This window comes from Pueribacillus theae, from assembly GCF_003097615.1.
In the GTDB taxonomy this organism is placed as follows: domain Bacteria; phylum Bacillota; class Bacilli; order Bacillales; family UBA6769; genus Pueribacillus; species Pueribacillus theae.
On sequence record NZ_QCZG01000010.1, the window covers coordinates 1 to 92,596 of the forward strand.

Sequence of the window (92,596 nt, forward strand, 5' to 3'; positions counted from 1 at the left end):
TTTGATACATCGCTGAAAGCTTTCCGGAACCATACGCCTAGCGTATGGTTTTCTTTTCACAAAAAAGGCAGAAAAACCAACTGGGTTCAGCTGGTTTTTCTCCAAATGCTTCTATGCACTTTCTTTTGGTGTTTCTTTTTTTGAACTTTCTTGAACGACCGTTCCATCTTCCAACAACAATTTTGGCGGCTGGTTTTCGGTAATCGTTTCTTTCGTTATAATACATTTTTTTATGTCCTCGCGTGACGGCAAGTCATACATCACATCGAGCATCACCATTTCAATAATGGAACGAAGGCCCCTTGCTCCTGTTTTTCGTTCGATCGCTTGTTTTGCAATTTCGACGAGTGCCTCATCTTCAAATTCGAGCTCGACATCATCAAATTCGAGCAGCTTTCGATACTGTTTTACAAGGGCATTTTTAGGCTTAGTTAAAATATCAACGAGTGCTTCTTCATCCAATTGTTCAAGTGTCGCAAGAATAGGCAACCGGCCGATGAATTCTGGAATCAATCCGAATCGAAGCAAATCTTCCGGCAATACCTTTGACAAATATTCATTGTCTTTTAGTTCTTCCTTGCTTGAGTCAGCGCCGAAGCCGATTACTTTTTTACCGAGGCGGTTTTTTACAATCTGTTCGATTCCGTCAAATGCTCCGCCAACGATAAACAAAATATTCGTCGTATCGATCTGGATAAATTCCTGATGCGGATGTTTTCTGCCGCCTTGTGGTGGGACACTTGCTGTTGTACCTTCTAATATTTTTAAAAGCGCCTGCTGCACACCTTCACCGGAAACATCGCGGGTAATCGATGGGTTTTCCGATTTGCGTGCAACCTTATCGATTTCATCAATATAAATGATGCCTTTTTCGGCTTTCTCAACGTCGTAATCTGCTGCTTGGATTAGTTTCAATAAAATGTTCTCAACATCTTCTCCGACATAGCCAGCTTCAGTAAGCGATGTTGCATCTGCAATCGCGAACGGGACATTCAAAATTCGGGCCAATGTTTGCGCAAGCAATGTTTTTCCGCTTCCAGTTGGGCCAAGCAAAACAATATTACTTTTTGCAAGTTCCACATCATCGTTTTTTTGAGTTGTGTTGATCCGTTTATAATGGTTATATACGGCAACTGAAAGGGATTTTTTAGCCCTGTCCTGCCCAATGACATAATCGTTTAGGACCTCGCGGATTTCATGAGGCTTTGGTATTTCTTTAATCTCAACTTCTTCTTCACTGCCCAATTCTTCTTCCACAATTTCCGTGCACAATTCGATACATTCATCACAAATATATACTCCAGGCCCTGCAACTAACTTGCGGACTTGGTCTTGTGTTTTTCCACAAAAAGAACATTTTAATTGTCCTTTTTCATCGTTAAATTTAAACATAACGTTCACCCCTTACTCTTATCATGATGAATAAGCTTGATAAATTATGCTAACTTCCTGAAAATTTATTTTAAGTGTGTGTTCAAAAAGGAGGACAACGAGAGAGTATTTCAACTAAAGGCAGGCCACGTCCTTGTGGCCAACGTTGAAATGTCGCCATCCTGGCTCCGTCGAGGAAGCGTAGCTCTGAACACCGCAGCGTATGTTTGTAGGATACGTGAGGAGCGGAAGAGCAAGCTGACAAAGAGATTCGCCGCCTATTAATGAAGTTCGACTAAAGGCATCACGTCCTGTGATAACGTCGAACTGACTTACCTCCTGTAAGCCTCCGGACTTTTTGAACATCCTCTTTAAGAACAGTATGCCTGATTTTTTCCATCGTCCTGCATAATTTTGAATCATTCGAGCATCATTTAAGAACAATTGTTTTTGAAATCGCTCATTATGTATTGCATTGTATCACAGTTTTTATTCGAATTAAAACAAAAGCACTTGCTCCAAACAGTTATTACTATTTGCCTTATATGTATCGTTTATGTAGTGTAGCAAACAAGGCACGTTTTGCGTGCCTTGTTTGCTTTATATTATTCTTCTGTCTGTTCTTTTTGCTCTTCAGTGGCTTCTTCTTCAGTTCCTTCAGCTTTAGGAACTTCTTTGCTGTTTTCAACAAGAAAATCTACTGTTTTTCGAATGATCACATCACGCTTTACAGCTTCATTCCCACCTTGCATATTGAGCATTCCCTTAATTTGCTCCACTTCCATATTGTACGTTTCAGCCATTTTATTTATTTCTGCTTCTACTTCTTCATCAGTGGCTTCAATGTTTTCAGCTTCACTGATAGCTTCAAGCGTTAAATTCGTGCGCACGCGGAACTCGGCATCTTCTTTCATTTGATCACGAAGTGCATTTTCATCTTGGCCGGAAAATTGGTAATACATATCAAGGGTCATCCCTTGCATTTGGAGACGCTGCCCGAAATCTTGCACCATGCGGTCAAGCTCTGTTTCAATCATGACTTCCGGCAGGTCAATTTCCGCGTTGTTTGTTGCTTGTTCAACAACCGCATCCTCTTTCGCATGTTTCGCCTGATGCTTTTTATCTTCTTCAAGTTGGTTTCTGAGTTTTTCTTTTAAAGCATCAAGAGTTTCAACTTCTTCGTCAACATCTTTTGCAAATTCATCGTCTAATTCAGGCAATTCTTTGCGTTTGATTTCGTGGATTTTCACTTTAAATACAGCGTCTTTTCCAGCGAGTTCTTCCGCATGATATTCTTCAGGAAACGTAACATTGACATCTTTTTCCGTACCGGCTTTTTCACCAATCAATTGTTCTTCAAAACCAGGGATGAAGGAACCAGAACCTAGTTCAAGCGAATAATTTTCAGACTTTCCGCCTTCAAAAGGCTCGCCGTCAACATAACCGTCAAAATCAATTACGACTGTATCTCCTTCTTGGGCTTCCCCATCTTCTACGATAACAAGCTCAGCTTGATTTTCCTGTAGGCGAGTAAGCTCTTTCTGGACATCTTCATCGGTAACCGTTGTATCTTGTTCCTCAACCTCTAACCCTTTATAGTCGCCAAGTTTTACTTCCGGCTTAACAGTGACAGTCGCTTTAAAAATAAGCGATTGGCCCTTCTCCATTTGTTCGATATCCACTTCAGGTCGATCGACCGGTTCGATTCCTGTTTCATCTACAGCTTCAGTATATGCTTCCGGTAAGATAATATCCAACGCATCTTGATATAGAGCTTCCACTCCAAAGCGCTGTTCAAAAATTTTGCGTGGCACTTTTCCTTTTCGGAAACCAGGAACATTTATTTGTTTCACTACTTTTTTAAAAGCTTGGTCAAGTGCATCATTAAATCTATCAGACGTCACTTCTACAGTGAGAATTCCTTGATTTCCTTGTTCTTTTTCCCATTTAGCAGTCATATTTCTTTACCTCCAACATATCTACATTATTCCACTTATTCAGTTCGAACTCTCATTTCTACAACCATTTTATTATAGCATAGATGGACATGTTTTCAATGATATCGACGGTTTCGGTCAATCGTTTCTTTTTAATTGTTTTTCCATTTCAAAAATTTTATCGACGCACTTCATAAATTGTTCATTTTCCACTTTATACTTTTTAGAAACTTCAGCTGGTTCAACTGCAAATCCATTCAATCGGCAACTCACAAAATGAACAGCGGCTGCCCATAAATTCTCGTTTAACGGATTCGGCTTGAAGGGATAAAGCGAAAATAAATACTGTGACCAAATTTGCAAGCTTATGTCGTATAATGAAGGATTGTCATTTTCGATTTTTTCGCCTAGTAGCTTTATGACATGTTGCGAAAAAGGAGCTTCATATGTATTTTTTATGTTCGATGGATTGACAGTCATTTCCTTTGAAAATTTATGTATCTTCATTTTTTCATTTATGTTCTGCTCAGCAAGCTTTTGCAAGATGATACTTTTTAAAATAGGATCTTTCTCTTCATCCTTTAAATAGTTTTTTAAAAGGTTGAGCGACTGTTTATCCGGCTTACGGCTAAGTTTGTTTATTGCAAATAATTGCCTTTCTATTTGATCTCCGTGCAACGCTTCATTTAATTCCTTAAGTTCGGAATCCGCTAGCGATTGTACCGCAATTTCTTTGTTATTCGCCTCTACCATCTTTCTGCTGAATTCCAATAGTTGGTAAAAATATTCAGCTGCATTTGGAGGTAGCTTTTCTTCCTGGATAACAACTTCCAGCGTATTCACAATGGTTTCATATTTTTCAAGCTGAATCAGTATCGAAGCATACACTTGGAGAACTTCAAAGTATTCACCAATTCCTTCTTTTAACATTTGTTCACATAAATAAGCAGCTTCTTCAAGCAGTCCTAACTCGACAAGGCTGATTGCTTTTCCAAAATTAGCTTGAAAGTGTTTTGGTTCAAGATCGAGCAATTGTTCAAAATATTGAAGAGAATTCTCAAATTGTTTCTGTTGTAATGCTTCCATTCCTTTTTCGGCAAGTTTATCACTTAAATTAGGAAAAGGAATGATTTTACCTTCTTCATTATTTTTGTCCTTGCTCATATTATCGCCTACTCTATCGTTTACTAAAGCAGCTCTTCTATCTCTATATTTTTTACAGTGTATCAGGTGACTTAATGAAATACAAGAAAAATTAATATAGCCTTAGCTGTAAATGATTACAACTAAGGCTTGGGGAAGCCGCCATCATATCATTTCAAATGGCTTCTTATCTACTGTTTTCAAATGCCCGGATTTCGTCTTCATGCCGAAGAGTGACGGCAATCTCATCCCATCCGTTTAGCAGCATTTCTCTCCAGTACGGATCGATGTCAAAGGATGCTTGAAAACCCGATGAATCATAAACCATTTGCTGTTCCAAATCAGCAGTTACTTCGTAATCTGCATCTGATGCTTTTTTTGCCATCAGTTCTTTGACTTTTTCATCGTCCAAACGGATAGGCAGAATGCCATTTTTCATGCAGTTGTTATAAAAAATATCCGCAAAGCTTGGTGCGATAATCACTCTGAATCCGTAGTCAAGAAGCGCCCAAGGTGCGTGTTCTCTTGACGAACCGCATCCAAAATTATCGCCGGTTACCAAAATTTCAGCGCCTTGGTTTTCAGGCTGGTTTAATTCAAAGTTTTCATTTAGCTTACCTGGTGCTTTATAGCGCCAATCATAAAATAAGAATTCCCCGAAGCCGCTACGCTCAATTCTTTTTAAAAACTGTTTCGGAATAATTTGATCGGTGTCTACGTTTACCCGATCGAGCGAAGCCACTTTTCCTTTAAACACTTTAATTGGTTTCATTTCGTGCACCTCCTTTAGGAAACGGCTTCTTTTTCTAATGAACGGACGTCTGTGAATTTTCCTGTCACTGCCGCTGCAGCCGCCATTGCAGGGCTGACGAGATGCGTACGTGCACCTTTTCCTTGACGCCCTTCAAAGTTACGGTTTGAAGTAGAAGCGCAACGTTCTCCTTCCGGAATGATGTCCGGATTCATTCCAAGGCATGCACTGCAGCCTGAATCACGCCATTCAAAGCCCGCATCAATAAATATTTTGTCAAGGCCTTCTTCTTCTGCCTTTTCTTTCACTCGCTGTGAACCTGGTACGACAACGGCGGTCACGGTGTTTGCGACTTTCCTGCCTTTAACCACTTCCGCCGCAGATCGCAAATCGCTGATTCTTGAATTCGTACAAGAACCGATGAACACGTGTTGGATTTCAATTTCACTGATCGGTGTACCCGGCTCAAGACCCATATATTCAAGTGCGCTTTCTGTCGCTCTTTGATCCGTTTCTGAAGTGAAATCACTTGGGAAAGGAATTTTTTCATCAATCGAAATTCCCATCGAAGGATTTGTTCCCCATGTTACTTGAGGCTTAATTTGGCTTGCGTCAATTTTAATCGTCTTGTCGTAAACCGCACCTTCATCAGTCGCAATCTTTTTCCATTCTTCTACGGCTTTATCAAAGTCCTCACCTTTTGGTGCATATTTCCTGCCTTTGATATATTCAAATGTCACTTCATCAGGGCTGATTAAACCAGCTTTTGCCCCGCCTTCAATTGACATATTACAGATTGTCATCCGCTCTTCCATTGACATGTTCCGGATTGTATCGCCTGTATATTCAATGACATAGCCAGTACCGAATCCGATGCCGTTTTCTTTTATAATGTGTAAAATAACGTCTTTCGCCGTTACATAAGGATCAAGCTTCCCGTTGATTTCAACGTTTAATGTTTTTGCCTTTGCTTGCCATAATGTTTGTGTCGCAAGCACATGTTCGACTTCACTCGTTCCGATTCCGAATGCAAGCGTGCCGAAAGCTCCGTGTGTTGATGTATGGCTGTCACCGCATACGATTGTTTTCCCAGGCTGGGTTAAGCCGAGTTCAGGTCCTATAACATGGACAATTCCTTGTTCAGGACTCTCCAGGTCGAACAATGGAATATTGAACTCCTTACAGTTTTTTTCCAGTGTTTCGATTTGTTTTTTTGCAATTAAGTCCTGCAAGTTAAATCGGTCAACAGTCGGAACGTTATGGTCCATCGTTGCAAACGTCAAATCAGGACGTCTTACTTTTCGGTTGTTTATGCGCAGCCCTTCAAAGGCCTGGGGGGATGTTACTTCATGGACAAGATGCAAATCGATATAAAGCAAAGCTGGTTTGCCTTTCTCTTCGATAACAACATGGTTATCCCATAGTTTTTCATATATTGTTCTAGGCGCCAAAATTGTTCCTCCTCTCGTTTGACACAAAACTATTCAGTTAATGCCGCCTTTACCTTTTCTGTCATCTCGGTTGTAGAAATAACAGGTGAATGTGAATCAGCAATATCTTGCGTACGGTATCCTTCATTCAGCACGTTTTGAACAGCCGATTCAATGGCGCTTGCTTCTTCACTTAGATTAAATGAATATTTCAGCATCATTGCTGATGAAAGGATCATAGCCAAAGGGTTTGCTTTACCTTGGCCGGCAATATCCGGCGCCGAACCGTGTACAGGTTCATAAAGGCCCGGACCATCTGCGCTGAGGCTTGCCGATGGCAGCATACCGAGCGAACCTGTCATCATTGACGCTTCATCGCTCAAAATATCGCCGAATAAATTTTCTGTCACAATGACATCAAACTGTTTAGGATTTCTGATTAACTGCATCGCAGCATCATCAACAAGCCTATGATCATATTCGACATCAGGGAATTTGGGGGCAATCTCCTCAACAACTTCCCTCCACATCCGGCTTGATTCAAGTACATTCGCTTTATCTACAGATGTTAATTTCTTTCTACGGACTTGCGCCAATTCAAACCCTTTTTGAACAATTCTTTCAATTTCTTTTCTCGTATAATGGAGTGTATCGACAACGGCATCTTTATTTTCGCCTATCCGTTCACTCGGCCTGCCGAAATAAAGCCCGCCGGTAAGCTCGCGTACGATCATTAGATCGACACCATTTACAACTTCAAATTTTAATGTTGAAGCCTCCGCAAGGCTTTCAAATACTGTGACGGGGCGTAGGTTGGCGAATAAATCAAGTGATTTGCGAAGCGTTAACAGGCCTTTTTCTGGACGAAGTTCGCTTGGATTTCCATCCCACTTCGGTCCTCCAACAGCTCCTAATAAAATCGCATCACTTTCCCGACAAATGGTTAGCGTTTCATCGGGTAAGGGTGTGCCGTATTCATCAATGGCACACCCTCCGATTAACCCTTTTTTAAATTCGAATTCGTGTCCGAACTTTTCACTTACCACTTTCAAAACGCTTATAGCACTTTCGGCAACCTCTGCTCCAATTCCGTCACCAGGCAGAACAGCAATTTGTTTTTTCATATCGGATCGTCCTCCTGCTTCAATGTTAGACTACTGGCGACATTCTATTATTTAAGAGGTTGTTCAAAAAGTCCGGGAACGATAGGTTGCGAATCTCTTCGTCAGCTTGCTCTTCCGCTCCTCACGTATCCTACAAACATACGCTGCGGTGCTCAAAGCTGCGCTTCCTCGATCTTCTTGCCTCTCGTTGTCCTCCTTTTTGAACACTCACTTTAATTAGTTTTTGCTGCCGACAACTTCTTTTGACTTTGATTTAACAAATGGCATCATTTCACGAAGCTTGCTTCCAACTTCTTCAATGAGATGCTCATTTTCAATTTTATTAATCGTTTTGAATTCAGGACGATTTGCTTGGTTTTCAAGGATCCAGCCTTTTGCAAATTTACCAGTTTGAATATCCTCTAATACTTCTTTCATTGCTTTTTTCGTATCTTCTGTAATCACGCGCGGTCCGGATACAAAGTCACCCCATTGTGCAGTGTCAGAGATGGAGTAGCGCATGCCGGCAAGTCCGCCTTCATACATGAGGTCAACAATTAGCTTCAATTCATGCAAGCATTCAAAATAAGCAACTTCAGGTTGGTATCCAGCTTCAACAAGCGTTTCAAATCCTGCTTTTACAAGTGAAGTTAATCCACCGCAAAGAACAGCTTGCTCTCCAAATAGGTCTGTTTCAGTTTCTTCTTGGAAAGTAGTTTCCAATACGCCCGCACGTCCGGCTCCGATTCCTTTTGCATAAGATAATGCAAGCTGCTTCGCTTTGCCAGTGACGTCTTGCTGAATTGCAAACAATGCTGGCACGCCTGCTTCTTCCGTATATGTTCTTCTTACAAGATGTCCTGGCCCTTTTGGCGCAACAAGCAATACGTCAACATTGCTTGGTGGAACAACTTGATGGAAGTGAATGTTAAAGCCATGGGCGAATAGAAGGGCTTTTCCTTCTGTTAAACCTGGTTCGATTTCATTTTTGTATACTTCCGGCTGAAATTCGTCAGGCAAAAGTACCATAATGACGTCAGATTGTTCAACTGCTTCTTTTACAGAATACACATTAAATCCGTCTTCTTCCGCTTGTTCCCAAGACTTTCCTTTTCTTAATCCAATAACAACGTCATTCCCGCTGTCTCTTAAATTAAGTGCATGTGCATGTCCTTGGGACCCATAACCGATGATTGCAATTTTTTTTCCTTGTAGTAAATCCTCTTGTACATCACCGTTGTAATAAACTTTTGCCATGATAAATCTCTCCTCTTTATATGTTTTAATTAATAATTGAAAATGATTTAATCTCGTTTTCTTGTTTCTGTGTGCCCCTTGTGAATGCTGTTACACCTGTTCTGCCCAATTCTTTAATGCCAAACGGTCGAAGCAAGTTAATAAGAGCTTCCACTTTATCAGGATCCCCTGTTACTTGAACGGTCATGCTTGATTGGCTCACATCAATTACAGTTGCCCTGAATGGCTCAATCAAACTGAACAGTTCATTCCTTGTTTGCGGTGTTGTAATCATTACTTTGATTAAAGCAAGCTCTCTGGCCACGATGGCTTGATCTGTAATATCGTTCACCTTAAGAACGTCAATCTGTTTATGGAGCTGTTTAATGACTTGTTCAAGCTTGTGTTCATCTTCTACATTTACAACAAAAGTCATTCTGGAAATGCCAGGCGTTTCAGCATGGCCAACTGTAATGCTCTCAATATTGTATTGCCGTTTCATGAACAATCCGGTAATCCGGTTAAGGACACCTGCCTGATTGTTCACAGTCAATGTAATAATGCGTTTCATGGTCTCACCCCAATCATTTCATGCGATCCTTTTCCAGTCGGAACCATTGGGTATACATTTTCGTCTGGTGTAACGCGGCAATCGATAAGAAGCGGGCGGTCAAGATCGATTACATTTTTTAATACGCTTTCGGCTTCACTAAGCGATTCCACTCTCACACCTTGAATGCCATACGCTTCAGCAAGTTTTACAAAGTCGGGTTGATGCGGCATTAATGATTCAGAATAGCGCTCTTCATAGAAGAGTTCCTGCCATTGGCGGACCATGCCAAGTGAATAGTTGTTTACAATCACGATTTTAATTGGTAAATTAAGTTCTTCAATCAAGCAAAGTTCTTGGTTTGTCATTTGGAATCCGGCATCACCAACAATGGAGACGCACGTACGATTGGGTTCAGCCATTTGCGCTCCGATTGCAGCCGGCAGGCCAAATCCCATTGTTCCAAGCCCGCCGGATGTTACGAGGCGATTCGGCTGTTTAAACTTGTAATATTGAGCAGCCCACATTTGGTGCTGGCCAACATCGGTTGTTACAACTGCTTCTCCATCTGTCAACTCATGAATCATTTCGATTAATTTTTGCGGCTTTAACTCATTGCCTTCTTGTTTATACCAAAACGGGAATTCTTTTTTATAGTTCTTTAAATGGCTATTCCATTCTGTAAAAGATAAGCCTTTTTCCGTTTCGTTAAGAAGTGCAACTATGGCCTCTTTTGCATCCCCGACAATTGGGATTTGCGTATCAACGATCTTACCAATTTCAGCCGGGTCAATATCAATATGGGCTACTTTTGCATTCGGTGCAAAAACTGCAGGGTTGCCTGTGAGCCTGTCGTCAAAGCGCGCCCCGATATTAATTAGCAAATCACTCTCATAAATTGCCATGTTCGCTGCATACAGCCCGTGCATCCCAGCCATGCCAATAAACTGTTGATGATTTCCCGATATTGCGCCTAAACCAAGCAAAGTTGATACAACTGGGATGTTCGTCATTTCAACGAATTGTGTTAATTCATGATGCGCTTTTGAGAAAATAACGCCGGCACCTGTAAGGATAACTGGCTTTTTAGCACGTTTAATTGCTTCGCTTAATTTTTTGATTTGCAGTAGATTTGGTGTTGTTGTCGGCTGATAGCCAGGCAAGTTAACAGAATCAGGGTAACTAAATTCACCGTCGGAAGTTGCTATGTCTTTAGGAATATCAATAAGTACTGGACCCGGCCTTCCTGTTGACGCGATGTGAAATGCTTCCTTAATAATTCTTGGTATGTCTTTCACATCTCTCACTTGGTAATTATGTTTTGTAATCGGCATTGTAACACTCATAACATCCGTTTCTTGAAAGGCATCAGACCCAATAACATTTGTTCCTACCTGTCCTGTTAAAACAACGAGAGGCAAGGAATCAAGCATTGCATCGGCAATTCCTGTCACAAGGTTAGTCGCTCCAGGCCCGGAAGTCGCCAATACGACGCCCGGTTTCCCTGAAACTCTGGCATATCCTTCAGCCGCATGAATCGCCCCTTGTTCATGTCTTGTAAGGACGTGCTTAATCGACTGTCCATAAAGGGCATCATAGATAGGGAGAGCAGCTCCACCCGGATAACCAAAAATCATTTCAACATTTTCTCTCTTTAATGATTCTATGAGAATTGACGCGCCCGACAATTTGTTTCTTGCTTCTTTTTCATTTTCAAGCTTTACATTCGCAGCCATAACAATCTCCTCCCTATATAAGAATTAGTAAATTGGGCTTGCTTTTGGCTTTCATTCCATAAATACAAAAAAACCTTTCCATCCCGAATAGACTCCATAGAAGTCTAAAGGGATGAAAAGGTTTCTTTTCATGGTACCACCCTTTTTCACGGTGTCCTTTCGAACAGCCGTCTCACGGACGATCGTATTTCTTCTCAGTTCCGTCCTTTTGATAACGAGTGTGGTTCACTCGGATCATCCTAATGATGGGTTTTTCCCACTTTCAGAAAATCACTCAAAGGCGAAGTCGGCGCGGGGGATAACACCGGTTTTCAGCGACCCGGCTCTCTGGAGTTATCGACTCCCCGTCCTTTTACCTTCTCATCGTTTTAACAATCTATTCGGTATTACTATTATATTATTTCTTTATAATAAAATTCTAATTGATCTTAAATAAGTTCCTCAACCACTTCAATGATCTTCATCAAGTTATGTTTAAGGACTATCATACGACGATTTCCTTCAATGGTCAACCGTTTTTCGCAAAAAAAATAGAAACAGTTAAAAAGATATGTTTATACTTGTACAAACATAGGAATCGTTTCTTTTTTGATGGCGTCCCAGGAGAGATTCGAACTCCCGACCGACGGCTTAGCTTACCACTATGACTTTCGTCACCAAACATAATATTGTTTGTGGTCTGGACTATATCTTCACCATTTCAGGTGCGACACGTATAGTCTCTACGGAACCTCACGATAATTCAGTTGATTATTCTTTGGAGTTTTTACCCTCAAGTCCAACTTGAACCTTCAAAACTCCTAGATTTCCTTTAAATAAAAAAGGAAATCGTAAGTTTCCTCGGTATTACCATCAGCATAACCTGTTAAGGCTTCACCGATATAGTGTCGTCCACTCTAAAGGTTCTTGTTTCCCTTTAGAGGCTCCTATTCTTGAAGGCCGTTGCTCTATCCAGCTGAGCTACTGGGACGTAATTCAAGGTGTTATTCAGTTTGTCGTCCCCATCTCAGTTTGCTTTTTCATGGATGCGGCTCGACGGGTACGCTGTAGAAATTTCTGAAAGCTTACTCGATCGTGCTCTATCCAGCTGAGCTACCGGGACTAATTAAATTTTTATGGAGCGGGTGATGGGAATCGAACCCACGACCAGAGCTTGGAAGGCTCTTGTTTTACCACTAAACTACACCCGCAAGAAAAAACGTCATCCATTGGCGACGTTTTATAATATAACTTATTTTCTTTCTTATGTCAATCTTATTTGGCAAGAAAAACAAAGAACGGGAGGAATTTTAAAACAACGACTCCCATTCACTTTTTAATTTATCCATTGCACGCTTCCTATGAGAAATTTCATTTTTCTCTTCGGTTGTCAGCTCTGCCATCGTTTTATTTTTTTCCGGCACATAGAAAATAGGATCATATCCAAACCCATGATTTCCTTTAGGTTCTTCTGTTATAAATCCTGAACATTTCCCTTCAAAAACAATGGTTTCTTTACCAGGCCTTGCAACTGCTAATGTACAAATAAACGTGGCTGTTCTTTTTTCAACCGGAATCCCTTCCATTTCTTTAAGCACTTTCTGGATGTTAGCTTCGTCGCTTTTATCTTCACCTGCATAACGCGCGGAATAAATGCCTGGCCTTCCATGTAATGCATCGATCGCAAGGCCGGAATCATCGGCAATGACAATTTCATTATATTTTCGGCTAAATGCTTCAGCCTTTAAAATAGCATTTGCTTGAAACGTGTCGCCGGTTTCTTCGACATCAATCACCTCTGGATAATCCTGCAGCGATTTAACAATAATGCCTTCTTTTTCAAATAGCTTCTTGAAATCATTCAATTTACCAAGATTTGTTGTTCCAATTAAAATTGTTTTCATCGTTTAACCATCCCTACTTGCCTATATCGTTAGCAATCTCGCCTAATACTTCTTTTTGTGTAGCAATTAATTCATTGATCCCTTTTGAAGCAAGTTTCAGCATTGCATCAAGTTGGGGATAAGAAAATGTTGATTCCTCTCCAGTACCTTGTAATTCAACAAATTCACCGTTTCCTGTCATGACAACATTCATATCTACAAGCGCTTTTGAATCCTCCGCATAGTTCAAATCCAAAATTTCACCGAACTCCTCTATGACCCCAACAGATATGGCAGCAAGAAAATCTTTAACCGGCATCTGCTTGATCGTTTCTCGTTCAAGCAGTTTATGAAAAGCGAGGGACATCGCTACAAAAGAACCTGTAATAGAAGCAGTTCTAGTACCGCCATCGGCTTGAATGACATCGCAGTCAAGCCAAAGAGTTCTTTCTCCCAGAAGATTTAGATCAACCACTGATCGCAAGGCCCTGCCAATTAATCTTTGAATTTCCATCGTTCTTCCAGAAACCTTGCCTCTGCTTGATTCTCTAATGTTTCTTTGCTCCGTTGCCCTCGGGAGCATGGCGTATTCCGCTGTAATCCAGCCCTTCCCCTGTCCCCGCATAAAAGGCGGTACACGTTCTTCTATGCTTGCTGCACAAATGACTTTTGTACCCCCAACAGATAGGAATACCGATCCTTCTGGATGTTTAATGTAGTCTTTTTCAATATGTACTTCTCTCATTTGATCATGTTTTCTTCCGTCAATTCTCATGGGGCCCTCCTTAAAAATAGAAAAACATCATTAAAAATAATTGCTATATACGTTGAACAAAGAATTTTAAACACAGTTGGATTTGAGGATGGCAAGGATGTATTCAAGACACTTCGAAACCTTCCGGGCGACTACGAGTAAAACAACGTTGATCTTTCCCCAGTTCTCTTCATTTAGAGAGCCAAACTCAAAAGACTGCTATTAAAATCTTTTGTTCCTTATTATATAGAATGGTCTTTTTAAGTAAAAAAGAGGAGGCTGGATGCCCCCTTTCAACCAAATATATTATAAAATACGTGAAGGTGAATCGCAAATGAAGCCGCATATTTAAAAACCTTTTGTTTCTGATACCATGTCTCTTGTAACAGGTTGAGATAAAGGTTTTCCAGATTCTGTGAGAACGTTCGCTTCGCCATTGACGTTTATTGCAATTTCCTTAATATCCTCGTTTTCGGTTAAAGTTAAGACGAGGGAATGAAGCGCTTCATCGGAAATTGCTTTTTGGTTGTCAAGAATCGCTTCATTGAAATCAAGCGTGAGAAGCCCTTCGCTATCTTTAAGAATGTCCAATATTTCCACTTCTTTTGGAAAATCAGAGAACAAGCCAGATTGTAAACTAGGACCTTCGATTAGCCCATTAACCGCAGCGGCAACTTTATCATTTTCTTCGTTTTTAGCTACTCTTTTAGTAACCGGGACATAATAACGGTTCTCGCCAGACTGGGCGAGAAAATAAAGCGTGACTCCAACACTATCTGACAAATCTGTTACACTTCCGGAATCAATGTTAATTCCATCTTCCCTGCTGACACCTCCGGAAATTGGCGTTCCATCGACTGGCATGACTTCTTGATCATGCCCATTGATGCGGATTTTAACTTTGTTAATATTGTCAAATTGTGTCAAGGTCCAAGTGATTGCTTGAAGAATCTTTTGTTCATCAGCCGCTTGATATTCTTTAAATTCTTCAGAGAAATCAGCAATTGCAGTATCATCTTTAATGTTTACACCGAGCACTTGGGTTCCTGCAGGCAAAACCGCCTGAAAGCCATTTGGCAATAATTCGCTTACGGGTCCATCCTTTACTAAATACTCAAGCGCTTGAGTAGCCACCTCTTTTGATTCAGGTACAGGAATTTCCAGCATTTGCGGTACAACCATACCCTTCTCATCAATTAAAAATAGTTGCCTTTTCACTTTCTCGGCGTCGGCGGTATTTTCTTCAGATGTTTTGGCAGATTCTTCTTTATCATCTGCAAGCTCTCCATCTTCATTTTCATCAACCAAACTGACATCTTTCGGCGGATCAATATCCACTTCTCTATTTTTTCCTATCAGACCACAGCCGGCGATTATGAATAATAAAAGCGAAAGCAATAGTAAAAACGCAAATTTAAAACGCTTACGCATCCTTTTTCCCTCCCAAGCTAGTTTGTACTACTATTTATACGAGCTATGGGAAGTTTTAGACCAAAAAAAGCTACAAAGAAATTAAAAATCTCTTTGCAGGGACGCGTACCTTTATTTTAATTTTTACAAACGTTTTTCATCTGGATACGGCCATAAGAAGCATGGATGTAATTGTCTTTAACATACGTAAGGCTGTTGTGTCTTTTAATATACGTCTGTAACAAAACCAAAACACAATTTCGCCTGGCGAGGATCGTATGGTTGTAATTTTTCTTTTTCACTCAAAGGAATTTCTCGGGCCTATGCTAACCTTAAAGGTAGCTCATTTTCTTAAGAAATAGTTATAAGGGTACAAGCTAATTTTTCGTGATATAATGTACATGAAAAGAGTGTTAAAACGTATTATAATAAAGACCGTCGATACGGCAATATCGACGGCCACAATAGAACCGAACCCGACAAAAGGGGGCTAGGCAGCACGAGGAAAAATAATCTCTCTCAATAGCCTACCATGCACATGAGGAATTATTTTTTATGGCTTTTATCGGACATTATATATATAACAATAACCATCACTGTTCTTTGATTTTCAATTTGATTACAAGCACCATTATTGGTAAATTGAACATTTATTGTTTCCGGCAATTATTCACTATCCTGCTTGATTACAGCTAACTATTACCTTTGCTATTCTTCTAAATATCTAATTATATAATTTGCTTTTAAAATAGGGGAACAGCTAGAAATATACATTTCTTCGGCAGGAAAATAACGTCGTTCATATTTTTCTTTAACAGCTGGTGTCCCTCCTATATATGAATCTCTGTTAATTACTCTTTTTAACCGAACATCCTTGGGTACATCTATAAAAATAACGTAATCAAAAAAAGGGCCTAATTCAGGTCGTTGTAAAAATACACCCTCTACAATTACGACTGTATCCCTTGAAATCTTAATATGGCGTTTAATATAATTATCATTGATTTTCTCATATATTTCTATTTCTTTATTAATTTCAACTCCTGAATGAATTGGGGACAAAATTTCATTTATTAAGTAATCATACCGCCATTGCAAGTTATAGTAACAATACCTTTCCTCTTTTGTAATATCATAACGAATATTTTTAGGATATATGAAATCATCAATATGTAAGACAATTGCTTTAATGTCTAATTTTTCAAAAAAGTTTAGAACAACTTGAGCAAAGGCTGTTTTCCCCGCACCACCCAAACCATCAATTCCTAATACAAAACTCCGATTATTAGAACTTAATTTTAATAACTGCAAAATTTCATTAAGAGGCATTTTTGCTTACTCCTTTATTAAGTTAGAGCAGACTTTTAACAAATCCAGTACTCTTGTCTTTAAATCCCAGATTTAAATAAAATTGATGTGCATTATTTCTCTCTTCTCGATTTCCGCTGTTTAAAACGATTACACTTGCGCCTTGTTTTCTTGCCCAATTTTCTGCTTCGATTAGCTTTTTGCCTAGTCCTTTTCTCCGATAGTTAGAATCCACAACAAAAGCCACAATTCGAATATAAGAACCATCATATTCGTAAAACATCCCAGTACATAAACCGGCCATACCAACAACTTTTCCACCGATATCGGCAACTATCGTATGATAACTAGGGTTCGATTCTATATTATTAAATCTAATTTCCATTTTTTCTACTGAAGTAGGATAACCAAGTTGCGTCATTAATGAGGCTAATTCAGGAATATCGTTTATTGTAGCTTTTCTAATTTTCATCCATTTTTCTCCTCCAACTAAGTACTCTTACTACACCAGTCTCGATACAATTTGATATTCCTTCCTAGATACCAGATCTTGTTAATTTGTCATCTATAATTGGTAATAATTCTTTTAAATCATCAATTACATAATCTGCCTCTACATCTACCCACTGAATATCTTTTTTCCAAATTCCTTTCATTCCGATATTTTGAGCACCTTTTATATCGTTTAATGGATGGTCTCCAACGTATATACTCTCATTCGCTGAAACATTGAGTTGGCTTAATGCTTTTTTAAAAATCTTAGGATTAGGTTTTTTTATACCTTCCCATTCAGAAATGAGTATCGTATCAAAATAATTTTTAATACCTAAAGCCTCTATATTAGTCATTCGGAACTGCCCTTTTCCATTCGTAATCATTCCTAAACGAATGGATCTGCTTTTTAATATGTCTAATATCTTAATTAGATTAGGAAAGGGAACACAACTATATTTAAATTCATCTTTATAATCTTGAAGTAAACCTTCCCATGTTATTTTATTTATATTAAATTCATTGACCATTTGTTGATAAACTTTATCTTTCCAAACATATCCACGGCTATCTAATTCTATAAACCTTGAAATGTATTTTTCTCTTGGAATATGGCCTACCCATTTATTCAATCGCTCGTATTGTTCGACTATAAACTTTTGAATCGAAGCATCTCTATTTAACAAAGTACCATCTAAATCAAAAATAACCGCCTTAATCATATCTGCTTTCAATAAATGAAATTAATTTGTTCTGAAGCTCATCCGCATTATTACTGTATTTTAAATACATTTGTACACTCCCTTTATATGTAATAAGTAGTTCCAACTCTAGCAAACCGTTCATTATTTTTTAGTTACATTGACGACGAATTAGCCAATTCGTCGTCAATACAATAAATGCATTTTTCAAAAAACTAATTTGAGGAAATTTTACTTATCAAGCCAAACGTTTTTCATATGAATATTTCCGTAAGATGCATGGGGGTGGTAATTTTTTACATGAGGATGTCTTGGACTGTAAACGTAATTTGTCACCAATGGAATTGGGTTAACGATTTCTTCTAGTAGATAGCGTTGGATGTCGTGAACCTTTGCTTTTCTTTCATTTTCGTCAAGCATCACACGCTGTTCATCAAGCATTTTATCAAGTTCAGGATCACTGACGCCAAACCAGTTGCGCGGCGAACCCGTTCTTAATTGTGTCCTTAACCATTCATCTGCCTCTTGAAAAAACGTTTGGTACGTAACGACCATATCATAGTCTTTCTTTGGATATTTTTCAGTATAGAAAGTTGCGTACTCTGTCACTTGAAAATCGGCATTAATTCCAATCGCTCTTAAATCTTCTGCCACCCACTGTGCGATACGAACCGGTTGTTGACCATATCCATCAGTGACCATGATAGTAGTATCAAACCCATCGGGAAAACCGGCCTCCGCTAACAATTGCTTTGCTTTTTCTTGGTCAAACGGCTGTAATTTTTCTCTTTCTTCTTTTGGTAAAGCCCAATCGCCCAATGATGGGTTAACGGGGCTGCTCACTTCTCCCCCTCCAAAAATCTGGTCAACCGCATTTTGCCGATCGATGGCCATACTAATCGCTTTGCGGACGCGAACGTCTTTAAAAGGATCACGATCCATATTCATTGCTACTTGGATTTGCGTAGGGATCATCACTTCATTAATGACGGTATCTGGGTTCGTCTTTAGCAGATTGTCAATTTCTTCTGGTGAAATTTGGGAGATGACGTCAGCCTTTCCGGTTCGAAACGCAGCGATTTGTGCAGATACATCCGGAATCACCAAATATTCGACTTTCTCGATGTAAGGTTTCCCCTCTTCATAAAAGTCTGGGTTGCGAACAAATGTCGCGCCAATGTTATCTTCCCATTTCTCCAACATAAACGGTCCTGTACCAATCGCTGTAGTCGTTACATCAAAATCTCCATCAATCGCTTCCTTAGGCAAAATCCACATAAAATGATTGGCAATGAAATTTAAGAATGGTGTTAAAGGCTGTTTCAATGTAAAGACGACTGTTTTTTCATCCTTTGCTTCAACACTTTCAACTTCAGCCAGTAATGACGCTTGATGCCCAGGCAATGTCATCATTCTTTCCATAGTAGCAACAACATCCTCTGCCACAAGCTTGCGTCCATTTACTGGAGGGATATTATGGAAATTGGCATCACGCAAATGAAAGGTATAAACCTTTCCGTCATCCGAAACTTCCCACTTTTCGGCTAAATCCCCAACGATATTATAATCGGTATAATCAATATCTGGCCCTGTTTCATAGGTTAATAACTTGTTGTAGACTAAACCCATATATCCATGTGTGTAGATTGATGAAGAACGATGTGGATCAAGCATATCTGGGTCTGATGCCGTGACAATGGTATACGTACCGCCGCTCTTCGGATTTTTCGTTTCATCTTCACTTGATTGAGTACTTTGTTTTGGGCTCTCCTTTTCAACTTCGGCTTCTTTTGCTCCGGAACTGCAGCCTGCTGAAACTAGTGTTACCAATAAAACAAGCAAAGGAACCATCCATTTTAATCGCATTTTTATCCCCCAATCTTGATTTTCACCAAATTTTTACTTGATTGAAACGGATCATTTTTTATAAATAAGCTTTAATCGCCGATTAATTTAGTAAATGGTAAATGTATTTCCCTCTTTTTTTTATGGCTCCCACTTCATTTCTCTGTTGTAAAAGGTCAAGCACACTTGTTATTTCAGAAACAAAAAGCCCTAACGATTGTTGAAAACGTTTCGGATACATTTCTTGTGTAATTTCAAATCCTGTTCCACTATGTTTCTTTAAAATATTTTTAACACGTGATGCACGGTTTTCGATTCTTTCCAATTGTTCATGTATCGCATCATCCAGATTTGTAATCGTAGGACCATGCCCAGAAAAGGTTTGGTCAACAGGGAGATGCAAGCATTTCTTTAAATTATCAATGTATTGGATAAGAGGCTTCGCCCGTTCTTCTCCTAAAGGAGGGGCATCTAGAAAAATTCCTGCCGGCGTTCCTTTTATAATATGATCCCCACAAATAAGCACACGGCTATCTGAACAATATAACGAAATATGGTCTTGTGAATGGCCTTTTGTTTCAATTACTTTCCAACTAGAAAGTCCGGGTACACCATCACCTTCTTTCAATTCTTTTTCCAGCACTAAGCTTGATTCCGTCAGCTTCTTTTTTTTGTGATGATTTAAACGTTGAGCCAACCTATCTGAAACGCCAAATTCAGTAAATAACTCTCTAAAAAATTCTTTGCTCCACTGGTTGAATGCGACATCCCTTTCAATATAGGGTCTTGCGTTTTCATGCGCATAAATGGGTACAGGATTTTTCTCAATGATCCTCTCAAGCAATCCAGCATGATCACTATGATGGTGGGTTAATATAATTTGCTCAATATCACGGATATCCAATCCCCTTTCGTGCAACGCCTCATTTAATTCTTTCCAAGACTGATCGTTTTTCAATCCTGTATCGATTAAGGTTAATTTTTCTCCATAAATAAGATAGACATTGACGGGTCCGACCGGCCAATTTGTTGTCAATGCTATGCTGTCTATTTTTTGTGCCATTTTACTAAACAAGCCACACATCCTTCGAATTTGACATGTTTATCTTTTACGAGGATAGCTTCGGATCAAGGAAGTCTCTTAATGAATCGCCCAACAAATTAAATGCTAAAACACAAAGGCCAAGGGCAAGACCAGGAAATAAGACGAGCCAGGGTGCATTTTCCATGTAACGGCTTGCACCGCTTAGCATTAAACCCCAAGAAGGTTTGGGCGGCGGTGTGCCGATGCCTAAAAAGCTCAAGGATGCTTCAGCAATGATTGATTGGCCAAATGCCAGACTGGAAAGGACAATAATCGGCGCCATCATATTTGGGAGACCGTGTTTCCAAATGATACGGAACACGCTAGAACCTACAGATCTGGATGCCTCAACATAATTCATTTCTCGAATCTTAAGCATTTCCCCCCTCACAATCCGCGCAAAGCGAGGAGTTTCAACGACAACCAATGCTATAATGACATTCTGAATAGCCGGACCTAACAATGCTGCAATAAATAAAGCAAGAATTAAAGCTGGAATCGCCAAGATGGCATCCATGACGCGCTGAAGAATCATATCGACTACTCCACCGAAATAGCCGGAAATCACGCCAAATAAAATACCAAATATTAATGAAAAGACGACTGATGCAAAACCGACAATCAGGGAAATTCGTGAACCGTAAACAATCCGGCTAAATACGTCACGACCTAAATCATCTGTACCTAATATATGTTGGGCGCTCGGGCCGGCAAGGAACGCCTGTCTGTTTTGAGCCACAGGATCATATGGCGCAAGAAGTGGAGCCAATATGGCAACGACAACAACAATGAAGATAAAAATGATAGAAATTGTGCCGATGGGCTGCGTAGCAATAAAACGCTTACAGTCGTCTTTGAATTTAATGAGTTTCGTATTTTTTTTAATGGCGATTTCCTTTTGTGTGATTTGGGGCTCCAATTGTAATTGTTCCACTTTCCCACTCCCCTTTGAAAATAGTTGAACAAAAGGATTTTAAACACAGGTGGTTTGAAGACTGCTATTAAAATCTTTTGTTCCTATCATAAGTTGATTTAACTGTTTCGAATTCTCGGATCAACCCATCCGTACATTACATCGACAACAAGATTAACAAGTAAAAACATCGCACCAAATACAAGGACGGCAGATTGAACAACGGGATAGTCCCTAGAATTAACCGTTTCAAAAATTAAGCTCCCCAAGCCAGGCAAAGAAAAAATCGATTCAAGGACAACGGTTCCGCCCAATAATGTTCCAACTTGTAGCCCAATCAGTGTAATAACAGACACAAGTGAGTTTCTTAGCGCGTGTTTATAAATGACAACCCGTTCTTTTGCACCTTTCGAACGTACTGTACGAATAAAGTCCGAATGCAGGATTTCCAATAAAGCGGAGCGTGTCATCCGTATGATGCTTGCACTAAGCGCAACAGCCAAGACTAGTGAAGGCAAAATCATTTGTTGGATATTGACAACTGGATCTTCGGCAAACGTTTGAAATCCTAAAGGTGGAATCCAATTAAACACAAGCGAAAGGAAGGTAAGCAAGATTAATCCGAGCCAGAAATTCGGTATCGATAGCCCTCCAACCGCCGTCACTCTTAAAAGATTATCAATAAATGTGTTATGTTTTACCGCGGAAATGACGCCAATTGGAATCCCGATTAGGATCGCCATGACCACCGACATGAACGTAAGTTGCAATGTGACAGGCAGTCTGTCAGCAATCATTTGCGTGACGGGTTGTTTTGACCAAAGTGATGTTCCTAAATCTCCTCGAACAGCACCAGCTATCCAATCTGACAGCTGTGCTCCGATACTTTTGTCAAGGCCAAGCTCTTCCTTTATTGCAGCGACCTGTTCGTCTGTAACGGAACCTGCATCGGCAAGCTGAAGCATGACAACATCTCCGGGAACGGCCCGCATGACAACAAAAACAAATGTGACCATAATGAACAAAACTAAAATTCCATAAAGTAAGCGTCGGATAATATACTCTGCCATGTAAAGCCCCCTCAATAAAGATGACATGAAACCGTATGACCCGGCAAAACCTCTTTCAAAATCGGTTTCTTCTGTCTGCAAATATCAAGTGCTTTCGCACACCGTGTATGAAATTTGCATCCTGAAGGCGGGTTTGACGGACTTGGCACTTCTCCCTTTAATATGATTCGTTCCGGCTTTTTCTCTGGATTAGGGACTGGAACCGCTGAAATAAGCGCTTGCGAATAAGGATGAAGCGGTTTGTGAAACAACGTCTCTGCTTCTGCAACTTCCACAATTTCACCCAGATACATGACGGAAACACGATCGGAAATATATTTCACAACGTTTAGATCATGTGAGATAAAAAGATAGGATATGCCCATTTTTTGTTGTAAATCTTTGAGCAAATTCAATATTTGCGCTTGGACTGAGACATCAAGCGCTGAAACAGCTTCGTCACAAATTAATAAGTCCGGGTCTGTTGCAAGCGCACGCGCAATGCCAATTCGCTGGCGCTGTCCTCCCGAAAATTGATGGGGGAATTTTTGAATATCGTTGCGTGAGAGACCGACCGTCTCAAGCAGTTCAACAATCCGTTCGCGCTTCTCCTTTCCTTTTGCAATGCCATGAACTTCAAGCGGCTCCCCGAGAATATCCATAACTGTCATTCTGGGATTCAGGGAACTGTACGGATCTTGAAAGACAAATTGCATGCGTTGACGCAGCTTTTTCATTGTTTGGCGATTAGCACGTTTGATGTCTTGGCCTGAAAATGTTACAACACCATCTGTCGGCTTTAATAAACCAGTGATTAAGCGCCCGGCTGTTGATTTGCCGCAACCCGACTCCCCTACGAGTCCAAGTGTTTCCCCTTCATAAATCGTAAAGGAAACACCATCAACCGCCCGGACATGGCCGACTGTTTTTGAAAAAATTCCTTTTGTTATCGGAAAATGCTTTTTTAACTCTTTTACTTCAAGCAGGACATCGCCTATTTTTCTTTCATTTGACGGGGTTTCAACCGCTTCCTCTTCTTCCTTTTGTTGCACTGTTAAAAGCATTTCTTTGGCCATGTTTTCATCTTTAAGCCAACATTTGCTGAAACGCTGTTCGCCAATCTTGAACATTGGAGGTTCTTTCGACTCGCAAATGTTTGCGGCATATGGACATCTTGGGTGAAAACGGCAGCCCGAAGGCATATCATTTAAGCTAGGAACCGAACCTTTAATCGCTAAAAGCTGTTCACTTTTTTTCGTTTCAATGCGTGGGATGCTTTTTAATAGCGCTTCAGTATAAGGGTGTTCGGGTTTTGAAAATAATGTGTAGACATCGGCTTGCTCCACGACTTGCCCCGCATAGACAACAACAACGCGGTCCGCCATTTCAGCTACGACACCGAGGTCATGTGTGACAAGAAAAATTGCTGTGCCAAATTCAGCTTGCAGCTTTTTTAAAAGCTCCATAATTTGGGCTTGAACTGTCACATCAAGCGCCGTTGTTGGTTCATCTGCAATAAGCAGATTGGGCCGACAGGCAAGTGCAATGGCAATCATGACTCTTTGCCTCTGTCCTCCTGACAATTGGTGAGGGTAGCTCGTCATCCTTTCTTCAGCATCAGGAAGGCCGACAAGACGAAGGAGTTGCAGCGCGCGCTCATAGTATTCTTTCTTTGATAAATCTTCGTGTATTTTTACTGCTTCTATAATTTGATCTCCAATCGTATAAACCGGGTCCAGACACGTCATCGGATCTTGGAAGATCATCGCAATTTCTTTTCCTCTAATTTTCCGAATCTCTTCATCTGATAATTCATTCAAATTCACATCATTGTACAAGACTTTGCCTGAAGAGACTTTGCCTGAATTTTCCAATAAACGCATGATGGATAAAGCAGAAACGCTTTTTCCTGATCCGGATTCACCAACAATTGCGACAGTTTCTCCCTTGGATATATGAAAAGAAACACCGTTAACTGCTTCTAAAGGTCCTAATCGTGTTTTGAAGACCGTTTTCATTTCATCAACATGAAGCAAAGCCGTTGTTTCTTTACTCATTCCATAGCCCCCTTAGTTTGCGTTTTTACCTAAGTTTGAATAGCCGATATCAGCCACCATTTCCTTTAACTTTATTTTTAATATTTTTCCTACACCGTTTCTCGGCAATTGCTCAAAGAATAAAATATGCTTTGGCGTTTTGTATTTAGCCAGGTGCTTTTGACAATAGTTTATTAAATCGGATTCTGTTACTTGAACTCCTTCTCTCTTAACGACACAAGCAGCAACCTCTTCTCCCATACTGTCAGAAGGTATACCGATAACTGCTACCTCTGAAACTGCTTCATGTTTGGAAAGCAGCTCTTCAAGGTCGCGAGGATAAATATTGAATCCACCGCGGATAATTAAATCCTTTTTACGGTCAACAATGTACAAATAGCCATCTTCATCCACCTTCGCCATATCGCCAGTATATAGCCAACCATTTCGAAGGGCTTTTTTTGTTTCTTCTTCATTCCGATAATAACCAGGGGTAATATTTGCACCTTTTACAATTAATTCGCCTACTTCTCCTGCTGGAAGCTCCTCTCCGTCTTCATTCACAATCTTTATTTCAACTCCTGGAAGCGGAACCCCAACAGAACCTTCTTTAATTGGCATATCTTTACGCTGTGTAGCAACACCAGGCGAAGCTTCCGACAAACCGTATGCATCACGCACCTCCGCTTGAAACTTCGCTTTAAAAGCAGCTCTTAGGGTTATAGGAAGCGCCGCTGAACCAGAGCCAACAGCCTCCAGGCTCGATAAATCATACTTTTCTGAATTTTTACTTGAAACCATTGCATGAATCATGGCAGGAACGGCTGCAAACGATTTGACTTTATGTTTTTCAATCGCTTTAAAAACTTCATCCACCTCAAATTTTGAAAAGATAACAATTGAGTTTCCGCGATAAAAACAGCCATTCATCACGCCAAAACCGTATACATGGGCAAGCGGCAACACACCAAGCGTCGTGCCACGATCTTCATCAGACATCAATTCGTCACTTGCTTCTAAATTCGCCGAAAGATTTCTGTGAGTCAGCATGACGCCTTTCGGTTTTCCGGTTGTTCCTGAAGTATAGAGAATAACAGCCAGATCCGATTCTTCTAATTCAAAATCTACATGATACGCTTCAAGATCTTGATTCATGGCCTTTTGCCAATCAATGACCTCAACATCTTCAATTTGGCTGCTTCCATCTACACAAATAATTTTCGGTTTGTTTGGCAATGTTTTCGTGGCTAATGCAACTTTTGGAAGGGTGTCTAGGGAAGTAATAACTGCACTGGCACCTGAATTTTCCAATATAAAATTAATTTCATTTTCATGCAGCAAATACATTACAGGTATAACAATGGCTCCTGACCGTAGGATGGCTTGATAAGCATAGATGACTTCCGGGCGATTAGGCATGCATACGAGAACACGATCGCCTTTCTTAATTCCTGTTGCGCGTAAAAGGCGCGCAAATTGCTTCCCGATTTTTTCTATTTCAATGTTTGAAATTTCTTTATCTCCATAGTATAGAAAAGGATATTCGCCATATTTCGAAATATTCTCATGAATAAGGTTTGTCAGCAGCATGCTTGCCCTCCTCTATTTCTCATGTGTCCCCTTTTCTAAGAAAAGGGGGATTTCTTATAAACATTAATCAAATAACTTTCAGTGCAGACGGAATACGACATTACCCATGACTACCGCTTTCCCCTTTTGATTTGTTGCGTTCACCTCAAAGTGAAGATCATTCTCTTTTTTATCTATTAATTTAGCTTGCAATGTCACGACATCATTTAAAAATATCATTCCAGCGAAACGGACGGTATACTTTTGAACAAAACCTTCTCCAATGTAGGCGGTGAAAAGTTTGCTTAAATTACCCATCGTCCACATTCCATGTGCAATGATGCCAGGCAATCCTGTTTGTTTAGCCGTATCGTCAATCGTATGAATCGGATTATAATCCCCTGAAGCTCCAGCATATTTTATCAGGTCAATCCTTGAAACAGGGTCGAGTGTCTGTAAAGGCGATGACTCTCCTATGTTAAGTTCTGAGATTTTCAGCATGTTTCATCCCCTTTCTTACCGTTTCCGTAATGATGATGATTGATTTACTAGAAAATATTTCATTGCCTTCTTTATCTTCACCACTATTTTTCCTGACCATAAAACCGAGTGATCCATTGCTTCCTTGCTTTTCGTAATAGTCGGTTACTTTGGAATAACAATACACTTCTTCGCCGACGAACAGCGGCCTCACGTATTCAAATTCCTGCTCCCCATGAATCAAACCTGCTTTTGGCAGCCCGGAATCCTGAATTCTGCCGTAATCAAATGTGATTGGAAAAGTTGGGGGTGCAATATTCGTTTTATACTTCGTATTCGAGGCGAATTCTCTATCAATATAGATGGGATGCGGATCTCCGATCGCCTCAGCGAATTTTTTTACTGCGCCTCTTTCAACAAGATTAAGAACTTTTTCAGAGGACTTGCCGATCAAATGTTTATACATAATTACCATCACCTTTACCGTTCATTTCAAAACTACACATTTGGCCCACCTGAAACATACAGGATTTGTCCGTTGACATAGGAGGATTCTTCCATCGCAAAGAATGCGACGGCGTTCGCAATATCTGCGGGCTTTCCGCTTCGCCTAACAGGATTCCTTTCAGCACTTCGTGCAATCATGTCGTCAAATGATACCCCAATTCGTTCGGCGGTTGCTTTTGTCATATCCGTTTCGATAAACCCAGGGGCAATCGCATTCGTTGTAATTCCATATTTACCCAATTCAATGGCAAGTGTTTTCGTAAATCCTTGCAATCCTGCTTTTGCGGCAGAATAGTTTGCTTGGCCCCGGTTCCCTAGTGCTGAAGTGGATGACAAATTTATAATTCTGCCAAATTTATTTTCCACCATGCTTTTTTGTGCTGCTCTGGCACAGTTAAAAGCTCCTTTTAAATGCACATTCATAACAGTTTCCCAATCTTCATCTGTCATCTTAAACAATAAATTATCACGCAGAACGCCCGCATTATTAACAAGCGTATCTATTTTGCCATATTGCTTCTCAGCCGCTTCAACTGCAACATTGACTTGATTTGAATCGGAAACATCAGCTACCAACTCAAGAACATCGTATCCTTCTTCCTTAAATTCTTTTGCCGTTTGGGACAATGCCTCTTCGTTTACGTCCACAAGGCATACCTTTGCCCCTTCCTCAGCTAACTTTAGGGCTACTCCCTTTCCTATCCCTCTGCTCGCTCCAGTTACAAATGCTACTCTTCCTTCAAAACGTTTCATACAAACCCCTCCTTCAATACATTTTTATTTTGTTAATGCTTTGCTATGTTTCCATTTCATCAGGGCATCTAATGCTTCGACCTGTTCCCCATTCACCCAAATGGGGTTAATTTCAAGTTCCTCTAGGATATCGAAGTTACTCATTGCAATTTCAGTAATTCTATAAATGACTTCCGCAATCTTATCAAGATTCGCACCCGCTTTTCCGCGTACTCCTTCTAAAATTTTTGCTCCTCGTAATTCGGTTAGCATTGTTTTAATTTCAGATTGGTTGACTGGAAGAACTCGAAGACTAGTATCTTTTAACACTTCAACAAATATTCCACCTAAACCAACCGCCAAGATTTGTCCCCATAAAGGATCCTTTATGATACCTACTAATAATTCAACCCCATTAGAACGCATAGGACTTACAAGTACACCCTCTAGCTTACTGCCTGGAGCACGTTTATTTACATTATCGACAATGGAAGAATAGGCACTTTTTACTTCATCCGTGGTTTCTAAATCAAGGATGACTCCACCTATGTCACTTTTATGGGCAATATCACTTGATTGTACTTTTAAAACTGCCGGAAAACCAACTTTCTCCGCTGCGGCTGCAGCTTCATCCGCATCATTTGCAATGATTCCTGGAACGACTGGCACCCCTCTTTCTTGTAAAAACTTCCGTGCGTGAAATTCTGACCATTCACCAAGAGGCTTATCATTTTCGTGACTTGAAACCTTTAATTCATATTTAACCGTTATTTTAAATTCTTCGGGGTCAATCTCTTTCATTTGCTTATATTTTTCTGCCCACCAGACAGCCTTTCCAATCGCAGTCATACCATGTTCCATACCACCTAAGAAGTGAAGATTATATTTTTCAATGACTTGTTTTCCGTAAGGTGAAATATCGACGTTAACATTCATCATAGGAATAATAGGGATTTTTGAACTCTTCGAAAGATCAGATATATTTTTAAATTGTTGGTCTATCAGCTCTAGGTTTGGTGGTTCCACTCTTGGGGGTTCAACCATAAATAGTATGACATCAAAACTTTCATCTTCTGATACAGCTTTCAGAGCGCGTCTAAGTAATGTTCGGTCAACGACAATATATCCTGTCACATCTAGTGGATTATGAATCGTTGAAAAAGACGGAACAATCTTTTTAAGTTTTTCTACCGTGTGGGGCTGGAATTCAGGGAGTTCAATTTGTTCATCCATCGCTCGATCTGCAAGAATATCACAAGCTCCACCAGAAGGCGTAACAATACCTAATCGCCGGCCTTTCGGAGCTGGAAAATACCCTAGTAAACCAGCAGTGATCATTAAATCTTCCAAAGAGTGCACACGTATGACCCCAAGTTGGCGAAATAACGCATCGTTAACAGCGTCATCTCCAACTAACGCACCTGTGTGGGCCATGGCAGACCGGGCACTTACTTCACTGCGGCCAATTTTAAATACAACAATTGGTTTTCCGCGCTTTAATGCTTTTTTGGCTACACGAACAAATTCCTTAGGTTCCCTAATGGATTCCAAAAACATTGCAATCACACGTGTTGCATGATCCTCAATTAAGTAATCAACAATATCTGTAGCGGATATCATCGCTTCATTCCCCATGGAGGTAATAAAGCTTAAATCAATCCCCCTTACCCTTGCAGTGCTTAGGACAGAGCTTGCCAATGCACCGCTTTGCAACACAATCCCAACAGGGCCCGTCTTTATGGGCGTTTGAATCGGCAAACCGTAGGGAACGGTTGAATCGGTTGCATTAATGTAACCATTCCCATTAGGCCCTAATAGTAATTGGTCATGTTGGCGTGCAAATTCTACCATTTCTTCTTCGAGTGCGGCACCTTCCTTGCCCGTTTCACTAAAACCCGCCGTTAAAATCACGAGATTTAAAATGTTTTTTTCGGCGCAATCTCTCATGACATCAAGCACTTTATTCGTCGGAACCATAATAAAAGCTAAATCAATCGGATTTTTAATATCCAATAGGGATTTGTATGCTTTTTGCCCATGTACAATTTCATGATTTGGATTAATTAAATACACAGGGCCTTGAAAGTTTGTATTTTTAAGATTTTCAAAAGTGAATAAAGACCAATTCGATTTATCTGTCGCCCCAACAAGAGCGACACTTTTCGGAGAAAAAAATTTCCGCAGCCTTTCGGGTTCAACCCTTGTATGGCTCAATGGCAGTCACCCCTTTACTAGTGCTATTCCAATTCAAAATAAGGGAGAACAAGATCGTCCTTTAGCTGATGGAATGTCACTTTTACTCGCTTATTGATTGCAATTTGTTCACGTTCGCCAACAATTCGCGTTAACATTCTTACCCCCTCATCAAGATCAACTAAAGCTGCCACAAATGGGACATCGTCTTTAAAAGGGCCAAACGCTTGATGGATCGTCGTATAGCTGTAAATTGCCCCCCTCCCGTTGGACTGCTTCCACGAAATGTTATCCGAAAAACAATGGGGACAAATCGAACGGGGATAAAAAATATGCTTAGCGCAATCATCACACTGTTGAATCATTAATTCATTTTTCTTTAATCCATCCCAAAACGGCCGTGACTCCTCATCGATCGTGTCTTGAATCTTTTGAACCACCGCTTAATCCCTCCCCAAAATGACAGTTGATGTCGACGATAAGACGCCACCCGTACCATGTACTAAAGCAATCTCCGCATCTTTCACCTGGCGTTCGCCGCATTCATTCCGAAGTTGCCTGACCCCCTCAATGAGCAGGAAAATACCGTACATGCCAGGGTGGCAATAAGATAGGCCGCCGCCATTTGTATTCATCGGAAACGCTCCTCCCGGAGCCGTGCGTTGTCCACTTACAAATGCCCCGCCTTCTCCGGGTTTACAAAATCCTAAAGATTCGAGTGTTAAAAGGACAGTAATCGTAAATGAATCATATATTTCAGCGACATCAATTTCATCGTGAGTCACGCCTGCCATCTCAAAAGCCGCCGCCCCCGACTCCCGTGCGCTCGTAACGGTAAGATCCGGCATGTTACTAATCGTATGATGAGATTGGGACTCACCATGCCCTAAAATCCATACAGGCGATTTTTTCAGGTTGGAAGCCACTTCTTTTGAAGCTACAATAACGGCGCCGCCGCCATCTGTGACTAAACAGCAATCCAATAGATGGAGCGGTTCGGCAATAAGGCGGGAATTCAGTACATCAGAAATTTCAATCGGTTCTCTTTTGTACGCTTTTTCATTTAATGATGCCCATTTTCTAGTAGCTACAGCGATTTCGGCAAGCTGCTCCGAAGTTGTTCCGTATTCATACATATGCCTCTGTGCTGCAAGAGCATATGATCCAACTGTCCCAGGCAGCCCAAATGGCCGTTCATATTGCCCTGTTAAAGGATTTGAATACGACACATTGATTGGATTCGTCCGATTTGTACTTCCATACGTGATTAAAGCAACATTAAATAATCCTGCTTTGATACCTGCTGCAGCATGGCCGACATGCGCTTCAAATGAGGATCCTCCAATATTCGTCGAATCGGTATATTTCGGGTTAATGCCTAGATATTCAGCTAACATGAGAGTAGGTGCCCACGCCCAGTTTCCTGCTGTAAATAAGGCATCAACATCATCCTTTGTCAGACCAGCATCATCTAGTGCAGCTTTTGCCGCTTGTGCTTGAAGCTGCAAAACATTTTTGCCAGATGCCTTCCCCAAACCCGATTCGGCAACACCGACGATGGCGGCGACTCTTTCAGAATTCAAATCCCAATCAGTCCTTCCCATAAGTAATAAAGAAAAGTTGGCAGGGCAGATTTTACAACATATAAAAACAGCCCCGTATTTTTATAATTTAGTATATTTTGAATATTATCTTGCCTTTATATATATTAAGCTAGCAGCTCCCCTACTTTCACATGCCCTTTTAATAAATTTCGAGCAATTGTGCGACGTTGAATTTCATCGGTTCCTTCGAAAATTCGCAATAGCCGTAATTCACGATACCAACGTTCAATCGGCAACTCTTTCGTATAACCCATACCACCATGAATTTGCAAGACGCGATCAACAACCTTATTTGCCATAATTGCCCCATTTAATTTTGCCATCGAAGCCTGGTGACGAGCATCAATGCCATTCTCCGCCATCCATGCAGCACGGAAAACAATCCACTTTGTTGCCTCGATTTCGACTGCTGAATCTGCAATCATCCACTGGATCGCTTGCCGTTCAGCAATTGGTTTTCCGAAGGTTTCCCTTGTTTTTGAGTAGTCGATTGCCATTTCTAATAATCTTTCAGCTGTACCAACGGCGCGTGCCGGAATCATAATTCGTCCATTCCCAATCCATTTCATCCCTAGATGAAAGCCTTTCCCTAATTCTCCTAATATATTTTCTTCAGGAACCCTAACATTATCGAATATAAGGCTTGCCGGTCCCCACTCTCCCATCGTGTGAATATATTCTGACTTCCAGCCCATCTCACGATCAACAAGAAAACAAGTGATGCCTCCATTCGATCCCTTTTCCTTATCTGTTACAGCAAAAACCATCGCAAAGTCTGCTTCGTTTCCGTTTGTAATAAAAACCTTTTCCCCATTTAAAACCCATTCATTCCCATCTTTTACAGCAGTCATTTTTATATTTCTTGCATCGGACCCTGCACCGGGTTCAGTAATTGCAAAACACGAACGGCGCTCACCGTTAATGACTGGGATTAAGTATTTCTTTTTCTGATCTTCATTGCATTCGTAAAGAATGTTGTCGGCGGAACCGCCAAAGCTGAAAGGGACGAATGTTCTTCCCATTTCCATTGCGATTAAGACGGTCATAATAGGTCCTAGCTCTGCTCCACCATATTCCTCTGGTGTATTAATTCCCCAAAAACCCAACTCTTTTGATTTTGCTCGAAGGGAATCAAGTTGTTCTTTCGATACGCCAACCCTTCCTTCTCTCTCGTTTTTTAAAACTTGCTGTTCAAGAGGGAGTAACTCTTTGTTAACGAAATCACGTACGGTACGCTGAATCATTTTTTGTTCATCTGTTAATGTAAAATCCATTATCATTCATCTCCTCTAATTTCATTTATTTGGTGGTGACTGTACGCATGTTCATTAAGCATGCTATCGATGACAGGAATATGGCCAATATAAGGATTACCATGGCTGGGATAAATCGTTTTAAAAGGCAAGTCACGCACCTTCTTTAAAGACTCTCTGAATTTTAATAAAGATGAAAGTTTTTTTTCTTTATCCTCTAACGAGGAAATGATTGCATGGGGAGAAACCTTTTGTAAAAGAAAATCTCCAACAAAAGCATCTCCTAATGTTTGATCCCACAAACAAATATCGGATTGGCCGAGGCCAGGGACATCAATGACTTTAAAATGTCTGCCACCCGCAATAATGCAATCTCCATCTCTTAAGTACTTGACATTTTTCCAATCACATTCTGCGCGTTCATGAACAAAAACCGGGACATTTACCTCTTTTTGGAGTAAGCTAAGACCGCCAGCATGGCTATCATGCATATGGGTAATAATGACTTGTTTTACATCCTGCAAAGCGCATCCCATTGAGATTAAGCCGCTTTTTAATTGTTGAAACGATTGATATGTGGGGAGTCCCGTGCCGATTAAAGTCATCGGTTCACCGGTCATCACGTAAACGTTCACACTCCTATTTAAATGATTCGTTGCAATTTTTATTTGCAGTATATTAGAAACGACAACTCCCCCTTTCAATGAAAAACTACGTTTTCACTTATTAAGGAAATGCTCTAAATACTTTTTCATAATAGGCGAATCTCGAACTTGTCAAACCCATAAATAACCCCCTTAACATGATTTGATTATTTTATATGCAAAAGCCATGCCATTCTTTTTAATATTCCGTATATTCTGATGCCATTTTTTTAAATAGGCTTTTTAATCGTGTTTTTTTATAGAGATTTATTTTAAGAAATTCTAGGTGGAGAAAAAAACAAAGTGGGAACTCTAAAATTTTAAGTTGTTTTTGACTTATTAAGTTTTTTTTAACTTATAAATTTAACTTAATTGGTTTACCTGCATCATTAGTTTACATGAGATAATTTCAAGAGGAGTGATGTTGTACAAGTAAATTGTATTTTTTTAGTTTCCTGACAATTGTCGTTTGGCTTGTCTTTAATTCTCTTGCAATTTTATATGTACTGCCAAACTTCTCCAATGCATTTGCTAAAAGATAACGCTCCACTTCCTCCACCGCTTCTTTCAATGGCTTTATCCCCATATCATTGACTTTTACAGCTTGATCTACCAAATCCAAAGAATCTACTCTTATATTTTGATACTCTTCTGGAAGATCGCTAAATTTTATCATGTTGTCTGGTATAGTAAGAATTAATCTTTCCACTAGATTAGATAATTCCCTAATGTTGCCCGGCCATTCATAGTTGTAAAAAAATTCTTTCAAGTCTTTATCAAATACTTTGTTGAAATGATACTTTTCATTGTTCTTTTCGATCAATGATTGGACGAGAGGAAGTATTTCTTCTTTCCGTTCCCTCAAAGGAGGGATATGGATAGGGACGACATTTAATCGATAGTACAGATCTTCTCTAAACTCCCCTTTCCCTACCAATTCTTTTAAATTACGATTCGTTGCAGCGATTAACCGTACATCAATTTCTTTTGGTTTTGTGGAACCGATTCGTTGAATTTGTTTTTCCTGTAAAACACGAAGCAATTTAACCTGTAATACAAGGGGTAATTCCCCTACCTCATCCAAAAATAATACACCTTTATGGGCCAATTCAAACATGCCAGGCTTTCCGGACTGCTTCGCACCTGTAAAAGCACCGGCTTCATAACCGAACAATTCAGATTCCAAAAGGTGATAGGGGATGGCTCCGCAATTGATTTTAATAAGTTTGCCTTTTTCATTTCGATCGCTCGTTCGATAAATATGATTGGCCAAAACATCCTTTCCTACCCCTGTTTCTCCTAAAATTAAAACGGTAGCATCGACGTTTGCAATTCGATCAGCCGTTTCGAATATTTCTTTCATTTTTTTACTTTTTACAATGACATCCGATTTTTTTATGTTATCTAGTTCTCTTTTATAACGATTTTTTAATTTTAATGCGTTATTTAACTCATTATAAATTTGATTTAGTTCTGTAAGATTCCTTACGAATGTAACGACTTTATAGATTTCCCCTTCATCATTAATGACCGGTATGGCCGTTTTAAGGTTTAAAGAATCAATTTCAGCAACAGAACTGACCATCTCCCCTTTTTGAAGTACTTTTAAAGTCATTGACTCTTTAAACTTCCCTTTTCTCACAAAATCTTTTACGTTTTTTCCAATAAAACTTTCTTTCGGATATCCGGTTAGCTTTTCAATATTTGAGCTCACCCTTAATGTATTCCCATCTCGATCTGTAATATAAATGACGTCGAGTGAATTTTCGATAATTGTTTCATACAGTTTTTTTAAATCTTGCAATTCATGCATCTTTTGTTGAAAAAACTCGATAAACTGACCCTTCATAACGAAATAAACAATAAACGCTTTCTCTTCTTTTTTGAAAAACTCCGGCAGCAGTAAATATGGCTTATTTCTTAATTTGGCAACAACTAGATTACCGTCATACATTTCCCATTCACTGAACAGTGTTTTTATATCTCCTTGGACAGGTCTATTTTTAGCTAATCGGCAAAAGGATTGGTTATAACTTTCAATTACACCGGTATGATCCGTAACAATAACGGGAAATGGAAGAATTTCTAAAAAATCGAACATTTTTTTCACTTCTCCCTTCAATTATAAAAAGAACAAAAGAACTGAAGAACGCTCAACATTGTTTTTACTCGCATTCGCTCGGAAGGTCTCGGAGTGTCTAAAATATATCCTTGCCAAACTCAAACCAACTGTGTTTAAAATTCTTTTGTTTAACTTATATAATTAGCGCGATTATAAAAATACTTATCCACCAATTGCTGTCTTACGGACGATTGAGCCATAATAAAAAAGTTCTTACTGTTGTTTTTGCTCTCCAATATTTTTAAGACTTTCCTCTTTCATTACTGAAACTTGAAATCCTTCTTTTACAGTTAGTAAAATCATGATGAATAATAAAAGAGTGATGAATGCAGAGCCTAAAAAAGGAGCTGCAATATGGATCGAAAATACCGCTCCGCCCCATAAAGGCCCTACAATCCGGCCAAGACTGTTCATAGATGACTGCATCCCCATCGTTACACCTTGACCATATTGTGCTCGTTTTGATAAAAGCGATAATATTGTCGGATTAACACAAGCTTGACCGAAGCCCGTAAACAAACATCCTAAAACTGTGATTCCGAGATGCGGTGAAAAAGCAATCGTTCCAAACCCAAGTGTAATCAAAAGCAACCCTGTCTTTGCAATTTGCTCCTCTTTAAATAAGTGGTAAAGCCTCTCCAATAAAAAAAATTGAACGATAACTGATATTCCAGCTTGTGTGCTAAACGCCAAACTTACGAAAAACGGGGTAGCTTGAAAACGTTCAATCATAAAATAACCAAACAATCCGAAGAAACTCGAAGCGGCCATCGACACTCCAAATGTGACGAGATATAGCTGCCAATATCCTTTTTTTGCAATCATTCCAAATGACCGAAACAGAGCATGTTTTTTTCTTTTTATCGCATTTTTTTCATGAGGTTCCCTCAGATATTTCATAGCAAATGGCAACGTCAAAAATGCTAACGATCCGGCGACAATGAATGGAGCTATGACGCCAAAAGGGGTAAAGAACGCTCCTACTGCAGGACCACAAAGAAAGCCAAGGCCATTTAACGCTCCCATTTTCGCAATCGCAATATTCCGATTTCTCCGATCCGTTGAATCCGAAACGATCGAGAAAACAGCCGGGTGCGTCCCTGAGGATAAAGCAGCACCAATCATTCTTGCCACTAGAAGCTGCCAATAAGAATTTGCGAAGATTAAAAGAAAAAAAGCTACTGTAAATCCAAGCAAGCCAAAAATTAATACAGGTTTTCGCCCCCATGTATCTGCAAGTCTTCCCCATAAAGGAGCGGTTATAAGCTGTGCAAGAGCCCAACCTGTAATCAACGATCCCATTTGAAAAGAAGTTAAACCTAACCGTTCAGCTAAAAATGGAAGTGTAGGCAGAACAATCCCGTAGCCAGTCATTGATAAAAACATGATGAACCCAAGCAAAAAAAATACCTTTTTCTCCATCATGGCTTTTCATCTTCTTTCCGTTTTTTTAATGGCTTTTAACTTTTTGAGATCCCCCTTCCTCATCAGCAACATTTTATTCGATAAATGTGAAACGAATTACTGTCATAAACTAATGAGATTTTATTCGTACACAAGCTAAGCAATCAACCAAACTTGAAACAATTCAATATTTTTTAAATATTTCCGGGGAAATTCTACATTTTTCCTTTAAAATCTTCGTTTTCAATTAATAGGCTTTGTCCGCTTTTTTTCTGTTGAAGGACGATCATGATAAGTACTGCAACAATAATAAGTGCCGAACCAAAGAAAGGGATAGCGATATTGGCTGAAAAAACTAAGCCGCCCAGTAAAGGTCCGACAATTCTTCCTAAACTATCCATCGATTCATTCATGCCCATTGTTACACCATGGCCATAGCTTCCCAGTTTTGAAAGCAATGATACAACAATTGGAATAACACATGCTTGCCCAAGCCCAATCATCGAACTCCCAAGTACAGCAACCAACCAATGTGGAGAGAGCGCAATTAAAATGAAGCCAATGGAACAAATAACTAACCCATACTGTTTTAATCTTTCTTCATTCCAAATCCGATAAAGCCTTTCCAATACAAAAAACTGAACAATAACAGCCGTACCCGCTTCTGCACTAAAGACGATACTGACAAGGCCAGGTGACGATTCAAAACGGGCAATCATAAAATATCCGATCAAACCAAAAAAACTAGAAGCCGCCATTGAAAGTCCTAAAGTAACGAGATATAACTCCCGATATCCTCTTTTTGTAAGCATCGAAAAAGACTTTAAGTAAGACGTTTTTACTCGAATAAGTGTATGAACGCTACTCGGTTCTTCAAGGTATTTCCATGCAAAAGGTGTGGTTATAAAAGCAAGAGTACCTGCAACAATGAAAGGCAATTGGACACTAAACTGTGCAAAAAAACCGCCAATGGATGGACCGCATAAAAAGCCCAGGCCATTGATTGCTCCCATTTTTGCGATCGCTACATTGCGATGTTCTTGGCTTGTTGAATCGGCAACAATGGAAAGAACAGCAGGGTATGTACCAGCGGAAAGCGATGCCCCAATCATTCGAGCCAATAAAAGCTGCCAATAACTATTGGCGAATAATAAAAGATAAAAAGCAATTCCAAATCCGATTAAACCGCAAATTAATACCGGCTTTCTTCCAATCTTATCAGCAAGCCTTCCCCAAAAAGGCGCAGCAATTAATTGAGCTGTCGCCCATCCCGTTATGAGAGTTCCCATTTGAAAAGAAGTTAACCCAAGATTGTCAGCTAAAAAAGGCAAGGAGGGAAGGACAATTCCATAGCCAGTCAGCGTCAAAAACATAATAAAACCCAGTAAAAAGAATACTCTCTTATCCATCATTGTCGTCATCCGCTTTCAAATGAACCATAAGTATAATTTGTAAAAATTTAAATATTTCATGATTCTTATTATATCGGGAATCTTTTTTTCTGCAATACCTACGCTAACGCGTTCTTTCTGGAAGTGAGAGGCGAAAGGTTAGATTTGTTTAAATTGAGAGACCTGCCAATTTACACTTTCTTATTAAAAAAAAACGAAAGAAACATCTTTCGTTTTTAATCAAAGACTAATTTCAATAATGTTGTCTAAAATTGTGTCAAACCATTGATTAGCAATTGCGGAAAAAACATCGCTGCTTCCTGTCGTAAAAAACTTATGCTCCGGGTGTTCTTCAGTTGTATGTAATTCACTATGATACAGGATGGTGCTAACTTCTCTTGCAGTTTCATCCCCTGAAGAAATAATCGCTACATTTTCCCCGATTGCTCTTTGAATAAGCGGTTGTAATAACGGATAATGTGTGCAGCCCAATATAAGTGTGTCAATCGAAGTTTGTTGAAAAAAAGATAGCTGTTCACGTACAATGCTCATTGCTGCTTCCCCATCGAGACAATTGCTTTCAACGAGCGGAACAAAAGGTTTACATGCTTTGCTATTTATTTCAACACGGCTATTTATGCTTTTTAATGCATGCTCATAAACTTTGCTATTTATTGTTCCTTCCGTGCCGATAACGCCGATTTTTTTGTTTTTTGTTACTTTTAGGGCGCTTCGCGCTCCTGGATGTACGACGCCGATTACAGGAATATTTATTTTTTCTCTAATGGTGTCGAGCGCAAAAGCTGTCGCTGTATTGCATGCAATGACAAGCATTTTAATCCCTTTTTCCAGTAAGAAACTGACCATTCCCCATGTAAATTCGATCACTTCATCCTCAGAACGTGATCCGTAAGGGCATCTTTTCGTATCTCCTACATAATAGATTGTTTCCTTTGGAAGCTGCCTCATCATTTCCTTAGCAACTGTTAACCCGCCAACACCTGAATCAATGACTCCGATTGGATTATTATTCACAATATTCGCCTCTTGTTTTTCTAGTAATAAAAGTCTCACGTTTCCATTTTGCTTTTTTTTTCAATCAGTTGCAAGGCAATTTGGTTTTTGTAACAGAAATAATAAGTATATTACTTTTTTAATATTCTTATCTATGTCCTATGCATTGAGCTTAAAAATGTATTGACATTTTTTAAAATAATCGCTACTATGCATTTATATATATCCTATTGGAATAGTTTGTTTTAAGTTTGCTGATCAGTCAACTGAAGGCTCTATGAGAACATACATAAGTATGATTTCATGGAGTCTTTTTTATTTCAATGAGAACGGAGGTGAAAATATGCCAAACCATGGAATTGAAAACCAAAAAATTCGATTGCCACAAAGAAAATACAGCCAATTCAACAATTGTAATCAAGCTTACTTCGTTAATCAGACAGCCTTAATAAATCAATCTTTTAGTAACATTCATTAGTTGATTTGACTATTATAATGCAGTTTATTGTTTCGAAAATATTTGAAAGCGAGGATAATTAATTTTAATGAAAGTAACTTTAACCAAATTTTTCAGCGTTGCCGTTTCTGTCATCGTCATTTTAACTGGGTGCAATACAAAAGAAACGAATCAAGACGTAACTGCAGGAGATAAGAAAAAGCTAGAAATTTTAAATGTTTCTTATGATCCGACTCGTGAATTATATGAAGAATTTAATCAAGAATTTATTAAATATTGGGAAAAAGAAACAGGGCAAAAAGTGGCCATTCAGCAATCACATGGAGGATCTGGTAAACAAGCCCGATCTGTAATTGATGGTTTAGAAGCAGATGTCGTAACTCTTGCTCTTGCCGGTGATATCGATGAAATTGCGAATACTCGCGATCTGTTGCAGAAAGACTGGCAATCACGCCTGGAACATAATTCTACGCCGTATACTTCAACGATTGTTTTTTTAGTTCGCAAAGGGAATCCAAAAAACATTCAAGATTGGGATGATCTGACGAAAGAAAATGTTTCGGTCATTACACCGAATCCGAAAACTTCCGGAGGCGCCCGCTGGAATTACCTTGCCGCTTGGGCGTATGCAAAAGAAAAATATCATAATGATGAAACAAAAATTAAGGAATTTGTAAGCAAAATTTATAAAAATGTAGAAGTTCTCGACTCTGGTGCACGAGGTGCTACCACTACATTTGTTGAACGCGGTCTCGGTGATGTATTAATCGCTTGGGAAAATGAAGCCTTCTTATCAATCAATGAGTTAGGAAAAGAAGAGTTTGAAATAGTCGTCCCCACTATTAGCATTTTAGCCGAACCGCCGGTAGCAGTGGTTGATAAGATCGCCAAAAAAAAAGGGACAGCTGAAGTCGCAGAAGCCTATCTAAAATTTCTATATTCAGATACCGGACAAGAAATTGCAGCAAAAAACTATTACCGTCCCCGTGATGAGAATATTCTGAAAAAGTACACAGATCAATTTCCGGAAATTAAACTCGTCACAATTGATGAAGACTTTGGCGGCTGGAAAAAAGCCCAAGAAAAGCATTTCAATGATGGTGGCACATTTGATGACATTTACTTGCCTCAAAAATAATTTTTAAAAATTGATGGGTGATTGTCTCAGTTTGTTCAATGAGACATCCCCATCTTCGAAACGAAGGTGACAGCATGAAGAAGAAAAACAGGAAAATAAAAAGACTCAGTGTATTCCCTGGGTTTGGATTATCACTTGGGTTTACAATGCTTTATATTAGCCTTCTCGTACTATTGCCACTTTCAATGATTTTCTTTTATACATCCATGATGAGTTGGAGCGAATTTTGGGAAACCATTGTTGAACCTCGAGTCGTAGAATCTTATAAATTAAGTTTCGGTGCTTCCTTCATCGCCGCATGCATAAATGCAATCTTTGGCGTCATCATCGCTTGGGTGCTCGTTCGATACCAATTCCCCGGCAAGAAATTAATAGATGGACTCGTGGATTTGCCTTTTGCCTTGCCGACTGCCGTTGCAGGGATTGCGTTAACAACACTTTATGCTGAAAACGGCTGGCTCGGACAATTTTTTTCTTTTAAAATTGCCTTTACTCCAATTGGAATTACGATCGCCTTAATCTTTATTGGACTGCCATTTGTCGTCAGAATGGTGCAACCTGTTTTACAAAACTTTGAAACAGAATTGGAAGAGGCATCAGCCATTTTAGGGGCAAACCGGTTGCAAACTTTTTTAAAGGTCATCTTTCCAGAATTACTTCCCGCTATTATAACTGGCTTTGCACTCGCTTTTGCAAGGGCGTTAGGCGAATATGGCTCTGTTATTTTCATTGCAGGAAATATGCCAATGAAAACAGAAATTACACCGCTTATCATCATGACAAAACTTGAGCAATATGACTACACAGGAGCAACTTCAATTGCTGTGGTGATGCTCATTATGTCGTTTATCATTCTCTTGTTTATAAACGGGATGCAGTGGTGGTCAAATAAAAAATTCATGCAATAGTAAGGGGGATTTACAATGGCGGGATACGTTGGTAAATCAACGGCAAATTCTGAACCGTTCTTCATTCGGTTCATTCTGATCATCCTAACAATCACGTTCTTAAGCATATTCTTAATCTTGCCGCTCATTGCGATTTTTATGAAAGCTTTTGATCAAGGTGTGAATGCTTACTTAGCCTCTAATGCAGATCCAGATGCACTCTCAGCGGTTAAACTAACGCTGCTCGTAGTTTTGATAACCGTACCGCTTAACACTCTGTTCGGCATCATCGCTGCTTGGCTAATTACAAAGTTTGATTTTAAAGGAAAAAGTATATTAACGACAATCATCGATATTCCATTTGCGGTTTCACCGGTCATAGCAGGTCTTGTTTTCATCCTCCTATTTGGAGCTCAAAGTTTACTAGGGCAATGGCTCATTTCACATAACATTCATATTATTTTTGCTGTTCCTGGAATTGTCCTTGCCACACTTTTTGTGACGTTTCCATTTGTTGCAAGAGAATTACTTCCAGTCATGCAAATGCAAGGGAAAGCTGAAGAGGAAGCTTCTTTATCATTAGGGGCAAATGGATTGAAAACTTTTTTTTACATTACGTTACCAAATATTAAATGGGGGCTTCTGTATGGGATTATCCTTTGTAGCGCACGCGCCATCGGTGAGTTCGGAGCAGTTTCCGTTGTCTCAGGCCATATTCGCGGCTTAACAAATACAATGACGCTGCATATAGAAATTTTATACAACGAATATCAATTTACAGCTGCATTTGCAGTCGCTTCACTTATGTCGATCCTCGCGATTATTACGCTCCTCATAAAGAATTTTATTGAATGGAAATCTAAAATCCAATCGTAAAAGGGGCCAAGATCAATGAGTATTTTAATCGAAAATGTTACGAAAACATTCGGTTCTTTTCATGCACTGAAACAGATAAATCTTGAAATTCAAACAGGTGAACTCGTAGCGCTATTAGGACCATCGGGTTCAGGCAAAACGACTCTGCTTCGAATTATTGCGGGGCTTGAGGATCCCGATGAAGGGATCATCCATTTTGGAAAAAAAGAAATTACACATCTTCATACTGCAAAGCGAAAAGTCGGGTATGTTTTTCAACATTATGCACTTTTTAAACATATGACGGTATTTGATAATATCGCATACGGTTTAAAAGTACTTCCCAAAAAAACACGTCCTTCAAAAAAAGAAATCGAATCAAAAGTGAATAAACTACTCCAACTTATTAAACTTGAGGCATTTGCGAACCGTTATCCAGCACAATTGTCAGGGGGACAAAAACAGCGGGTCGCATTAGCAAGAGCGCTAGCCGTCGAGCCAAAGCTGTTGCTGTTAGATGAGCCTTTTGGAGCATTGGATGCAAAGGTAAGAAAAGAACTTAGACGATGGCTAAGGCAACTGCATGATGACTTTCAGATCACAAGCATTTTTGTCACACATGATCAAGAAGAAGCGCTTGATGTAGCGAATCGAATTGTCATCATGAACGAAGGCAAAATCGAACAAATTGGAAGTCCAGACGAAGTATATGAACAACCAAACAGCCCATTTGTATACAATTTTTTAGGCAATGTCAATGTATTTAAAGGAAGAGTGCAAAATGGAAAACTTTTTAACGGGGATGCTGAATTGCCAGTACCAGATGTTACTCATTCGGAAAACGATCAAGCACTTGGCTATGTTCGCCCACATGAATTATCCATCGTACGGAATGGTTCATTAAAAGAAGCAATAAAAGCGACAATTGCACATATTCATACAGTCGGAAGAGCGGTTCATATCGAATTGAAAAGAAAGGATACGAATCAATTTTTAGAAGTTGAATTAACAAAAGAAGAATACGAAGATTTAAAGCTTCGAACAGGAGAAGAAGTTTTTGTAAAGCCTAAACATCTTCAAATTTTTAAGGGAAATTAATAAACACCTCCTGAACATAAGTACAGGAGGTGTTTTCGATTTTAAGTCAAATGCTCGGAGAAGAACAAAGTGGAGTTGCTCACTTTGTTTGACAAAAACCCAGATATATCAAATGAACAAAAGATTTTAATAGCAATCTTTTGATAGCTAAACGAAGAAACCGAAGATCGGCCAACATTGCTTTTCCTTTCAGTCGTTCGGAAGGTCTCGAAGTGTCTTGAGAAAGCATCTTTGCCAAACTCAGACCAACTGTGTTTAAAATTCTTTTGTTCAACGTATATATGTTTATCATTATCGAAAAAAGAACCCGGCTTCCAGGGAAGGAAACCGGAATTCTTCTATATTTCTAATTCCCCAAGCCTTAGTAGCTCGACTACCGCTTGAGAGCGCCCCTTCACTCCTAATTTCTGCATTGTATTTGAAATATGGTTTCTTACCGTTTTTTCGCTGATAAATAATTCTTTCGCGATTTCTCTTGTCGTTTTGTCTTGGACTAGTAGCTCAAATACTTCTCGTTCTCTTTTCGTAAGAAGCGGTTTCGGTCGATAACGATTTTTCAACGGTTCCACCCTCCTTGCGCGGGCTTTAGGAACTGTTTTCAAAAGAGATAGGTTTAGTCTCAATTAGTATATGACTTGTTGCATTTTCATGTGAAAAAAAAGAAAAGCCTCCTTGGGGGAGACTCTATTGTAAAATTATAGATTTTAAAGGTTGTCGCTTCCAAAGAAGTTTTTGAACATCTGCAGTGTCGTCGCTCTATTCATTGAAGCAATCGACGTTGTAAGCGGAATGCCTTTCGGACATGATTGAACACAGTTTTGTGAGTTTCCGCAGTCTTCTATTCCGCCCTCACCCATTAATGCGTTAAGCCGTTCTTCTTTATGCATTGCGCCTGTTGGATGAGTATTAAACAGACGGACGAGAGAAAGTGCAAAAGGCCCAATGAAGTCGGATCGATCGTTTACATTCGGGCATGCTTCTAGACAAACACCGCACGTCATACATTTCGACAATTCATATGCCCATTGTCTTTGTCTTTCAGGCATACGTGGACCAGGTCCTAAATCATAGGTTCCGTCAATCGGAATCCACGCTTTAATTCGTTTCATTGCATTAAACATGCGGCTCCGATCAACGACTAAGTCGCGAACAACCGGAAAAGTCGCCATTGGCTCAAGACGTATTGGCTGATCCAACTTATCAACGAGGGCTGTACAAGATTGTCGCGCTTTTCCATTAATCACCATTGAACAAGCACCGCACACCTCTTCAAGACAATTCATTTCCCATTGAACAGGCGTTGTCTTTTCCCCTTTTGCATTCACCGGATTCCTGCGTATCTCCATTAAAGCGGAGATGACGTTCATGTTCGGTCTATAAGGAAGTTGAAATTCCTCCTGATAAGAGGAAGACTCAGGTGAGTCTTGGCGAGTGATGATAAATCGAACCATTTTTTCTTCACTCATTTTTCATTCCCCTCCGCTACTTCATGTTTTTTCGTATAGTCGCGTTTCCGCGGTTTAATTAGTGAGACATCAACATCTTCATATTCAAAGTCTGGGGCATTTTTCTCTGGGTTAAAGATGGCTTTTGTCGTCTTCAACCATTCATCGTCGTTCCGTTCAGGGAATTCAGGCTTGTAATGTGCCCCGCGGCTTTCATTACGGTTGTAAGCGCCAAGTGTAATGACACGAGCAAGCTGAAGCATGTTCCAAAGTTGGCGAGTGAAGAATGTTCCTTGATTGCTCCATTTTGAAGTATCGTTAATATTGATGCGTTTGTAACGATCCATTAATTCTTGGATTTTTTCATCTGTTTCCAATAACTTTTTATTTTCGCGAACGACTGTAACATTGTCTGTCATCCATTCCCCAAGTTCTTTATGAAGGACGTATGCATTCTCGCTTCCATCCATCGCAATAATGTTATCAAATTTCTCTTGTTCTTGGCGTGCTTGGCGATCAAAGACATCAGAAGAAATATCTTCACTCGACTTGTCCAATCCGCTAATATATTCAACCGCATTCGGCCCAGCGACCATTCCACCGTAAATTGCCGATAGAAGTGAGTTGGCGCCGAGGCGGTTCGCACCATGCTGAGAGTAGTCACATTCGCCTGCAGCAAACAGACCCTGAATGTTTGTCATTTGGTTGTAATCAACCCACATTCCGCCCATCGAATAGTGGACAGCAGGGAAAATTTTCATTGGAACTTTACGCGGGTCGTCTCCTGCAAATTTCTCATAAATTTCAATAATCCCGCCAAGTTTAACATCAAGCTCATGCGGATCTTTATGAGATAGGTCAAGATAGACCATGTTTTCGCCGTTTATCCCAAGTTTTTGATTGACGCACACATCAAAAATTTCCCTTGTTGCAATGTCACGCGGCACAAGGTTTCCATATGCCGGATATTTTTCCTCTAGGAAGTACCACGGTTTCCCATCTTTGTATGTCCAAACCCTTCCGCCTTCCCCACGGGCAGATTCACTCATGAGGCGAAGTTTATCGTCCCCTGGAATTGCCGTCGGGTGGATTTGAATAAATTCACCATTCGCATAAATAACACCTTGCTGATAAAGAGAAGCAGCAGCAGATCCAGTATTGATGACAGAGTTCGTTGATTTGCCAAAAATAATGCCAGGACCACCAGTTGCCATAATAACAGCATCGGCTGAGAAAGATTTAATTTCAGAAGTTTTCATATCTTGAGCGACGATTCCGCGACAAACTTCGTCATCATCAATAACAGCTGATAAAAACTCCCAGTTTTCATATTTTGTAACAAGTCCTGCGACTTCGTGGCGGCGAACTTGTTCATCCAATGCGTAAAGCAACTGTTGGCCGGTTGTTGCACCGGCGAATGCGGTTCTATGATGCTGCGTACCGCCGAATCGACGGAAATCAAGCAATCCTTCAGGTGTTCTATTAAACATTACACCCATACGATCCATCAAATGGATAATGCCTGGAGCAGCTTCACACATCGCTTTAACTGGTGGTTGATTCGCAAGGAAATCACCGCCATACACTGTATCGTCAAAATGAATCCAAGGCGAATCGCCTTCACCTTTCGTATTTACAGCACCATTAATTCCACCCTGTGCACAAACAGAGTGGGAACGTTTCACAGGTACGATTGAAAAAAGATCGACGTTTACACCGGCTTCTGCAACTTTAATTGCTGACATCAAGCCTGCTAAGCCACCGCCGACAATGATAACATTTCCTTTGCTCATTGTGTCAGCCCCCTTCGAACTTCTATTCTAATAATCAATTGCGCCTCGGCGTAATTGCGTCCAGATTTTTATCGAGCTAGCTCGATAAACTCCACTAAAAAACCTGTGACATCCGCCGGAGGCTTTAACTTTATTTAGCAGGGTTTCAACCCTGCTAAATAAAGTTAAACAAATGCCAAAATCGCACTTACTCCAATGATTGCGAGTATGATAAATACAATGAGAGAAACGTACGTAAACACTCTTTGGGAATTCGGTGTTACAATAAAACCAAAGCTTACACAGAAAGACCACAAACCATTTGAAAAGTGGAAGATTACAGTAATGACACCAATTAGATAAAAAATAAGCCAGCCCGGATTTGTTAAAATTTCATGCATCATATCATAATTAACTTCTTGTCCAAACATGACTTGGATACGGGTTTGCCAAATATGCCATGCAATAAAAATTAATGAAATGATACCCGAGACACGCTGCAACAAAAACATGACATTTCTGAAATAACCATATTTTGATGCATTATTTTTTGATTGGAACGCAATGTAAACGCCATAAATACCATGAAAAAGCAGTGGGAGGTAAATGATAACCCACTCGAGCACATATAAATACGGTAAGTTTGAAATGAAAGAAGCAGCTTTATTAAATGCCTCTGGCCCCCTAGTCGCAAAATAGTTGACTGTTAAATGCTGAAATAAAAACACGCCAAGTGGAATCACACCTAACAGCGAATGAAGTCTGCGACTCGCAAAATCTCGAGTTGCCGCCATATGTATTTTGCCCCCTTTTGAAAGAAATTTTTGTTGTAAATTGATTACGTCGGCTAAAAAACTGTTCTTCCCACACAACATATGATTTGTCGCTAAAATGTGACAAGTTTATTGTAACCCCATGGAACATTAGCGTCAAGATAACGTCATTTTTCATTTTTCATTTAAGGCCACTGGCTTTATAATAGTGTTAGTTAAAAAAGGGGGCAATTATCATGCAACATGCAAAAGAAAAAAAAGAAGAACTCATTTCACCCTTTGCTTATACGTTATTGAGAAACGAATTATTGCCTGAACTCCTTGGCAAAGAAGAGCAACCAATCCTTTATTGGGCAGGAAAACACCTCGCCCGAAAATATCCATTGTCAAGCGCTGAAGAAATTTGCCAATTCTTTCATGAAGCGGCATGGGGCGAACTTTCGGTTATTTCTTCAAAGCAAAGTAAAATGTTATTCGAATTAAATCCAAGTTACAATCATTCATCCCATTTCAAACTTGAAGCAGGTTTTTTGGCCGAGCAGGTTCAAAACATGAATCGCTGTACAACCGAAACGTTTGAGCAAATAAAAAAGGATGTTGTATTATTTACAGTCGAATCAAATTTAAAAGATAAAATAAGATGAATCTAAACATAGTGCGTTGACAAATGCACTATGTTTATTCTTTTTAGTATGTGTTCAAAAAGGAGGACAACGAGAGGGTATTTCAACTAAAGGCAGGCCACATCCTTGTGGCCAACGTTGAAATGTCGCCATCCTGGCTCCGTCGAGGAAGCGTAGCTCTGAGCAGCACCGCAGCGACGAGCGATACTTCTATGATCCGCTGCGAGTTGCACCGAGGAAGCATGCTTCGGAGCAATGCTTGTAGACGCGCAGGTGCATAACTCCTTTCAATTAAGTGAGGAGCGGAAGAGCAAGCTGACGAAGAGATTCGCAGCCTATCGTTCCCGGACTTTTTGAACATCCTTTTTAAGATGATCCATAATTGTTTTCGCCAGCTTTTCAGTCATTCCCGCCGAAATGAAGTCTTCAAGGGACGCCTGTTTCATTTTTTTTATGGAACCAAAGTGCTTTAGCAGCATTTTCTTCCGCTTAGGGCCGATCCCAGGTATATCATCCAAGGTTGATTTAAGCATTGATTTCCCGCGAGTATCTCTGTGAAAAGTAACAGCAAAACGATGGACTTCATCTTGAATCCGCTGCAACAAATAAAATTCCTGACTGTTTCTCCGCATCGTAACAGGTTCAGGCGGAGCACCCATTAGAAGATGGGATGATCGATGCTTGTCATCCTTTGCCAACCCGCCGATTGGAATCGATAAGCCAAGCTCGTTTTCAAGGACGTCTTGGGCAGCAGAAATTTGTCCCTTTCCCCCATCGATAATAATCAAGTCGGGAAGGCGGCCGTTTTCCTTAAGCAGCCGGGAATACCTTCTCCTTACGACTTCCTTCATTGATGCATAATCATCAGGACCTTCCACGGTTTTTATGTTGTATTTTCGATACTCTTTTTTATCGGGCTTTCCATCGGTAAAAACAACCATTGCCGACACAGGATCTGCTCCTTGAATATTCGAGTTGTCGAAAGCCTCGATTCGATAAGGCGGGTCGATGCCAATGATTTTACCCAATCCTTCAACAGCTTTTATCGTTCGTTCCTCATCCCGCTCAATGAGCGCGAATTTTTCATCTAAAGCAATTTTAGCGTTCTTTTTCGCAAGAGCAACAAGCTCTTTCTTCTTTCCTATTTGCGGTTGGGTTGCACGTATTTTTAGGAGCTTGCTAACCAATTCTTTATCAATCGTTTTCGGCAAAAGAATTTCTTTTGGAACAGGATGATTTTTTTGTAAATAGAACTTTCCGATAAACGTAAGGAAGTCTTCCTCCGCTTCATTGTAAAACGGGAATAAGGAGACATCTCTTTCAATTAATTTGCCTTGCCGTATAAAAAATACTTGTACACACATCCAGCCTTTATCGTAAGCGTAGCCGAAAATATCACAGTCCGTCGCATGATGTAATATGATCTTTTGTTTCTCCATTACCTTTTCGATATGCAATATTTGATCCCGATACTCTTTTGCTTTTTCATAATTCATCTCTTCTGATGCTTTTAGCATTTTCTCTTGTATTAATTGTTTTACTTCATGATAGCCTCCACTCAAAAAACGTGTAATGCCTTCAATCATTTCTCTTGTTTTATCTTCTGAAACATCTTTTACGCAAGGTGCCAAGCATTGTCCAATATGGTAATATAGGCAAACCGTCTTAGGCATTGAACGGCATTTACGAAGCGGAAAAATTCGGTCAAGTAATTTTTTCGTTTCTTGAGCTGCATATGCATTTGGATAGGGGCCAAAATACTTTCCTTTATCTTTTTTAAGCTTCCTCGTAATGATTAATCGAGGATGTTTTTCTGCGGTAATTTTAATATAAGGGTAGCTTTTATCATCCTTTAGCATCACGTTGTATTTTGGATCGTACTTTTTAATTAAATTCAATTCTAGCAAAAGAGCATCAAGATCTGAAGATGTAACGATATATTCAAAATCGGCAATTTCGCTGACGAGCCGCTGGGTTTTCGTATCATGGGACCCAGTGAAATAAGAGCGTACCCGATTTTTTAACACTTTCGCCTTCCCGACATAAATAATTTCACCAAATTTGTTTTTCATTAAGTAACAGCCTGGTTCATCTGGAAGAACAGCTAGTTTATCTTTTAATGACATCGTTCCGTCATCCTTTTTGCGAATATATAAAAAAGCCTGTGTAACCGACAGGCTTTAGTGATAGACATGACTTATCCTTTTATCCCGTTGCAACTGTCCGTAAGCCCCCTGCTTCAAGATTTAGAGATTTCGAAGAAGCCTAAGTGGGGTAACGGACGCTAACTCCCCGATAAGTCTCGCTTTATTGATGCTTTTTCAACGTGCTGACCAACGCTTCTTTCGGTTGAAACCCAATAAGTTGATCAACTGGTTCGCCATCCTTGAAAACAATGAGTGTCGGGATGCTCATTACACCAAATTTTCCAGCTGTTTCTTGGTTTTCATCAACATCCAATTTTACGATTTTTACGTCCTCGCCCATTTCAGCGTCCACTTCTTCTAATACTGGGGCAATCATTTTACACGGGCCGCACCATGGAGCCCAAAAATCTGCCAACACAAGGCCTTCTTTTGTTGCATCAGAAAAATTTCTATCGGTTACATGTTCAATCGCCATTCAATTTACCTCCTTGATATACTTGTTGCACATTCTAGAGAAAGTATAACACTCTTTTATATAGGGTGCTATTTTTTTGCCTATCTATTCTTGAAGCGAGATGCAGATCAGAAAACGGGCATTCTGCCCGTTTTTTATAGAACCTTTTTAAATTCTTCTGTTAGCAATGGTACAACTTCAAATAGGTCGCCTACAATGCCATAGTCAGCAACACTAAAGATATTTGCTTCAGGGTCTTTGTTGATCGCAACGATGACTTTTGAGTTGGACATACCAGCTAAATGCTGAATCGCACCAGAGATACCGCAAGCAATGTATAAATCTGGTGTAACAACTTTACCCGTTTGTCCAATTTGAAGTGAATAATCACAATAGCCTGCGTCACATGCACCACGTGAAGCACCTACAGCTGCACCGAGAACGTCAGCGAGCTCTTTAAGAGGTTCAAAACCTTCCGCACTTTTCACACCGCGTCCGCCTGAAACAATAATATTGGCTTCTGAAAGGTCAACGCCTGTTGAAGTTTTTCTAACGATATCTTTAATGATTGTGCGCAAGTCTTTAATATCAACGTCAAGCTCAGAAACCTCTCCGCTTCTTGATTCATCTTTTTCAAGCGGTTTAATGTTGTTAGGACGTACAGTCGCAATAACAGTGCCTTCTTTTACTTTTTTCTTTTCGAAAGCTTTACCTGAATAAATTGGGCGAACAAACACGACATCATCGCCGTCAGCTTCAACCCCCGTTGCGTCAGAGATAAGTCCGGCTTCTAATTTAGCCGCAATTTTTGGCGACAAATCTTTCCCGATAGAAGTGTGGCCCATAACGATGCCCTCTGGACTTTCGTTTTCAATGACTTGAAGAAGTGCTTGGGAATAGCCGTCAGGTGTATAGTTTTTTAATTTTTCGTTGTTAACAACGATGACGCGATCCGCACCGTATGTAATCATTTCATTGCCAAGTTCTGTAACATTTTCTCCAAAGATAACTCCTACCACTTCTCCACCTGCTGCAACGTCCTTACCAGCTGCAATCGCTTCAAAGGAAACGTTTCGCAATTCGCCTTCTCGAGCTTCTCCTAACACTAATACTTTCTTTGCCATTACTATCCCTCCGTATAAATGGTCTCTCTAGACTGGATTAATTGAAGTTGTTCAAAAACCGGAAAACTTGTACATATAGTTAAATAACTTTGGCTTCGTTTCTTAAAAGGCTAACGAGTTCTTGGACTTGATCGCTAATTTCGCCTTCGAGTACTTTACCTGCTTGTTTAGCTGGTGGAAGATAACGGTCAACGATTTCAGTTTTTGCTTCCAAATCATCTTCATCAAGATCAAGATCATCTAAGTCGATTTCTTCAAGAGGTTTTTTCTTCGCTTTCATTATCCCTGGTAAAGATGGGTAACGCGGTTCATTCAACCCTTGTTGAGCAGTTACTAAAATAGGCAGTGAAGTTTCGACAATTTCGATGTCACCTTCTACGTCACGCTCGATTGTTACATTCGTACCGTCTATATCAAGTTTTGTAATGGTTGTCACACATGGAATGCCTAGCAATTCAGCTAAACGAGGACCCACTTGTCCAGTGCTGTTATCGACAGAAACGTTTCCGCCAAGAATAAGATCGTATTCTTTATCTTCGAAGTACTTAGCTAAAATAACAGAAGTTGAAAACTGGTCTGCTTCATCCAAATCTTCTGAATTAATGAGAACAGCTTTGTCTGCGCCCATTGCAAGTGCAGTTCTCAATTCTTTCTCAGCGTCTTCATCACCGACAGTTACAACTGTTACTTCGCCGCCAAATTCGTCGCGCTTTTGAATGGCCTCTTCAATCGCATATTCATCATACGGGTTAATAATAAATTCGGCTCCATCTTCGACAACAGCACCATTATTAATCGCGATTTTTTCTTCTGTGTCAAAAGTTCTTTTCATTATGACATAAATATTCATTTATAAGCCCTCCTAGAATTATTAATGTATTTTGATGCACATGCTTTCCCAGCTTACAAAAAGAATTTTAGCATAAGAGAAAGGAACATGCATTAAATGATTGTGAAAATTCATTAACGTTTTAAAGCTACCGAGTTTTTGAATCCTTCAGCAACCCGCTTAAAAGCAAGTGATGAATCGGCGCTGCGAGTGACACAAGGTCATATTTCCGATCCTTCATCACCCATGTTGTTACGGTTTCGTCTATCGTTCCAAAAATCATTTGCCTTGCAATTCTTTTATCCATCTCTTGTTTAAAGACACCCTGAAGCTTGCCTTCGTCTATTATTGTGTCCAAAAGAATCAGTAAATCCTTTAAAATTTCGCCAATTTTTCCACGAAGCCTTTTATCCGTTTGTCTTAGTTCCAACTGTGTAACGATTGCCCAGTGGTAATTCTCGCTTAAATTTTTAAAATATGTTTCAATAAGGGCGAGCAGCTTGTCTTCCACCGTTTCTTTGTCACCCATTGCTTCCTCAATACAGCTTACGAACAGCCCCATCTTTTCCCGAAAAACCGAAATTAAAATGTCTTCTTTGTTTTTAAAATAAAGGTAAATGGTTCCATCCGCTACTTTTGCTTTTTTTGCAATTTTTGAAACTTGGGCTTGGTGAAAACCGTTTTCTGCGATGACCTCAACGGCTGCATCAATGATTTGACCATACTTCGGCCCCCTGCTTTTGCCTAATCTAGACACAATCTTTACTCTCCTTTATCAAAACATGAATGACCATTCATTCAATACCATTTTAGCTTATTCTCACTTGTTGTCAATGACTTTTGGTAATTGGTTGAAATTAAACATCCTACGTAAAAAATACAATGTAGATCATACCTGCTATAAAGAAAATTCCACAAAAAACCAACAATATTTTCCAAAGCGTTTCCATTTCCTCACCCTTAGCTAGTTGTTTAAGAAGGAGAGTTGGCAACAGAAGCGCAAAGCCAATCTCCCAACTTTATTTTAAATCAACAACGGTTACTCCACTGCCGCCTTCGCCGGCTCCACCCATACGAATTCCTTTCACATTTGGATGTTTTTTCAAAATTTCCTGTACGCCCTTTCTCAGCGCGCCAGTTCCTTTGCCGTGTATAATATTTACCTTTGAATAACCCGCAAGAACTGCATCGTCTAAATAACGGTCAACTTCAATTTTCGCATCTTCATACCGTTTTCCGCGCAAGTCAAGTTCTGTTTTCACAGTACTGCCATTTCCTTTCACGGACACGAAGGTGCGATTAGCAGTTTCTTTTGTTTTTACCTTCTTCAAATTACCTGCATTCACGTTTACTTTCATAATGCCGATTTGCACGAGATATTCCTGCTCATTTATTTTCTCGACAATGTAGCCTTTTTGAGACAAATGGGTGACTTCAACTTCATCGCCCGGTGATAATTGTTGGTGGTTTTCTTTTTGCTTTTTCGATTTTTCTTTTCGATCTGTTAAATGCGGAGCAGCTTCTTCGAGCCGTTTTTTCGCATCGATCAGCTGGTGTTCTTTTACACCGCTAACCTTGTAGCTTCGCAGCTCTTTGATAATTGCTTCCGCTTCTTTCATTGCTGATTCTACTGCTTGTTTTGCCTGTTCTTCTGCTTCAAGAAGAATACGATCCCGCTCTAGTTCATGCGTTTCTTTTTGCTTTTCGTACTCGCTTCTTAACTTCTCGGCTTCTTGTCGGAGTATCTTTGCTTCTTCATACTCCATTTCGGCTTGTTTTTTTGTTTCTTCGAGCGACGTAATCATCTTGTCTACTCGTTTTGTATCACTCGAAATTTGTTGCTTTGCATGTTCAATGATCTTCTCATTTAACCCGAGCCGTTTTGAAATTTCGAACGCATTGCTTCTCCCGGGGATACCGATAAGCAATTTATATGTTGGCTTAAGCGTTTCGACATTAAATTCCACACTGGCGTTAATGACGCCTTCGCGGTTGTATGCATAAGCCTTCAGTTCACTATAGTGCGTGGTTGCAACGACACGTGCCCCTCTATCTTTCACATAATCGAGAATGGAAATCGCCAGTGCTGCACCTTCCTGAGGATCTGTCCCTGCGCCAAGCTCATCAAAAAGAACGAGGCTTTTGAAATTCACTTTGTCCAATATGCTTATAATGTTTGTCATATGTGATGAAAAAGTACTTAAATTCTGTTCAATCGACTGCTCATCTCCAATATCGGCAAATACATGTTCAAAAATGGACGCTTCAGAGCCTTCTTCAACAGGGAGTTGCAAGCCTGACTGAGCCATAATCGTTAAAAGTCCAATTGTCTTTAATGTTACCGTTTTACCGCCGGTATTCGGCCCTGTAATGACAATTGAATCATATGCTTTCCCAAGCTCTACTGTAATTGGCACGACATCTTCTTTTGGAATGAGTGGGTGCCTTGCATTTTTGAAATTCAAATAGCCATTTTCATTCAGCTTCGGTTTTGTCGCATGAAGCGTTTTTCCATACAAAGCCTTCGCAAAAATAAAATCTAGTTTAGCTAGCACCTCTAAATTGCTAAGTAATGGATCGGAAAACGAAGCCACTTCATTTGAAAGCGCCGTTAGAATTTTTTCGACTTCTTGCCTCTCTTTCCCCTTTGCTTCTCTCAGTTGATTATTAATCATGACAACAGACTCAGGCTCGATAAACAATGTCGCGCCTGAAGAAGATTGATCGTGGATAATCCCTCCGAACGCGCTTCGGTATTCCTGCTTAACAGGGATGACGTATCGCTCGTTACGGATGGTTACAATGGCATCTGACAGCATTTTTTGATTGGAGCTTGAGCGAACGATCGTTTCAAGTTTTTCACGGATACGCGCTTCATAGCTTCTCAGCTGCTGACGGATCGTTCGCAAACCGGGAGTTGCTGAGTCAAGCACCTGGCCGTCACTGTCAATGCACCGTTTAATTTCTGCCTCAAGCTCACCTGCAGGAATAATCTCTTCGGCAAGGCCAGATAACATCGAAAGATTTACCTCATTTTCCTCAAAGGATTCGATAAACCTTTTAAGCTGCTTGCCACCGTAAATCGTGCTTGAAACATCAAGCAATTCCTCGGTATTCAGCATTCCGCCAATTTCAGCACGTTTAACTGCCGCACGAATATTACGAATGCCGCCAAACGGAGCAGATCCTTTCAGCCTGATGGCCGTCATCGCTTCATCCGTTTCCTCCTGCGCCTTAACAGCCGCTCCAAAATCCGTGCACGGTTCCAGTTCCATCGCCAACTCCTTGCCCAACGAGGTGGCCGCATGTTCTGTTAATCTCTCTTTTATTTTATTAAATTCCAACAGTCGCAGCATTTTCTTTTGCAATCGATTTCCTCCCTGCATCCGTTAATCAAGATTTAAATGTTTACGCAGTTCCCCAATGGAATACGTGTTTAACACCGTTTCACTTTTTACCCAGCCTTTTCTTGCCGTTGCGATGCCATATTTCATATGTTCAAGCATCAGTTCATGGTGGGCGTCTGTGTTTATGACAAGTTTCACACCTTTATTTTGGGCTTTTTCAAGCCATTTAGGCGCTAAATCGAGCCGATTCGGGTTGCTATTTAATTCAAGTGCTGTTTTTGTCTCTTTCGCTACATCAATCAACATGTCAAGATCAACATCATATCCTGATCTTCTGCCGATTAATCGGCCTGTCGGGTGGGCAATTAAATCGACATGGACATTGTTCAATGCATGAATAAGCCTCTGCATAATTTTATCTCTGTTTTGTGAAAAAGACGAATGAATGGACGCAATGACAAAATCAATTTCCTCCAATAGCGCATCATCAAAATCCAGCGTACCATCCGGCAGTATGTCCATTTCAACACCGGTTAAAATTGCAAAGTTTGAAAACGAGGAATTCAACCGTTTTATCTCTTCCCGCTGTTGTTTGATTTGATCCGGCGTGAGCCCATTTGCCACTTTTAAAAACTGTGAATGATCCGTAATCGCGATATATTCGTATCCTTTTTCCATAGCGGCCAACGCCATTTCTTCAATCGTATTGGCCCCGTCACTCCATGTGGAATGCATATGCAAATCGCCCTTTATATCCTCAATCGAGATAAGGTCAACATCTTCTTTAAAACGTTCCGTCTCTTTTTCTCCTATGCGAAGTTCCGGCGGGATGTCATGCAATTGAAAATGGTTGAAAAATTCTTCTTCTGATTCGAACGTGATCAGTTCGCCGTTTTCAGTTTCAATCCCGTATTCGCTAATTTTTTCGCCTCTTTTTTTGGCAAGCTGCCTCATGAGGATATTGTGGTTTTGAGATCCGGTAAAGTGATGCAAAGCCGTTGCATAGGCGTGTGGCTCAACAAGCCTAAAATCAACGCCAATTGGATATTCATATATCAGTTCAACCGAAACTTTCGTCTCCCCATTGGCTATCACATCAGAAACATGTTTAAGCTTCAATAGTTTTTCAGCAGCGACTTCAGGCTTTTTCGTCGCAATGACAAAATCCAAATCCTTCACCGTTTCGCTGAATCGCCTATAGCTCCCTGCCACTGCAAAACGATCAATCTCTTTTATTGAAGCGAGCTGCTGTTCGATGTCTGCTACGATCGGGATGACCATCGCAATCGGAAATCGATCAGGACTTTTACCAAAATCCTTTAACACAGAAAGAATTTTTTCCTCTGACTTTTTTCCGAATCCCGGCAAATGCTGTATACGATTTTCTTCGCAAGCCTTTTGGAGCGATTTCGCATCTATGATATTTAATTGTTCATACAGTTTCGCCAATTTTTTTCCGCCTAAGCCAGGCAATTTCAAGAGGGGGATTAGCCCTGTTGGCACTTCCTTTTTCAATTCCTCAAGCAAACTGGATTGCCCGGTTTCAAGCAGCTCGTTAATAACCGAAGCCGTCCCTTTTCCAATGCCGGGCAAATCTTCGACATGTTCAATTTGATTCATACTTCTCAGGTCTTCTTCAAGCGCCCTTGCTGCTTTCCGGTAAGCTGAAATTTTAAACGAATTTTCTCCTTTTAATTCTAAATAAATTGCGATTGTTTCCAAAGCTTTCACGATCTCTTTTTTATTCACGCTATACCAACTTCCCTTTTCACTCTAGCTAAAGAAGCAAATCGTCCTAAAAAAACTTCCCCAACGGAGAAGTCTCAAGTGATATTACTTGCCCATAGATTTTGTAATTTTGCCGAAAAAAACGGTGTATGTTTTACCATGCTTTGCGCAATAAACGATTGGTCAAAAGCGCCTTGAATCGATTCAACAGGAACGATCGCTGCAATGTATAAAACAAGAAATAGTAAAAGATAGATTTCTAAAAATCCAAGCACGCCGCCAAGCCACCTGTTAATTGTGCGCAAAATTGGAAGTTCCGCTAAAAAATCGAGCATTGAACCAAGAATATGCATCGCAATTTTCGTACCGAAAAACAGAATGGCAAACGCGATGCCACGATAATAAATTTCCTCAACGTTCAAAGCATTCAAAACGATGCTTGCGCTTCCTTCAACAAAATTTGGATAAGGAATCCATAGCTTTAAATGTGGAGCCAGGTTATCAAAATACAAGTAGGCTACAACCAAGGCAATAATAAAACCAGTCAAATGGACAACCTGTAAAATCAACCCTCTTCTTAACCCGATTAAGAAGCCCCCGATAAGTAAAACGATTATAATTAAATCAATCATTCATCTTCCTCATTTTCTTTTTGAAGTTGTTCGCTTTGCTTATTTTGCAATTTCATATATTCATTTACAGCGTTAACAGCTGTTAAAACGGCTAATTTTTTCGTATCCAAAAAAGGGTTCGTCTCTTTAATTTCACGCATTTTTTCATCTACATACCTGGCGACTTTACGAATATGCTGCGGATCTTCGTATCCGACGATCGTGTATTGCTCATCATATATCTTAACAGTCGTCCGGGATTTTTGCCTATCATCCGCCACCAAAATGCCCCCTTGCCAACAAGAGTGTTACTACTATGATAACATGTCGAAAAAAATAATAAACAAATAATTATTTCCGGAGGTTCTGATATAATAAAGATTTATAATTGCCAATCGATAAGAGAGGAGCTTATTCAAAAATGTGTACTGTTGTTCTTACTGTTTCCGAAACTATTATGAATGAAATTCGAGAGGATTACAATAAATATAAAACGAATAAATTGCCGCCCGGAAGTGTGTTTGCAGCGAAAACTCCCGGCTGTACAATTACGGGGTATCGGTCTGGGAAAGTCATGTTTCAAGGAAAGGAAGCTCAAAAAGAAGCAGGGCGATGGGAAGGGGATTCGGCTAAGAAAAACAATAAGCGAAAGCATATTGACCAGCATCAATGGAGCCCTCCCCATCATATACAGGAGTTATCGATGATTGGTTCTGATGAAGTTGGGACAGGAGATTTCTTCGGCCCGATTACGGTTGCTGCTGTTTATGCTAAAAAAGAGCAGCATCCCCTTCTAAAAGAACTTGGGGTAAAAGACTCAAAACATTTAACTGACAAAAAAATTACAGAAATTGCAAAAGACCTATTGCATGTAGTCCCTTACAGCCTATTAATTTTACATAATAAAAAATACAATGAACTTCAAGCAAAAGGGATGAGCCAAGGAAAAATGAAAGCTTTGCTGCATAATCGGGCCCTTTTAAATGTCATGGAGAAAATTAAGGGCGAACATTATGACGGCATATTAATTGATCAATTCGCACAGCCTGACACTTATTTTCGTTATCTTGCAACCGAAAAAGAAAAAGTTACCTCCGTTTATTTTGCAACTCAAGCTGAAGGGCTCCACCTATCTGTCGCTGCCGCTTCCATTATTGCCCGCTATGCATTTTTAAAAGAAATGGATAAGTTCGAAACCCAATTTGGGTTCGCTCTCCCGAAAGGAGCGGGAAAACAGGTTGATGAAGCTGCTGCTGCCCTTATCTCGAAATATGGTGAAAGCATTCTTGGACAATGCGCTAAACAGCACTTTGCGAATACAGGGAAAGCAAAACGATTAGCTTCACTTAAAAACTAGGGCCTTATGATGGAAAAAAGTGGCCGCCTCAAAAGTGAGGCTAGCCACTAATGTTTAACTTCTTAACCCAGCGTCTAGCTTCGGGGTTAAGTAACCTAGTTTTCAGGGATTTCCAACTTTCTGATTGAACACTGTCTTATTGTCTTAATTCCGCTGCGAATTTTTCCTGTACAGCATCAAGTACACGGGTGTGTGCCTCAGCTACTTCTTCTTCCGTCAATGTATGTTCCGGATCAAGGTAAAGTAGTGAAAATGCCAGCGATTTTTTACCTGCTTCCAGAGGTTCTCCTTCGTAAACGTCAAAAATATGAACTTCTTTCAGCAGTTCTCCGCCCGCTTCAATGATTGCACGTTTTAACTCGCCTGCAGAAACCTGCTTATCCACAACAAGCGCGATATCTCTTGAAACGGATGGAAACTTAGGCAGTTTTTCATAATGTGTTTCGGAATCTGCTTCTTGAATCAGCTTTTCGAGCGACATTTCGAAAACATATGTTTCAGTGATTTCAAAATCATTTTGTACCGTAGGGTGAACCTGGCCAACAAAACCAATTTCTTCGCCATTCAATGCAATTGCTGCGGTTCTTCCAGGATGAAGCCCTTCTTTTTTCGCCTGCACAAAGGATATTTTCTTTTCTATTCCTAGTTGCAAAAACAGGCCTTCGAGCACGCCTTTTACGACAAAGAAATCAACTTTTTTCATTTCACCTTGCCATTTGTTTTCAAACCACATTCCTGTAAATACACCGGCTACGTGTTCTTCTTCCTCCGGCAAGCGTGTTAATTTTTCCTCCTTCGTTAAATAGACTGAGCCAATTTCATAGAGGGCAAGATTTGTTTGCTTACGATTCAGGTTGTATTGAACAGCTTCAAGAAGGCTGGGCAAGATGGCTGTCCGCAAGCAGCTTCTCTCTTCACTCATCGGCATAGAAAGGCGGATGTTTTTCAAACTGCTCTCTTGACCAAATAACCGGTTTTTCTCAGGCGTTGTTAGCGAATATGTCGTCGCTTGGCAAAGGCCTGCACCTTCTAGAAAACGTCTTACTTTTCGGCGTTTTTCCTGAAAAGGACTTAATCCGCCCGGCAATGATTCTCCGATTGGAAGGGTGGCAGGAATTTCATCATAACCATATAGCCGTGCAACTTCTTCAATCAAGTCTTCGGGGATGGAAAGGTCTGGGCGCCTCGTTGGAATGGTCACTACAAAATTTCCATTATCTTCTTTATAATCAAATCTGAGCCGGTCAAAGATCGAGGAAATTTCTTCTTTTTTAATGTCAGTTCCAAGCACATGATTAATACGCTGTTCTGTCACTTCAATTTGTTTTAAAGCAACTTCCCTTTCCCCCGCTTGGGCGACTCCGCCAACAACCTTTCCCTCGGCTAATTTCTGCATTAAATATGCCGCCCGCTGTCCCGCTTCATGCACACGGTTCCTTGCCACACCTTTTTCAAAACGTGTGCTCGCTTCACTTCGGAGCCCTAATTGTTTTGATGCTGTGCGAACACGTTTTCCATCAAAATAAGCGGCTTCAAGCAAGATGTTTGTCGTATTATTCTGTACTTCGGAAGAAGCCCCACCCATGACACCAGCAACAGCAACTGGCTCTGTTCCATTTGTAATGACAAGCATTTCTTCATTCAGAACACGTGTTTCACTGTCCAGCGTGACAATTTCTTCATTTTCTTTAGCGCGGCGGACTAAAATTTCCTTTGAACCTAAACGGTCATAATCGAACGCATGCAATGGCTGCCCGTATTCAAGCAAAACATAGTTTGTAATATCAACAACATTGTTAATCGGGCGGATGCCAGCTGCCATTAAGCGGTTTGCTAGCCATAAAGGAGACGGTTTGATTTTTACATCTTTCACGATGAAGGCAGCATAGTAAGGACAATCTTCACCAGCTTCGATTGAAACCGAAACGTAGTCTTCAGCCTTCTCATTTACCGTGGAAAGATTAATTTCCGGCTTTTTCATTTTCCTTCCCAAAATCGCTGCCACTTCATAGGCAACCCCAATCATGCTTAATGCATCCGCACGATTCGGTGTCAGGTCAAACTCAAGCACTGTATCATCTAAACTTAACGCTTCAAGTGCATCAGCACCTATTTCAATTTGATCAGAGAATACAAAAATACCTTCTGAATACTCCTTTTGAATGAGCTTTCCTTCGATTCCAAGCTCTTGCAAGGAACAAATCATGCCATTTGATTGCTCACCGCGAAGTTTTGCTTTTTTGATTTTCAGGCCTCCTGGAAGGCGTGCCCCCGGTTTTGCAACGGCAACTTTTTGGCCAGCCGCAACATTGGGGGCACCACAAACGATTTGTGAAAGTTCGCCTTCACCGAGATCAACTTGGCACACATTTAATTTATCTGCATTGGGGTGCTGATGTAACTCTACAACTTTACCAACAACAACGTTTGCCGCGCCTTTGCTCCGCAGTTCCACCGAATCAACTTCGATCCCGCTTCTCGTAATTTTTTCCGCTAAATCTTGAGGGCTAATATCTGAAATGTCGACATAGTCTTGAAGCCAACGATAAGAAACAAACATATTTTTTTCTCTCCCTTTTCCTAAGCTTGCTTAAATTGTTTTAAAAAGCGAATATCATTTTGATAAAAATGCCGGATATCTTCGATTCCATACTTTAGCATTGCAATTCGTTCAGGTCCCATACCGAAAGCAAACCCTGTATATTTCTTTGAATCAAATCCCGACATTTCGAGAACATTCGGATGAACCATACCGGATCCGAGAATCTCGATCCAGCCTGTTCCTTTACATACATTGCATCCTTCTCCATCACATTTAAAGCATGAAATGTCCATTTCAACAGACGGTTCCGTAAACGGAAAGAAACTTGGACGCAAACGAATTTCCCGATCTTCACCAAACATTTTTTTGGCAAACAAACGAAGCGTGCCTTTTAAATCACTCATGCGTATATTTTCGTCAACGACTAGCCCTTCAATTTGTGTAAACTGGTGAGAGTGGGTTGCATCATCTGTATCTCGACGGTACACTTTACCGGGGCAGATGACTTTCACGGGCCCTTTGCCATGATGAGATTCCATAGTCCGTGCTTGTACAGGAGAGGTATGCGTTCTGAGCAAAATGTCTTCTGTAATATAAAACGAATCTTGCATATCGCGAGCAGGATGATCTTTCGGCAAATTCAACGCTTCGAAATTGTAATAATCGTTTTCAATTTCGGGACCTTCCGCAATTTGATACCCCATCCCGATGAATAAATCTTCGATTTCTTCGACAATTGCTGTTAAAGGATGATGGTTGCCGACTTTAACAGGTCTTCCCGGTAATGTAATATCAATCGTTTCTTCTGCAAGCTGCTTTTCAATGGCTAGCTTTTTAAGCTCTGCTTGCTTTTTCTCCAAATTTGACGCAATTTCATTGCGAACATCATTCGCATATTGCCCAATAATGGGGCGTTCTTCTGCAGGAAGCTTCCCCATTCCCCGGAGCACTTCTGTGATCGGGCCTTTCTTGCCTAAGTAGGCGACTCTCACATCTTGCAATTCCTTTATTGTTGTTGCTTCAGCAACTTTTGCTAATGCTTCTTCTTTTAATTCCAGCAAACGTTCCCGCACGTTATATACCACCTTTTTAAGTTTTTTCTAATCTAAATAAAAAAGACCTTCACCCCTAAAAAGGGACGAAGATCGTAGATTCCGCGTTACCACCCTAGTTAACATGAAACATCATGTTCACTTCATTAATTTAACGGTTGCACCCGATCTGCCTTGCTACCGGCAGCGACTCCAGACTGAATTCAATTGCATCATCCATAGAAACACTTTCAGTCAGGCGGTGCTTCCTCCCTAGCTGGCGAGCGGCAATTTACTATTTTCCTTCATTGTCTTTGTTTCTTATTCTGTTAACTATAGATATAGTATTAAAAAAACCGGATGAACGCAAGTCAGCGAACAAATATAGGCTTCCTTATTTTCCGTCAACGACTTCCTTTAGTATTTGATACGAACGTTTTTGTTTATCAGGATTGAAAACATAAGAAACAGCCATGATTTCATCGACATGATACTTCTCTTGAAAGTTTGTCAGCTGTTTTCTGATCGAATCCTTACTCCCTAACAGCGTCACGCTCGACATCGATTGAGCAACTGCTTTTTCTTGCATACTCCAAAGCGCATCCATATTTAAAACCGGCGGGCTTAATGGTGTCTGTGAACCTCGAACAACATTTAAGAAAAATTGCTGCATCGTTGTCGATTCAAATTCGGCCTCTTCATCACTTTCAGCTGCGATCACATTTAGGCATATTACCATGTACGGGGCATCCAAGTATTCAGATGGTTGAAATTTCTCACGGTAAATCGAAACGGCTTCCTCCATAAATCTTGGCGCAAAATGGGAAGCAAACACATAAGGCAAGCCTAATTTAGCTGCTAAATAAGCAGAATCGGTCGACGAACCGAGAATATAGATCGGGATATTTGTACCCACACCTGGATAGGCTTTCACATAACTTTGGTTTTCTTCAGGACCAAAATAGGTAAGCAATGAAAGTACATCTTCAGGAAATGTATAGACGGTGTCACTTTTTGACCGCCTTAGCGCACTTGCGGTCAACTGATCAGTACCTGGCGCCCGTCCTAAGCCCAAGTCCAAACGTCCGGGATAGATGGTGGCCATCGTTCCAAATTGTTCAGCAACTACTAAAGGGGAGTGGTTAGGCAACATGATGCCACCAGAACCGACACGAATCTTATTAGTGTGTTCCAGCGTGTGCTTAATTAAAATGGGAGTAGCTGAACTTACTAATGTTGGCGTATTATGGTGCTCTGCTATCCAATATCTTGTATAGCCCATATTTTCAGTAGCTTGTGCCAAGTCGACCATGGCGTCTATCGCTTCTTTCGTCCCCTGTCCTTGGCGAATAGGGGCTAGATTTAAAACTGATACTGGAATATTTATATTTGTCATGGCTCCTTACCTCTTTTTCGATAAGGATTCATCTGTGGAACTCCCTATCTGTCAACGAGGACAATGAATGTTTCACAAATTTCGAAGCCACGGAAAGCGAACCAAACCCCACTCTATTTTGAATGGGGATCGTAAATCTATTTATCAAAACTGCTTCTCCGATATGTGATAAAGCTAATGACTAGCGCAACGATGCACCAAACCAAAAGGATAAGCAGATTGTTGCCAATACTGCCAAAACTCCCACCTTCACTCATTGACAGCCATGCCTCATTGAATTGTTCACTTGGTAAATAATGTAGTATCTTCAGTAACGTCTCGTTTTCAATCATTGTTTTAAACATGGAACCCATACCAAAAATAAGCATAACTGGCATTCCAATAATCGATGTTTCCATTACTGTTCTTGATACTAACCCAAGAATCGTTCCAATCGAAATAAAGGTAACCAAATTCAATAAAATAAGCAGCGAAAACAAAGAGATGGACTGAACGTTAAATTCAGAAAGAAAAATTGAACCTATAATAATCACTATCGTTACAGCCGCTGTTAACAAACTTTTTCCAATTAGGATTTCAGTTGTACTTGCCGGAGAAAGCAATAATCCCCTTAATGTGTTCTTCTCTTTCTCTTCAGCCACCATCGCTGCTTGCACGAAACAGCCCGAAATAACTAAGGCTAAGCTTATTGGCAATGAATGAAGGAAACCGTCCTCTGTTCCTATCCGCCCCAACCATGCTGCAAAGATCAAAGGAATGGCCATCGTAAATATAATATAAGAGTTTTTTAATAAGTCTTTCCAATCTTTTTGAAAAATGGCAAATACTCTCTTGAATGATAATGTCATGCTAATTCTCTCCCTGTTAATTTTATGAAAATATCTCCAAGTGTCGGTTCATTTGAATGAATGGATACCACTTCACCGTTTTTCATGTATTGATAAATTTCGTCTGCCCCTTTTGAATCTTTTTGGACGATAACTGTACGGTTTCCTTTTAATACGAGCGTTATTGTTGAATCACTGTACTGCATTCGTAAATTTTGCGGTGTATCAAGCAGCTTAATTTCTCCCTGATGTAAAAATGCCACGCGGTCGCAAAGTTTTTCCGCTTCTTGCATATCATGTGTCGTTAAAAAGATCGTCGTCCCTTCTTGATTTAACCGTCTTAACCCTTCATGAATATGCATTGTATTAACTGGATCTAGCGCTGATGTAGGTTCATCTAAGAAAAGCAATTCCGGCTGATGCAACATTGCACGGGCTAAAGTAACCCTTTGCTTCATCCCTTTAGATAATTTCTGGACGATTGTCTTTTTCTCATTCAGTAAATTAACCGATTCCAACACTTCATCCATTCGTTTTTCATTTACGCCATACAATTTACAAAAGAAGGAAAGATTATCATAAATTGTAAGCCTTTCGTAAAGACCGCTATTATCTGTCAAAATCCCAATCCGCTTCATATAAGTTGGATCTTTCAGCTTTGAAATTGGCTTCCCGAACACGGCAACCTCGCCGGTAGTATGCTGCAATTGAGAGGTTAAAAGTTTAATCGTTGTCGTTTTCCCCGAGCCGCTCGGACCTAAGAAACCGAACGTTTCACCTTTTTTTACAGTAAATGTTACGTTTTTTAACGCGATTTTGTTTTCAAACGATTTGCCTAATTGCTTCACTTCAATGACGTTTTCCATTTTTTAACTTCCTTTCACCAAGTTTTGGTTCGTTGTCGCTCGCTGATTTAAGAGTAACAACTCTTCTCATAGAACGCAGTAATATCAAGGTGAAAAGAGTATAAATAACGATGAATGAGTCATTTTTCCTGATGAATGGAGCAATGTTTCAGCTGAAAAACGGAATGAAATTCGCGTTACATGCGGATAATCTCCTTCAGTTCATTCAATTTCCCTTTTGAGAGAGGAACCGAACTTTTTTTGGAATCATCCAAAATCAAACTGTAACTATTTCTCGTCCATGTAATCACTTCTCTTACTTTTTGCAAATTCACAATATAAGAGCGATGGGAACGGAAAAAACCGAAAGGATATAACCGATCGAAAAGCTGATTTAATGTATAAGAACACGGGAATACCTCGCCTTTAACATGTACATTCGATACGCCTTCGCTACTTTCGATAAAGTCAATCTCTGTCGGATCTAATAAAATAATTTTGTCATCGAATTTCACAGGGATTTTTTCAAAACGAAATTGTGCAAGATTGAGTGGTGGATCTTCTTCGTTTTCTTCATTCAAGGTCTTTTCTTCTTTGATCGTTTTTTCATGTTTTTCTTCTTGATTATCCTCATCTTCGACGATATCGATTTTTTTGAGCCCGTCTGCATTAAGCCTGTAAACATTGCTTGACATCATAATTGCATTCTCAAGATTGCCCGTCATAATCAACAAAGCCTTCCCTTGCTTTGTTAAGGTTGAAATGATGTTTTGAATGATAAAAATGCTTTCAATATCCACATTTTGGATAGGCTCTTCTAAAATGACAAGTGCAGGGTTTATGCAAAATGGCCCTTCCAATCTGAAGCCGCTTTTTTTCCGAGAAAGATAGCTTGTTAATTCTTACATTCTTTGTTAAACCAATGCTTTGAAGCCATTCGTTAACATCGACATTCACTTCAAACAGCCTTTTATATAAAGTTAAATATTCAAAAGGTGTTAACCGTTCATACAATCCTTCATTTAAACTTAAAATCCCGATTTGCTTACATATCCTCTTATATGACGTAAACTCTGATCCGGAAATATAAATCTGTCCTCCGGAAGCTTGGGTCTCCCCGATTAACATTTGAATCAACAGCTGGCTTACTTGGACGTTGCATTGAATTGCCGCAGATTCACCTTCTTTTATCTCTAAATCAAAGGGTGAAAATATTGTCGTATTGCCTATTCGCTTTTCCAGTTGCTTCAACAGTAATACGCTCATGTTCGAAACCTACTCCTATCTCACTTTAAAAATAGAATGGAGGAGAGACGCTTGCTTCTCTCCTCCAAAAAGGGAATTTAATTGCTGAGTCCGTACATTAAAATACCGGCAGCCACCGCAACGTTAAGCGATTCAGCCTGTCCGAAAATCGGGATAGACACTTTCTCATCGCACATCGCGAGAAGTTGTTCTTGAACTCCCTCTCCTTCATTCCCAACAAGCAAGCCGAAAGAATCCGTTTTTTCAACAGAACGATAATCTCTCGCCCCTTTCAGTGCACTGCCGTATACCTTGACACTGTTGATTTTTAAGCCATTCACAATTTCTTCAAGTATGTGTTGGTAAACAGGCATGTGAAAAAGCGAGCCTTGTGTTGCTCTTATCGTTTTTCCGTTGTACAAATCGGCGCATCCTTTGCCTAGAATGACAGCATCAAAACCTGCGCTGTCTGCTGTCCGTATCATCGTCCCAACGTTCCCGGGATCCTGTACGCGATCAATAAGTAAATATTTTCCCTGATCATATGTTAACTTTTGTTGCTTTAGCATATCACATACCGCAATGACTCCTTGAGGAGTTTCTGTTTCGCTTATTTCTTTAAAAACGTTTTTTGAAACTCGTACAATCTCTTTTTCGTTTACGGTCCACTCTTTTGGAACTTCTTTCTCTTCATCTATAATGATTGTTTTTACAATTTTTTCTTTCAAAGCTTCCTCAATCAAATGATGGCCTTCAACTAAAAACAATCGCTCTTTTTCGCGTCCTTTTCTTGTGAGCAGCTTTTTCCATTTTTTTACACGGTCATTTTTCATTGACTCAATCCACAACAATGTTCTCACCTCTTCGTCAATTATAATGATTGTTTAGTACATATTCCATTCGTTTTATGTAGAAAATAGGTTTAAAGCACGTTCAAAAAGGAGGTTATGTAAATGGACTTTAACTTGAGACAAGCGATACTGAACAATGTAAAAGGCAGCGACGAAGCCCAGCTTGAGCATACAATTGTGGATGCGATCCAAAGCGGTGAAGAAAAAATGCTTCCAGGGCTAGGGGTTTTATTTGAAGTGTTGTGGAAGAACTCTGATCAAAACGAACAAAGAGAGCTCCTTAAAAATATGGCGGAGGGGCTGCAATAGCAAATTTTAAGAGCATGGCAATTGCCATGCTCTTTCCGTTAACCAAAAATAATTTCATTCACCTTTTCCCTGTCAAGGCGTTTAATCACTTCAACAATTAATTTCACAGCATTTTCAAAGTCATCACGGTGTAAAATTGCCGCATGTGTGTGAATGTAGCGTGTCGCAATGGTAATCGATAAAGCTGGGACGCCTTTTGCCGTTAAATGAATGCTTCCGGAATCAGTACCGCCTCCTGGAACGAAGTCCATTTGATACGGAATATTTTCTTTATCGGCAACATCTGTTACAAAATCTCTTAAATCTTTGTGCGCAACCATCGACGCGTCATACATAATGATTTGTGGGCCTTTTCCAATTTTGGAAAGCGCCTCTTTCGAGGTTACACCTGGCGTATCCCCAGCAATTCCTACATCGACCGCAAAACCGATATCAGGCTGTATGAAGTGAGTGGCTGTTTTTGCACCACGTAAGCCTACTTCCTCTTGAACTGTTCCCACACCATAGACTGTGTTTGGATGCTTCTCATTTTTTAGCTGGCGGAGCACTTCGATTGCGATCGCACATCCGATGCGATTGTCCCATGCTTTCGCCATTAGTACCTTTTCATTTTTCATGACAGTAAAATCACAAACGGGGACAACTGAATCTCCCGGGCGAACTCCAAATTCTTCAGCTTCTTTTTTGCTTGAAGCGCCAATGTCGATAAACATATCTTTTTTATCAACCGGTTTCTTACGCGCTTCTGGCGAAAGAATATGCGGCGGTTTCGATCCGATCACACCAGGGATGTTCCCGTTTCTCGTCATAACAGTAACCCGCTGCGCTAACATGACTTGCTCCCACCAGCCGCCGACCGTTTGAAATTTTAAAAATCCATTGTCATCAATTTGAGTAACCATGAATCCAATTTCATCCAAATGGCCAGCAACCATAATTTTTGGGCCATCTTCTGTACCGTTTTTCTTGGCAATCAAACTTCCAAGATGATCCGTCATGATTTCATCCGCATACGGCGCAATATATTTGCGCACGACTTCACGCGGTTCCCGTTCATTTCCGGGAATCCCATTTGCATCCGTTAACTCCTTAAGCATTGACAGTGTTTCATCTAAATTTGACATGTAATAAATCCTCCTTTTTTGAAATACAAAAAAATTGGTTTCTTCAAATCTGGCTTCTGGCTTCCGATACCTGACCTCTGTCAAATCACTAAATTTGCTCTTTCGCAAATTTACACAAATCTGGCTTCTGACCTCTGGCCTCTGGATCAGTACCCCTCATCCTGCCGCATATGATTGATTTTATTTTTTTCAAAATAAGCAGTTTGAATATCTGCTTCATGGAAGCCAAGCATTTTTCCGAGTGTTAAATACTCAGTAAACAGTTCTTCATAAGCATTGGACGAGTTATCCATGATTAAACTCGAAATACAACGGTTTACAACTAGAAATTGTTTAACCATACTAGTTTCATTCTGTTTATTTACAAATCGTTTATTCGGAATCGTCGTTTCCAGCCCAAGCGAAAGTCCAATGGATAAAATAAAGTGAATGCCGTCTACATATTCCTCTAGAATGACAGATCGTTCAGCAGGCGGCTTTAAGCTCCAATATTTAAAGCAACGCGTTTCATTTGCTAATTCACCAACTTCCACTTGAAGGGCAAGCAATCGCTCTAAAAAATATGTACCCGTTAACTGATGCTCAACGATAATGCGTTCATCTAATTCACGCTGCATTGAAAAAAGTTTCTGCCAATCAATCTCCATTTACTGTTCCCCCATTTACTTAAAGAGGTTGTTCAAAAAGTCCGGAGGCTCACAGGATGTGAGTCAGTTCAACGTTATCACAGGACATGGCCTGCCTTTAGTTGAAATAGGCTCTTTTTGTCCTCCTACTTGAACACGCATTAAAAAGAAAACCACATTTTTCTTTTATTATACAGGGAACAACTAGAGCTGCAAATGAAAAGACAGAACATTATTCTACAATTGGTTTTATGTTATTTAACTTTGAATTGACAAGATCAATATTGACCTTTACTTGCAAAGAATTTTCATCTAATTTTATTTCCCCTTTTTTTTCTATCTTTTTCCACGTTTTTAAATCCCTACGATATAATTTTTCCGATAGCCGATAAATATCTGCATCAATTTCAAGTGCTTTCTTATAAGTTTGCATAATTTCTTTTTTTATATTTTTTTCTAACTCTTTTACTAAAAATTTTTGATCGATATCTTGCAGCACTTCGTTAATAATTCCTTTTGCGTTAACCGTTGCGTTAAAAATGACTTTTTCTCCTTTCTTAGTAATATCAAAGGAAACCTTCGGTTTAACGATAATGACTTCGGAAGCCGGCTTTCCGTCTTTATAAACCGATACATTGTTTCGTTTCGAATCTCTTTGCATCCATCTTAACCCATTAATATCATCCCCGGTAATGAATCCATTAAAGTTGTTCGGTGTCGCAATCGCAACACCGACAGATTCAATCATCTGCTTCGGTTCTTTCTCAGTTTCCCACGTATTGTCTGTAATCCCTACTGCCGGAATCATCCCGTTGTGACCCGGTTCGTGCAATGAAATGAGAAGTTCACGTATACTTATGTCTTTAATTCGCGAACTTTGCTCATATGTGTTATCAATATCAGTCAACCTTGTAAAAATAGGCGACCCATCAAAAGCTGGCGACGCTTTCAAAAGACCTTCCAAGTCGTCTTTTGTAGAAAATATCCGTATGCGGTACCTTGTTTCACGATACCTGTCAATGAGATCAAGCGCATTTTTCATTAGATTTTGCTCAAGAGCCTCCTCCGTCAAAATAACAAAAGTGTCATGACCCCAATATAGCCTTCGTTGTGCAGACTTATAAATGTTAAAAACGGCGCTGTTAATATTGTCAGCGCTTGCACTCGCTATCGTTACTTGATCAGATTCTCCACTTGAACCACCTTCCGTATTTCCAAGAGTACCTAAATTAACAATCTGAATATAAACCGTCACCTTGTCATTTTTATAATCCACGCCAATGCCATGAACATAATCCATTCGATCCGCCTCTTCGAGATCCCAGCAGCCTGATAGTAAAAAAAGGAGGACGACCACGATTACGACACGTCTCATCAAATAGCTTTCAATCCTTTCTTGGCCTTCTCGTTCCATCTTTCGGCCCCATCATACTCGGACGGGAAATATACTTCCGCTCAGGAATGCGAAAGATAACTTTCAGCAATTGCTTATAGTCAAAATTGCTCGGAACCGTTAAATACGGAACGCCGAACGTTTGGATGTTCGCTGCATAAAGCACGATAAGAAAAAGGGAAATAAAGAAGCCGAACAACCCGAAAAATGAGGAGAAAACCATGACAAAAATCCTTAAAATCGATACAATGCCATGCAATGACATACTTACAAGCGTATAAGTGGCAACGAAGGAAGTGGCGATTAATACAATCATTAACGGACTTGCTAGACCCGCTCGAATCGCTGCATCTCCGATAATTAATCCGCCGACGACACTTAATGTTGACCCGATCGCAATCGGAAGCCTCAACCCTGCTTCCCTAAAAAATTCAAATAAAAGCAGCATAAAGAGCGCTTCCACAGGAGCTGGCAGAGGTACTCCTTTTCTTGCTTCGATAATCGTACCTAAAAAAACAATCGGAATTTGATTCTGATGATAAGTGCTTAACGCTAGCCAAAAACCAGGAAGAAAAATCGCAATAACTAATCCTACCAATCGAATAACCCGTTCAAATGAATTAAATAGATAAATGTTCTCAGTATCTTCCGCTGTCTTTAATAGAAAAGCTAAATTTACCGGGCCGATTATAACATATTGCACCCCATCTACAAGAATAAGAAAACGGCCGTTTAAAAGGCTGTTTACCGCAAAATCTGGCCGGCCGCTATAGTGGAAGATTGGATAAAATGTGTATGTTTTGTCTTGTAATAGTTCTTTTAATTGTGTCCCGCTATAAATCCCATCCAGATCAATCCGGTTCAATCTGTGATCAATCTCTTGAATGATCTCTTTGTTCACAACGTCATCAAGATAGAGGACGGCGACTTGTGTTTGGGAACGTGTCCCAATTTCATATTTTTTTATAGCCAATGAATTTGTACGCAGGCGCTTGCGTATTAAAGCGATATTTGTCACGAGGTCTTCAATAAAGTCATCCCGCGGCCCTTTAATCGAGACTTCTGTACTCGTTTCTTCCGGATTACGCTGAGGCCGTTTTGCAATATCGATTGAAAAAAGGAATTGTTCTTTATGAAAGAGGACGATGAGTCTTCCGGCAAAGACTTCTGCGATCATCTTTTTTTTGGAGCTAATTCGTTGGAGCCCCGGTACATAGAGCGACTTTTTTATATCATCCTCGGAAAGTAGTTTATTTTTTTTCTTATTGAAAAATAGCACAAACCTCTCAAAGATTACAGTATTTATAACTTCTGCATCAACTAAGCCTTCGCAAGTAACAAACGTAACCGTATTTTCGTCAAATTCGAACGTTTGCAAGACCACATCGGGATTATTTTCAAATAATTTACGAATGGATTCTTCTGTTATATTTTCCTTATCATTTTCTTCCTCATTTGTTTCGCCGGACGTTTTATGTTTCTTGAACATCGTTGTCTCCCCTTTTTTTCCTTCGATTCATAAAAGCAATGATTCCAAAAAAAATGGATAACCCTAGAAAAAACCAAAACGTTAAAGGCAATAGAACATGCATCAACATATTAAAAAATACTCTTTCATCAATCGGAAACGCGACAAGCGTACCAACAATAACGGATGCAGATAAAATAATCCATAGATTTATTTTTTTGCTTTTTTTGTTAATCAGCACTCTAAGCGTATATAAAATCAATGTAATCCGAATAAACGCCCCAGCTAGCCACTGATAAATCGAAAAAAAGTCAACATGTTCCACATACTTACCAAGCCTTGCAAGCCCCCATTCTTCATATGCGGGATAACGCTGCATCGCTGCTTCTGTTGGCCCGAATTCTGCAATTGCACCGATTAGCGGACCTAATGTCAGTCCTGTCAGTATAAAAACACTAATTAAAAAATGGCGATAGCGAAACTCTGATCGAAATTTGTGTTGCAAAACAAGCAAAAACACTAATTCAGCCATTCCAGTGCCTTGGTAAATCATTGCTTTTACAACGGGAAGGGGGCCGTTTTCCAAAATAGGCAGCAGCAACGAATAATCTTTGAACTGCATATTCGTAAAACTGACAAAAAACCCAAAAATAACGACAAACAATAAAAAAAAGAAATTTGTGATCGTGATGGTTTGAAGCCTCGTTAATGCCGCTAACATACAAGGTAAAATAAATAAAATCGTTAGAATCAATGGTGGGGTTGATAGTAAATAGGAAACATTCGTCCACATAATCGTTTCTTTTAATGTGACTGCCGCCATGACAAGCAAGTAAAAACCACTGATGACGATTAATATGTTGGTAAATAGCTTTCCTATGTTCTTCTCAAGCCACTTCCTAATATGCTGCCCTTTCATTGTTTTATAAATATAAAGAATCAGAAGCCCCCAAATTAACGATAAAATCGACATGGCTACGACTGAAATCCATGCATCCCTTCCAGCTGTTTTAATTAAATGCGGAACTGCGATAACATGATTTTTCAGACCAATCCCTGTCATAAATAATAAGATCATTTGAAAAATTGAAATTGTATCCTTACTCTTCATATTTCACCAAAAATCAATAGATATTTACTCTTCCTTATTATGGGTGAAATAATTGAATGTTATGCTAAAAAGCAAAAAAATCATTCCCTATCATGAAATAGGAAATGATTTTTAATAGTCTTGCTTATAGGCTGGCTTTTGCTTTTTCAGCTAAGTCAGCAAATGCTTTTTCATCATTAACAGCAAGATCTGCAAGCATTTTGCGGTTAATGTCAATGCCGGCATTTTTCAAGCCGTACATTAAACGGCTGTAAGAGAGGCCGTTTAAACGTGCAGCCGCATTGATTCTTGTAATCCAGAGCTTGCGAAAATCGCGCTTTTTCTGGCGGCGATCACGGTATGCATACCGAAGTGATCTCATCACTTGCTCATTCGCCGTTCTGAATAATTTATGTTTGGAACCGTAGTAACCTTTGGCTAATTTTAATACTTTTTTGCGACGTCGACGAGTGACGTAGCCGCCTTTCACTCTTGCCATAACCAATTACCTCCTAGAATCCGTTATCTTTTCTTATATGTGAGCAATTCACGAATACGTTTGAAGTCACCGCTTGAAACCACTGCCGCTTTGCGAAGTTTACGCTTTTGTTTTTGCGACTTGTTAGCAAACAAGTGGCTTGTGTAAGCGTGCTGGCGCTTAAGCTTTCCTGTTCCTGTTTTTTTAAAGCGCTTTGCAGCACCTTTATGGGTTTTCATTTTAGGCATAATGCTTCCTCCTCAAGAACGTCCATCCAGAAAATGAATATTCTTCTTTTTGAACTGATTTTTTTACTTTGAATCCGACGTATTTGGCGCCAAGACTAAAAACATGCTTCGGCCATCCATTTTCGGTCTCGATTCAACGACCGCAATGTCCTTTAGTTCATCAGCAAGGCGGTTCAATACTTCCCTGCCGATCTCCGAGTGCGTGATTGCACGACCGCGAAATCGGATGCTCGCTTTTACTTTATCGCCCTTTTCGATAAACTTTCTTGCGTTTCTGAGCTTTGTATTAAAGTCATGTTCATCAATCGTTGGACTAAAGCGAACTTCTTTGACGTTAATCGTCTTTTGTTTTTTCCGGGCTTCTTTATCTTTCTTTTGCTGTTCATAGCGATACTTCCCAAAATCCATAATCCTACAGACCGGGGGTTTGCCGTTTGGCGCAACCATGACAAGGTCAAGGTTTGCATTTTGTGCCATTTCCAATGCTTCTTGACGCGTTTTTACACCAATTTGGTCTCCATTTGAACCGATAACCCGAACTTCGCGAGCACGAATGGCCTCGTTCACCAACATGTCTTTGCTAATAGTTAGCCACCTCCAATAGATTTTATAAACTAGATAAACCATCAAAACAAAGCAATTTAGTGTTCATTTTTCCTAACATAAAAAAGTGTGGACACAAAAACGCCCACACTTAACCCATTCATTGTTCATACTAAAACCCGGCAACTGCCAAAAGGCGTCAACAGGTGAGAAGCGGGCGCTCCTGCTTGCTTTGTCAGATATTCATTTACTAGCGTATTATACCATCTGACAGGCAGTCCTGTCAATTGTTACGAACGGTTTGCAATTTCATTCTTAATAGAATGAATAAATTGTTCCAACGATTCTGAAGTGGATTTCTGCTCGCCATATTTTCGGATGTTCACGGAATTCCCTTTCACTTCTTTATCACCAACAACAAGCATATATGGGATCTTTTGAACTTGAGCTTCACGGATTTTATAGCCGATTTTTTCATTTCGGCTATCAATTTCTACCCGTACGCCTTCACGTTTTAAGCTGTCTTCCACCTTTTTCGCATAGTCAAGATGCACTTCTGCAACAGGAATGACCTCCACCTGCACAGGCGCAAGCCATGTTGGAAACGCACCTTTATATTCTTCAATTAAAAATGCCACAAAACGTTCCATTGTTGAAACGACACCGCGATGAATGACGACAGGGCGATGCTCTTTGCCGTCTTCACCGATATAGGTGAGGTCAAAGCGCTCAGGCAATTGAACGTCAAGCTGCACGGTTGACAGTGTCTCATCTTTACCGAGCGCTGTTTTTACTTGGACGTCAAGCTTCGGTCCGTAGAAAGCAGCTTCTCCTTCCGCTTCAATATAATCTAAACCGAGATCATCCATTGTTTCTCTAAGGATGGATTGTGTTTTCTCCCACATTTCATCATCATCAATATATTTCTCTTTGTCATTAGGATCACGGTAAGAAAGTCGGAAGTAATAGTCATGAATACGAAAATCCTTGTAAACCTTTTGGATCAATTCTACTACACGTATAAATTCCTCTTTGATTTGGTCGGGACGGCAAAAAATATGGGCATCATTCAATGTCATGGAACGCACCCGTTGTAGTCCTGCAAGCGCACCTGACATTTCGAAGCGGTGCATCGTTCCGAGTTCCGCAACACGATAAGGTAAATTTCGATAGCTTCTTAGCTCATTTTTATAAATCATCATATGGTGAGGGCAGTTCATCGGGCGCAGGACAAGCTCTTCCGTTTCATCCATTTTCATAGGCGGGTACATATCTTCGTGATAATGCTGCCAGTGTCCACTCGTTTTATACAATTCCACATTTGCAAGATGGGGGGTGTACACATGGTGATAGCCAAGCTTCTCTTCCAAGTCAACGATATAACGTTCGATTGTTCGGCGGATAGTCGCCCCTTTTGGCAGCCAGATTGGCAACCCTTGTCCAACTTCTTGGGAAATTGTAAAGAGCTTCAGTTCTTTACCGAGCTTGCGGTGATCACGTTCTTTTGCTTCTTCAAGCAAACGCAAATACTCATCCAATTCCGATTGTTTAAAAAAGGCTGTGCCATAAATTCTTTGCAGCATTTGATTGTCACTATTTCCCCGCCAATATGCCCCCGCAACACTCAATAATTTAAATATTTTTATTTTTCCAGTTGACGGAACATGCGGCCCACGGCAAAGATCAAAAAATTCTCCTTGCTCATAGATTGTCACTTCTTCGTCTTGGGGAATGTCTTGCAGCAATTCCAGTTTTAACGGATCATTCATTTCCTTGTACATTCGTTCAGCTTCCTTGCGGCTTACAACATGGCGGCGTATTTCAAGGTTTTCATTGACAATCTTTTTCATTTCTTTTTCAATCTTTGGAAAGTCCTCAGAAGAAATTTGCTGTTCACAATCAATATCATAATAAAAACCGTTTTCAATGACAGGGCCTACGCCAAGATTGACATCGCCATAAAGGCGTTTAATCGCTTGAGCCATAAGGTGAGCCGTGCTATGGCGCAATACTTCCAGTGCTTCATGATTTTCAGGCGTTATAATTTCAATTGTTCCGCTTTCATGTAATGGACGGCGCAAATCAACTAATTTGCCGTTGACCTTGCCGACAATCGCTTTCTTTTTTAATCCAGGGCTAATTGATGCGGCAACATCTTCTATCGATGTTCCGTCAGCATATTCCTTAACTGCTCCATCTGGAAAAGTAAATGTAATGTGTTCTCCCATTTTTTTGCACTCCTTTTAAAAAATAGGCTTTGTTAAAGACCAATGCTGATACCCGCTTCTCGCAAGGCAAACCGTGCCCGCGGGGTTTACAACGGCATCGTTTAACAGAGCCAAAAAATAAAAAACCCGCCCCCAAAAAAGGGACGAGTATCGTCTCGCGGTTCCACCCAGATTCCGCATGTGCATATGCGGCGCTTAAATTGATAACGGCAAATGCCGTCAACGGATACTGCTAGTTCCCCGTTGAAGTTCAGAGGTGGTGAATTGCAGGCTATGTTTAGAAGCTTTCAGCCAAGGCTTCATTCTCTTTGAAACATAGGGTTCAGCAATCCGTGTCCCCATCAACACTTTTTAGATGTTTTTACATGTAGTTATTATACGAACTAAAAAAAAGAAATGCAAGCAGAATCGCTTTATTTTCTTGCTATTCAAAATGAACTGCTTTGATTCGGCAGATCAGTCAATTTGCAAAATGTAATTCTTTCTTGAAAAATATTTTCCAATGTATATAAAAGTCCTGAACGCTCATTATCAATATATAGGAAAATCTGATTCGGCGCCAACATGAGAAGCGGCTGCAAAAGCGTTGATTCAACCGGTATATTCCCGGGGAAAAAGCCTGATTTTTTTATAAACGATGTAATTTTTTCTTCTTGAATTAAACGAAAATCATCATCATAGAAAATTGGTTTACTTCCATAGACAACATGCAGCTTATCAATAATTGGCTTCTTTCGTTCCAAAAACAATCGAAGATTAGCCACAAAATTTTGGTAATCCTGTTCAAGTTTGTATTCATCAATTGCCAATTCCGCATAAGCCAGAAGACATTCTTGATACTCTTTTAGACGGAATTTTATAAATGAATCAAAGCTAAATGCCAATTCTTTTTGAAAACCTTCCATTAATAACGATTGAATGGATTCCTCGATAAGCTTCTCTCTTGAAGGCAATTTTTTTACGTTCGGAAGTTCTGTTCGCTTCCCATCGACAATGAGAAAAAAAATGGAGGCTATTGCATTTTTTTCATCATAATCACGAAAGTAAAATTTATTTTCCAGCAATTGATGAAACCACTTCATTTCATATTGAGAAAGGATATAACGGCGAAATACACGAGCCAGCATCGGCTGAAGTGCATATTTAAATGTGACTTCATCTTTATCAAAAGATACAAACAGTTGATGCATGCCAATTTTACGTGCTGATATGCCAAAAACAGTTTCATAGTTTCCTTTTTCTATATGCTCTGTGATGCATTTATAAATCGCCTCGCAGTCATGTTCATTCGAAAATTCCACTTTAATCAAAAGAGCCCCTCCTTCAGCGACATACCTTGTACAAATATATGGCTGCAAAAGGAGAAAAATGAGGCTTTTTTTCATAAGATAGGCATTCAGTCACTTAGAGAGCGAAAAATTCTCCCTGCGGTTCTTGCCGCCAATGTATTTCGAAATCGTATAATGGCGGATTCTCTCCATAATCCGCTTCGCCTTTAACAGTTCTGTTCCTGCCTTCTCGGAATAAGCTAAATGCTCTTCAAGCTCATTGTAATCGTAATTTGAACTGTACAATGTCGGCAGATTTTCCATCATTCGATATTGGAGTATTGAACCAAGCACTTCATCGCGGATCCAGCCAGATATTGCTTCCGCTCCAATATCATCAAGGATAAGCAAAGGCACTGTTTTAATATATGTGAGTTTCTCTAGAAAACGATCACTTCCAATCGCATTCTTCAAATCACGAAAGAAATCGGGTGTGTACACCATCAACGATTTCACATTTTTTAAAAGTGCGAGTTCATTCGCAATCGCGCACATGACATACGTTTTGCCGACCCCGAAGTCTCCGTAAAAATAAAGGCCGTGCTTTGTTTTACCAGGTACAAAGTCTTTTACATATTTTTCCGCTGTTTGAATCGCGTCGAAACGTTCGGGATTGATCTCGATTTCTAAAAAACGGGCATTTAACACTTCTTTTGGTACGTATAGGCTTTGAAAAAGCGATCTTTGCCTACGCTCTTCATCTTGTTTTTCTTTTAAAGGGCACGGGGAATAGCCAACGTCAATCGAACCTTGATTTAAAAAGAGATTGGGGCTATAGCCTTTCAACACATTTGGGCATAATGCTAAACCAGGGCATTTTACACAGTTTTTATGTTGTTGATTAAATTCATATAGCTTGGACAAACTTCTTTCAACGGTTGTTCTCGATAAAGCATGATCCGCTACAAATTCACGTATCTGTTCATTTGAAAGGATCTCTTTTTTAACTTTTAACAGCCTGTTTTGAAAGCTGTTTTTGTTCATCATCTCTTGAAGCGTATTTTTAATGGGTTCCATTTCCTGCACCTTCTTTATAACGGTTTTTCGGCAGGGCTAATCGCTATACTTTTTGAGCCGGGCTTCAAGCTGCCTTTTCTGTTGTTCAAAATCCGATAAATCTTGAACAGGTTCCTGTTTATTTTCAGTCATCCATTTCGGAAGTTTATCTTTACGTTCATTTTTTGCAGAATACGCCTTCTTCCGCGCAGTTGCAGGTTTTGACCATTCCTGATATTTTCGGTGCTCTGATTTCGCCAACGCCATGGCTTCACTTACAGTCTTAATGTTTTTCCTAGCCCAATGGGCAGCGATTTTTTCGATATAGGCTTTCACCATTTTCATATCATTCGTCCGCATGACATAATCGATTAATACGTTCACAACACCCGGATTCAAATTTTGTTCAAACATAATGCCTTCAATAATTTTTATATCACTTGCAGCTGGCTTGGCACCACCGGCCATTTTTTCCAGTTGTTCGTACGGGCTGATCGATTCAAATAATTCCATTGCTTTTTCCTCTTCTGTCTCAGCTTGCTTCTTTTTCTGTTGTTTGTACATTGGTGGTTGAATTCGCAAACTTAAATGAGGAAGCTTGTTCTGATGTTGAACGGCATACCATTCATGTGTCGATTTTCGAAGGGCTTCAGCACTCAATTCATCATATTTGACATAAGTTGATTCGATCAATTGCTTCATTTGCAAAGGTTCAATGTTGTATATGTAAACAAGTTTTTTGATTGTATCTTTCATTTCGGCATTTAGCGCATCTTTCGGAACGATTAGATCAGATAAGCTTTGTTCGAGCCACTCCATGTCAAAGTCCTCAGCGATTGAAATGGACGAACCGGTTTTTTCTTTTAAATAGGCGCTGCCTTCTTCAAGCTCCATCGCTTGAGAGATTTCTGAAGACTCTGTTGTCCTCATTTCAGAAGGATGGAGCGAATCGTATACTTCATTAAATGCCGCTGTTATGAGAGTAAATCCTTCTACATGGGTGGTGGTTGTAAATTTTCTCTTTAATTGTTGAAATTGATGATTTCCCAACCGGTTATAAAGATAAACATTTAATGCCCCATCATTAAAAAAATTATCCGGTGACATTGGCACTTCAAGTTGATACAAGTAACTTCTTTCCCCATTCTCTTCTTTTACATATGTTGTGAGAAGGCCAATCCCTTCTAATTTTTTTCTTGCCAGCAAAATTTCCTTTAAATCGAGTTGGGTTATATTCATTAGGCTGCGATGAGTCGCACGTTCGCTCCAGTCTTGTTCATTTTCCAATTGGCTCCACAGTGTCATATATAGGCTGTAGGCAACTGCGCCAATGAGCGGTTGATACAAAGAAGTCAACGTTTTTCTATAAAAATCATGCATCAATCCGTTCGAACGCACTTGGTAGTGATCAATCGGAAGCAACTCTTTCCAATGATTCCCCATCACAATCCCCCATTTTTCCGTAAAAACAATCCGCCCATTCTAGTACTCCTTTGAATATGCTATAACCTCATCGAATTAACAACAGAAATTCTCTTCCTGTCATTGCGGCATGCTAATGTTAATTTTAAACGGCGTAAAGCCGTTAAGATTGACGGAAGTCAATCTTCGTTGGTTGAAGCCAAGAGGCAGATAAGCTCGCTTATCAAGACTCTTGGATGCAACCAACGAAAAATCAACATTTCTTCCCCGAAAAACTTCATGGATTGCAAGTCTTTAGCTGGAAAAAAAGAGCATAAAGTCAATATGGCTTTAGGCTCTTTCTTGATCATCCATGTTATCATTTATCCACACGCTTCAATAATTCTTTTAACTCTTCTACAAATACGTTTATATCTTTAAATTGCCTGTAAACAGATGCAAATCTTACATATGCCACTTCGTCAATATCAGCAAGATGCTCCATTACTAGTTCGCCAACATCCTCACTGCTCACTTCAAGTGAGCCTTCATTCCTTAATTCTTTTTCAATATTGCTAACGGCATCTTCGAGAACTTCAAGTGGGACAGGACGCTTTTCACACGCTTTAATTAAACCTCGAAGCACTTTTTCTCTGCTAAATTCTTCTCTTGTTCCGCCTTTTTTTACAACGATAAGCGGCGTCTCTTCCACTGTTTCAAATGTTGTGAAACGATAATTACAAGCTTCACACTCTCTTCGCCGCCTAATGGAGCGAGCTTCGTGAACAGGTCTTGAGTCCAACACCCTTGTACCATTATGCTGACAACTTGGACAACGCACAATATCAACTCCACTCCAATTTCACTTAACTCTAGAATAGCAGGATTTTCGACACTTTACAACGATTAGGTAAGTACGTTCATGTATTTTCCAACATCTATTATTCCGGTATTTCTAATACATTTTCCATAATCTCCTTCATGGAAAACGATACACAAGAAATATTGTCAGATTGGATTTTGTCATCTTCTTCGTATACTGTGGGCAAGGTATATTGCTCACCACTCAGTAAATATTGTTCGATACACCGATTGTTTGGATCAACAATCCAATACTCTGGGATTGAAAATCGTTCGTATGTTTCCAGCTTGCTTTCTTTATCTCTTTTAACCGAAGATGGGGATAAAATTTCAATGACAAGATCAGGGGAACCTACAATTCCGCGTTTTTTTACAATTTTAGAAAAACGGTCACGATGAACGAGAACTAAATCCGGTTGCCTGACCATCGTGTCCGACAAAATTAAATCGATTGGTGCACAAAAACATATATAGTTTTCTTCGCAGCTGTTTAAAAACCTTTTATGAATTTCCGAACTAACCATTTGATGACTGGGTGTCGGAGATGGACTCATTAATTCCAAAACGCCGTCAACCAACTCATAACGTTTGCCGTCATCTAGACTGGCATAATCATTATAGGTCAATGGGTTTTCATGTATGACATCCTTCTTCTTTGAATATCTCATTTGGCCAGCCTCCCAAATAAAATAGGATGTTGCTATGATTATCTCTCATAACGACATCCCCGTAAAGAAAAAACAGAGGAAGAGTTCTTCCCCTGTCAAGTGTTTTATAGCATTTCAAAAACTTGCTGAACATCTTTATCCCCACGCCCTGACAAATTCACGATCAGGACATCATCCTTCTTAAGCGTTGGTGCGAGTTTAAGTGTATAGGCAATAGCGTGCGCACTTTCTAATGCAGGAATAATTCCTTCTGTTTTCGATAAAATTTGAAATGCCTCAAGCACTTCTTCATTCGTAACAGTGTAATATTCTGCACGTTCCGATACCTTCAAGTGACTATGTTCAGGGCCAATGCCTGGATAGTCTAATCCTGCGGCAATCGAATACGTTGGTTTTGGATTCCCTTCTTCATCAATCAGTGCCAAACATTTAAATCCATGCAGTTCAGCGGGAACGCCTTCCGTCAAAGATGGGGCTTTATCAGGCTCTACACCAATGAGGCGGACATTATCTTCCTCGATATAATGAGCAAACGCTCCAATCGCGTTGCTTCCTCCCCCAACGCAAGCAATAACAGCGGTCGGTAGCTTTCCTTCTTTCTCCATAATTTGTCTTTTTGATTCTTCGCTAATAATCGATTGGAAATGTTTCACGATCGTCGGATACGGATGAGGGCCTACCGCAGAACCAAGCAAGTAGAACGTATTCTTGTGATTTTGTACGAGATCGTTCAATGCTTCATCTACGGCGTCTTTTAAACGTCCTTGTCCTTTCTCGACAGGGACAACTTTTGCACCTAATAATTCCATACGAAATACATTCAGAGCCTGCCTTTTTGTATCTTCTGCACCCATATAGATGACACAATCCATGCCAAACATCGCGCAGGCAGTAGCTGTCGCCACCCCGTGTTGGCCTGCGCCGGTTTCAGCGATAATTCGCTTTACTCCCATTCGTTTCGCAAGTAAAATTTGTCCGATAGCATTATTTATTTTGTGCGCGCCTGTATGGTTCAAATCTTCTCGTTTTAAATAAATTTTTGCTCCGCCCAGCCGGTTTGTTAATCTTTCCGCATAAGTTAGTGGATTTTCCCTGCCGACATATTCCTTTAAATAGTAATTGTATTCCTGAATAAACTCTTCATCATCTTTATACTTTTCAAATTGTTTATCTAAATCGTCCAATACTTCTTGCAGATCAGGAGGTACAAAGCTCCCGCCAAATTGTCCAAAGTAACCTTTTTCCTTCACTATGCTCATCTCAGCTCTCCTCCGTATTTGAATAATATACTGTAAATTTTAACAGGAAGATGTGCGCTTGTATAGGATAAAATCAAATTTTCCGGCGATATCAATTGTAATCTCTTCCTTTTCATGACATCTCAAACAAACATAGCTGACACTTTGTTTCTTGGACTTGTTGATATTTATGATTTCTTCTTTTTCTTTCCGTTTTTCCGGTATTTGGATACCAGTGAGATTGTTAATATTCTAAAAAAGCTTTCTTATAATTTAAAAAAGAAGCAACACTTCTTCCTAAAAAAGAAAGAGGACGCTTCTTTTAAAATGACTATTTATTTTTATTTTTGTTTTTATTTTCCTCAATTGCTTTTTTCATTAAGTCACGAGTCTTTTGTCGTTCTTCCGCTGTATCTGGAAGTGCCCAAGCATAAATGCCATTGTCCTTTGTATCAATTTCGTGTGCCAGTTGACCAATCTTACTTAACGAGCGATCTTTTATCATCATATCACTCTCCTTCCATTAAGTATAACTTACGAAGTCGAATTGATTCAAGTTCAAAAATAACTAGACGATTATTGCCAATGTATCGAGCCCCAAGACTCTCATAATATCGAATAAGTCTTGGATTGATTTTGCTTTCAATACATACAATCCCATCATTCCCGCTCTCAAAGCTTTTCATGCATACAAAAGCCAATAGCGGGTGAGCAATAAATAATCCCCATCTGTTCCTATTATCGGGAGAAGACTCAAGAAATCTAACCAAAACAAAGCCTTCATCATACTCAAAAGATATCAACCCTTGTATGTCAGGAGAACCAAGTATTATTAACTTATATACCTCCCGACGAGGATTGTTAAACTCTGTCCTCCAGTCAAAGAACCAACCATGTTTAGATGGAGAAACCCCTGGAAGGTCATCCAAATTTAATGGTTCAACATTACCTGTAAACGTCTCACTTTTACTTAATTTCCTATGTACTTTAACCCTCAACATATCACCAACTCTTAAGCATGATAAGTATATTATATCAAAAATTCAGACAATAATAAGATTCTTTTGTTTCTTATCAGTCGATATTCAAGGGATCTATTTATAAATTCTGACTATTCTGTTGACATTATTCATTATTTAAAATATAATAAAACCATACTAAAAAGTATGTATATAATGCACTTAAAAGTTTTTGAGGTGTTGTAAATTGAAACCATATGACAAAATTATGGATGCTGTTAAGAATCTTGCTACGCATTATCCATATGACAAAATAACCTATGCTGATGTGGCAAAAGAAGCTAACGTTCATTGGACCACAGTACGACGGCATTTAGGAAATAAAGAGAATTTGAAAAAAAAACTGCTGGCTTATCAATCCGAGAATAATCATTCCTTCACAGATACTCGAACAAAAATCCTTGATGCAGCCGAAAAAACTTTTACAAAATATGGCTATGAAGGAGCTACTTTAGATCAGGTAGCCAAAGAAGCAGGATTGACAAAAGGTGCTGTGTATTGGCATTTTACGAGCAAAAGTGATTTGTTCTTAGTCCTTACGGACCGTAGTCTTAAAAAACTTATAGAAGGTCTTCCCCAACAGTCAGAGGATATTTTTAATTCCAGGAGTTCGATGGAGGCATTAAAAGTACTTTTAGAAAACGAATTTCGTGCTTGTGCAGAAGAAAAGAACGATAAACCATTACTCTTTTTTGAATTTATTTCAAAACGCAGAGATCAGGAAATTAAAGAAAAGTTAAGCACGTCTTTTTCACAGTTATTCGAAGGGACTTCTGAGATTTTGAAAAAACTTCAACAACAAAATCTTGTAACACGTGATGTTGATTCCCACGCGTTATCAGTTATTCTTCATGCATTAACAAATGGCATCATGCTAATGTCCTTAGTCTCTCCAGATCATGTACCATTACGTACAATCGCTGACGATGTTTCAAAGATTATTTGGAAAGGAATAATGCCCGAAAATTAATCCCGTACATTTACGGGATTTTTAAAGAAGCTAACATACTTAAAAGTATGTGAATAATGTTATTTACTGAGCGTTTAAAAAAATGTTAAAAAGGAGAAGGAAGCATTGGTCATTACGATATTACTGCTTATCTCTGTATTTATTGGTGGGCTATATGTTTATAACCAAGTGCAATTTAAAAAAGCAGAATCCTTATATCCACCAATTGGAAAATTTATAACAGTTGATGATGTTAAACTTCATTATATTTCTGAAGGAAGTGGTCAACCAATCGTGTTACTACATGGAGGAATGCTTTCTAGTGGAGATTTTATAGATGTCATAAAGTTAGCCGCTAAACAAGGTTATCACGCAATAGCGTTTGACAGGCCTGGATACGGATATAGTGAGAGACCTAAACAAATAGAAATGACCCCTATTTTTCAAGCGAAGCTTATTCATAAGGCATTAAAGAAATTAAGAATCAACAAACCTATTATTCTAGTCGGACATTCGTGGAGTGGTACGATGACCCTTTCCTATGCACTCCAATATCCTAGTGAAGTAGCTGGAATTGTAACGTTAGGAGCAGCAATGTATAAAGAGGGTTATCCCGCAGAACATGGCGATTTCCTATCCAAACTGGTAACAACCCCCATTTTAGGTAGTTTTATTTTAAATACATTGTTAAAAACTCCACTAGGAAAAGGGATGGCAAATGCAATGGCAACCGCAACATTCGAACCTGAAAAAGTACCGGAGGGTTACAGAGAAAAGGTTTATGCTTTAGGCTTCCGTCCAGGCCACTTTAAAGCAAACCGTGAGGATGTCCTTGCTTTCCCGGAAACCTCAAAAAATTTGAGTAGTAGATATAAAGAAATTAATATACCTGCCATGATTATCGTCGGGGAAAAGGATCCTTTTGGGACAATTGAACAAGCTCAACGATTAAAAAATGAGATTCCCCATGCAACCTTGATGCTTATTCCGAACATCGGTCATATGATTCCAGAACTTCATCCAGAAATAGTCATGGACATTGTAAATGCTTTAGTACTTAAAAAATAATTCCATCTGGCAATCGGGAAGATATATGAAGATATATATTTGTACATCGATTAAACATTTTTAAGAATGGCGAAGGAGATTCTTTTGTATCTTGCCGATTGATGTTCTAGGAAACTCCTTAACAAATTCAATATGCTCTGGGATTTTAAAGTCAGAAAGAGATTCTTTGCAAAAAGCGATGATTTCCTCTTTCGTTATCGTTACCCCTTCGTGTAGTTGTATAAATGCTTTTACAACTTCATCTCTTATTTTTTATCTAGAACAGATATTACAGCTGAATCTCGTGCAGCTGGATAAGAATTAATAGGGCATAATTTTTCAAATATATGAAGGCTTGAAGCAGATTATTAATAGCAAATTGGAGATTTATGGAATGCAGCAGATGAAATGGAAAACATGGAGTTGACATTTTATCAATGGTTTCGATAGCGATTTATAGATTAAAAGAGTATTTGCTAGGTTTTTTGGTAGGGAGTAATTCTCTTCCGTAAGATGGTAGTAAAGGGAAATTATGATGTATAAATTTCCCTCACTACATTTATAAATTCCTTTAGTGCATAAGATTTATATGCATTTTTTTTAGTAATTATTCCAATGTTCCAAACCGTTTTTGGTTGTGTAATCGGTAAGGCGACAATATCAATATCATTTAATTTATTGGCAAGTATTTTGGGAATTACAGTTATCCCCAACTGGGCAGATACTAGCTGTAATACTAAATCCCATTGCTTGCTTTGGAATGTGACCTCTGGGGAGAAACCTGACTCGATACAATGATTTCGAATGAGATTATATAATGCAAATGACTTATCGAATAAAATAAACTTTTCTTCTTTCAATTGGGATAGGCTTACTTCTTCTGCTCCAGCAAGCGGGTGCTTTGATGAAACGCAAACAACAAATGTATCTTGATAAATGACTTCAGCATCTAACGTGTTAGATGCTGGCAAGACGACAAAGCCGATATCCAATTCCCCACGATTTACTAAACTTTCTATAATGACGCTTCCATCTTCTTCGGTTGTTAACGTCACTTTAGGGTATTTTTTCAAAAAATGATAAGCGACTTGAGGAAAGAAGACAGTTCCAATAATTTGCGGGATTCCTACCCTTACCTCACCTATAATAACTTCGGATAGTTCATGTAAAGATTCGGGTATGCTCGTTACTTTTGCCAATATTTCTTTACTTTTCTCATAAAGAACTTTTCCTTCATCTGTTAGTTGAATTTTTTTGCTTGATCGATCAAATAATGTGACTTTCAGTTCTTGTTCCAACTTTTGAATTGTTTTGCTTAAGGCTGGCTGACCTACATATAGTGCTTCGGCAGCTTTTGTAAACCCTTTTTTTTCTACAACTGTAATGAACACTTCTAACGATCGTAACTGTAGTTGCATAGTCACCTCCAGGTTTATTCCAAAAAGGAATGTTTTATATTCCTTTGATGTATTTTACTTCATGATAACGGAAGTGTAAAATGATAACACAGTTGAATACGCTTTCAATTGAATATTTTTTGAAAGTGAATACAATTTATCTTATGTTTTTTATGGAAAGGGGAGGATTATTATGAGAAAAGCCCATGCACTATGGATTACTGCGTTCTTTATTATTTATTTATTAACCTTTTTACCGAATTTCGGTATTATGAATGACCTAAAATTCATCGGATTTTTGCCACAATCTTTAGCTTGGGTTTTGCTGTTAAATGCAATTAATACTGTCATTATTTTTGTTATATATTTTAAGTTTTTTAAACCGTTTGCACAGAACGTAGAAGAAAAAATGATGAAAATTGAACAGGAGGGTGAACAAACATGAGCCAGGTTGCAGTGACGATTGTCGTATTAATTTTATTTTTAGGGATATTACTCTGGATTAGTAACTTGGCATCTAAGTCGAACATTGCCACTCCAAGTGATTTCTTCCTTGCAAACAGAAGTCTTGGAACGATTGTCATGACGATGACAACAGGTGCTAGTTATTTCAGTACATGGACATTGCTTGGTTCAATTGGTAACCATTACCGCGATGGGGTTTGGTTTTCAGCTTTTGCCGCCTGGGCTGTTGTTCATGCTTTATTCATCTGGTTATTTGGTTCGCGAATTTGGTATTTGGGAAGAAAGCATAACTTTGTGACGCCAGGCGACATGATGGAAAAATATTATAAAAGTCCTTTTTTAAGAATACTATTTGCTCTCGTCGGGATGATTGGCCTTATCCCATATATGCTTATTCAAATAACTGGAGGGGCTTTTTCTTTAAATAGTTTAACTAATAACGCGATCCCGTATTGGGTTGGCATTTTGATTATGGGTGTTTTCGTCGGGATTATTGTCACGCTGAGTGGTGGACGAGGCGCAGCATGGGCGGATACATTTATGGGCTTTTTCTTTGGAACGACATTATTAGTCATTACGCTCATCTTTATTTATAGTGCTGGGGGTTTTAATGCGTTCGTTAATTTGCAATCGGTAGCACCTGAAATTCTTGTAAATAAAGGGCAATTCCCTGGTATAGTAGAAACAGCTGTTGGGTTAATGTTCGGATTTTGGATTATGCCTCATATGTGGCAAAAATTTTATTCTGCAAAGTCTCCTACGATTTTAGCGAAAACATCTATTATTACTCCGTTTTGGAATTCTTGGTTGATGGCGCTTGGAGCACTTTTTATCGGTATGATGGCACATACACCCGGATTAGTTCCTGGACTTACACCGGAGAATAGCGATACGATTATACCATTATTTTTTTCTACTTATGCACCAATATTTGGTGCCATCGTTGTAGCAGCTATCATTGCGGCTGGTATTTCGACAATCAATAGTGCGTTACTTTCTTCTGCAAGTTTGCTTGTGAACGATATTTATGTGCGTTTTATTAATAAAGATGTAAGTCCAGCTAAAACGACCTTTATTAGTAAGATGACTGTATTATTGATGACATTAATTGTAGTTATTTTTGCCTTTATCCCTGCTGCCCAAGGATTTCTCATTCCAGTCGCGGCATTAGGTTATGGTATTGTTTTGCAACTTGTTCCTGCAGCACTTGGTCCATTATATTGGAGAAAAGGTACATTAGCTGGAGCAGCCGCATCCATTATAGTAGGGGAGGCCGCGCTTGCCGCAGTTTATATTTTCGGTTCGCCATTATCGTTCGGACCTGCTACAACAGGATTCATTTTAGGGATTTTGACATTCATTGGAGTTAGCATGATTACAAAAGATACAAATGCTCAGGAAAAAGATGATCATCATAAAGATTTAGTAGAAACATATTTCCCGAGTGAAGCAAATTAGAAGGGTGATTATATTGAAGCAAAAAAATCAGTTTAAAGTGGCAGTTGTACAAGCCGGTTCAGAAGTGATGGATAAGGAAAAAGGGATAAAAAAGACGGTTCGCTTGATTGAAGAAGCGAGTCAGGAAGGTGCGAAGATTATCGTTTTTCCGGAAGCGTTTATTCCAGCGTATCCTCGGGGCATGTCTTTTGGAACGATAGTAGGATCCCGTTCTGATGAAGGTAGAAAAGATTTTTTCCAGTACTGGGAAAATTCAATTACAGTTCCAGGTCCTGAAACAGAGGAAATCGGCAAAGCAGCCAAACTGGCGAAAGCATATGTCGTAATTGGTGTTATTGAAAAGAATAATGACTCAAGCCAGGGAACGCTCTATTGTACAGCATTATTTTTCGGACCGGACGGAGAGCTATTAGGCAAACACCGGAAGCTAAAACCAACAGGTTCAGAACGACTTATTTGGGGAGAAGGAGACGGTAGCACGTTGCCCGTTTTTGATACGCCGTACGGAAGAATTGGATCGCTCATCTGTTGGGAAAATTATATGCCGCTTGCTCGCGCAGCAATGTATGATAAAGGTGTGCAAATTTATATCGCGCCAACCGCTGATGGAAGAGATACTTGGTTTTCCACGATGCGACATGTTGCAGTGGAGGGCAGATGTTTTGTACTGTCGTGTAATCAATATTCTACAAAAGACATGTATCCGGAAGATATATCTTCCCGAAAAGAATTTGAAGATTTACCACATGAACTTACTTTAGGTGGCAGCTGTATTGTCGATCCGCTTGGTGAATTTATTGTTGAACCTGTAATGGGTGAGGAAAAAATTATTTATGCGAATATCAATTTGGATAAAATTGCGGAAGCACAGTTTGACTTTGACGTCGTTGGCCATTATTCACGCCCAGATGTTTTCCAGTTAACAGTGAATGAGCAAGAACAGAAAAATACAATTTGGAAAAAGTAGATGGATCGTAAAACCCTTTCCAAGGAAGTGGATATCATTCCTTGGAAAGGATTTTTTTGTGGTGTTTATCCTGGGATTGTTGTCCGTTTCCACACAATTTTGGTTCTATTTATCAAAATTAACTATTTCTTGTCCTTTTGGTTTTGGTTTGTGCAGGGATGTTCCGGTTTAATGATAGCACCCACTTGCTCAACCAGACGGTCACAAGCTGTTGCTACTTCCTTCAGCCTTGAGGAGTAAAAATTCTTCGAGATAATTCCCCCCTAAATTTTGATAAATATGGGATAAT

General features: G+C 39.7%; 85 protein-coding genes, 1 tRNA gene and 3 other annotated features. Of the genes, 12 read left to right on the top strand and 74 right to left on the bottom strand.

Annotated features, from left to right (window positions below; all coding sequences use genetic code 11):
- Positions 1-111: 111 nt before the first annotated feature.
- The 34 genes from clpX to racE all read right to left on the bottom strand — a co-directional run bounded on the left by clpX (position 112) and on the right by racE (position 39,645).
- A complete protein-coding gene (gene clpX, locus DCC39_RS06450) occupies positions 112-1,392 on the bottom strand; it encodes an ATP-dependent protease ATP-binding subunit ClpX (protein WP_116554077.1) in 1,281 nt (426 codons plus the stop codon).
- A 584-nt stretch (positions 1,393-1,976) separates the two neighbouring features.
- Positions 1,977-3,329: a trigger factor gene (gene tig, locus DCC39_RS06455; RefSeq protein WP_116554078.1), complete on the bottom strand. Its 1,353-nt coding sequence runs from the start codon at positions 3,327-3,329 to the stop codon at positions 1,977-1,979.
- A gap of 117 nt (positions 3,330-3,446) precedes the next feature.
- Entirely contained in the window at positions 3,447-4,472 is a 1,026-nt protein-coding gene (locus DCC39_RS06460) for a tetratricopeptide repeat protein (protein ID WP_116554079.1), read from the bottom strand.
- Positions 4,473-4,638: 166 nt separating this feature from the next.
- Positions 4,639-5,223: a 3-isopropylmalate dehydratase small subunit gene (gene leuD / locus DCC39_RS06465; protein ID WP_116554080.1), complete on the bottom strand. Its 585-nt coding sequence runs from the start codon at positions 5,221-5,223 to the stop codon at positions 4,639-4,641.
- A 14-nt stretch (positions 5,224-5,237) separates the two neighbouring features.
- Complete coding sequence (gene leuC, locus DCC39_RS06470) at positions 5,238-6,653, bottom strand: 3-isopropylmalate dehydratase large subunit (protein ID WP_116554081.1); 1,416 nt, start codon at positions 6,651-6,653, stop codon at positions 5,238-5,240.
- Positions 6,654-6,682: 29 nt separating this feature from the next.
- Positions 6,683-7,756, bottom strand: coding sequence for a 3-isopropylmalate dehydrogenase (leuB, locus tag DCC39_RS06475; RefSeq protein WP_116554082.1), 1,074 nt, complete (start codon positions 7,754-7,756; stop codon positions 6,683-6,685).
- A gap of 216 nt (positions 7,757-7,972) precedes the next feature.
- Positions 7,973-8,992, bottom strand: a complete 1,020-nt coding sequence (gene ilvC / locus DCC39_RS06480) for a ketol-acid reductoisomerase (RefSeq protein WP_116554083.1) — start codon at positions 8,990-8,992, stop codon at positions 7,973-7,975.
- 25 nt (positions 8,993-9,017) lie between these two features.
- Positions 9,018-9,542, bottom strand: coding sequence for an acetolactate synthase small subunit (gene ilvN, locus DCC39_RS06485; protein WP_116554084.1), 525 nt, complete (start codon positions 9,540-9,542; stop codon positions 9,018-9,020).
- A complete protein-coding gene (gene ilvB / locus DCC39_RS06490) occupies positions 9,539-11,257 on the bottom strand; it encodes an acetolactate synthase large subunit (RefSeq protein ID WP_116554085.1) in 1,719 nt (572 codons plus the stop codon). Before ilvB ends, ilvN begins: the two co-directional genes overlap by 4 nt.
- A 1,116-nt stretch (positions 11,258-12,373) precedes the next feature.
- Positions 12,374-12,447: transfer RNA gene (locus tag DCC39_RS06495), tRNA-Gly, on the bottom strand.
- A gap of 99 nt (positions 12,448-12,546) precedes the next feature.
- Positions 12,547-13,140: an XTP/dITP diphosphatase gene (locus tag DCC39_RS06500; protein WP_116554086.1), complete on the bottom strand. Its 594-nt coding sequence runs from the start codon at positions 13,138-13,140 to the stop codon at positions 12,547-12,549.
- A 13-nt stretch (positions 13,141-13,153) separates the two neighbouring features.
- Positions 13,154-13,894 (bottom strand): ribonuclease PH, encoded by a 741-nt coding sequence (rph, locus tag DCC39_RS06505; RefSeq protein WP_116554087.1) that lies wholly within the window; start codon positions 13,892-13,894, stop codon positions 13,154-13,156.
- A 327-nt stretch (positions 13,895-14,221) separates the two neighbouring features.
- Entirely contained in the window at positions 14,222-15,304 is a 1,083-nt protein-coding gene (locus tag DCC39_RS06510; protein WP_116554088.1) for a GerMN domain-containing protein, read from the bottom strand.
- Between the two features lie 687 nt (positions 15,305-15,991).
- Positions 15,992-16,612, bottom strand: a complete 621-nt coding sequence (locus DCC39_RS06515; protein ID WP_116554089.1) for a nucleoside/nucleotide kinase family protein — start codon at positions 16,610-16,612, stop codon at positions 15,992-15,994.
- Positions 16,613-16,634: 22 nt separating this feature from the next.
- Positions 16,635-17,063: a GNAT family N-acetyltransferase gene (locus DCC39_RS06520; protein WP_116554090.1), complete on the bottom strand. Its 429-nt coding sequence runs from the start codon at positions 17,061-17,063 to the stop codon at positions 16,635-16,637.
- Positions 17,064-17,127: 64 nt separating this feature from the next.
- Positions 17,128-17,805 carry an HAD family hydrolase gene (locus DCC39_RS06525; protein ID WP_116554091.1) on the bottom strand — a complete coding sequence of 226 codons (678 nt, stop codon included), beginning with the start codon at positions 17,803-17,805 and terminating at the stop codon, positions 17,128-17,130.
- A 210-nt stretch (positions 17,806-18,015) separates the two neighbouring features.
- A complete protein-coding gene (locus DCC39_RS06530; RefSeq protein WP_240613561.1) occupies positions 18,016-19,650 on the bottom strand; it encodes an ABC transporter substrate-binding protein in 1,635 nt (544 codons plus the stop codon).
- A gap of 82 nt (positions 19,651-19,732) precedes the next feature.
- A complete protein-coding gene (locus DCC39_RS06535) occupies positions 19,733-20,704 on the bottom strand; it encodes an MBL fold metallo-hydrolase (protein WP_240613562.1) in 972 nt (323 codons plus the stop codon).
- Positions 20,705-20,738: 34 nt separating this feature from the next.
- A complete protein-coding gene (locus DCC39_RS06540) occupies positions 20,739-21,647 on the bottom strand; it encodes an ABC transporter permease (RefSeq protein ID WP_116554094.1) in 909 nt (302 codons plus the stop codon).
- A gap of 98 nt (positions 21,648-21,745) precedes the next feature.
- The gene (nikB, locus tag DCC39_RS06545; RefSeq protein WP_116554095.1) at positions 21,746-22,696 is read right to left on the bottom strand and encodes a nickel ABC transporter permease; all 951 of its coding nucleotides are present in this window, start codon (positions 22,694-22,696) and stop codon (positions 21,746-21,748) included.
- A gap of 11 nt (positions 22,697-22,707) precedes the next feature.
- Positions 22,708-24,732, bottom strand: coding sequence for an ABC transporter ATP-binding protein (locus DCC39_RS19575; RefSeq protein ID WP_116554096.1), 2,025 nt, complete (start codon positions 24,730-24,732; stop codon positions 22,708-22,710).
- A 12-nt stretch (positions 24,733-24,744) separates the two neighbouring features.
- A complete protein-coding gene (locus DCC39_RS06555; protein ID WP_116554097.1) occupies positions 24,745-26,301 on the bottom strand; it encodes a class I adenylate-forming enzyme family protein in 1,557 nt (518 codons plus the stop codon).
- A 78-nt stretch (positions 26,302-26,379) separates the two neighbouring features.
- On the bottom strand, positions 26,380-26,781 hold the full coding sequence (locus tag DCC39_RS06560; protein WP_116554098.1) for a MaoC/PaaZ C-terminal domain-containing protein: 402 nt from the start codon (positions 26,779-26,781) through the stop codon (positions 26,380-26,382).
- Positions 26,759-27,226, bottom strand: a complete 468-nt coding sequence (locus tag DCC39_RS06565; RefSeq protein ID WP_116554099.1) for a MaoC family dehydratase N-terminal domain-containing protein — start codon at positions 27,224-27,226, stop codon at positions 26,759-26,761. The genes DCC39_RS06560 and DCC39_RS06565 overlap by 23 nt, the downstream gene beginning before the upstream one ends.
- Before the next feature lie 32 nt (positions 27,227-27,258).
- Positions 27,259-28,020, bottom strand: a complete 762-nt coding sequence (locus DCC39_RS06570; RefSeq protein ID WP_116554100.1) for an SDR family NAD(P)-dependent oxidoreductase — start codon at positions 28,018-28,020, stop codon at positions 27,259-27,261.
- Between the two features lie 24 nt (positions 28,021-28,044).
- Complete coding sequence (locus tag DCC39_RS06575; protein ID WP_116554101.1) at positions 28,045-30,213, bottom strand: acetate--CoA ligase family protein; 2,169 nt, start codon at positions 30,211-30,213, stop codon at positions 28,045-28,047.
- A 23-nt stretch (positions 30,214-30,236) separates the two neighbouring features.
- Entirely contained in the window at positions 30,237-30,632 is a 396-nt protein-coding gene (locus DCC39_RS06580; RefSeq protein WP_240613563.1) for a Zn-ribbon domain-containing OB-fold protein, read from the bottom strand.
- Positions 30,633-30,635: 3 nt separating this feature from the next.
- Entirely contained in the window at positions 30,636-31,775 is a 1,140-nt protein-coding gene (locus tag DCC39_RS06585; protein ID WP_116554102.1) for an acetyl-CoA acetyltransferase, read from the bottom strand.
- Positions 31,776-31,900: 125 nt separating this feature from the next.
- Positions 31,901-33,070 (bottom strand): acyl-CoA dehydrogenase family protein, encoded by a 1,170-nt coding sequence (locus tag DCC39_RS06590; protein WP_116554103.1) that lies wholly within the window; start codon positions 33,068-33,070, stop codon positions 31,901-31,903.
- A 2-nt stretch (positions 33,071-33,072) separates the two neighbouring features.
- Entirely contained in the window at positions 33,073-33,684 is a 612-nt protein-coding gene (locus tag DCC39_RS06595; RefSeq protein WP_133243472.1) for an MBL fold metallo-hydrolase, read from the bottom strand.
- A 418-nt stretch (positions 33,685-34,102) separates the two neighbouring features.
- On the bottom strand, positions 34,103-35,794 hold the full coding sequence (locus DCC39_RS06600; protein ID WP_116554105.1) for a sigma-54 interaction domain-containing protein: 1,692 nt from the start codon (positions 35,792-35,794) through the stop codon (positions 34,103-34,105).
- Positions 35,795-36,028: 234 nt separating this feature from the next.
- Positions 36,029-37,240, bottom strand: a complete 1,212-nt coding sequence (locus tag DCC39_RS06605) for an MFS transporter (protein WP_116554106.1) — start codon at positions 37,238-37,240, stop codon at positions 36,029-36,031.
- A 194-nt stretch (positions 37,241-37,434) separates the two neighbouring features.
- Positions 37,435-38,631 carry an MFS transporter gene (locus DCC39_RS06610; RefSeq protein ID WP_165820790.1) on the bottom strand — a complete coding sequence of 399 codons (1,197 nt, stop codon included), beginning with the start codon at positions 38,629-38,631 and terminating at the stop codon, positions 37,435-37,437.
- A 219-nt stretch (positions 38,632-38,850) separates the two neighbouring features.
- A complete protein-coding gene (racE, locus tag DCC39_RS06615; protein WP_116554108.1) occupies positions 38,851-39,645 on the bottom strand; it encodes a glutamate racemase in 795 nt (264 codons plus the stop codon).
- 524 nt (positions 39,646-40,169) lie between these two features.
- Between racE and DCC39_RS06620 the strand changes: the two genes are divergently transcribed.
- The 4 genes from DCC39_RS06620 (at position 40,170) to DCC39_RS06635 (ending at position 44,059) form a co-directional block, all read left to right on the top strand.
- Positions 40,170-41,219: a sulfate ABC transporter substrate-binding protein gene (locus DCC39_RS06620; RefSeq protein WP_116554109.1), complete on the top strand. Its 1,050-nt coding sequence runs from the start codon at positions 40,170-40,172 to the stop codon at positions 41,217-41,219.
- A gap of 74 nt (positions 41,220-41,293) precedes the next feature.
- Positions 41,294-42,127 carry a sulfate ABC transporter permease subunit CysT gene (cysT, locus tag DCC39_RS06625; protein WP_116554110.1) on the top strand — a complete coding sequence of 278 codons (834 nt, stop codon included), beginning with the start codon at positions 41,294-41,296 and terminating at the stop codon, positions 42,125-42,127.
- A 15-nt stretch (positions 42,128-42,142) separates the two neighbouring features.
- A complete protein-coding gene (gene cysW, locus DCC39_RS06630) occupies positions 42,143-42,982 on the top strand; it encodes a sulfate ABC transporter permease subunit CysW (RefSeq protein WP_116554111.1) in 840 nt (279 codons plus the stop codon).
- Between the two features lie 15 nt (positions 42,983-42,997).
- Positions 42,998-44,059 (top strand): sulfate/molybdate ABC transporter ATP-binding protein, encoded by a 1,062-nt coding sequence (locus DCC39_RS06635; RefSeq protein WP_116554112.1) that lies wholly within the window; start codon positions 42,998-43,000, stop codon positions 44,057-44,059.
- A 338-nt stretch (positions 44,060-44,397) separates the two neighbouring features.
- Here DCC39_RS06635 and DCC39_RS06640 read toward each other — a convergent pair whose 3' ends face one another.
- From DCC39_RS06640 to DCC39_RS06655, 4 genes are all read right to left on the bottom strand, one after another.
- Positions 44,398-44,619: a helix-turn-helix domain-containing protein gene (locus tag DCC39_RS06640; RefSeq protein ID WP_116554113.1), complete on the bottom strand. Its 222-nt coding sequence runs from the start codon at positions 44,617-44,619 to the stop codon at positions 44,398-44,400.
- 144 nt (positions 44,620-44,763) lie between these two features.
- Positions 44,764-45,525: a succinate dehydrogenase iron-sulfur subunit gene (gene sdhB, locus DCC39_RS06645; RefSeq protein WP_116554114.1), complete on the bottom strand. Its 762-nt coding sequence runs from the start codon at positions 45,523-45,525 to the stop codon at positions 44,764-44,766.
- A complete protein-coding gene (gene sdhA / locus DCC39_RS06650) occupies positions 45,522-47,297 on the bottom strand; it encodes a succinate dehydrogenase flavoprotein subunit (RefSeq protein ID WP_116554115.1) in 1,776 nt (591 codons plus the stop codon). Before sdhA ends, sdhB begins: the two co-directional genes overlap by 4 nt.
- A 164-nt stretch (positions 47,298-47,461) precedes the next feature.
- The gene (locus DCC39_RS06655; RefSeq protein ID WP_116554116.1) at positions 47,462-48,070 is read right to left on the bottom strand and encodes a succinate dehydrogenase cytochrome b558 subunit; all 609 of its coding nucleotides are present in this window, start codon (positions 48,068-48,070) and stop codon (positions 47,462-47,464) included.
- 215 nt (positions 48,071-48,285) lie between these two features.
- Here DCC39_RS06655 and DCC39_RS06660 point away from each other — a divergent pair, with 215 nt between their 5' ends.
- Positions 48,286-48,693, top strand: coding sequence for a YslB family protein (locus DCC39_RS06660; protein WP_116554117.1), 408 nt, complete (start codon positions 48,286-48,288; stop codon positions 48,691-48,693).
- 314 nt (positions 48,694-49,007) lie between these two features.
- Here the strand turns inward: DCC39_RS06660 and uvrC are convergent, their stop codons facing one another.
- The 9 genes from uvrC to zapA form a co-directional block, all read right to left on the bottom strand.
- A complete protein-coding gene (uvrC, locus tag DCC39_RS06665) occupies positions 49,008-50,798 on the bottom strand; it encodes an excinuclease ABC subunit UvrC (RefSeq protein WP_116554118.1) in 1,791 nt (596 codons plus the stop codon).
- A gap of 181 nt (positions 50,799-50,979) precedes the next feature.
- A complete protein-coding gene (gene trxA / locus DCC39_RS06670; protein ID WP_116554119.1) occupies positions 50,980-51,294 on the bottom strand; it encodes a thioredoxin in 315 nt (104 codons plus the stop codon).
- Positions 51,295-51,428: 134 nt separating this feature from the next.
- On the bottom strand, positions 51,429-52,397 hold the full coding sequence (locus DCC39_RS06675) for an electron transfer flavoprotein subunit alpha/FixB family protein (RefSeq protein ID WP_116554120.1): 969 nt from the start codon (positions 52,395-52,397) through the stop codon (positions 51,429-51,431).
- Between the two features lie 79 nt (positions 52,398-52,476).
- Positions 52,477-53,247, bottom strand: a complete 771-nt coding sequence (locus tag DCC39_RS06680) for an electron transfer flavoprotein subunit beta/FixA family protein (protein WP_116554121.1) — start codon at positions 53,245-53,247, stop codon at positions 52,477-52,479.
- A gap of 127 nt (positions 53,248-53,374) precedes the next feature.
- On the bottom strand, positions 53,375-53,983 hold the full coding sequence (locus DCC39_RS06685; protein ID WP_116554122.1) for a TetR/AcrR family transcriptional regulator: 609 nt from the start codon (positions 53,981-53,983) through the stop codon (positions 53,375-53,377).
- A 262-nt stretch (positions 53,984-54,245) separates the two neighbouring features.
- The gene (locus DCC39_RS06690; protein ID WP_116554123.1) at positions 54,246-56,594 is read right to left on the bottom strand and encodes an endonuclease MutS2; all 2,349 of its coding nucleotides are present in this window, start codon (positions 56,592-56,594) and stop codon (positions 54,246-54,248) included.
- 21 nt (positions 56,595-56,615) lie between these two features.
- On the bottom strand, positions 56,616-58,322 hold the full coding sequence (polX, locus tag DCC39_RS06695) for a DNA polymerase/3'-5' exonuclease PolX (RefSeq protein ID WP_116554124.1): 1,707 nt from the start codon (positions 58,320-58,322) through the stop codon (positions 56,616-56,618).
- A 74-nt stretch (positions 58,323-58,396) separates the two neighbouring features.
- Positions 58,397-58,933, bottom strand: coding sequence for a CvpA family protein (locus DCC39_RS06700; protein ID WP_116554125.1), 537 nt, complete (start codon positions 58,931-58,933; stop codon positions 58,397-58,399).
- Positions 58,930-59,193 (bottom strand): cell division protein ZapA, encoded by a 264-nt coding sequence (zapA, locus tag DCC39_RS06705; protein ID WP_116554126.1) that lies wholly within the window; start codon positions 59,191-59,193, stop codon positions 58,930-58,932. Before zapA ends, DCC39_RS06700 begins: the two co-directional genes overlap by 4 nt.
- 140 nt (positions 59,194-59,333) lie before the next feature.
- On the opposite strand from zapA, the gene rnhC reads away from it, so the two are divergent.
- Complete coding sequence (gene rnhC, locus DCC39_RS06710; protein WP_116554127.1) at positions 59,334-60,269, top strand: ribonuclease HIII; 936 nt, start codon at positions 59,334-59,336, stop codon at positions 60,267-60,269.
- Between the two features lie 136 nt (positions 60,270-60,405).
- Here the strand turns inward: rnhC and pheT are convergent, their stop codons facing one another.
- The 8 genes from pheT to DCC39_RS06745 all read right to left on the bottom strand — a co-directional run bounded on the left by pheT (position 60,406) and on the right by DCC39_RS06745 (position 68,988).
- Positions 60,406-62,829: a phenylalanine--tRNA ligase subunit beta gene (gene pheT, locus DCC39_RS06715; protein WP_116554128.1), complete on the bottom strand. Its 2,424-nt coding sequence runs from the start codon at positions 62,827-62,829 to the stop codon at positions 60,406-60,408.
- Between the two features lie 20 nt (positions 62,830-62,849).
- Entirely contained in the window at positions 62,850-63,884 is a 1,035-nt protein-coding gene (gene pheS, locus DCC39_RS06720; protein ID WP_116554129.1) for a phenylalanine--tRNA ligase subunit alpha, read from the bottom strand.
- Positions 63,885-63,942: 58 nt separating this feature from the next.
- Positions 63,943-64,160 (bottom strand) — a binding site (T-box leader).
- Positions 64,161-64,236: 76 nt separating this feature from the next.
- Positions 64,237-65,238 (bottom strand): LLM class flavin-dependent oxidoreductase, encoded by a 1,002-nt coding sequence (locus tag DCC39_RS06725; protein ID WP_116554130.1) that lies wholly within the window; start codon positions 65,236-65,238, stop codon positions 64,237-64,239.
- A gap of 137 nt (positions 65,239-65,375) precedes the next feature.
- A complete protein-coding gene (locus tag DCC39_RS06730) occupies positions 65,376-66,086 on the bottom strand; it encodes an ABC transporter permease (protein ID WP_116554131.1) in 711 nt (236 codons plus the stop codon).
- Entirely contained in the window at positions 66,083-66,931 is an 849-nt protein-coding gene (locus DCC39_RS06735) for an ABC transporter ATP-binding protein (RefSeq protein WP_116554132.1), read from the bottom strand. Before DCC39_RS06735 ends, DCC39_RS06730 begins: the two co-directional genes overlap by 4 nt.
- 176 nt (positions 66,932-67,107) lie before the next feature.
- A complete protein-coding gene (locus tag DCC39_RS19380; protein ID WP_240613564.1) occupies positions 67,108-67,710 on the bottom strand; it encodes a LytTR family DNA-binding domain-containing protein in 603 nt (200 codons plus the stop codon).
- Positions 67,700-68,176 carry an ATP-binding cassette domain-containing protein gene (locus tag DCC39_RS19385; RefSeq protein WP_240613565.1) on the bottom strand — a complete coding sequence of 159 codons (477 nt, stop codon included), beginning with the start codon at positions 68,174-68,176 and terminating at the stop codon, positions 67,700-67,702. The genes DCC39_RS19380 and DCC39_RS19385 overlap by 11 nt, the downstream gene beginning before the upstream one ends.
- A gap of 77 nt (positions 68,177-68,253) precedes the next feature.
- Entirely contained in the window at positions 68,254-68,988 is a 735-nt protein-coding gene (locus DCC39_RS06745; RefSeq protein ID WP_205948474.1) for a TrmH family RNA methyltransferase, read from the bottom strand.
- 120 nt (positions 68,989-69,108) lie between these two features.
- On the opposite strand from DCC39_RS06745, the gene sspI reads away from it, so the two are divergent.
- The gene (gene sspI / locus DCC39_RS06750) at positions 69,109-69,315 is read left to right on the top strand and encodes a small acid-soluble spore protein SspI (RefSeq protein WP_116554134.1); all 207 of its coding nucleotides are present in this window, start codon (positions 69,109-69,111) and stop codon (positions 69,313-69,315) included.
- Between the two features lie 38 nt (positions 69,316-69,353).
- On the opposite strand, the gene DCC39_RS06755 is transcribed toward sspI, so the two are convergent.
- From DCC39_RS06755 to DCC39_RS06835, 17 genes are all read right to left on the bottom strand, one after another.
- The gene (locus DCC39_RS06755; RefSeq protein ID WP_116554135.1) at positions 69,354-70,439 is read right to left on the bottom strand and encodes a M42 family metallopeptidase; all 1,086 of its coding nucleotides are present in this window, start codon (positions 70,437-70,439) and stop codon (positions 69,354-69,356) included.
- Between the two features lie 146 nt (positions 70,440-70,585).
- Positions 70,586-71,086, bottom strand: a complete 501-nt coding sequence (locus DCC39_RS06760; RefSeq protein WP_338066540.1) for a dUTP diphosphatase — start codon at positions 71,084-71,086, stop codon at positions 70,586-70,588.
- Positions 71,087-71,297: 211 nt separating this feature from the next.
- On the bottom strand, positions 71,298-72,479 hold the full coding sequence (locus tag DCC39_RS06765) for a Ger(x)C family spore germination protein (protein ID WP_116554136.1): 1,182 nt from the start codon (positions 72,477-72,479) through the stop codon (positions 71,298-71,300).
- Positions 72,451-73,947, bottom strand: a complete 1,497-nt coding sequence (locus DCC39_RS06770) for a spore germination protein (RefSeq protein ID WP_116554137.1) — start codon at positions 73,945-73,947, stop codon at positions 72,451-72,453. The genes DCC39_RS06765 and DCC39_RS06770 overlap by 29 nt, the downstream gene beginning before the upstream one ends.
- Positions 73,931-75,037: a GerAB/ArcD/ProY family transporter gene (locus DCC39_RS06775; protein WP_116554138.1), complete on the bottom strand. Its 1,107-nt coding sequence runs from the start codon at positions 75,035-75,037 to the stop codon at positions 73,931-73,933. Before DCC39_RS06775 ends, DCC39_RS06770 begins: the two co-directional genes overlap by 17 nt.
- A gap of 124 nt (positions 75,038-75,161) precedes the next feature.
- Positions 75,162-75,515, bottom strand: coding sequence for a 50S ribosomal protein L20 (gene rplT, locus DCC39_RS06780; RefSeq protein ID WP_116554139.1), 354 nt, complete (start codon positions 75,513-75,515; stop codon positions 75,162-75,164).
- Between the two features lie 23 nt (positions 75,516-75,538).
- Positions 75,539-75,742, bottom strand: a complete 204-nt coding sequence (rpmI, locus tag DCC39_RS06785; RefSeq protein WP_116554140.1) for a 50S ribosomal protein L35 — start codon at positions 75,740-75,742, stop codon at positions 75,539-75,541.
- A gap of 63 nt (positions 75,743-75,805) precedes the next feature.
- Positions 75,806-76,315, bottom strand: coding sequence for a translation initiation factor IF-3 (gene infC / locus DCC39_RS06790; RefSeq protein ID WP_116554141.1), 510 nt, complete (start codon positions 76,313-76,315; stop codon positions 75,806-75,808).
- Positions 76,316-76,400: 85 nt separating this feature from the next.
- Positions 76,401-76,520, bottom strand: a sequence feature (ribosomal protein L20 leader region).
- Between the two features lie 55 nt (positions 76,521-76,575).
- Positions 76,576-78,513, bottom strand: coding sequence for a threonine--tRNA ligase (gene thrS, locus DCC39_RS06795; RefSeq protein ID WP_116554142.1), 1,938 nt, complete (start codon positions 78,511-78,513; stop codon positions 76,576-76,578).
- Between the two features lie 136 nt (positions 78,514-78,649).
- Positions 78,650-78,867, bottom strand: a binding site (T-box leader).
- A 74-nt stretch (positions 78,868-78,941) separates the two neighbouring features.
- Positions 78,942-79,814, bottom strand: a complete 873-nt coding sequence (gene ytxC / locus DCC39_RS06800; RefSeq protein ID WP_240613568.1) for a sporulation protein YtxC — start codon at positions 79,812-79,814, stop codon at positions 78,942-78,944.
- Positions 79,815-79,913: 99 nt separating this feature from the next.
- The gene (gene dnaI, locus DCC39_RS06805) at positions 79,914-80,858 is read right to left on the bottom strand and encodes a primosomal protein DnaI (RefSeq protein WP_116554144.1); all 945 of its coding nucleotides are present in this window, start codon (positions 80,856-80,858) and stop codon (positions 79,914-79,916) included.
- 36 nt (positions 80,859-80,894) lie between these two features.
- Complete coding sequence (locus DCC39_RS06810; RefSeq protein ID WP_116554145.1) at positions 80,895-82,280, bottom strand: replication initiation and membrane attachment family protein; 1,386 nt, start codon at positions 82,278-82,280, stop codon at positions 80,895-80,897.
- Positions 82,281-82,617: 337 nt separating this feature from the next.
- On the bottom strand, positions 82,618-83,079 hold the full coding sequence (nrdR, locus tag DCC39_RS06820) for a transcriptional regulator NrdR (protein ID WP_116554147.1): 462 nt from the start codon (positions 83,077-83,079) through the stop codon (positions 82,618-82,620).
- A 100-nt stretch (positions 83,080-83,179) separates the two neighbouring features.
- Positions 83,180-83,767, bottom strand: a complete 588-nt coding sequence (locus tag DCC39_RS06825) for a Uma2 family endonuclease (RefSeq protein WP_116554148.1) — start codon at positions 83,765-83,767, stop codon at positions 83,180-83,182.
- 104 nt (positions 83,768-83,871) lie between these two features.
- The gene (trpB, locus tag DCC39_RS06830; protein ID WP_116554149.1) at positions 83,872-85,026 is read right to left on the bottom strand and encodes a tryptophan synthase subunit beta; all 1,155 of its coding nucleotides are present in this window, start codon (positions 85,024-85,026) and stop codon (positions 83,872-83,874) included.
- A gap of 310 nt (positions 85,027-85,336) precedes the next feature.
- The gene (locus tag DCC39_RS19070; protein ID WP_165820792.1) at positions 85,337-85,510 is read right to left on the bottom strand and encodes a hypothetical protein; all 174 of its coding nucleotides are present in this window, start codon (positions 85,508-85,510) and stop codon (positions 85,337-85,339) included.
- 4 nt (positions 85,511-85,514) lie between these two features.
- Positions 85,515-86,006, bottom strand: coding sequence for a hypothetical protein (locus tag DCC39_RS06835; RefSeq protein WP_116554150.1), 492 nt, complete (start codon positions 86,004-86,006; stop codon positions 85,515-85,517).
- A gap of 205 nt (positions 86,007-86,211) precedes the next feature.
- On the opposite strand from DCC39_RS06835, the gene DCC39_RS06840 reads away from it, so the two are divergent.
- The gene (locus DCC39_RS06840; RefSeq protein ID WP_116554151.1) at positions 86,212-86,994 is read left to right on the top strand and encodes a TetR family transcriptional regulator; all 783 of its coding nucleotides are present in this window, start codon (positions 86,212-86,214) and stop codon (positions 86,992-86,994) included.
- 105 nt (positions 86,995-87,099) lie between these two features.
- Positions 87,100-88,041 carry an alpha/beta fold hydrolase gene (locus DCC39_RS06845; protein WP_116554152.1) on the top strand — a complete coding sequence of 314 codons (942 nt, stop codon included), beginning with the start codon at positions 87,100-87,102 and terminating at the stop codon, positions 88,039-88,041.
- Positions 88,042-88,101: 60 nt separating this feature from the next.
- Here DCC39_RS06845 and DCC39_RS19790 read toward each other — a convergent pair whose 3' ends face one another.
- Together DCC39_RS19790 and DCC39_RS06855 are read right to left on the bottom strand one after the other, a co-directional pair.
- Positions 88,102-88,290 (bottom strand): AMP-binding enzyme, encoded by a 189-nt coding sequence (locus DCC39_RS19790; protein WP_116554158.1) that lies wholly within the window; start codon positions 88,288-88,290, stop codon positions 88,102-88,104.
- A gap of 260 nt (positions 88,291-88,550) precedes the next feature.
- Entirely contained in the window at positions 88,551-89,438 is an 888-nt protein-coding gene (locus DCC39_RS06855) for a LysR family transcriptional regulator (protein ID WP_116554153.1), read from the bottom strand.
- A gap of 172 nt (positions 89,439-89,610) precedes the next feature.
- On the opposite strand from DCC39_RS06855, the gene DCC39_RS06860 reads away from it, so the two are divergent.
- From DCC39_RS06860 to DCC39_RS06870, 3 genes are read left to right on the top strand one after another with little or no spacing between them, the layout of a single operon-like run.
- On the top strand, positions 89,611-89,862 hold the full coding sequence (locus DCC39_RS06860) for a hypothetical protein (RefSeq protein WP_116554154.1): 252 nt from the start codon (positions 89,611-89,613) through the stop codon (positions 89,860-89,862).
- Positions 89,859-91,340: a sodium:solute symporter family protein gene (locus tag DCC39_RS06865; protein ID WP_116554155.1), complete on the top strand. Its 1,482-nt coding sequence runs from the start codon at positions 89,859-89,861 to the stop codon at positions 91,338-91,340. The genes DCC39_RS06860 and DCC39_RS06865 overlap by 4 nt, the downstream gene beginning before the upstream one ends.
- Positions 91,341-91,350: 10 nt before the next feature.
- A complete protein-coding gene (locus DCC39_RS06870) occupies positions 91,351-92,307 on the top strand; it encodes a carbon-nitrogen hydrolase family protein (RefSeq protein ID WP_116554159.1) in 957 nt (318 codons plus the stop codon).
- The last annotated feature ends 289 nt before the right edge of the window (positions 92,308-92,596 follow it).

Excerpts from the sequence above, each read along its gene's own strand:
- clpX (WP_116554077.1), bottom strand. The coding sequence starts at position 1,392 with ATGTTTAAATTTAACGATGAAAAAGGACAATTAAAATGTTCTTTTTGT.
- tig (WP_116554078.1), bottom strand. The coding sequence starts at position 3,329 with ATGACTGCTAAATGGGAAAAAGAACAAGGAAATCAAGGAATTCTCACT.
- DCC39_RS06460 (WP_116554079.1), bottom strand. The coding sequence starts at position 4,472 with ATGAGCAAGGACAAAAATAATGAAGAAGGTAAAATCATTCCTTTTCCT.
- leuD (WP_116554080.1), bottom strand. The coding sequence starts at position 5,223 with ATGAAACCAATTAAAGTGTTTAAAGGAAAAGTGGCTTCGCTCGATCGG.
- leuB (WP_116554082.1), bottom strand. The coding sequence starts at position 7,756 with ATGAAAAAACAAATTGCTGTTCTGCCTGGTGACGGAATTGGAGCAGAG.
- ilvC (WP_116554083.1), bottom strand. The coding sequence starts at position 8,992 with ATGGCAAAAGTTTATTACAACGGTGATGTACAAGAGGATTTACTACAA.
- ilvN (WP_116554084.1), bottom strand. The coding sequence starts at position 9,542 with ATGAAACGCATTATTACATTGACTGTGAACAATCAGGCAGGTGTCCTT.
- ilvB (WP_116554085.1), bottom strand. The coding sequence starts at position 11,257 with ATGGCTGCGAATGTAAAGCTTGAAAATGAAAAAGAAGCAAGAAACAAA.
- DCC39_RS06500 (WP_116554086.1), bottom strand. The coding sequence starts at position 13,140 with ATGAAAACAATTTTAATTGGAACAACAAATCTTGGTAAATTGAATGAT.
- rph (WP_116554087.1), bottom strand. The coding sequence starts at position 13,894 with ATGAGAATTGACGGAAGAAAACATGATCAAATGAGAGAAGTACATATT.
- DCC39_RS06510 (WP_116554088.1), bottom strand. The coding sequence starts at position 15,304 with ATGCGTAAGCGTTTTAAATTTGCGTTTTTACTATTGCTTTCGCTTTTA.
- DCC39_RS06515 (WP_116554089.1), bottom strand. The coding sequence starts at position 16,612 with ATGCCTCTTAATGAAATTTTGCAGTTATTAAAATTAAGTTCTAATAAT.
- DCC39_RS06520 (WP_116554090.1), bottom strand. The coding sequence starts at position 17,063 with ATGAAAATTAGAAAAGCTACAATAAACGATATTCCTGAATTAGCCTCA.
- DCC39_RS06525 (WP_116554091.1), bottom strand. The coding sequence starts at position 17,805 with ATGATTAAGGCGGTTATTTTTGATTTAGATGGTACTTTGTTAAATAGA.
- DCC39_RS06530 (WP_240613561.1), bottom strand. The coding sequence starts at position 19,650 with ATGCGATTAAAATGGATGGTTCCTTTGCTTGTTTTATTGGTAACACTA.
- nikB (WP_116554095.1), bottom strand. The coding sequence starts at position 22,696 with ATGGCAGAGTATATTATCCGACGCTTACTTTATGGAATTTTAGTTTTG.
- DCC39_RS19575 (WP_116554096.1), bottom strand. The coding sequence starts at position 24,732 with ATGAGTAAAGAAACAACGGCTTTGCTTCATGTTGATGAAATGAAAACG.
- DCC39_RS06555 (WP_116554097.1), bottom strand. The coding sequence starts at position 26,301 with ATGCTGCTGACAAACCTTATTCATGAGAATATTTCGAAATATGGCGAA.
- DCC39_RS06560 (WP_116554098.1), bottom strand. The coding sequence starts at position 26,781 with ATGCTGAAAATCTCAGAACTTAACATAGGAGAGTCATCGCCTTTACAG.
- DCC39_RS06565 (WP_116554099.1), bottom strand. The coding sequence starts at position 27,226 with ATGTATAAACATTTGATCGGCAAGTCCTCTGAAAAAGTTCTTAATCTT.
- DCC39_RS06570 (WP_116554100.1), bottom strand. The coding sequence starts at position 28,020 with ATGAAACGTTTTGAAGGAAGAGTAGCATTTGTAACTGGAGCGAGCAGA.
- DCC39_RS06590 (WP_116554103.1), bottom strand. The coding sequence starts at position 33,070 with ATGGATTTTACATTAACAGATGAACAAAAAATGATTCAGCGTACCGTA.
- DCC39_RS06600 (WP_116554105.1), bottom strand. The coding sequence starts at position 35,794 with ATGTTCGATTTTTTAGAAATTCTTCCATTTCCCGTTATTGTTACGGAT.
- DCC39_RS06605 (WP_116554106.1), bottom strand. The coding sequence starts at position 37,240 with ATGATGGAGAAAAAGGTATTTTTTTTGCTTGGGTTCATCATGTTTTTA.
- DCC39_RS06610 (WP_165820790.1), bottom strand. The coding sequence starts at position 38,631 with ATGATGGATAAGAGAGTATTCTTTTTACTGGGTTTTATTATGTTTTTG.
- DCC39_RS06620 (WP_116554109.1), top strand. The coding sequence starts at position 40,170 with ATGAAAGTAACTTTAACCAAATTTTTCAGCGTTGCCGTTTCTGTCATC.
- cysT (WP_116554110.1), top strand. The coding sequence starts at position 41,294 with ATGAAGAAGAAAAACAGGAAAATAAAAAGACTCAGTGTATTCCCTGGG.
- cysW (WP_116554111.1), top strand. The coding sequence starts at position 42,143 with ATGGCGGGATACGTTGGTAAATCAACGGCAAATTCTGAACCGTTCTTC.
- DCC39_RS06635 (WP_116554112.1), top strand. The coding sequence starts at position 42,998 with ATGAGTATTTTAATCGAAAATGTTACGAAAACATTCGGTTCTTTTCAT.
- sdhB (WP_116554114.1), bottom strand. The coding sequence starts at position 45,525 with ATGAGTGAAGAAAAAATGGTTCGATTTATCATCACTCGCCAAGACTCA.
- sdhA (WP_116554115.1), bottom strand. The coding sequence starts at position 47,297 with ATGAGCAAAGGAAATGTTATCATTGTCGGCGGTGGCTTAGCAGGCTTG.
- DCC39_RS06655 (WP_116554116.1), bottom strand. The coding sequence starts at position 48,070 with ATGGCGGCAACTCGAGATTTTGCGAGTCGCAGACTTCATTCGCTGTTA.
- DCC39_RS06660 (WP_116554117.1), top strand. The coding sequence starts at position 48,286 with ATGCAACATGCAAAAGAAAAAAAAGAAGAACTCATTTCACCCTTTGCT.
- uvrC (WP_116554118.1), bottom strand. The coding sequence starts at position 50,798 with ATGTCATTAAAAGATAAACTAGCTGTTCTTCCAGATGAACCAGGCTGT.
- trxA (WP_116554119.1), bottom strand. The coding sequence starts at position 51,294 with ATGGCGATTGAACATGTAACCGATAGAAATTTTTCTGATGCAACAAAA.
- DCC39_RS06675 (WP_116554120.1), bottom strand. The coding sequence starts at position 52,397 with ATGGCAAAGAAAGTATTAGTGTTAGGAGAAGCTCGAGAAGGCGAATTG.
- DCC39_RS06680 (WP_116554121.1), bottom strand. The coding sequence starts at position 53,247 with ATGAATATTTATGTCATAATGAAAAGAACTTTTGACACAGAAGAAAAA.
- DCC39_RS06700 (WP_116554125.1), bottom strand. The coding sequence starts at position 58,933 with ATGATTGATTTAATTATAATCGTTTTACTTATCGGGGGCTTCTTAATC.
- rnhC (WP_116554127.1), top strand. The coding sequence starts at position 59,334 with ATGTGTACTGTTGTTCTTACTGTTTCCGAAACTATTATGAATGAAATT.
- pheT (WP_116554128.1), bottom strand. The coding sequence starts at position 62,829 with ATGTTTGTTTCTTATCGTTGGCTTCAAGACTATGTCGACATTTCAGAT.
- DCC39_RS06725 (WP_116554130.1), bottom strand. The coding sequence starts at position 65,238 with ATGACAAATATAAATATTCCAGTATCAGTTTTAAATCTAGCCCCTATT.
- DCC39_RS06730 (WP_116554131.1), bottom strand. The coding sequence starts at position 66,086 with ATGACATTATCATTCAAGAGAGTATTTGCCATTTTTCAAAAAGATTGG.
- DCC39_RS06735 (WP_116554132.1), bottom strand. The coding sequence starts at position 66,931 with ATGGAAAACGTCATTGAAGTGAAGCAATTAGGCAAATCGTTTGAAAAC.
- DCC39_RS19385 (WP_240613565.1), bottom strand. The coding sequence starts at position 68,176 with ATGAGCGTATTACTGTTGAAGCAACTGGAAAAGCGAATAGGCAATACG.
- DCC39_RS06745 (WP_205948474.1), bottom strand. The coding sequence starts at position 68,988 with ATGAAAAATGACCGTGTAAAAAAATGGAAAAAGCTGCTCACAAGAAAA.
- sspI (WP_116554134.1), top strand. The coding sequence starts at position 69,109 with ATGGACTTTAACTTGAGACAAGCGATACTGAACAATGTAAAAGGCAGC.
- DCC39_RS06755 (WP_116554135.1), bottom strand. The coding sequence starts at position 70,439 with ATGTCAAATTTAGATGAAACACTGTCAATGCTTAAGGAGTTAACGGAT.
- DCC39_RS06760 (WP_338066540.1), bottom strand. The coding sequence starts at position 71,086 with ATGGAGATTGATTGGCAGAAACTTTTTTCAATGCAGCGTGAATTAGAT.
- DCC39_RS06765 (WP_116554136.1), bottom strand. The coding sequence starts at position 72,479 with ATGGAACGAGAAGGCCAAGAAAGGATTGAAAGCTATTTGATGAGACGT.
- DCC39_RS06770 (WP_116554137.1), bottom strand. The coding sequence starts at position 73,947 with ATGTTCAAGAAACATAAAACGTCCGGCGAAACAAATGAGGAAGAAAAT.
- DCC39_RS06775 (WP_116554138.1), bottom strand. The coding sequence starts at position 75,037 with ATGAAGAGTAAGGATACAATTTCAATTTTTCAAATGATCTTATTATTT.
- rplT (WP_116554139.1), bottom strand. The coding sequence starts at position 75,515 with ATGGCAAGAGTGAAAGGCGGCTACGTCACTCGTCGACGTCGCAAAAAA.
- rpmI (WP_116554140.1), bottom strand. The coding sequence starts at position 75,742 with ATGCCTAAAATGAAAACCCATAAAGGTGCTGCAAAGCGCTTTAAAAAA.
- infC (WP_116554141.1), bottom strand. The coding sequence starts at position 76,315 with ATGTTGGTGAACGAGGCCATTCGTGCTCGCGAAGTTCGGGTTATCGGT.
- thrS (WP_116554142.1), bottom strand. The coding sequence starts at position 78,513 with ATGGGAGAACACATTACATTTACTTTTCCAGATGGAGCAGTTAAGGAA.
- dnaI (WP_116554144.1), bottom strand. The coding sequence starts at position 80,858 with ATGGAACCCATTAAAAATACGCTTCAAGAGATGATGAACAAAAACAGC.
- DCC39_RS06810 (WP_116554145.1), bottom strand. The coding sequence starts at position 82,280 with ATGGGGAATCATTGGAAAGAGTTGCTTCCGATTGATCACTACCAAGTG.
- DCC39_RS06825 (WP_116554148.1), bottom strand. The coding sequence starts at position 83,767 with ATGAGATATTCAAAGAAGAAGGATGTCATACATGAAAACCCATTGACC.
- trpB (WP_116554149.1), bottom strand. The coding sequence starts at position 85,026 with ATGAGCATAGTGAAGGAAAAAGGTTACTTTGGACAATTTGGCGGGAGC.
- DCC39_RS19070 (WP_165820792.1), bottom strand. The coding sequence starts at position 85,510 with ATGATAAAAGATCGCTCGTTAAGTAAGATTGGTCAACTGGCACACGAA.
- DCC39_RS06835 (WP_116554150.1), bottom strand. The coding sequence starts at position 86,006 with ATGTTGAGGGTTAAAGTACATAGGAAATTAAGTAAAAGTGAGACGTTT.
- DCC39_RS06855 (WP_116554153.1), bottom strand. The coding sequence starts at position 89,438 with ATGCAACTACAGTTACGATCGTTAGAAGTGTTCATTACAGTTGTAGAA.
- DCC39_RS06860 (WP_116554154.1), top strand. The coding sequence starts at position 89,611 with ATGAGAAAAGCCCATGCACTATGGATTACTGCGTTCTTTATTATTTAT.
- DCC39_RS06865 (WP_116554155.1), top strand. The coding sequence starts at position 89,859 with ATGAGCCAGGTTGCAGTGACGATTGTCGTATTAATTTTATTTTTAGGG.